Below are 115,343 nucleotides of genomic sequence, written 5' to 3' on the forward strand. Positions count from 1 at the left end.
TTTTAAATTCTCAATAGCAGCTTCAACTCCATTGTTGTTGAATCCCATTCTATTAATAATTCCTTGATCGTCTTTTAAACGAAATAATCTTTTCTTAGGATTTCCTTCTTGACCTTTAGGAGTTACTGTACCAATTTCTATAAATCCAAATCCGTAATCTGCCAATTCATTAAACAACACAGCGTTTTTATCAAAACCCGCAGCTAAACCTACAGGATTTTCAAACGTAATTCCAAAAAGTTCTTTGTGCAACCTAAGGTCTTCTACTTTAAATAGACTTCTAACTAAAGTAGGTACTCCCGGAATTTTAGACATTATTTTAATCATATCAAATGTAAAATAATGTACTTTTTCTGGATCAAATTGAAAGAAAATTGGTCGTATAATAGTCTTATAGAAACTCATACTTTGGGTTTGTAGGGTTGGTCGCAAATTTACGAACTTTATTTCATTCGTATTCTTTAATTGGTACTCAAAAAAAAGCCTCTGAACAAAATCAAAGGCTTTTTAAATTATCTTAAAGTTGCTTCAAATTGTTTTTCAAACGATTTTTGAAGCTTACTCATTATTTTTTCTATTTGTTTTTCTTCCAACGTTTTGTTTTCATCTCTTAACACAAAACTTAAGGCATAAGATTTTTTACCCTCAGGAAGTTTATCTCCTTCGTACACATCAAACAAATCAACTTCTTTTAACAAGCTCTTTTCTGATTGAAATGCGGTATTGTATAAATCTTTAAAAGCGACCTCTTTATTTAACAACAAAGCTAAATCTCTTTTTACCGATGGATATTTTGGCAAAGGAGTTACTTTTAATTTATTGTTTTGAGACACTTTTAACACGGTATCCCAATTAAAATCTGCATAGAACACCTCTTGTTTAATTCCAAACTCCTTTAGTATTTTAGGACTTACCATCCCTACATCTACCAATTTCATTTTACCTAAACTTATGGTAACCCCTTCAGAAAACACATCGTTTTTTGTTGGTGTGATTTTAACTTTTGTATGCCCCAACCTTTGTAAAACTCCCATTACCACAGCTTTGGTGTAATAAAAATCTGAATTCTTTTTTGGAGCATTCCAAGCTTCTTTGTCTCTATTTCCAGATACAAATAAGGTTAAATGTTTATCTTCTTGATATTTTTCGTTGTATTTATGATATGTTTTTCCAAACTCATAAAACTTAATATCGTTGTTTTTTCTGTTAATGTTATAAGCTACAGATTCCAATCCGCTAAACAACAAAGATTGTCTCATTACTGCCAAATCACTACTTAAAGGATTTAACATTTCAACGTTGTTTTCTGGATTTAAATTCTCAGACAACGCTACATAAGATGCTTTGGTTAAAGAGTTGGCCATAGTTTCGTTAAAACCTTGTACTCTTAATTGTTCTGCAACTACATTTTCTGTTTTTACTCCATCAAATTTAGAAGGCTCTATAGATGTATTTAATTTATGAGAAAATTCAATATTATTATATCCGTATACACGTAAAATTTCTTCTACAATATCCGCTTCTCTTTGCACATCTACTCTATACGCAGGTACTACCAAACCTAAACCACCTTCGGTTTCGCTATTAATTTTAATTTCTAAAGAAGCTAAAATATTCTTAATCGTATCATTTGGTAATTTTTGACCAATCACTCTAGCTACGTTTTCATAAGACATAAAAACTTCAAAATCTTCTATCTTATTTGGATATACTACATCCACATCAGATACGGTTTTACCTCCAGCAATTTCTTCAATTAACAACGCTGCTCTAATTAGAGCATATTTGGTAATATTAGGATCTATTCCTCTTTCAAACCTAAAAGATGCATCTGTATTTAAACCATGTCTTTTGGCTGTTTTACGAACCGATACCGGATTAAAATAAGCTGCTTCTAAAAAAATAGAGGTAGTGTGCTCTGTAACTCCAGATTCTAAGCCACCTAAAACTCCTGCAATACACATTGGTGTTTCGTTGGCATCACAAATCATTAAATCTTCGGCACTTAACTCACGCTCTACACCATCTAAGGTTGTAAACTTAGTTCCTTCTTCTAAAGTAGTTACAATTACTTTGTTTCCTGTAATCTTATTCGCATCAAAAGCATGTAATGGTTGTCCTAACTCATGCAATACATAATTGGTAATATCTACCACATTATTTAATGGTTTTACCCCAATAGCCTTTAATCTATTTTGTAACCATTCTGGCGAATCTTCAATTTTTACATCTTTAATAGCAACCCCTGCATATTTAGGAGCCAAATCAAAATCTTTTACGTGAATATCAAACTTTAACGCTCTCTCATACACATGAAAATCGCTAACCGATGGAGAAATTAATTCTTTCTGAATTCCTTGTTGCATAAATCCTGCACGCAAATCTCTAGCCACACCTAAATGACTCATAGCATCTGCACGGTTAGGAGTCAATCCTATTTCAAAAACCTCATCTACCTCAATATCAAACACTTCGGCAACGGGAGTTCCTGGAGTTAATTCAGCATCTAAGACCATAATTCCATCATGACCTTTTCCTAGCCCTAACTCGTCTTCGGCACAAATCATCCCAAAGCTTTCCTCTCCTCTAATTTTACCTTTTTTAATTTTAAACCCTTCTCCCTTATCATCATACAAAACGGTACCTACCGTTGCTACAGGAACTTTTTGACCTGCTGCCACATTAGGAGCTCCACAAACTACCTGAATAGGTGCTTCTCCTCCAACATTTACTGTAGTTACACTTAGCTTATCTGCATTCGGATGTTTTTCACAAGTTAAAACCTCTCCAACAACAACACCAACCAAGCTTCCTTTAATAGATTCTACTTTCTCTATTCCTTCAACTTCTAAACCAAGATCAGTTAACAATTCACCAGTCTTCTCTGCTTCCCAGTCAATCTTAATAAATTGCTTTAACCAATTGTATGATATCTTCATTTGTTTAAAATTCTTATTTAAGTCGCCAAATTTACGATTTCAATTGCCATTGTGCAATTTACTATGCGCAATAATTTTGATAGTTCTTAAGAACCTTCTTTTTTCTAGTAAAATCTTTTGTTTTAGGGTGTTCCCCTGAAAGGAATTCAGGGTCGCGCTTTCGGTACTCGCTTTTTTCTACAAAAACAAGTTTTGTAGAAAAAGAGCTCAAACAAAACCTCTATCGCTAACACGTTAATTGCTATTAAAAAAACGCTGGAACAGGACTAAAAACACCCAAGACGTTCGAAACCAGTCGAGAACAAAATCTTTCAAAAACCCAAAAAGACTATTCCCTAAAATCATCTCGACTCCGCTCGATGAACTTTTAAAACATACATACTTTATAGAAAATAAAATACCCAAGACGTTCGAACGCAGTCGTGAATAAAATCTTACAAAATACCAAAAAGACCATTCCCTAAAATCATCTCGACTCCGCTCTATGAGCTTTTAAAACATAAATACTTTATAAAAAACAAGAATACCCAAGACGTTCGAACGCAGTCGTGAACAAAATCTTACAAAATACCAAAAAGACTATTCCTTAAAAACATCTCGACTCCGCTCGATGAACTTTTAAAACATAAATACTTTATAGAAAATAAAATACCCAAGGTATTCAAACGCAGTCGTGAATAAAATCTTACAAAATACCAAAAAGACCATTCCCTAAAAACATCTCGACTCCGCTCTATGAGCTTTTAATACATAAATACTTTATAAAAAACAAGAATACCTAAGATGTTCGAGCGGAGTCGAGAACAAAATCTAAGAAAAAAACCATCAACTTAACTAATATTAGCCCAAATACTAGTTCTTTTATGAATTTGCTGATAAGTTCTTTTTATCGCTACATTTTTATCCAAAGCTAAATTAGGATCTTCTGTTAACACCTCTACAGCTGTATTTCTAGCCAAGTGCAATTCCTTACTATCTTTTACTAAATCTGCAATTTTTAAATTTAAGACTCCGCTTTGTTGCGTACCCATTAAATTTCCTGGACCACGTAATTTTAAATCTACCTCAGCAATTTCAAAACCATCACTGGTTCTTACCATGGTTTCTAATCTAGTTTTAGAATCGCTAGATAATTTTACACCAGACATTAAAATACAATAACTCTGATCGGCACCACGACCAACCCTACCTCTTAACTGATGTAGTTGTGACAAACCAAAACGTTCTGCACTCTCAATAATCATTACCGATGCATTGGGAACATTTACTCCTACTTCTATTACCGTAGTAGCTACCATTATTTGGGTTTCTCCTTTTACAAAACGTTGCATTTCAAACTCCTTATCAGCAGGTTTCATTTTTCCATGCACAATACTAATTCTATAATCTGGCAATGGAAATTCTCTTTGAATACTTTCATATCCATCTTGTAAATCCTTATAGTCCATCGCTTCGGATTCTTCTATCAACGGATACACTACATAAACCTGTCTCCCTTTAGCAATTTCATCTCTCATAAATTTAAAAACTCGCAAACGAGCGCTATCAAATCTATGTACAGTTTGTATGGCTTTTCTTCCCGGAGGTAGCTCATCAATAACAGACACATCTAAATCTCCATATGCACTCATGGCTAAAGTTCTTGGAATAGGAGTTGCTGTCATAATTAAAATATGAGGAGGCAAAGTATTTTTCATCCACATTTTAGAACGCTGTGCTACTCCAAATCTGTGTTGCTCATCAATAACGGCCAATCCCAAATTTTTAAACTTTACTTTATCTTCTAAAATAGCATGGGTTCCTATTAAGATTTGTAAAGTTCCGTTTTCTAAAGATTCATGAATAATTCGTCTTTCTTTAATTCGTGTAGAACCGGTTAGTAATTTTACAGTAATATGAAAAGGAGCTACCAATTCTGTAACTGCCTGATAATGCTGAGTTGCTAAAATTTCTGTGGGTGCCAACATAGCTGTTTGAAAACCACTATCTAAAGCAATTAACATTGTTAACAAAGCCACAATAGTTTTACCTGCACCAACATCGCCCTGCAACAATCTATTCATGTGTGCACCTGTAGACATATCTGCCCTTATTTCTTTTAACACTCTTTTTTGTGCATTGGTTAAATCAAACTTTAATCCCGACTTATAAAAGGAGTTAAAATAATCGCCAACCTGACCAAAAACAAACCCTTTAATTTTATCTTTTCTAACCAACTTGTTTCTGATGAGCTGCATTTGAATAAAAAAGAATTCTTCAAACTTTAATCTTTTTTGAGCTCTGTTTAAATACTCTTGATTTTTAGGAAAATGAATATGTAACAACGCTTCTTTTTTGCTTAATAGATGATGTTCTTCTAAAATGTCTTTAGACAAAGTTTCCTCTATATAAGGATATGCTTCTTTTAATAAATGTTGAATAGCTTTAGACATTACTTTATTATTAAAGCCTTTGGCACTCATTTTTTCTGTAGATGGATACATGGCCTGTAAGCCAGAAACAATGTTCTTTTTATAATTTACCTCTAATTCCAAATCTGGATGAGGCATGCTAAAATTTCCGTTAAAAAAATTAGTTTTCCCATAAATAACATAGGGTTCATTAATTTTAATACCTGCTTTTAACCATTTGGTAGCTCTAAACCAAACTAGCTCCATAGTTCCCGTCTCATCTTTAAAAGTGGCCACCAAACGAGTTCCTCTTTTTTGCTTTACATCTTTTAAATCGGTGATAATTCCTTTTAACTGAACCTCTGTATTTCCCGGTTGAAGTTCCCGAATTGTGAAAATTTTTGACTTGTCTACGTATCTAGTAGGGAAAAAGTTCAACAATTGGTTGGCCGAAAATATTCCAAACTCCTTTTGAAGCACCAAAGCCTTAGCAGGTCCAATACCTGTTAAGTAATTCGTAGATATATCAAAATCAAACATTTAACAAAAATTATAACTTTTAAAATCAATTCAAATTTTACTATGCAAGCACAATAACGCCTATTTATTAACACTAAAAACAGCCTTACAACCAGTGTTTTAGCTATTTTAAAAACAAACTAAAACAACATTTATTAAATAATCTTTAACAAAACTGACGAAAACCATCCAAAAACACAATATTTATCATTTTTTGTTAATTTTTTATCATTTTTTCATTTTTTTAACAAAACTATCAACTTAATAATGAGATAGTTAATTATGCAAACATAACATATGACAGCTTTTTAAGCAACCAACCCGCATTTTTATTAGGTTTTGCATTAAAAAAATAGCTAGTTTTGGTTGTCGTCAAAAATTATACAGACATATTTAATAACAAAAATGAGAATATTTAAATCACTACCCCTAATCATTTTATCTTTTTTTGCTTTAAATAGTTATTCACAACTTTCATTAGACAAGAAAGGAACTGGAGTTTCTGTATCACCCGCTCACTTACATTTAAAACAAAACCCTGGAAGTACAAAAAGCTATAAAGTAACTATTAACAACGACACTCCACGTTTAAACAGTTTTAAAATCGGAATGAAAGATTTTAATATGAATAAATTAGGTAAAAGTCAGTTTTTAGAACCTGGATTAGGAAAGTACTCATTATCTAAATGGACATCTGTTTCTCCAACTTTTGTAGATTTAAAACCTTTTGAGAAAAAAGAAGTTACCATTACCATTACCATTCCTTTTAACGACCCTAATGCAAACAAAGCTGCTTGGAATATTTTAATGATAGAACAACAAGAAGCTAGAAAAAATTTAAGCATTACCAAAAAGCAAAGCTCATCTATTGGTTTAGGTGTAGTACCCACGTTTGCTTTTGGAATCTTTGTGTATCAAAATCCACCAACAGTAAATAACAACAATGTTGAATTGATCAACTTTGAGAACAGTCAAGATAAAATTATTATTCAAGCAGAAAATAAAGGAGATGGTATTGCCTACTGCTCTGCCTACATAGATTTAACAAATATTACCACAGGAGAACAAGAGCGATTACCTGTTAAAAAGTTTACCATTGTTCCTGAACTTATTAGAAACTTTACGTACAAAATTCCGGCAAAATTTAAAAAAGGAAAATATTTAGCTATTGGTGTATTAGATTACGAAGATGCCCCAGAAATCCAAGCAGCTAAACTAGAATTTGAAATTAATTAACCCTATATAACCCTAATTATTAATTTTTATGAAAAATTTTTCAAAAATCACAAAAAGTGTCTTAGCTACCGCTATGTTAGCAGGATTAACGTCTCAAGCACAGTTAATCGATGAAAAGGATGTAACTGTAACTATGGACTTACAGCCTGTATTACAATTAGAGATGACAACCCCTAATCAAATTGAGTTCATCTTTGATGATGTTGTAGAATACCAAGCAGGTATTGTTCAGTATGCAGCTACTACTTTAAAAGTAAGTTCTACTGTAAACTGGGATTTGTATGCAATTGCTAGATCACAAGGAAACATTGGAGCTACTTACTGGGATCAGGAAGTAAGCTACGGAAACACAAACCCTAACGCAGTAAACGAATTACCCTTAAGTTTATTGGAGTTAAAACAATCTAGAGCAAATGCAGGTGATGGTGCAGCTACAGGAACTTATTCTGACTACAGCGGTGCTTTTACAAGCTACAATGATGGTTCTGGTACAAGTGGACAAAACAGTATTTATGTTGATGCTGCTGGAACAGGAACACCTCCTGGTTTAGATCACAAATACATTGCTGGACACGCAGGAACAACTGGTGTTGCTGGTGATGACTTTATGGCTGGTGGAAGTTACTTAACACAAACAGGTGCTGCTTCTGACTATTACTACAATATTGATTACAGAATTTTACCAGGTTTACCTGCTACATTCCCAATGGCATACAATGCAGATGCAACTTCATCTGAAGAATTAAATGTTGTTGGTGGACTTGCTGCTAATGCTGCTGCTTTTGCAGAGCCAGGAGTCTATACTATGTATGTACAATATGTATTATTAGAAGACCAATAAGATCATTAATCTTTATATTTACCCCTTCAAAAGGATAGATGTTTAACATCTATCCTTTTATACATTGTTATGTGTATAAAAGCCCTATGCTAAAACTATTCTTTTTTTGTATAACGTTTGTAAATGTAATGTTTTGCACTGCCCAAGTACATTGTGGTAGAGTAGAACTAGTTGACAAAGATCCTACCAACCAATCTTTTACTTTTGATACTTTTACAAAGTACCAAGCAGGTTTAACATTTAACAATGTTGCCAGACTTAAAGTAGTGGTAGAAGACAAAACAATTGTAGACCCTTTATGCCAATGGTTTTTAAATATTGAGGTAGATAACAATTCTGCTGCAGGAACTCCTGTAGACGAATGGGAAGAATTAACGCAATACGGAAGTGGTAACTCCTCTAATCCTTTAATGGATATTTTAGAAATTAGAGTACGTAACACTTGTGAAACATCTGATAACAACAATACCTTTATTTCTTTTACAAACACAACTGATGTGATAGAGATTATTTCTGAACTAATCCCTAAAACTCCTGAAACAGCAGGCTGTGATAGTAATGCAAATTTTCCAGGTAGTTATCAAACAAATTATAATGAATTTAATTTTATAGTTGACTTTAGGATCAAACCCACATTTTCTTACAACCCTGGTGTGTATCAACTAAATTTCAAATTTCATCTAGAGGAAAAAATCTAAATTGAAAATTAACCCTATTACTTTTTACTTAAGCAGTCTAAAAACTCCCCTCCTGCTTCTATTCATCCTATTATCTTACTGTACTAGTTACAGTCAAGCAAGGGAAAATCATGCCTATAAATCTTTTAAATATGTTGATGAAACATCAGATATAGGTACCAGATTAAAAAAAGAAATCATTAATGTTAAAAATGGAGAAATTGTAACAAACGTTCTTCAAATTTATAACAGAACCTCACTTGCACCTATTAAATTTAGGTTAGAGTTATTAACTCCTAAAGGATGGACTCCCCTAGTCAATCCAAAAGATATTCATAGAGTTTTAATTCAAGATACAATTTCTATTCCTATTGTTTATATTCCAAGTAAAAAACTACAATCTATTAACGAAATCAACATCAATGTTTTTGTGTTAGATTTAGATGGTAGACAACTTGCTGATAATTATTTTACAGTAGTAAGTCATCACAAAAAAGGATGGACTGTAAATGTAGAAAAGAATACAGAATATTTAAAAAACGGAGAAAACACAGCTGAATTAAATTATCACATTCAGAACACAGGTAATTATGATCAAGATATTTATATACAACATAAAGTACCTAAAAAAAACATTACAGTTACAGATACGCTTGCAGAACCAATTAGTAACACTACAATTACCCTAAAGCCTAAAGAGACATACAATCAAAAATTAAATCTTGAATTTGTAAAAAAAGAAGAACGAAACAACAGACGTGTGTCTACCAATAGCTACGATCCTTATAAAAAAGAAGAAAAAGTAGTTCACGATATTATTATAGAATCTACCGAGCCCAAATACACTAGTGGAAAAAGCACTGTTAGAAACTCTAAAGTTTCATATATTAAACTGCCTCATGAAATAGTAGCCGATAAATATGGTTACACCACATTACCTTTAACTATAGATTTTAGTGTGCAAAACATTATGGGAGATTATTCTTTTGCATCTTTAAACATTAGAGGTTATAAAGAACTTTCTCCAAGTTCTCAATTAATATATTCTACTCAATTAAATTATTCTAGCTCTGTTTTAAATAATGAGGTTTTTAAAAATGCTCCTTGGTACATTGGTTATTTTGACAATAAACAATCCTTAGAGTTAGGATTGGTAAGTGGTAATTTATTAGGAATTCAATCTTCTGGTTATGGGGTTAAAGGAGGTTATCAAATTAGCGATAGTCAAAAAATAAGCGCATTTTATATTAGACCCGATAGTTTTTTTGATCAGGAAAGTAAAAATGAAACCTATGGAGGTGAATATCAATTTAACTACAAAGGTTTATTGGGAACCAAAATTGGAGCCGGTAGAAATGTAAACTTAGGATTAAATAGAATTACAAACGTAGCCAATGTTCAACCAAGTGTTACCCTATTTAATCAACACAGAATTGGATTTTACGCAGCTTACACACAATTAACAAACAGCACAGAAAAAGAAAAACTAAACGAAGGCTATGCGGCCGGATTTAGTTTTTCTTCTAACTTTTTTAACAAATTATGGAGACCGGTAATTAGTGCTAGAACCAATACTAAAGGATTTGGAAATGGAAATTACATTAGAGAATTAATTAACCACAGATCTACCTTTTCTTTAAATAGCAGAGTAGATTTATTGGCGACCAACTCTTTTCAAACCTATGAAAACTATAGTAGTATTACAGATGCACTTCTTAGTTCTCAAAAAATAAACACCAACACCTTACTTTTTTCTACCCACAAACAAAGAAACACTTTACAATACGGTGGTTATTATCATTTTTACGATACACAAAACCTACCCAGAGTAGAAAGAGGACTTATTGTAAGACACTCAAGTTCTAATTTTAAAACAAACTTTTTATCTTCTTTATATTTAAGAGCTGGTTACAACAAGGCAACTAGTGTGGGAGCTCAAGACTTTTTTAATCTAGAACTATCTTCTTATTTAAAATACAAAACCTATACGTTTAGCAACCGTTATTTTTATGGTTCTAATTCTATAGAAACCACATTGTACGGAATTGCTTCTAGTTTAAAAACTCCACAAAGATTTAGAAGTTCCTTAAACCATCAATATCAATTTAAAAACAAACATTTAATTTTAGAAAACAACGTTGTTTTTAACTACCTAAATACTAGTAAAAAAGTAGGCTTAGGTCTGTTTAACTATTTGTATTATTTTGGAAAATACGGAATTAGATATGGTATACAATCTAATCTTAGCTACTCTTCTAGTTCTTTGTTGCTAAACACATATAACGCAAGTACAGGAACATATAATTTTGCAGAGGAAACACAGAACATTCGCGATTTAAACTTTAATTTAAATTTTAGTGTTCGTAAAGATTTTGCCATTCCAATTCCTTTTCTAAAAGATAAAAAAACAGACTTAAATTTTGTTGCCTTTATGGATATTAACGGTGATGGTAAAAAAGATTTTGACGAAGTTCCTATTAACAATGTGGTCATTAAAGTTGGGAACGATGAAGTAATTACCAATCATTTAGGAAAAGCAAGTGTAAAACAAAAGTTTAAAGGTTTTTACAAAGTTGATATTATTCCTTTAGAAAAAATTAACGGATGGTTTCCAAACATTAACACAAGTACTCCTATGGAGTTTAAAGAAAAGCTGGTGTACATACCGTTTTCTAGAGGAGTTAAAATTGTAGGAGATGTAATTTTAGATAGACAAGAAATAGCCAACGTAAACAATACAAGAACCGATTTATCTAACATAAAAATTGTAGCCACAGGTAAAACTGCCGAAGGTAGAGATAGAACTAGCCAAGCATTAACAGATGTAAACGGACATTTTGAACTGTTTATTTCTAACGGAAACTACATTTTAACAATGGACGAAGGTATTTTAGATGATGATTTAAAATTATCTAGAAACAACATTCCAATTACCTTAAAAAACACACAAGAAAGTGTGTACACTGCTTTTTACATCCGTGAAATAAGACGAGAAGTAAAAATAAAAGACTTTACCAAAAGAAAATAATTTGCTTTCATCTACATAAGGCAAAAAAACACGTAACTTTGCCCCCAAATAGTTCACAATAGTATGAGACTTCATAGAAATTTAGTATTCACAGTTATAGACTCCCTAGAGGCAGTTTTTAACGAACAAGAATACGCTGATAAAGTTGTACAAAAAGCTTTAAAAAAAGATCCTCGTTGGGGAGCCAGAGATAGAAAATTTGTTGCCGAAACCTTTTATGAAATTGTAAGATGGAAACGTTTATACAATGAAATTGCAGGTACAAAAGACCATTACTCTAGAGAAAACCTTTGGAAAATATTTGCTGTATGGGCAGTCCTTAGAGGAATTAACTTACCGGACTGGAAATACTTTTCTGAAACTCCTGTAAGAAGAATTAAAGGTAAGTTTGATGAGTTACAGAGTAACAGAGCCATTGCTCAATCTATTCCAGATTGGATGGATGAGTTATGTGCTAAAGAATTAGGAGAAAAAAAATGGACTGCTGAGTTAACCGCTCAAAACATTCCTGCTTCTGCTATTCTAAGAGTAAATACCTTAAGAGGTAGTAAAAAGCAATTGCAAGATTTACTAGCTAAAGATGAAATTATTACCAAACCCATCAAAGGATATCCTTGTGCTTTAGAGTTGGAAGAACGCAAAAACGTATTTAAAACCGCTGCATTTCAAAGCGGATTGTTTGAAATGCAAGATGCTTCTTCTCAATTAGTAGCCGAGTTTTTAGAAGTGGAACCTGGAATGCGAGTAGTAGATACTTGTGCAGGTGCAGGTGGTAAAACTTTACATATTGCGGCTTTAATGGAAAACAAAGGTTCTATTATTGCTACTGATATTTATGGTGGTAAATTGGTAGAGTTAAAAAAACGTGCAAAACGTGCAGGTGCTTTTAACATTACTACTAAAAAAATTGAATCGTCTAAGACCATCAAAAAACTATACAACACTGCTGATAGAGTTTTAATTGATGCACCCTGTTCTGGTTTAGGAGTTTTAAGACGTAATCCTGATAGTAAATGGAAACTACAACCAGAATTCATTGATAACATTAAAGATATTCAAAGAGATATTTTAGAACGTTACTCTAAAATTGTAAAAGTGGGTGGTAAAGTAGTATATGCTACTTGTTCTATTTTACCTTCAGAAAACCAAGAGCAAGTTGCTCGTTTCTTAGGTTTAAATCCAAACTTTAAATTGATTAAAGACAAAAAGATATTAGCTTCACAATCTGGTTACGATGGCTTTTACATGGCCTTGCTAGAAAGAATTGAATAATAAAAAAGCCGAGCAATATTGCTCGGCTTTTTTATTTACATCTGTTAAGAGGTTGGTTATTTAACCATTCCCTCTAAATCAAACAAAAAGCTATATTCTTTGGCTACTTCTTTTAAAGCATCAAATCTACCTGAAGCTCCACCATGTCCTGCTTCCATGTTGGTATGCAAGTACAATTTATTGTTATCTGTTTTTAACTCTCTTAATTTTGCTACATATTTAGCTGGCTCCCAATACTGAACCTGAGAATCGTGTAAACCTGTTGTTACCAACATATTTGGATACGCTTTGGCTTCTATATTATCATACGGAGAATAGGTTTTAATATAATCGTAATATTCTTTATCATTAGGATTTCCCCATTCGTCATACTCTCCTGTGGTTAAAGGAATACTTTCGTCTAACATAGTTGTAACTACATCTACAAAAGGTACAGCAGATATAATTCCGTTAAACAATTCAGGATTCATGTTTGCTACAGCTCCCATTAGCAAACCTCCTGCAGAACCTCCCATGGCATATAAATGCGCTGGAGAAGTCTTTTTATGATCTACTAAATATTTAGCACAATCCACAAAGTCGTAAAAAGTATTGTTTTTGGTTAGCAATTTTCCATCTTCGTACCAAGGTCTTCCTAAATATTCCGATCCTCTAATATGTGCCAAGGCAAAAATAAATCCTCTATCTAACAAACTTAATCGTGTGGTACTAAAACTATCATCTACCGTGTGTCCATAAGAACCGTAAGCGTACATTAGTACAGGAGTATTTTCATCTACCTTAGTATCTTTTCTGTGTACAATAGACAATGCTACTTTTTTACCATCTCTGGCTGTTACCCAAATACGCTGACTGGTATAGTTCTTTTTATCAAACTTACCTCCTAGCACTTCTTGCTCCTTTAACAAGTTTTCTTGTTTAGTAACCATGTTAAAATCTATCACAGAACTTGGTGTGGTCATAGAATTGTATCCGTAACGCAACCATTCGGTATCAAATTCAGGATTGCTATAAGCGTAACAAGAATAAGTTTCTTCAGAAAATGGTAAATAGTAATCTTGAGCACCATCCCAACGGATTACTCTAATTTTCCCAAGTCCTTCTGCTCTTTCTTCTAAAACTAAAAAGTCTTTAAAAATAGTAGCATCTTCTAACAATACATCTTCTCTGTGAGCAATTACATCTACCCAATTTTCTTTTGATGTTGCCGTTACCGGAGTTTTCATCAACTTAAAATTAGTAGCTCCATCTTTATTGGTTAAAATGTAAAAATAATCACCATAATGCATTACGCTATATTCCAAATCATCTTCTCTTGTTTGAAAAATTTGAAATTCGCTAGTAGGCTTATCGGCTTCTATAAATTGATATTCTGTTTGTAAAGTACTGTAAGAACCTATCACAATATATTTCTTAGATTTTGTTCTTCCTACATATACATTATAAGTTTCGTCTTTTTCGTGATACACCAAAACATCATCATAAGTAGCCGTTCCTAAAACGTGTCTATATACTTTATCACTTCTTAAAGTAACATGATCTTTTTTGTTGTAAAACAAGGTAGAATTATCGTTTGCCCAAGTTGCAGAACCTGTGGTAAATTCAATAGTATCTTTTAAAACCTCACCTGTTTCTAAATTTTTAAAACGAAGTGTGTATTGTCTTCTTCCCGTTTCATCGGTACTATAAATCATTAATTTGTTGTTATTACTAACAGACAAACCTCCTACATCAAAATACTCGTATCCTTCTGCCAAAACATTTACGTCTAGCAAAATTTCTTCCTCTGCATCTAAAGAACCTTTTTTACGAGTGTAAATTGGATATTGATTTCCTATTTCGTAACGAGTTACATAGTAATATCCGTTTTTAAAGTAAGGTACAGAACTATCGTCTTCTTTAATTCTACCTTTCATTTCCTGAAACAACTCTTCTTGAAATTCTAAGGTATGTTTTGTTTCTTCTTCGTAAAAAGCATTTTCTTCACTTAAATAAGACAATACTTTTTGTGTTTTTTCTGACGGAAGTTCTGCTTCTTTTTCGTCATCAGATAATCGTAACCAATAATAGTTATCTATTCTAACATCACCGTGTTTTACTAATTCTGTTGGAATTTTATCTGCAATTGGAGCTTCTATTACCTTCATTTTTTGACATTTAATTAAGACCGTAAAAGTAATAAATCCCATGAGGATAGTACTATTTCTTTTTAGAATGTTTGGCAGCATAAAAATCAATTTTTGTGAAGATATTGATAATCTTTTTATCTTGCGGAAAATTCTAAAATTAGGAGATTATGTTTGGAGATATGTCTAAAATGATGGGGCAATTACAAGAAGCACAAAAACACGTAGAAGCCGCTAAAGAACGATTAAATACCATTTTAGTAGATGGTACTTCTGGTGGTGGATTGGTAAATGTTACTGTAACAGCTAACCGAGAAGTTAAGAAAATTGACATTAATGAAAATGTATTAGAAGACAAAGAGGCTGTGGAAGATTATTTAATTTTAGCTTTAAATAATGCCTTAAAAAAAGCTGATGCTATTAACGAACAAGAAATGGCTGCAGCTGCCAAAAAAGGAATGCCTTTTGGAATGTAACAAATTCTAACTTTCTTTTAAGGCTTCTATTTTACATTCTAAAAAATAGAAGCCTTCTTTTTTTTGGGGAACATCAATTCTTTAACAGTTCTCTGTTTTTACCATCCCTTTTTTCATACGTAAAAATAAAGTAATAAAGCTTAACGCAAACACCTCTTACTAAAACAATTCTAAAACACAACACATAACCCTCTAAATAACAAAACCTTAACACACAAAAAGAGTCTTGTTGTTTTTTTACTACTTTTTTCAAAAAAAACTTTTTCAGTTCAAAAAAAAAATTACTTTTGCTCCTATATAGAACTGTAAAAATGTATCAATTTTTATTTTTCGGTTATGTAAGCACGAAGATATTAAGCCTGCATAATATGACGGATAGTTATAACGAAATAAAAAAGTTTTCTTCAAAATTTTTCCTTTTTGTAAACAACCCTTTCAAAGTTTTAAGGCTTAGACACGTATACCTAGTAATTAGAGTGTAATACCATTATTTATTATCATTTACAATTAGATGACTTTCCTATTGGAATAGCATCTCTATTTTCATCATAATTTATAAATAACATAATGCGTAATAAATACAAAGATCTAATCAATCAAACTTTTTACTTTCCTCAAGAAGAATTTAAATTAACTGAAAAGAACGAATTAACTTTTCATGACATTGACATTGCTGGCTTGATTAAAGAACACGGAACTCCTTTAAAAGTTACTTACTTACCAAAAATTTCTGAAAACATTCAGAAAGCAAAAACTTGGTTTGCCAACGCTTTTGAAAAACACAACTACAAAGGAAAATATTTTTACTCTTACTGTACTAAGAGTTCTCACTTTAAGCACGTTTTAGACGAGGCATTGTCTAACAACATCCATATAGAAACCTCATCTGCTTTTGATATTAATATTGTTAATTCATTATTAGATTCTGGTAAAATAAACAAAGACACCTTTGTAATTTGCAATGGATTTAAAAGAGAGCAGTACATTAACAACATTGCAGATTTAATTAACAACAAACACAAAAACTGTATTCCTATTATTGATAATTACGAAGAATTATCTTTACTAGAAGAGCAAGTTGATGAGTGTCTTAACGTAGGAATTAGAATTGCATCAGAAGAAGAACCCAAATTTGAGTTTTATACTTCTAGGTTAGGTATTGGGTACAAAAACATTGTACCGTTTTACAAAAGACAAATAGAAGAAAACCCAAATGTAAACTTAAAAATGTTGCACTTTTTTATCAATACAGGTATTAAAGACAATGCTTACTATTGGAACGAATTGCACAAGTGTTTAAAGGTATATGTGTCTTTAAAAAAGATATGTCCAACCTTAGACTCTTTAAATATTGGTGGTGGTTTTCCTATTAAAACCTCTTTAGGATTTGAGTACGATTATGAATATATGATTGATGAAATCGTAAATCAAATAGACACTGTTTGTAAAGAAGCAAGTGTAGATGTTCCTAATATTTTTACAGAATTTGGAAGTTTTACTGTAGGAGAAAGCGGAGCTAACTTTTACAAAGTTTTGTATCAAAAACAACAAAATGATAGAGAGCTTTGGAACATGATTGATTCTTCTTTTATAACAACTTTACCAGACTCTTGGGCTATTAACAAGCGTTTTATTATGCTACCTATTAACCGTTGGGAAGAAAGCTACGAAAGAGTTTTACTAGGAGGATTAACTTGTGATAGTGATGATTATTACAATAGCGAACAACACAGTAACGCTATTTATTTACCCACTTATCATCCTGATAAACCCTTGTATTTAGGATTTTTTAACACCGGAGCCTATCAAGAATCTATAGGTGGTTTTGGAGGTTTGCAACACTGCTTAATTCCACAACCCAAACAATTAATACTAAACAGAGATAAAGACGGAAAATTAACAACCACCGTTTTTAGAGAAAAACAAACACATCAAGAATTTTTAAAAATTTTAGGTTATGAAAACTAACTACGCTAGCATTTCTAACGAATATGCAAAAAAAGAAACCTCTAAAGTAGTTGTAATTCCTGTTCCTTATAAAGGAACTAATACTTGGCAACAAAACAGTCACAAAGGACCTCAAGCTTTTTTAGAAGCTTCTAATCATATGGAATTGTATGATATAGAAACAGAGTCTGAAGTGTACAAGCAAGGAATTTATTTAGCTGACGAAGTGGTTGAGAACAACAATCCAGAAGCTATGTCTGCTGCTGTATACGAAAACGTAAAGAGTCATTTAAAAACCAATAAATTTGTATCTGTAATTGGAGGAGATCACGCAGTGGTAATTGGAGCTATTAAAGCTTTTAATGAGCATTACGAGAACTTAACTGTTTTACAAATAGATGCACAAGCACGTTTGCACAAAGAGGTTAACGGAGAAAAAGTAAACAGTCAATGTGCTATGTACCATGCAAGTCAGGCTACCAACTTAATTCAGGTTGGAATTAGAAGCATGGCCAGTATAGAAAAAACCGTATTAGATACTGATAAAGCTTTTTTTGCAAACGAATTAGCTACCGATGATTATTGGATGGAAAACGCTATTGAAGCAATGACAGACAATGTGGTTATCTCTTTAAGTTTAGACGGATTAGATCCATCTATTATGCCTGGAGTAGACAAACCTGTACCGGGTGGTTTATTTTGGTACGAAATTTTAGAATTCTTAAAAAGTGTTTTTGCAGAGAAAAACGTTATTGGAATTAATTTAGTTGGTTTATCTCCTTTAGAAGCAGATAAATCTTCAGAAGCCTTAGCTGCTAAATTATTCTACAAAATGTTAAGCTATAAATACGAGTTAGAAAAAGAAGATAACTTAGATATTGATGAGAATAGTTTTGCCAAAAGTGAAAACAAATTTGGTAAATTTAATGATGAAGACGAATAATAGGTAAACAAACACAACATATCCCATAACATTAACCGTAGTAATGATGAAAAGAATTATTATAGACCACACAAAAGTTACTGATGAAATTTTAAATATCATTATGGAAGATTATCCTGATGGATATACTGATAGAGATGTTTTAAAATTTAAAAATCATAAAGGTGAGCAAGTTGAAGCTTTAGAAATTAGACTAAATGATGATATTTATTTGGTAAAAGTTGGAACAAAATTAGACAAAGCTATTGATGCTTTTGTAGAAGATGATTCTGATGATGAACCTGTTGACGAACCCAAAGACATTGAAGTTGACGACGACATTATTTCTGAGGATGATTCTGATGACGACAAATAGAAAACAAAAACAGCCTAGTAAATATTTACTAGGCTGTTTTATTTTATAAAATAAAGAGTTGTTTTTACAACAATTCTTTTTAAAATTTAGTTTCTAACTTAATGTAATCTCTAAATTCTTTTTGCTTATCTACATTTTTAAAAGCACCTCCAAATTCTGCCGTTACGGTAGAACTTTCAATATCTTTTACTCCTCTAGAGTTTACACATAAATGTTTTGCATCAATAATACACGCAACATCTTCTGTTCCTAAAGCTCCTTGTAATTCTTTTACAATTTGCCTTGTTAAACGCTCTTGTACCTGAGGCCTTTTTGCAAAGTGATCTACAATTCTGTTCATTTTAGACAAACCTACAACTGTTCCTTTAGAGATATAAGCAACGTGTGCTCTACCAATAATAGGTAACAAATGGTGCTCGCAAGTAGAATAAACAACAATGTTTTTTTCCACTAACATTTCACCATACCTATAGCTATTGCTAAATGTAGATAATCTAGGCCTATTTTTAGGATTTAACCCTCCAAACAATTCATTAACAAAAGCTTTAGCAACACGTTTTGGTGTTCCTTTTAAACTATCATCTGTTAAATCTAAACCTAAAGTCTCCATGATTTCAAGAACATTTCCTTGAATCTTTTCAATCTTTTCCTCATCTGATAACTCAAACGCATCATCACGTAACGGTGTACGCGTTACATCTCCAATGTGGTTATCACCTATATCATCTATTTCTTCGTAGCTCATTATGTCAATTTCTTGGGACATATTTATAAAATTATAAGATGCAAATTTACGAATTAATTATTACTTCAAGCAATTCGTTTAACTTATACATCATTTGTTTACCTGACTCCATGTTTTTCACGGTGTACGTATCTTCTTCCATCTCTTTTTCTCCCACTAAAACCACAAATGGTATACTTCTTCTGTTGGCATACATCATCTGTTTTTTCATTTTGGCAGCACTTGGATACAATTCTGACTTAATTCCACCTTGTCTTAACTTGGCTATTGCTTTGGTCGCATATAAAGCCTCATCATTACCAAAGTTGATAAATAAAACATCTGGTCTTGGTTGAGCTACTTCTTTAAATAAGTTTAACTCCTCTAGCACCAAATAAATTCTATCTAATCCAAACGAAATTCCAACTCCACTCATATCTTTTAAACCAAAGATTCCTGTTAAGTCGTCATAACGTCCACCTCCACCAATAGATCCCATTTTTACACCTTCTGGTGCTCCAACTTCAAAAATAGCTCCCGTGTAATAGTTTAACCCTCTGGCCAAAGTTACATCTAAAGTTAAACTTGCTGTCTGTAATCCTATTGCTTCTATATTATCAATAATAAATCTTAATTCTTCTACACCTTTAGTTCCCTCTTCCGAAGTTGCTAACATTTCTTGGAGTTGATTTAATTTTTCTTGATTGGTTCCTGTAAAAGAAAATAAAGGAGCTACTTTTTCTATAGCCTCTTCAGAAATTCCTTTTCCAATCATTTCTTTAGTAACACCTTCTTTTCCAATTTTATCTAACTTATCTAAAGCTACGGTAAAGTCAATCAACTTATCACTTGCTCCAATAATTTCAGCAATTCCTGATAAAATTTTACGGTTATTCATTTTAATTGAAACACCTTCTAAACCTAATTTAGAAAATACCGTATCATATAATTGAATAAAGTCTATTTCCTGCCATAAAGAATCACTTCCCACAACATCTGCATCACACTGGTAAAACTCTCTAAAACGACCTTTCTGAGGTCTATCAGCTCTCCAAACAGGTTGAATTTGATATCTCTTAAACGGAAATTCAATTTCGTTTTGATGCTGTACTACATAACGAGCAAAAGGTACGGTTAAATCGTAACGCAATGCTTTTTCAGAAATGGTACTAATCAACTTCTGACTATCTTTGTTTTCTAACAAAGTAGCATCTGCTTTTCCTAAATAATCCCCCGAGTTTAGTATTTTAAAAATCAAACGATCTCCTTCTTCTCCATACTTCCCCATTAGGGTTTGTAAGTTTTCAAAAGACGGAGTTTCTATAGATTGAAATCCAAATGTTTGAAATACCGATTTAATTGTAGAAAAAATATAATCTCTTTTTGCTACTTCTACCGGTGAAAAATCTCTAGTTCCTTTAGGAATACTTGGTTTCTGTGCCATTTAGGTGCTTATTTTTTAGAAAGCACAAATATAAATAAACTACCGCCTATTTTATCTATAATTCACCAGCTATTTCTAGCTACAAAAAAAGCATCTGTAAAAAATTACAGATGCTTTTTAAATTTTATAGATGGCTATGTCTTTATAAAAACATTTTTTTTACTAAAACTCCTTCTTTACTTTCTATTTTTAGAATGATAATCTTAGAAGAAATTCCAAAAACATCAATGGAACTGGAGTTAGATGTTTTTACTGTTTTACCTGTAAAATCAATAATACTTAATCCTGTAATATTATATTCATCAGAAGAAACTGTAATTGTTTTTTGATGAACTTGCACATTTACTTTACTGGCATTTATCTTTTTGGTTGATAATTCTTTATCCTGTTTAAAAATCAAAGAGAATCTATCATTATAGACACCTGAAGTTAATGTTTTATTTACTTTTTGATTTTTTAACGACTCGCTAGTTGCTAACTCTTTGTCTTTTAAAAAGACTTCTTCATCAATATTGTTAGTACCGTCTAGCATAAACGCTACGTTACTGTCTTTTTCTAACACAACCTTTAAAGGAATTTCTGTTTCTTCGGACAAACTACCTGCACTAGCTAAAACATATTTATTTTTGTTGTGTTCTATATAAATATCTGTAGGATTTTCATCGTACAGTTCTGCATAATACCCTGGTTTACGATCTCCAAAACTATTTCCCTCTTTAAAGTTAACACCTATTTGTCTGTGGAATTTTGTAGCATCATCTACATTAAATTCAAATCCTAATCTTAAAGATGTGGTTTCATTTTGAGGTACAGGTTCCTCAGAAACAACAGGAGAACTTCCTGTTTCATTCTCTAATTCTGCTAGTAAAGATTCTAAATCATCACTACTTTCTTTTGTTTTTAATGTTTTTAATTTTGCTGTTTTAAAGAATTTTGAAGCACTTCCTATTTTTCGAATTACTCTTTGAGAATTCTTAAACTGAATTTTTCCTTTGATATCAGTTGGAGTACTTACCATAAACCCTTGTCCTACGGGAATATATCTTGTAGGTATTTTTCCTTCAAACTTTTCTCCATTTACAGTTACCGAAGCTGCAACTCCTCCTCCATATCTGGTATAAACTCCGTATCCTCCTTGATATTCTACCGTATAATGACTTTTACTTTTATCTTCGTAAAAGTACAAAGCATCTACAATATTACTATTATCGTCTAAAAATTTATTAGCATCCAAAGCACTAGGATAAGGGTTTCCTAACAAGCTAGTAGAATAACTACTTACTGTAAATTCATAATCTCCACTATTGGGAATTCCTTTGGCTACATAAGTTTGTGCCAACGTACCTGGTTCTTTAATAGCTAATCCTTGACCAATAGGAACAGCTCCTGTACTTCTCTCCATTTTCCAACTTCCATTGTTAAAATAGCTATTCATCCATTCAGTACTCATGGTTGTTTTGCTACTTTCTTGCACTCCGTCAGATTCCTTATCATCATAATAAAAGTTTGTTCCCAATAAGGGACTTATTCTTCCATCCTTTAAACTTTCTGAGAATGAATAATTTAATTTATTTTGACTTACAGGAGAACTTATATAACTATATGAATATATATTTTTAGCTGGTGGTGTAAAAGAAATATAAAAATTTGTTCCGGAGTTTTTATTTTCTCCAGAATGTGTTTGTATCAACTGACTACCGTCGGCCAAAATTAGTAAAGAATTTCTATCAGAATCAGCTATTACCACTTCTCCTTTAACCGTAACATTTGCTCCTGTTAAAATTAAACCTCCCCCGTATTGAATTTCTAATTTACTTGTACTAAAATCATTAAAAGACCTTGCAAGTCCTCTTTTAATTACAACATGAGAAAAAACATCTGAATCTGTTGGTTCCTTAGGACTCCATCCTCCATTACGGCTATCATACACATAAGTAATAGGGTACTGAAAAGTAAAATAATCTGCATCTTGTAAATCTACCCCTGTAAAAGTTGCCACTCCATTGGCAATACTAGCTGTATAAATATGATCTACAGTTTCAAAACCAGACTTAGATGAAACTAACATTTTAAAATCTGTTGGAGCTTTATCTGTTCCAAAATCTAAATCTGATAATTTGACACTTACCGTAACTGTACCTATATCTGCTTTATTATTTCCATTAGAGGTTCTTGATGAGGCAGCCCAAACAGCATTTAATCTTTTTGCTCCTGACACTTCTTCAAAAGAATAATCGTTTATTTTATTTTTCCCCCATATTAAATACTCATTTTTATCTAAATCACTAGGGTTACTTACTGCTATAATTCCTGTTCCTTTAGCAGAAGTACGAGAGTTATTATTGGTGTCTTTACCAATACCTGCAACATCATAATCATATCCTATATCATCACCTTTGTATACATCGTTAGCCTCTAAATCTATATCATATTTTGCTGATAAATAATTTTCTATTAAAATTTTATCTACAATCTCAGCATCAAAATCTTCTCTAGAATGAATTACTTCATAAATATTTTGCTTTATAGCTTTATTATGGGAAGTTCTATAATAATCCAAATCTCCAAACATAATACTCATATTTGAAGTCCATTTAAAATGATTGGAGTCTGAAATACTTGTTGTTGACTCTAAGGCACCGTTTTTATAAATTTTTAATTTATTATCAGCTGTTCTGCTAATAAAAGTTATGGTTGGTTTTAAATACTCTTTTACTTTTCCAAAAGAGTATTTTTTTGGAGAACCACTTGGAAAGTTAAATTCAAAATTCTTTCTGTTAGTACTTACTGATAATTCGTAACCACCGTTGGTTGAAAAAACTCTTCTTCCTTTAGCTGGATTGGATTCATTACTATTCCATACTAAAATAATAGTATGTGTACTTTGACTTATTTGTCCGTTAATAGGATCACTATATAATTTTTCTGCTTTGTTATCAAAAACAATAGCAGGCATACCGTTAGTATTATTTGCTTCAAATTTAGGAGTTTTGCTGGGACCATGCGGTGTATACAAGTTTCCCTTTCCTGACAAGTCAGACCATTGAAGTCCTACACTGTTAAGATTACTAATATCTACATCTTTGTCTGCTCTTAACCAAATCATATAATCTGAACCGTTTGAGGCAGTAGAACCTACACCTCCTGGACCTAAGTCTTGAGCACGAACACCTATTACCATTAAAAGAAACATACTTATACTTAGAAAAAACTTCATTCTTATTAATTTTTTGTCAATGCAAAAGTACTAAAAAGATAACATTTATCAATATTAAATAAACTTAACATATGTTGCTTTCTGCAAAAAAAAAGAATACTACCTATATAAAAAAAAGCATCTGTAAAATTACAGATGCTTTTGATTTTTAAATATTTAAGAAAATTTATATGGATATTTTTTTTATTAAAACTCCTTGTTTACTTTCTACTTTTAATATAATCATATTAGAAGATACTCCCGAAATATTGATTGAGTTGGTATTAGACGTTTTAATCGTTTTACCTGTAAAATCAATAATACTTAATCCTGTAATATTATATTCATCAGAAGAAACTGTAATTATTTTTTGATAAACTTGCACATTTACTTTATTGGCATTTATTTTTTTAGTTGATAATGCTTCATCCTGTTGAAAGGTTAAAGAGAATCTATCATTATAAACACCTGAAGTTAATGTTTTTGTAATCACATTTCCTTTTAAAGGTAATGTTGTTTCCTCTACATTATCTTTTAAATACACTTCATCAACTCCCTCGCTATCATCTAACATAAACGACACCTCTTTATCTTCGTCTAAAACAACTTTGATCGGAATTTCTGTTTCTTCTGAAATTGCAGAAGCACTAGCCAATACATATTTTTTACCTCCTGCTTCTATAAATGCATCTTTTCCTCTTTCATCAAACAAACCTGCATCGTATCCAAAATCAAATGTTTCTAAATCATTTCCTTCTTTAAAACTTACACCTATTTGTCTGTGATATAAATTATTATTTACTTCCATTTCAACTCCTAAACGGATTGATGGCAAAACATCTCTGTTTTTTTCTAAATTCTTTAAACTGTTTTGCTTAAAAAACACAGATGAATTTCCTAATACTGCCGACACTCTTTGTGAATTCTTAAACACAACAGAAGTAGTCGTCGCTCCAGGAACATCTTCTTCTATGGACACAAAGAAACCTTGTCCTACAGGTATATTTACTTCTGGAGTTATTGTCCCTGCAAAAGAACCACCATTATAAGCAGTAGAAGAAGCCGCAACTCCACCTCCGTTTAAGGTGTACACAGCATACCCTGCTTGATAATCTTCGGAATAATGATTGATACTTTGATCTTCATAAAAATACAAGGCATCTACACTAGAATTGTCTGTTAAAAATATATCTGAATTTAATGCACTTGGATATGGGTTTCCTAATAAAGCTACCGAATTTTCTGCCACAGTAAAACTATATTCTCCTGCATTAGGAATTCCTTTAGAAATATAAGTTTGCGCTGTAGTTCCTGGCTCCTTAATAGTAAAACCTAATCCTGTAGCAACGTTGCTAGATGGTGACTGTAGTACAAAACCTGAAGCAACACTCGGATAGGTATGCAACCACTCTTCACTTAAAGTTGTAGAACTCGCTGACTGAACACCATCACTGTTTACATCATCAAAAACAAAATTAGCTCCATCGTTTGTTATTGTTAATGCATTAGAACCTCTACCATCCTTTATGTTGGTACTAAAATTATAGGTAGTCCCATTACTTGCTGATGGACTTATATACGAGAACGAATACACATTTTTTGCTGGGGTTGTAAACTGATTGTAGAAACCAGAACCTGTATTAGGATTGGTTGTTATCAATCCGTTAGGATCTTGTACCAATTGAGCCGTACCTAACATTTTAAGTTTTCCGCTAGTATTTAATGTTATTCCTTTTGTAACTGTTAATGTTCTTGCTGTAGCCATCGCTAAAACACTGCTATTTGCAACATTCACTGAATTTACTTCTACATCGTTATTTACAGTAACACTTCCACTCACTACTCTTAAATCAAAACAATCATCACTTGTATTGGGTGCGCTAGAACCAGATCTAGAAGCTAAGGGATGATTCCAAGAACCATCATACACAATAGTATTAGCCAATTGCAATGTAAAATAATCTTCATCTGCAAAATCAACACCTGTTGCACTTATTTTTCCATCAGATAAAGTCATTTCAATTTGTTGTGATGGTGAACTAAAATCTGAGTTGTTATCGATAATCAACACATAATTTACACAACCATCAGACACATCTGTAGTAATATTTAAATCCGATGCTGTAAAGCTAACATCTACAGTTCCTACACTTCCACCACTTTCATCAACTCTCCATTTAGTTGTTAGTCTGTCTACATAATTACTAGAGGTTAGTGTATTAAAGCTAAATGTTGAGTTAATCTCATCACAAGCCCATAACATATATTCCCCAACATCTAAATCAGAGGCATTCTTTATTCTAACAGGCCCTGTTCCTTTAGCATCTAAATTATAGTCAGTAGCTGTCTCTCTACCAATACCAGCCAAATGATGATCAAATAAACCAGAACCATTATCGTAGCTATATTTATCATTAGAGCTTAAACTAATATTATACTTGGCACTTAAATAGTTATGTAATATTATTTTTTGAGTTTCGTTAATATTTTTGTTAAACATTAACACCTCTGCTAAGTCTAATCCTAAAAACTTACCGTTACCTCTATTTACACCTAGCTTAATATTATTAAAGCCAGCCATATTTGTTGCGTTTGTTAAAGATGTTCCTGTTTGTTGAGAAACTCCATCAATATAAGTATCAAGTGTATTGTCTAGATTTCTACTAAATCCTAAAATATTATTAGATTCTGTAAAAGAATAGTCTCCTAAGCTTATATTACCTGAACCAACTGATTTTATATAAAAATTAGCATCATTAGAATATGATATTTGAAGAGAACCACTATTACTTCCATTACTATTTGAAAACAAAGAGGCATTACCTTCTTTAGCTTCATTGTTTTTCCAGACAAAATACATATCGTAAGAACTGTCTGTAAAATCATTGATATCAAAAATCATAGCATCTGCAACACCATCTAAGGTTAACACATCATAATTATTAATTTGATTCGCTCCAAATTCTGGATTGGTAGAATTAGGTGTTAATGAATAAGTACTTACACCATTATGCAAATAACCCGATTGATCTGCCCAAGCAGTAATCTCTCCTGACGAAGACGTTACTCCTGTATCTGGTCGTAACCACATATACATAGCACCTCCATCTACAGAACCAATTCCTCCGGGTCCTTCAAAACCAGCAACTCCTTTGTCTACTGGATCTCCTCCTCCTGTTCCTGATGTTCCAAAATAATAAGGAGTTGCATCGTTACTTGCTATAGTTATATAATCATTATCTGAAATATCTACATTTTCAAAAACTGCAATCCCTGTAGAACTATTATAACTAGAGGCATTATAAACAGTTGTTCCTGTAACAAAATCAGTATCATCATCCACTAATAATTTTAAACCAGAGCTTGTAAAATTAGCTTTGTTTGCCGAGAAACTTAAGTCCATAGTTACGGTTACTGTACCTAAATCATTTCTTTTACTAGCTCTCCATAACCTAGACAATCTATTTTTTAACCCTGATGGTAAATTAGATTCTTCATCTATAGTTACAGAAACATTGTTGTGTCCTATAAATAAATATTCATCATTACTTAATGATGACGGGTTACTTAATCCTAACGCTCCTGTTCCCTGTGCACTAACACTATTAGAACCATTTGTTGCTTGTCCAATTCCTACTACATCAAAATCAAAATTTCCGTTTGCAGAATTATCCTCGTTGTAAAAATCATTTGTAATAGCAATAGCATACTTAGCGCTTAAATAATTACTTACTATAATTCTTTCTGCTATATTTAAAGTGTATTTGTAGTGAATAATTTCTGCTACATTTGATTCTAAATGCTTAGAACTTTCTCCTAAATAATTAACTCCAATTCTAAATCTTGTTCCTAAATCATATGATCGACTTCCAGATGATAAATTATGATTTGATCTTATTACTGATTCATTTCTATAGATATCTAGTGTATTATTAGAATTTCTAAAGGCATTAAATATTACTGGGTTACTATAGTTAGTAAGAGATTCAATAGTAGTATTATCTTGTCCATAATACCATAAATTATTGTTATAGGTATCAAAATTAAACCCACCAGAACCAAAACTACCTGACATTGAATATATTGCAGATTCATTAACAGGACTTGTTGTTTCTATATCCCAAACAATAAATAATGTATGACTTGGATCCGTAATATCACTAAAAGTAGAAGAGTTTAACTCATCTCCACTAGTTCCGTTTATCCCATCAAAATCTATGATAGGCATATTGTTATAAGCACTAGAACTAGCTACATAAGCAGGTCTTTGATTAAAACTTGGAGCTGTTACATTGGTTCCGTTTCCAGATTGATCTGCCCAAGAACTTACTCCCGAAGATTGCGTTACTCCTGTATCTGCTTTTAACCACAAATACATATCAGAACCATTTGTATTTCCAATACCTCCTGGTCCTTGTTGAGCAAAGAGACATAAAGAAAGTAAACAAAACACTGTTGTTATTTTTGTTTGTAGTAGCATATTTTTCCTTTTAAAATACAAAATTAACTGATTAATACTCAATAAACGATAACATATGTTTAAAACGATAACATATGTTAATTTAATAAAAAAACATTCCATTTTTCATCAAACTCATAAACCTAGCAACAAAAAAACGGTTGCTCTGTAATAAAGCAACCGTTTTTTGTTTTGTATATTATATAAAAATCTTAAGACCCACACATTTCACAATCATCTGGATTTTCTTTAGAATTTAAAACCATGGCTTTAAATTCTTCTGCTGTCATTGGAGCATCTTCTACTACTTTTTTCTTTTCGTTAGACAACGTAAATTTAATTGCATTTACTGCCGACTTTGTTCTTAAATAATACATTCCTGTTTTTAATCCAGATTTCCAAGCATAAAAGTGCATTGATGTTAATTTAGAGTAATTAGCATCTTCCATAAACAAGTTTAAAGACTGAGATTGATCTATAAAATATCCTCTCTGACGAGACATATCAATAATATCTTTCATACTTAACTCCCAAACCGTTTTGTATAATTCTTTTAAGTCTTGAGGAATTTCTTCAATATGCTGAATAGAACCATTGGCTCTCATCAACTCTTCTTTTAAAGCATTGTTCCACAATCCTAATTCAACTAAATCTTCTAACAGATGCTTGTTTACTACAATAAACTCACCTGACAATACTCTACGTGTGTAAATATTAGAGGTATAAGGTTCAAAAGCTTCGTTATTTCCTAAAATTTGAGAAGTAGATGCTGTTGGCATTGGAGCGACTAACAATGAGTTACGAACACCATTTTTCATTACTTTTTCTCTTAAAGCTTTCCAGTCCCAACGACCACTTAAATCTTCATCGTTTACTCCCCACATATTGTATTGGAACTCTCCTTTAGACATTGGAGAACCTTCAAAAGTAGAATAAGCTCCTTTTTTTACAGCAATTTCCATAGATGATTCTACAGCTGCAAAATATAAAGTTTCAAAAATATCTTTATTCAATTGCTTAGCCTCATCAGAGGTAAACGGCATACGTAACATAATAAAAGCATCCGCCAATCCTTGAATCCCCAATCCTACCGGACGGTGTCTCATGTTAGAATTTTCTGCTTCTTTTACAGGATAATAGTTTCTATCAATAACCGTATCTAGGTTTCTAGTTATTTTTTTAACTACCTTATAAAAATGCTGATGATTAAAGAATTTTTCTCCTTTATCATTGGTTTCCACAAACATTGGAATAGAAACAGAAGCCAAGTTACATACTGCAACTTCGTCTTTAGCTGTGTATTCCATAATTTCTGTACACAAGTTAGAAGAACGAATGACTCCTAAATTCTTTTGATTGGATTTACGGTTTGCTGCATCTTTATACAACATATAAGGATTTCCTGTCTCTATTTGAGACTCCAACACCTTTTCCCATAATTCACGAGCTTTAATGGTTTTACGTCCTTTTCCTTGTGCTTCGTAACTAGTATACAACGCTTCAAACTCATCTCCGTAGGTATCATATAAACCAGGACATTCGTTAGGACACATTAACGTCCATTCCCCGTTTTCTTCTACACGCTTCATAAATAAATCAGAAATCCACAAAGCCAAGAACAAGTCTCTTGCTCTTTTTTCTTCTGCTCCTGTATTTTTTCTTAAATCTAAAAACTCAAAAATATCTGCATGCCAAGGCTCTATATAAATAGCAAAAGAACCTTTACGTTTTCCTCCTCCTTGATCTACATAGCGTGCTGTATCGTTATATACTTTTAACATCGGAACAATTCCGTTAGAAGTTCCGTTAGTACCACGAATGTAAGAACCTGTAGCTCTAATATTATGAATAGATAAACCAATACCTCCTGCTGATTGAGATATTTTTGCTGTTTGTTTTAACGTATCATAAATACCATCAATACTATCATCTTGCATTTGTAATAAAAAACAAGAAGACATTTGAGGTTTTGGCGTACCTGAGTTAAATAATGTTGGAGTTGCATGAGTAAAGAATTTTTTACTCATTAAGTTATAGGTTTCAATAGCTTCTTCAATATCATCTAAATGAATACCAATAGACACACGCATTAACATTTGCTGTGGACGTTCAGCAATTTCTCCGTTAATTTTTAATAAATAAGAACGCTCTAAAGTTTTAAAACCAAAATAATCGTAGTTAAAGTCTCTATCGTAAACAATGGAAGAATCTAGTAATGCTGAATTTTTCTCTATCACATTAAATACTTCATCAGACAACAAAGGAGATTTTAAACCTGTACGTGGGTTTACATACTCATACAATGCTTTCATAGTTGCTGAAAAAGATTTTTCTGTATTCTTATGTAGGTTAGAAACAGAAATTCTAGCAGCTAATTTTGCGTAATCAGGATGTGCGGTTGTTAAAGTTGCTGCAATTTCGGCAGCCAAGTTATCTAATTCTGATGTAGTTACACCATCATACAAACCTTCAATCACTCGCATTGCTACTTTTACTGGATCTACCAAAGGGTTTAATCCGTAACAAATTTTTCTAATTCTTGCTGTGATTTTGTCAAACATCACAGACTCTTTGTGTCCATCTCTTTTGATTACGTACATCGTCTTAAAGTTTTATTAGTTTATAGAGAATAATATCCTAACAACACGGCAAAATGCAGTACTGCAAAACATTAAAATATTTTTTATATTTACTTTTTCCTAGAAATCAGCATCAAAGCTAATTTCTCCAGTTCCACCAGATTTTACTCCAGCTTTTTGATATTCAGAAACTCTTTTTTCAAAGAAATTTGTTTTTCCTTCTAAAGAAATCATATCCATAAAATCAAATGGGTTTTCTGAATTGTATACTTTTTCACATTCAAACTCCACCAACAATCTATCGGTAACAAATTCTAAATATTGACTCATCAACTTAGAATTCATTCCAATTAAACTTACAGGTAAAGATTCTGTAATAAATACTTTTTCTATATCTAAAGCATCGGTAATAATTTCTTTAATACGATCTTTAGGAACTTTGTTTACAATGTGTTTGTTGTGTAAATGCACTGCAAAATCACAGTGTAATCCTTCGTCACGAGAAATTAACTCGTTAGAAAATGTTAAACCTGGTAATAAACCTCTTTTTTTCATCCAGAAAATAGCACAAAAACTTCCTGAAAAGAAGATTCCTTCTACCGCTGCAAATGCAATTAATCGCTCTGCAAAAGATTCAGATTCTATCCATTTTAAAGCCCAATCCGCTTTTAACTTAATGGCTGGAAAATATTCTATGGCTTTAAATAACTTATTTTTTTCTACTTCATTCTTTACATATGTATCTATTAATAAAGAATACACCTCTGAATGAATGTTTTCCATCATAATTTGAAAACCGTAGAAAAACTTAGCTTCTGCATATTGAACTTCGCTTACAAAATTCTCTGCTAAATTCTCGTTTACAATACCATCAGAAGCCGCAAAAAATGCTAAAATATGTTTGATAAAATAACGTTCGTCATCATTTAATTTATTCTCCCAATCTACAACATCTTGGTGCAAATCAATTTCTTCAGCAGTCCAAATACTAGCTTCTTGTTTTTTATACCACTCCCAAATATCTTGGTGTTGTATTGGAAAAATTACAAATCTATTTGGGTCATCTTGTAAAATTGGTTCTATTTGAGACATCTTTATTCTTGTATATAAATTAGTTAGCATTTTTTGACACCTAACAAAGATTATAAAAAATAGTCTTAAAAGAAAGATATACTTTTCCACAAAGAGTTAAAGTTCTTAACAATTATATTTGAAAAAATAGTTCTGATTTGAGTATAAAATAACTTTTTTTCTGCAAACTTTAGGTGCAAAAATTGACTAATAATCCATTTTATTTTTCTTCACTTAAAAATGTTAAAAACTAATTTTATTTTCTCTCAAAAGCAACAATATCAACACCTAACAAGCTAGTTTAAATTGTGAATATCTAAATCTTGTAAACTCTTCTAAATATCTATTTATTCAATAATTTTGTAGGTCACAAAAATCCGCAATTGTAATGATATCAAAAGTCATAAAAAGAGACCATACCACCACCGATTTTAAAATTTCTAAAATAAGCAGTGCTATTTATGCATCTATGAAATCTGTTAATACAGGGTCTTTCACAGAGGCAAACTCTATAGCTATTAGAGTATCGGAAAAATTAAATATTCGATCCCAAGAAACAAAATACTACACTCCTACCGTTGAAGATATTCAAGATTTGGTAGAAGCAGAGTTAATGCATAGTGAATTTACAGAAGTTGCTAAATCTTACATTTTATATAGAAACGAACAAAAAAGAAAACGTAAGAAAAATGTTTTTGAAAAAAGGTTAAACTTAAAACCTTATGAATATCCTGAGTTAAACGAGTACGTTGATGCAATTAGACACTCTTATTGGATTCATACAGAATTTAACTTTACTAGCGATATCCAAGATTTTAAATCTAGATTAAATCCTATAGAAAAAAGTGCCATTAAAAATACCATGTTGGCTATTTCTCAGATAGAGGTTGCTGTAAAAAACTTTTGGGGAGATTTACATCATAAAATGCCTAAACCAGAAATTGGTGCCGTAGGAGCTACTTTTGCAGAAAGTGAAGTAAGACATCATGATGCTTATTCTCACTTGTTAGAAATTTTAGGATTAAACGAAGAGTTTAACAATCTTAAAAAGAATCCAAGTATTATGAAAAGGGTTCATTATTTAGAAAAATCTTTAACCAATTCTAAAAGCAGCAATAACAAAGAATACACAGAGGCTATTTTATTATTTTCTTTATTTATAGAACACGTTTCTTTATTCTCTCAGTTCTTAATTATCATGGCTTTTAACAAGCACAAAAACATGTTAAAAGGAATTTCTAATGCTGTAGAAGCTACTTCTAAAGAAGAGCAAATACACGGAGATTTTGGAATTGATTTACTTAAAATTATCAAAGAAGAAAACCCAGAATGGTTTACAGAAGATTTTGAGCAAATGATTCAATTAATTTGCGCAGAAGCATATCAAGCAGAAACAGGTGTTGTAAACTGGATTTTTGAAAACGGAGAATTAGACTTTTTACCTGTTAACGTAATTAATGAATTCATTAAAAACCGCTTTAACAAATCTCTTGAAAGTATTGGAATTGGCTCCATCTTTAAAATTGATAAAAAATTACTAGCCGAAACGGAATGGTTTGATGATGAAATTATAGGAACCAAACATGGTGATTTCTTTGTAAAACGCTCTATTAATTATAGCAAAAGAACACGTAGTATTACTAAAGACGATTTATTTTAAGCCCCTCAAAACTCAAATATCATGATAGATATCAATACAGAAAATACAATAAAAAAAGAAACTGAATTTGAATGGCTTACAGATCATAGTAGACATTTTTTAGGTGCAGGTTATCTTTTAGAAGGTGTTAGCCCAGAAGAACGTATTAGAGAAATAGCAGAACACGCAGAAAAAATATTAAAGTTAGATGGATTTGCAGACAAGTTTTACTACTACATGTCTCAAGGATACTATTCTTTAGCCTCTCCTGTATGGTCTAACTTTGGTAAAAAAAGAGGATTGCCTATTAGCTGTTTTGGATCTCACGTAGCCGATGATATAGGAGACATTTTATATGCTCAATCTGAAGCCGGAATGATGTCTAAACTAGGCGGAGGAACTTCTGGTTACTTTGGTAAATTAAGACCACGTGGATCGGCAATTAAAAACAACGGAAAATCTTCAGGAGCTGTACACATGATGCAACTTTTTGAAACCATGGTAGACGTTGTAAGTCAAGGTTCTGTTAGAAGAGGACGTTTTGCTCCTTACTTAGATATAGAACATGCAGATATTATGGAGTTCTTAGAAATTGGTACCGAAGGAAATCCTATTCAAGAATTAACACACGGAGTTTGTGTGGGTAACGATTGGATGCAAGAAATGATTGATGGTGACGAACAAAAAAGAACCGTTTGGGCTAAAGTTTTACAAAGAAGATGTGAAATAGGATACCCTTATGTTTTCTTTAAAGATAATGCTAACAACGGTACTGTAGATGTTTATAAAGACAAAGGTCATACTATTTATGGTAGTAACTTATGTTCTGAAATTATGCTACCTACCAACGATGATTGGTCTTTTGTATGTGTGCTTTCTTCTGTAAACATTTTACATTACGACAAATGGAAAGATACAGATGCTGTAGAGACTATGGTGTACTTTTTAGATGCCGTATTAGAAGAATTTATTACCAAACTAGAAGATTATAGAGATTCTGAAAACAAAGACGATCAATTAGTTTTCCATTTTATGGAAAAAGCTTACAATTTCTCTAAAGAGAATCGTGCTTTAGGTTTGGGAGTTTTAGGATGGCACTCTTTCTTACAATCCAAAAATTTAGCTTTTGATTCTCAGGAAGCGTATAACTACAATTCTGAGATCTTTAAACTAATTAAAGAAAGATCTTACAAAGCATCTGAAGAGATGGCTAAATTATATGGAGAACCAGAAGTTCTAAAAGGATATGGTCGTAGAAACACAACCTTAAATGCCATTGCTCCTACTACTTCTTCTGCATTTATTTTAGGACAAGTATCTCAGGGAATAGAACCTATTTGGTCTAACTGTTATGTAAAAGATATTGCGAAAGTTAAAACCACTATCAAAAACAAATACCTTGAAGATCTTTTAGAAACAAAAGGTAAAAACACCAAAGACGTGTGGTTAAGTATTAGAGATAGAGATGGATCTGTACAACACTTAGACTTCTTAACAACAGAAGAAAAAGATGTATTTAAGACTTATTCAGAACTAGATCAACTTTCTATTATTTATCAGGCTGCCAATAGACAAAACCATATAGATCAAGGACAATCTATCAACATTATGGTACACCCAGAAATGCCTATTAAAGACTTAAATAAAATACATACAACCGCATGGGAATTAGGAGTAAAATCTCTTTATTACCAACACAGCATGAACGCTGCTCAAAAATTTAAGCAGAAAAAAGAATGTACTAGCTGCGAAGGTTAGGAAATAATTTTTACATAAAAAAGGCTCAAATTTTAAAATTTGAGCCTTTTTTACTTTTATAGAATAAAACACTTTGTGTTTATTGTTTTTGTTTTTTCCACTCTTCTGCAACTTTTTCTAACTCCATATACCAATTTTCTCCAAACTTTAAAATCAGTGCATTTTTTAAGAATTTATACACAGGAACTTGTAGTTCTTTTCCTAACGTACAGGCATCATCACAAATATCCCAAGTATTGTAATTTACTGCAGAAAATTCTGAATAATCTTGTACTCGTATAGGATACAAATGGCAAGAAATTGGTTTTTTCCAATCTACCAAACCTTTGTTATAAGCCTGCTCTATTCCACAAGAGGTAACTCCTTTATCATCAAAAGTAACAAAAGCACATTCTTTATTATTTACCAAAGTAGTTTCGTGCTCACCAAACTTAGATGTAGTATACGTTCCTTGCGCTTCTATAGCCGCTACTCCTTCTGGTCTTAAAAGGTGTTTAATTTTAGGATATACCTCGTTCAACTTTTCTATCTCTTCATCTAAAACGGGGGCTCCAGCATCACCTGCTACACAACATTCTCCTTTACATGCAGAAATATTACACACAAAATCTTTTTCTAAAACCTCTTCAGAAACAATTGTTTTTCCTATTTGAAACATAACTTAATTATTATAAGATAAAAAAAGAGCCTATTTAAAATAGGCTCTTTTTAATATATTCACAAAAATATAAAATTATTTTTTGTTTACTTCTTTTATATACTTCTCAATAGCCATAGTCATAGACGGACTCTCTGGTGAAGGTGCAGCAATATCAACTTTTAAACCAGCCTCAGTAGCTGCTTTTACTGTTGAATTTCCATAAACTGCTATTCTAGTATTATTTTGTTTAAACTCTGGAAAGTTTTTAAACAAAGACTGAATTCCTGATGGGCTAAAGAACACCAACACATCATAAAACACATCTTCTAAGTCAGACAAATCACTAGTTACAGTTCTATACAAATCAGCTCTTTTCCATGTAATTCCCATCTCATTTAAAGCTTCAGGAATTGCATCCTTTAACTTATCAGATGATGGCAACAAGAATTTTTCTGATTTGTGCTTTTTAATCACTTCACATAATTCAGGAAAATGTCTTTTACCAACATAAATTTTACGTTTTCTGTATACTACATATTTTTGCAAATAATAAGCTACAGCTTCTGATTGGCAAAAATACTTTAATTCGTTAGGATCCTTGTAACGCATTTCTTCTGCAATTCTAAAGAAATGATCTACAGCGTTTCTACTTGTTAAAATAATAGCAGAATACTTACTTAAATCAATTTTCTGATTACGTACGTCTCTTACCGTTAATGCCTCAACATGTATAAAAGACCTAAAGTCAACTTTAACTTTCTGTTTTTCTGATAATATTGAAAATGGAGACAGTTGATCTGATTTAGGTTCTGGTTGAGATACCAATATTGTTTTTACTTTCATCTTTTTCTTACTCTATATAGCCCTTAAACAAATAAATAAACGGGAATATTTCTAGGGTGCAAAGATACAAAATAATATAAAACAATCTGCCCGACATCAAGTTTTTATTATTACTTAACAATGCTATAAGCCTAATAAAATATAAAACTAAAGCACTAATCAACAAAACATTAGAGAACCAACTTTGATGATTTAAGTGTAAAAAATCGTAAAAAACCAAGACATACAAAACCAAGAATATAGATGCTAAATAGCTGGTTTCCAGTATTAACATTTGTTTACAGTGTTTCTTTTTGTTAGAAAATTGGTACAAAAATTCTGAAACTAAATATTTCACAAAACCATAGACAACACTCCCTAAAAGTGCCCCAAAATAAAGAGGAATAAAATTTGTAAATATTTCTACATCATTATACAATAAAGGCATCAAAAACAAGGCTAAAAGCGTAGAAATGAAACCAAAACCAAAAACATGATACATAGAAACATTTGAAACTACATCTGTAGAATAGGCATAAAAGTACTGGTTAGAACTAAAAACTCTAAAAAGCAATTTGGTTCTTTTTAAATCTACCATACACATTAAAAACACAAAAACTAAAGGCAACAACAATACTATTCCAACTTGTGTATAGTAAGTAAAATCTATTATTTCTCCAATCATGCTAAATCTGTGTAAAAGGGTATAAATGTTGCTGTAAAATTAGGAATAAAAAAACGTAAATTTGGCAAAACAAAATTCAAGTATGCACCAAGCGTTAATTATTATCCCTACACTTAATGAAGTTGAAAACATCAATTCCATTATAGCAGCTGTGTTTAATATTGATGCTACTTATCATATATTAATTGTAGATGATAATTCTACAGATGGTACTATACAAGTTGTAAAAGAACTACAAAACACTTACAAACATTTATATTTAGAAATACGAACCAAAGAAAGAGGACTTGGAAAAGCCTACATACACGGTTTTTTGTGGGCTTTAAAAAGAAAATATGATTACGTTTTAGAAATGGATGCAGATTTTTCTCACAATCCTAAAGACTTACCTAGATTGATAAATGCTTGTGAACAAGGTGCAGATTTAGCTATTGGATCTAGATACATTAACAACAAGATTAATGTAATTAATTGGGATTTTAAAAGATTGATACTTTCTTATTTTGCCTCTAAATACGTTAAATTTGTAACCGGAATACCTGTATTTGATACAACTGCTGGATTTATTTGCTACAAAAGAAGAGTTTTAGAAAGTATTGATTTTAGCAATATTAGATTTACAGGATATGCCTTTCAAATAGAAATGAAATTTAAGGCATGGTTACGCAACTTTTCTATCAAAGAAGTAGCCATTATATTTACCGATAGAACCAAAGGAACTTCAAAATTAGACAGCTCTATTATTAGTGAAGCTATTTTTGGAGTGATTAAAATGAAATTTAAAGGACTGACAAAAAAATAAATTATGGGATGTACTGTTATTAAGGGTGCTAAAATTATTAACGAAGGAAAAATCTTTAAACGTGATCTTTTGATTGAAAACGAAATCATCAAAACCATTGCTAAAGACATTAAAATTCCTAGAAGCGCAACCGTTATAGAAGCAAAAGGTAAATTTTTATTACCCGGAGCTATTGATGACCAAGTACATTTTAGAGAACCAGGTTTAACACACAAAGCCAACATAGCTACAGAAAGTAGAGCTGCTGCTGCTGGAGGAATTACTACATTTATAGAAATGCCTAACACAGTACCACAGGCTACTACTCAAGAATTGTTAGAAGATAAATTTACCATTGCATCTAAAGACTCTTACATCAACTATTCTTTTATGTTTGGTGGAACTAACGATAACTTGGATGAGTTATTAAAAACAGATCCTAAAAAAGTAGCCGGAATTAAATTATTCTTAGGTTCATCTACAGGAAATATGTTGGTAGATAACCCAGAAGTGTTAGAAAAAATATTTTCTTCTACAGACATGGTTATTTCAGTTCACTGTGAAGATGAAGAAACCATTAAAGCAAACATGCAAAAAGCTTTAGAAGAATTTGGAGAAGACATTCCAATTGCACAACACCCTATTATTAGAAGTGCAGAGGCTTGTTACCTATCATCTTCAAAAGCGATTGAATTGGCTAAAAAAACAGGAGCTAGATTGCATATTTTCCACTTATCAACAGCAATTGAAACTGAATTATTTAGAAATGACATTCCTTTAAAAGACAAAAAAATAACTTCGGAAGTTTGTGTACATCACCTAAATTTTAACAGTGATGATTATGCTAAAAAAGGAACATTCATCAAATGGAATCCAGCAGTAAAAACTAAAAATGATCAAGGAGCTTTATGGAAAGCTTTATTAGATGATAGAATTGATGTAATTGCAACAGACCATGCTCCTCACACTTTAGAAGAAAAGCAAAATAGCTATACCAAAGCACCAAGTGGAGGTCCTTTAGTGCAGCATGCCTTACCAGCTATGTTAAACTTTGTTGATCAAGGTAAAATAACTATTGAAAAAGTTGTTGAAAAAATGTGTCACAACCCTGCTATTTTATTCGACATTGAAAAACGAGGTTTTGTAAAAGAAGGCTATTATGCAGATTTAGTATTGGTAGATTTAGACAGAAAATGGACGGTAAACAAAGACAACATTTTATACAAATGTGGATGGAGTCCTTTTGAAGGAACAACTTTTAGCAGCTCTATTACTCATACTTTTGTAAACGGGAATTTAATTTACAACAAAGGAGTTTTTAACGATGAACTAAAAGGAAAACGAATTACTTTTAATAGATAATATGAGAGCTCTTTTTTACACTTTCTTTCTTTTTACAGCACTTGTTGCCTGCAATAGTAATACTATTATTAAAAAACCAGAAAATCTAATTCCAAAAGATAAAATGGTTGACATTTTATTAGATACATATATTGCCAAAACAGCAAGAAACATTAAGAATGTAAATGGAGAGAGAACAGTAAATTACCATGCGCTTATTTACAAAGAACACGGTACAGATTCTTTAGCTTTTAATAAAAGTTTAAAATACTACACTTCGGATATTAAACAGCACGAAGAAATTTTAAAACTAGTAGAAGCTAAACTTGAATATAGAATTACTGCTACCGAAAAAAAACTTCAACAGGAAGAAGAAGCTCATCAAAAAGAAATGGATGAAGCCAACAAAAAAGACACTATTAAATAAACCAAAAAACGACTTTAGGAATCTAAAGTCGTTTTTTGATTTAATACATATACAGCAATCATTAACCAAGCAGCTAATAACAAGGTTCCTCCCAAAGGAGTTACAAACCACAAATATTTAGTAGAAACCAAACCTGGGGCTAAAAGATAAATAGAACCAGAGAACATGACAATTCCTAAAACTAATACATTGGCTATTTTCTTTTTCTGAGAAACTGACAACAAGGGCAACATAACAACTAATAATAACAACAAGCTGTGTATAGCCTGATACCTAACTCCTGTAGCAAAACTATTTAATGCCGTTTCAGACAATACATTTCTTAATCCATGAGCACCAAATGCCCCCAAACCTACAGATGTAGCTCCACTAATTGCAGCTATAACAATATACTTTTTCATATTTCTTACATTTTTAAATAAAACGATTGTGTTAGTTCAATATAGGCTTCTGTGTAAACATGTCTATCAATTTCAATAATTAAATCATCATCTGCACAAACTTGTTTTGTTTTAGAAAAACAAAGTAAACTTCTTTTATACTCCAAATCCTTTCTTCCTTTTACTCTTGTTCGCTTTATTAAAAACAAGCCTAACTGTTCTGCTAGTAAAACAAAATTAACTTCTTCTTTATAAGGTATTATATAAGCACAAACTCCATTATTGGTTACTAAAGTTTTTGAATAGCTTAATAAATTTTCAAAAGACAATCCATCAACATGCCTAGCTAACGTACGCTGTGTTTTTTTAGATTTAAATGTATCTGTATAATAAGGAGGATTGGAAACTATTAAATCGTACTTTTTAGAAGTACTATACAATGCTAAAGACACTTTGTGTAATTCTAGTCTATCACTCCAATTAGAGTTCTTAAAATTGACCTTAGCTTCTTCACAAGCATCTTCATCAATCTCAACAGCATCTATATTTGCCATAGCATTTCTTTGAGCCAACATTAAAGCAATTAAGCCTGTACCTGTACCAATATCTAAGATTGATTTTTTTTGAGTAACAGGAACCCATGCACCTAATAAAACACCATCAGTACCCACTTTCATGGCTGATTTGTTTTGAACTATAGAAAATTGTTTGAATTGAAACATAGATGTATTTACAAAGCGTAAAAATACAAATGTTTCGTTAAGGATTTAAGACAAATACATATCAATTAAACCAGGAGGTGTTTCTAAAACAACACGTTTTCCTTTTCTATCTATTTCTTTGATAAACTCATCTATCATTGGAATTAAAATTTCTACTCCCTCGTTATCAATCTCAAACAAAGCTTGTGCTGTAGTATCGTTAATTCCATTTACAACACCAAATTCACCATAGTTTACATCTACAGCTGTAAAGCCAACTACTTCGTGAAAGTAAAATTTATTCCCTGTTAATTTAGGTAAGAATTGAAGTGGTAAGTATATTCCGGAATTCATAATAGCATCCGCATCTTGCTCCGTATCTACAGATTCAAAACGCACACGTAATTGATTTCCTTTTTGCAATAAACTTTCTTCAATAAAAAATGGAATCAAGTCTTTGCCGTGTTCGACAAAAACTGATTCCAAATCTCTGTAAAGTTCGGGTTCGTCTGTATCTAATTTGATAACAACTTCCCCTTTAAAACTGTGTTTTCTAACGATTTTACCTAAATAGAAACATTCTTCTTTGTGCATAAATCGTTTATTTAGAAATTACTCAGCAGTTTCTTCTGTAGTTTCTTCAGCTACCTCTTCTGTTGCGTTAGCAGCTTCCTCAGCAGCTTTTGCCTCTGCGATTAAAGCTTCTTCAGCTTCTTTTACAGCAGCAATACGAGCTTCGTTAACAGCTTTTTCAGCCTCAAGAGCTTTTGCTTTTTCAGCAGCTTGACCAGCAGTTAAACCATCTTTCTTAGCTTGAATAGCAGCTTCTTTAGCCTCTACCCATGCTTTAAATTTAGCTTCTGCTTGCTCTTCTGTGATAGCACCTTTTAATACTCCACCTTGTAAGTGTTTTTTGTATAAAACACCTTTAGTAGATAAAATTGTTTTAGCAGTATCAGTTGGCTGTGCTCCATTGTTTAACCATTTTACAGATGCATCAACATCTAAATCAATGATTGCTGGATTAGCATTTGGATTGTAAGTTCCTAATTTTTCTAAGAATTTACCATCTCTTTTTGCACGAGCATCAGCTGCTACTACGTAGTAAAAAGGTTTTCCTTTTTTACCGTGTCTTTGTAATCTAATTTTTACTGACATAATTTAAAATTGTGTAGGTTCACGACCTACGTTATTAATTTTTGAGAGTGCAAATATACAATTATTATTTGCTCCTTTCTAAGTTATTTTTAAAAATTATTTATCGATAACTATCTGTTTTTTAGACAGTGGCTCTCCTATATACACTAGCTTGCAATTTTTACCAATCTTAATCTTTTCATTTGCTGCTGCTATTACATACAACTCTCCTTTTTCATCGGCTACAAACAAAGGAATGGTATTAGGTTGCTCCGTTAACAATTGATTTTTCTCCATAAAATCATCTTGAGAAGTTAAATTAACTTCGTTGACTTGTGGATACTCACGAATTAGTTCACTAAACTTAATAAAATCATCTTCTAAAGATAAAAAATTAGCACCTTCTTCTCTAGCCCCATCACTTAGTTCTGTTTCTGACACAAATCTAAATGCCGATTCTGGGTCTATTCTTTTTCTAAAACTATGAACGGTATGTGTATTTACTTTTTTACTTCCTGTTAAAGCCAATAAATATCCCATATCTGGAAACTCAATACTATTCACTACATCATCTGAAAACACATCTACAACTTCAGCATTTAGTCCCATATCTTGAGCTAACTTTATTTTATCGGCATTGTTATCTATTAACAAAACATATCTGTTCTTTTTCTCTAAATACTTAGCAATAACTCTAGAAATTTCTGAAGCTCCAACAATTAAAATCCCTTTAGAAGATCTCATAAAAACACCTAATAACCTTGCAACCAATCTAGCTGTAGTTGCATTTAGCAAAACAGTTCCTAATACAATTACAAATACCAAAGGAGTAATATATTCTGCTCCTGGTTCTCCTTTAGCAACTAGTTTTAATCCAAATAAAGAAGCAATACCCGCTGCTACAATCCCTCTTGGCCCTACCCAACTTATAAATGCTTTTTCTGTAAACTTTAAACCCGAACCTCTTGTACTTAAAAAGACTCCCAAAGGTCTAACTACCAAAATAATTACTCCAAATAAAGCTAAGGTTTGCCAGTTGTTAATTAAATCAAAATCTCTAACATTCATATTTGCTGATAATAGAATGAATAGAATTGAGATTAACAGCACACTTAAAGATTCTTTAAAGTCTAAAATTTCTTTTAAATGTGGCATATCTATATTTCCTAAGACCATTCCCATTACAACTACAGAAAGTAAACCAGATTCGTGCGCAAAAGCATCAGACAGTACAAAAACTCCTAAAACATAGGCTAGTGTAAATACATTTAATAAGTATTTAGGAACTAAACTCTTTTTTAATATAAAATTAAAAGCGTGGGCAAACGTAAATCCAAATGTAGATCCAAACAAGACAATTTTTCCAAATTCTATTAAGGCTGTTTGTGTATAATCTCCTGTATTTTCTATACTGATAAATTCAAAAACCAATACTGCTACCAAGGCTCCAATAGGATCTATTAAAATTCCCTCCCATTTTAAAATGGCAGAAACATCTCTTTTTAAGCGAATGTTTCTTAAAATAGGTGTAATTACCGTAGGCCCTGTAACTATAATTAAAGAAGAAAATAATAAAGAAATAGACCAACTTAAATTAAATAAATAATGAACGGCAATTCCTGCTCCAAAAAAGGTAATAATAGTTCCTAAGGTTATCAACCTCATAATAGAAGGTCCTACATTTAAAATTTCCTTTTTCTTTAGAGTCAACCCTCCTTCAAACAAAATAATACTAATTGCTAAAGACACAAAATAGAATAAACTTTCCCCTGCAAACAAACCATTCGTTCCATTCCATACAGGTTCTATCCATTTAGAACCATCTACCGTAATTAAGGTAGAAACAGGTCCTACAATTAATCCTATTAATATTAGCGGTAAAATAGCAGGTAACTTTAGTTTCCAAGCTGCCCACTGTGCAGTAATTCCCAAAATAACAATCCCAGCTAACTCTATCATTTACTTTTTATTTGAAGTTCTAAAATACTCATTTTTACAATAATCCCACAACAAAAAAAGCTGCTCTTACACATAAGAACAGCTTTTGAATTTTTAATTTTTATTCTTACAACCAGCTCATCACTAATTTGTATAAATCATTTCCGTTGGCAAAGGCTAACAGAGACAATAATAATACAAAACCGGTAATTTGAGCATATTCTAAAAATTTATCTCCAGGCTTTCTACCTGTAATCATTTCGTATAAAGTAAACACTACGTGTCCACCGTCCAATGCAGGAATAGGTAACAAGTTCATAAACCCTAACATAATTGATAAAAATGCGGTATTAGACCAAAATACTTTCCAATCCCAAACAGGCTTAAATATTTTTGCAATAGAAATAAACCCTCCCATGCTAGATGCTCCTTTTTTAGTAAACACATACTTAAACTGAGCCATATAATCCTTTAATGTCCAATAAGCTTTTGAATATCCTTTAGAAACACTTTCTCCAAATCCGTATGTTTTATGATCTACAGTAACTATTTCATCTACCTTAAACAAAGGAGCTACTCCTATTTTGTTTTCTTCTGGACTAACGGTCAAAGTTACCAAAGCGTTTTCTCTGTTTACAACAACCTCTAAAGGCTTATCTTCTGACTGTTGAATTTTAGCTGTAAAATCTGACCAATAAGGAGTCTCTTCTCCATCTACAGAAACTACTTTATCTCCTTTTATAAAGCCAGACTTAAATGCAGGTTTGTCAGCAATTACAGAATCTATAACAGCAGGAAACAATGGAGTAAAAGGTTCCATTATACTTTGTTGCCACATTTCTTTTCCAATATTCTCTGGCACTGTTAATACTTCTGTAGTACCGTCTGCATGTAAAACTTCTATATTTTTTACATCTCTTAAAAACAATTGCTTGCTAACTTTTAAAACGTTCTCTACAGGTTTACCATCAACGCTTAAAAAAGTATCTCCTTTTCTAAATCCATATTGTTCAAAATGTTGAGCAACAGCAAAACCATTTTTTACGTTTTTAGGACTCACTACATCTTCTCCCCAAACAGAAAAAATCATAATATAGATAAGTAACCCTAAAATAAAGTTTACAATTACACCACCTAACATAATAATTAAACGTTGCCAAGCTGGTTTAGAACGGAACTCCCAAGGTTGTGCTGGTTGTTTCATTTGCTCAGTATCCATGCTCTCGTCAATCATACCCGCAATTTTCACATATCCTCCTAAAGGAATCCAACCAATACCATAAACGGTACCTCCAATTTTTTTCTTGAATAAAGAAAACTTGTAATCAAAAAATAAATAGAACTTTTCAACTCTAGTTTTAAATAATTTAGCGGGAATAAAATGCCCTAATTCGTGTAATACAATCAATAAAGAAAGGCTTAACAAAAACTGCCCTGCAATAATTAAATTCTCCATGTAATAGTGTAATTCTTTAATAAGTCGAACAAATGTACAACTTTAATTATGTGTTCATATTTTTTTGGCTAAGTTTCTAAAATGCTTTGTAACTTTGATAAAAATTTAAGCATGTCTCAAAACTTTTTTGCTAAATCTAAATACACCTTTATTGCCATGGGTGTACTTTCTGTGGTTATTATATCTTATTTATACCACCTCAACAACAAAGCAAAATCTTTGCCAATATATAACCCTATTGACATTAATCCAAGATTAGTTGATGAAAGTCTTTTAAACAAGGCTAAAAATCATAAAATAGCTTCTTTTACACTAACGGATCAGGATGGGAAAACAGTGACGGAAGCAGATTTTGATAACAAAATTTATGTTGCTGATTTCTTTTTTACAAGATGTGGAACTATTTGCCCTATTATGACTAACAATATGGCTATTCTGCAAACTGAATTTATAAACAATCCTAGCATAAAATTCTTATCACACTCTGTAACCCCTGTTATGGATAGTGTTCCCGTTTTAAAAACATATGCTGAGGCTCATGGGGCAATTTCTGGAAAATGGCACATTACTACAGGGGCTAAAAAAGACATTTACAATTTAGCTCGTAAAAGTTATTTTGCTGTTTTAGATGAAGGTGATGGTGGCGATCAGGATTTTATACATACCGAACAATTTATATTGATAGATACTGAAAAAAGAATTAGAGGTTTTTACGATGGAACCAACAAAAATGAAGTAAACCAAGCTATTAAAGACATCTATTTACTATTAACCGAAAATTAAAACCTCCGGCACTAAACTGAATTAATGCCGGAGGAAAATTGCTATGAAAAAGTTAAGCATTGCTTAACAGTACCTTGAGTCGTACATTATATGGAGTCCTTACAAATCCCCTTCCCATTCTTTATAAAATTGTTCTAAATACAATTCCATAAACTGATGTCTTTTTTCTGCAATCTGTTTACCTGTCTGTGTATTCATCTTATTTTTTAGGAGTAATAATTTCTCATAAAAATGATTAATGGTTGGAGCTGTACTATTTTTATACTCTTCTTTAGTCATTTCTAAATTAGGAGCAATTTCAGGATTGTACATACCTCTGTTTTTAAAACCTCCATAATTAAATGCTCTTGCAATTCCTATAGCTCCAATAGCATCTAATCTATCTGCATCTTGAACCACATCTAACTCTTTTGAGCTAAATGCTTGCTTTACTTTTCCTCCTTTAAAAGAAATGTTTTCTATAATTTTTACCACATGCTCTATCACCTCATCACTTACCAATTGTGATTTTAAAAAATCTCTAGCTGTTTTAGGTCCTATTTGCTCATCTCCATTATGGAATTTAGAATCAGCAATATCATGTAGTAAAGCTCCCAAGGCAACAACTTCTATATTACAAGTTTCTGTTTTGGCAATGGTTAAAGAGTTTTTATACACTCTTTCTATATGGAACCAATCGTGACCACCTTCTGCATTTTTTAATTGCTCTTTTACAAAAGCAATGGTATTGTTTACTACTGTCTTATTCATGAAACTGATAAATTTTAGTTGGAGTTACACAATAATCCAATGGAATATCTCCTTCATAAGCATCTGTAATTTCTGATTCAGCCTCGTAAAAAGACAAACCAATTTTTAACACATCTGGATTGCATTTACTTAAAAAATCATCATAAAAACCTTTACCATAACCTACTCTATTTCCTTTTACATCAAAAGCTAATAAAGGAACAAAAACTACATTTATCCTGTTTTCTGGAACAGGCAATCCGTTGGTTGGCTCTGGAATTCCATAAGTATTCACCACCAATTTTGTGTTTTCTGTTAATAAAAAATGAGACAATGTATTTTCTTTAAAGTCTGATTTTGATACAACAACCTCTTTATTTCTAGCAAACAAAACGTGTAAAATTTGCTCTGTATCTATCTCTTTCTGATTGGCAATACTTAAGAATAAATGATAGTAAATTTTATCCCAAACATCTAATTTTAAAAGCTGATTGGCTATTGCCATACTTTTAGCTGTAATATCCTCTTCTGACAAAGAAGCTCTTAATAATTTGTATTTTTTTCTTAATTCGTTTTTAATCATTTTAAAAAACTTTGAAAAGCAAAATTAACAATTAATATCTCCTAAAATTGATTATTTTCGGGTTATGATTTTAGTTACAGGAGGTACTGGTTTAGTAGGAGCACATTTGTTATACAATTTATGTAAAACAAACAGCCAAATAGTGGCTATTTATAGAAATAAAGAAACACAAAACACAACCAAAGAAATTTTTGAATTGTATGGTGACACAAGCAACTATCAAAACATTATCTGGAAAAAAGCTGACATTGTTAATATTCCTGAAATAGAACTCGTTTTTAACGGAATTACGCATGTTTATCATGCAGCAGCTAAGGTATCTTTTGACAGTAAAGACAGTGAACAGCTTAGAAAAGTAAACGTTGAAGGAACTGCCAACATTGTAAATTTGTGCATTAAAAACAACATAGAAAAACTTTGTTATGTAAGCTCTATAGCTACTCTTGCCAAAACTCCTGGTGTTAATTTTATTGATGAAGATTGCGAATGGAATCCGGAAGGAGACCATAGCGATTACAGTCTTACAAAATATGGTGCCGAAATGGAAGTTTGGAGAGCTTCTCAAGAAGGAGTTCCTGTGGTTATTGTAAATCCGGGAGTTATTTTTGGATTTGGAGCATGGAATGTAAATTCTAGTCAACTATTTAAAAAAATTAAAAAAGGACTTTCTTTCTATACAAATGGAACCGTAGGTGTTGTTGCTGTACAAGATGTTGTAAATGCCATGATTTTATTAATGAATAGCAACATTAGCAATCAACGTTTTGTTCTGGTCGCTCAAAACAGCAATTACAAAGCTATTTTTAGTTTAATTGCTCAACATCTAAATGTTACTCCTCCTAAATTTAAAGCAGGTAAAACCGTTACAGAAATTGCATGGAGGCTAAATAGTCTTATAGCTACTTTAACCTTTGGAACTCTAGATTTTGGTTTGAACAAATACAGCGCTCGTGCTGCTCACAAAAAAAGATATTACAACGGTAATAACATCAAAAAGAGCATAACTAATTTTAGCTACACTCCTTTTGATATGGTGATTAAAGAAATTTGCTCTAAACTATCGTAATCTAATAATTCTTAAACCTTCTTCTTTTGAGTTTTCAATAGCGTTTACAAATACTGCTTGATTGTCGTTAACTTTCTTTCCGTTTTTATCGTAATAAAAAGCTTGTCTGTATCTGTGCGATGCTCCAGAAGCATCTTTAGAATTTCCTTTTACGGTTCTTAAAATAGCATCGTAGGTTACATTAAATCCTTTGATTGCATAATCGTTAGGAAAAACATTGTTCTTTTTAGCATATGCATTTTCAAAACTATTATTTTTAACCTCTATGTATTCTACCTCATCAGTTCCGTAGGTATAATGATACTTTGCCAACGTTTCAAAAGAAATTTTGTTTGCATAGCCCGATTTTTCAAAAGACAAAACTCTAATAGGTGTTTCTAAAACATTAGACCTAGGAATAGACCTTGTATTGTTAAACACATCTGCTGTAATTACATTGCTATTTTCTGCTATTAAAATCCAATTTGCTTGTTCTAGTTTTAATTTGCTTAAAAAATCTTGTCTAGAAATATATCCTTTAGACAAGGTTAACAAACTAACATCATCTTCTATAATAGCTCCAGAACTATCTCTTTTTGCCAATAAGCTTTTGTATTTTTTTAATGTAGCCATGTTTTGACTATTTCCCACAATAATTAAATGTTCTCCTTTTCTGTTTTCTTGAATAAAGGACAACACTTCCTTTTCTAACAAGTCCTTATGAGTTGCTGTTTTGATGATATTACTATTTCTAAAACGGTTTTGTTTTTGTGAGTAAATAGGATAATATACCGGTACCGATGGAAATTGTGTTGCTACATACATCGTATTATTTGTATACAACGGACCAATAATTACATCAGGATCTAAAGCTCTTATAGATTCCATTTTTTTATGAATAGAATCTACTGACTTTTCTGTATCTACCACAGATAAGTTAATTTTAATTCCTTGCTTTTGTAAAGAATCAATAGCCATTTGAGCTCCCAAATAAAAATCTGAAACAATACTTGGTAAACCACTAGGGTTGGCAAATAGTGTTTCTTGAGACAACGTATCGTTCTTTTTAAAATTAAACGGCAACATTATCATAGTATTCAACACTTTATCTACCACGATAGAATCTTTAAACCATTGATGATCTTCAAATATTAAATGAGTCTTTTTTAAACCCACTAAAAAATTCCCTCCATTTTCTAGAATAGAATCAAAACTAGGATTTATAGACTGTAAAGAATCTTTACTAATTCCTAATTCTTCTAAAACCATCTGTAAAGAATCTCCTTGATTGTATTGATAGGTTAAAGGCACTCTTTTATATATAGGAGATACTGTACTTTCTGTGACTTTAGCAATTACTTTACTTGGTAATTTTATAGCAGAACCAATTACCAAACTATCTATAACCACTGTATCATTTACCGCTAAAAGTTCTGGAACACTAATTCCATATTTTCTAGACACACTATACAATGTTTCTCCTTGAGCAATTATATGTTTGCTAGGATCTGTAACAACTTCTTGTTGGGTAACTGTTGGTATTTTTAAAACAGTACCTAATTTTAATCCTTCTTTTAAGACTTCTGTATTGGCATTTTTTAATTCAGAAATACTTACTCCATATTGCTTAGAAATTCCATACAAAGTTTCTTGAGCAATAACTGTATGAAATGTTGCTTTTTCTTTATCAACAGGTTTTTTAACTGCTACAGGAACTTGTAACTCTTGCCCTATTTTTAACCCATCAACCGCCAAAAAAGGATTTTGTTTAATTAATGTAGCCATAGACACATTGTACTGCTTAGACAAACTATACAACGTTTCTTTGGCTTGTACCTTGTGTATTCCTATAGAATCATTCTCTTGTGTTGGAAGTTTAAAATAATCACTACTTGCATTTGGTCTAGCATCTTTTGGATGTTTTACACTTTTAAATGTCCTAGCAGGAATTTTTACAAGAGTTCTTTTTTTAGGCTTTTTTGGAATTTCTGGATTCGCTTTTAACAAATCCGTGTAACTTACGTCAAACTTTTCTGCAATATCTTTTAAAGACTCTCCTCTTTTCACTTTATATTCTTTTAGTTCTTGTGCTGATATAGAAAGACTTATCATTACAAATAACAAACTAAAAACTTTAAATACTCGTATCATATTGGGATTCATTTTCAGAACACAATATTACATATATTATACCAAATATAAAGACCTTGTAAAAGTTAAAAAACAATCTCTATAGTTTAAAAATAATGCGCATAAAAAAACACCAACCGCATGGTTGGTGTTTTTATTTTATATTCTAAGCTTATTCCCACTCAATAGTTGCAGGTGGTTTAGAACTAATATCATAAACAACTCTGTTAACACCTTTCACATTGTTGATAATTTTATTAGAAATTTCTTGTAAAAATTTATAAGGTAAATCTACCCAGTCAGCAGTCATACCATCTGTAGACTCTACAGCACGTAAAGCAACCGCTTTTTCGTAAGTACGCTCATCTCCCATTACTCCTACAGATTGTACAGGTAATAAAATAGCTCCAGCTTGCCAAACAGAATCATACAATCCGTGTTCTTTTAATCCGTTGATAAAAATAGCATCTACCTCTTGTAGCATGGCTACTTTTTCAGCAGTAATATCTCCTAAAATACGAATCGCTAATCCTGGTCCAGGAAAAGGATGACGTCCTAACAATTCAGGATCAATTCCCATAGATTTTCCTGCTCTACGAACTTCATCTTTAAAAATCATACGTAAAGGCTCCACTATCTTTAATTTCATAAAATCTGGTAATCCTCCTACGTTGTGATGAGATTTAATGGTTGCTGATGGACCTCCATCTGCAGAAACAGATTCAATTACATCTGGATAAATAGTTCCTTGTGCCAACCATTTTACGTCTTCAATTAAATGAGACTCTGCATCAAAAACATCAATAAATGCTTTACCAATGGCTTTACGTTTTAATTCAGGATCAGACAAACCTTCTAATTCTTTCATAAATCTGTCGGTAGCATCTACTCCTTTTACGTTTAAGCCCATACCTTCGTATTGCTTTAACACAGCTTCGAATTCATTTTTACGTAACAATCCGTTGTTCACAAAAATACAGTAAAGATTTTCTCCAATCGCTTTGTTTAATAAAACGGCTGCTACGGTAGAATCTACTCCTCCAGACAATCCTAAAACAACTTTATCGTTTCCTACTTTGTCTTTAATTTCTTGAACGGTAGTTTCTACAAAGTTATTAGGTGTCCACTCTTGAGCAACTCCTGCAATTTTTACTAAAAAGTTTTCTAACAATTTAGATCCATCTGATGAATGATATACTTCTGGGTGGAATTGAATTGCAAATGTATCTTCACCTTTTACGTGGTATGCTGCGTTCTTCACATCTGGAGTACTCGCAATACACTCGTAATTATCTGGTAAGTTTAAAATAGTATCAGAGTGGCTCATCCAAACCTGACTTCCTGCTCCAATTTCATCGAATAAAGGATTGTCATGATTAATGTAAGATAAGTTGGCTCTACCATATTCTCTGGTGTTAGAGGCTCCTACTTCTCCACCAAAAAAGTGTGCTAAGTATTGAGCTCCATAACAGATCCCTAATAATGGTTTTTTACCTTTTACTTCTGATAAGTCTATTTTAGGTGCATTCTCTCCTCTTACTGAGTGTGGAGATCCTGATAAAATGACTGCTTTGTAATCAGCAAAATTGTATTTTTCGCTGTTGTATGGGTGAATTTCACAATAAATGTTCAACTCTCTCACTCGACGAGCTATCAGCTGCGTAACTTGAGATCCGAAATCTAGAATAAGTACTTTTTGTTGCATGCGCAAAAGTAACTTTTTATTTACTGATTACAAAAAATTAACAACGGGTTTTACACATCTTTAAAAGCTTGTTGTACCATACGCTTTACCACTAATTTGTGAAAAGGTTTTATCAATCGCATATATACAACTCCTTTTCTGTTATGATACTGTACCAATGTGGTTACCTTTATATTATAGGTTTTAGATTTTGTGTTGTTAATAAGGGCTCTAAAATTTAAATGATGATCATTTGCTCCTACTATAACTTCAGTCTCATCAACTTTGTAAATAGTAAAAAACCTATGGTCCTTCCTTCTTTTATTTCTTGAAATTCTTTTTTAACGCTCCCCTGCTTTAAACCTATAACCCCACCTATTTTATCTCTAATTTTAAATAAAAAAACAATCCAAACTGGCATTGTACCAAATACCAACTGCGTAACTGTCTTTAAATCATCTATAAAGTTCGTTGTAGAAAATGTATCAGAAAAATGAATGCTTTCCAAACTTTTTCTACCAGCTTCCGTAATATAAACATCGTCCTTTATTACCTTTTTCATTGTATATACTATTCAAGTTCATGAATTTTAAATAAAGTCTCTAATTGTTTTCTATTCACAAATCCAGGAGTTATTCTCAACAAAAAATCTCTGATTGTTCTTAATAAAGGATTAGACAAATGAGCTATTTTCCCCACCTGCCAACTTGTGGTTACTACCTTATGTGCTTTTTTAATTCTGATGGATTCGTATTCATCAAACACCTTGGTTCTATTTTTATTTTTCTTAAAACATGCAGCCAACACATACGCATCTTCTATAGCCTGACAAGCTCCTTGTCCCAAATTAGGTGTGGTTGCATGGGCTGCATCTCCCAACAAACAAACATTTCCTACACTCCAGTTTTTAAAAGGTTGGATATCTGAGATTTCTGACAGATGAATATCCTTTGTCACCTTTATCATTTTGGTTACCAAAGATCCATATTCTTTAAAGTCTTCTATACGCATAGTTGTTTGCTTCTGTCCTGATTTTAAAGCATACCAATAAACCAATCCTTTATTTAGTTGTACAAAACCAAAACGAGTATTGTTTCCCCATCCTTCTATAGCTTTCTGCTGATACTCTTTAGGCAAATCAAATTTTAACATTCCTCTCCAACACAATTGATTTGCTTTTCTTAGTTGCACAGCATCAAACAAACATGTTCTAACCTTGGAATAAATTCCATCAGCACCTACAACTAATTCAGATAAGTAAGTCTTCCCATTTTCAAATTTTAATGTTGATATAGTATTACCTAAAACAATGGATTCTAATTTATGATCTAAAAACAATTCTTCCTCAGAAAATTGATTGATTAATATTTGCTGTAATACTGCTCTGTGAATAGCCACATTTTTAAGATTGTGTTTTTTCTCAAAATACTGCAAATTGGTATTCGAAATTATTTTAAACTTCTGATCAACAATATTTATTTGTGATATGGTATTCCCTTTAGAGGTAATTTCATCAGAGAGCCCTAACCTTTTATAGACCTGCATAGCATTGTTTGCCAAAACAATTCCGGCTCCTACATTTTTTAGTTCACTTGCTTGTTCAAAAATACGCACTGTAAATCCTTTTCTTTTTAAAGCAATTCCCGTTGTTAAGCCTCCTATTCCTCCTCCAATAATATCAATTGTCATTTTGTTGATTTAAAAACATTAGGTCAAATGTACTAATTTTATTTAATTAGGTCAAAACTACTAATTATTTATATTTGTAAAGAATTATGAGTACAACCAAACAAAAAATACTAGCAACATCTTTAGTTTTATTCAATCAATATGGATTGTCAAAAATCACATTAAGAAGTATAGCCAAAGAAATAGGAATGAGTCAAGGAAACTTGAGTTATCATTATAAAAAAAGAGAAGACATTATAGAAGCTTTATATCACCAATTGGTTTTAAAAATTGATGAGAAAATACAAGCTACAACACCCTCATCTGTAACAGTTAAAACACTATACGATATTGCTAGGACTACAATTACTTTGTTTTATGAATACCGTTTTTTCTTTTTAGATTTTACACAAATCATGAGAGAACATGAGAATATCAGAATTCATTACAATCAGTTAATGACTTTAAGAAAAAAACAAACGTTGGATTTGTTTGAAATACTTATAAAACAGGAATTGATTAGACCCGAAAAAATAGCTAATGAATATGATCATTTGTATACTCGAATTCAAATAATAAGCGATTTTTGGATGACTTCTAAAAGTTTAGAACATGCATCAATCTCTTTAAAAACTACAGAAGATTATATCAAAATAATATCTGAAAGTATCTATCCATATCTTACTCAAAAAGGAATTAAAGAGTATCAAAAAATCCAATAACAATTCTTTCCTGTTCCATTTTTAATCTACAATTAATAGCCTATCTTTGCTCAGCAAAAAAAAAATATAATGATTCACATTACTTTACCAGATGGAAGTGTAAGAGAGTACGAAAAAAACAGTACTCCAATGGATGTGGCTATTAGTATTAGCCAAGGTTTCGCCAGAAATGTAATTTCGGCAAATTTTAACGGAACTACCGTTGAAACCAAAACCCCATTAACCACCGACGGTAACTTAACCTTATATACATTTGAGCAACCAGAAGGAAAAAAAGCTTTTTGGCATTCATCTGCACACGTTTTAGCACAAGCTATTCAAAAATTATATCCTGGTGTAAAATTAACCATTGGTCCTGCCATTGAAAACGGTTTTTACTACGATATTGATTTTGGAGAACACAAAGTATCTGAAAACGATTTTCCTAAAATTGAGCAAAAATTCTTAGAATTGGCTAGAGGAAAACACGAATTTACATTACGTGAAGTTTCTAAAGCAGATGCTTTAGCTAAATATAAAGAAGAAGGAAATCCTTTTAAAATTGAGTTGATAGAAAACTTAACCGATGGAGAAATTACTTTTTGTGATCATGATGATTTTACAGATTTATGTAGAGGAGGTCATATTCCAAATACAGGAATTTTAAAAGCTATTAAAGTAATGAGCGCTGCTGGTGCTTATTGGAGAGGTGATGAAAAAAATCCTCAGTTAACACGTATTTATGGAATTTCATTCCCTAAAGCTAAATTGTTAACCGAATATTTAGAGTTATTAGAATTAGCAAAACAACGTGACCACCGTAAATTAGGTAAAGAATTAGAATTGTTTACTTTTTCTCAAAAAGTAGGACAAGGATTGCCTTTATGGTTGCCTAAAGGAGCTGCTTTAAGAAGTAGATTAGAAGACTTTTTAAAGAAAGCTCAAAAGAAGGCAGGTTACGAAATGGTGATGACACCTCATATTGGTCAAAAAGAATTATACGTGACTTCTGGTCACTATGAAAAATATGGAGAAGATAGTTTTCAACCTATCAAAACTCCAAAAATGGACGAAGAGTTCTTGTTAAAACCAATGAACTGTCCTCATCACTGTGAAGTATACAACTACAAACCTTGGTCTTATAAAGAATTACCTAAACGTTATGCTGAATTTGGTACTGTTTATAGATACGAGCAAAGTGGTGAATTACACGGAATGACACGTGTACGTTGTTTTACACAAGATGATGCACATATTTTTTGTACTCCAGATCAATTAGATCAAGAGTTTAAAGATGTTATTGATTTGGTATTGTATGTATTTACAGCTTTAGGTTTTGAAGACTTTACAGCACAAGTATCGTTAAGAGATCCAGAGAATCCAGAAAAATATATTGGTTCTGATGAAAATTGGGACAAGGCAGAAAATGCCATTATAAATGCTGCAAAAGAAAAAGGTTTAAACTATGTGGTAGAAACAGGTGAAGCTGCTTTTTACGGACCTAAGTTAGACTTTATGGTAAAAGATGCGTTGGGAAGAAGTTGGCAGTTAGGAACTATTCAAGTAGATTACAATTTACCTGAAAGATTTGACTTAACTTACAAAGGTTCTGACAATGCAGAACATAGACCTGTAATGATTCACCGTGCTCCTTTTGGATCTATGGAACGTTTTATTGCCGTGTTATTAGAGCATACTGGAGGTAATTTCCCTCTTTGGTTAATGCCAGAGCAAGTTATTATCCTACCAATCAGTGAGAAATATCAGAAATATGCCGAAAAAGTTTCAGAATTGCTAGAAAATTCCGAAATTCGCACGCTAATTGATGACCGAAGTGAGAAAACAGGTCGTAAAATTAGAGATGCTGAGGTTAGCAAAATTCCTTACATGATTATTGTAGGAGAAAAAGAAGAAGGAGAAGAAAGTGTTTCTGTTAGAAAACACGGAGAAGGAGATCTAGGAACGTTTACTATTGGTGATTTTACAAAAATTATTACCGAAGAAGTAGAAAAGACCTTAGTATCATTTAAATAAAGAGTTTAATTTCTCATAGCAATATGAGAGTAAAAAGATAAAGCCATAGCAATTAAGAGAAGAAGGTCTAAGGGACCTGCGAGAATTATCAAAGAGAATCCACACAGAATTAACGAACACATTCGTTACGTGGATGAAGTTCGTTTAGTTGGAGAAAACATTGAGATAGGAGTTTATCCTATTGCAAAAGCCAAGCAATTTGCAAGAGAACAAGAACTAGATTTAGTAGAAATATCTCCTAAAGCGGTTCCTCCTGTTTGTAAAATTATTGACTACAAGAAGTTCTTGTACGAGCAAAAGAAACGTGATAAAGCTATTAAGTCTAAAGCGACGAAAGTAACTGTAAAAGAAATACGTTTTGGCCCACAAACAGATGAACACGATTACGAGTTTAAGAAAAAACATGCCATTAAGTTTTTGCAAGAAGGAGCAAAATTAAAAGCATATGTATTCTTTAAAGGTCGTTCTATTATATTTAAAGATCAGGGGCAAATTTTATTATTAAAATTAGCTCAGGAATTAGAAGAATATGGTAAAGTAGAACAAATGCCAAAACTTGAAGGTAAACGTATGATTATGTTTATTGCACCTAAGGTGAAAAAGTAAACAGTAGTTTTATTACTGATAAAATAAAGTAAGCAAGAATTAAAACTTAATTAGAGATGCCTAAATTAAAAACAAAATCTAGTGCTAAGAAGAGATTCAAAGTAACTGGAACTGGAAAATTAAAAAGAAAGCACGCTTTTAAAAGTCACATCTTAACAAAGAAGTCTAAAAAGCGTAAATTGAAGTTAACTCATGATGGGTTAGTTCACAAAAGTGATGAAGCAAACATCAAAAATCAATTAAACTTAAAGTAATTTAAGTTTAACGGGAATATTTAATTATTAACCATGGAGTGGGCAAATTAAAGAACAAGAAATTGTCGCCTTACTACAAAAAACATTGAAATTATGCCAAGATCAGTAAATTCAGTAGCCTCAAGAAGAAGAAGAAAAAAAATCTTGAAGCTTGCAAAAGGTTATTTTGGAAGACGTAAAAACGTTTACACAGTAGCAAAAAATGCGGTTGAGAAAGCAATGTGCTATTCTTACCGTGACAGAAAAAACAAGAAAAGAAGCTTCCGTGCTTTATGGATTACTCGTATTAACGCGGGTGCTCGTATTCATGGATTGTCTTATTCTCAGTTTATGGGGAAAGTAAAAGCTAACAATATCGAATTAAACCGTAAGGTTTTAGCTGATTTAGCGATGAACAACCCAGAAGCTTTTAAGGCCATCGTCGAAAAAGTAAAATAATTTTAAACAACATCTTGCTTATATTTAACCCTCTAACTTGTTAGAGGGTTTTTTTATTTGTTAAATTTGAAAAAAAAATGAAACTATGCTACAAGAAATCATCATCCCTTTAATATCGCTTGTGTTTTTAGAAGTGGTATTAGGAATAGATAACATTATCTTTATTTCTATTTTAACAGATAAACTTCCTGCTGAAAAAAGAGACAAACTTAGAATTATAGGATTGGCTTTGGCAGCTATTATAAGAATTGGACTATTAACTGTTGTTTCTTGGATTCTAAAATTAGATAATGATTTATTTAGAGTATTTGGCTTAGGTTTTAGCGGTAAGAATTTAATTCTACTTTCTGGAGGAATCTTCTTATTATACAAGGCTAGTACAGAAATTTTTCATCATACAGAAAACCATCAAAATAATTCTGATAAAGTTGTTAAAAAACCAACCTTTGCTAACTTATTAATAGAAATTTTAATTTTAGATATTGTATTTTCCATAGATTCTATTATTACTGCCGTTGGTATGGTAAGTAACCTATACGTAATGTACGCAGCTGTAATCATAAGTGTTTTAATTATGATTTTTGCATCTAAACCTATTGTGAATTTTATTAACAAACACGTGTCTTTTAAAATATTAGCACTTTGTTTTTTAATGATGATTGGTGTTTCTTTAATTGGTGAAGGATTGCATTTTGAAATTCCTAAAGGATATATTTATTTTTCTATGCTATTTGCCTTTTTAGTAGATTTAATACAAATTAAGACCGTAAAAAAATAACCTAAAATATTTTTAATATAAAAAGCTCGATAGAAATTCTATCGAGCTTTTTTGTTTGAATTTATAACTAAAACTAATCAACTAAATGATTAATCTTTTAAAGCAATAAGTTTTTCTAATTATTTTCTTGTAATTGTTCCAGCAGGAAAACTAGATAAATTTGCAGTTAAACTATGAACTGTTGGTGCAAATTCTGCAGTATCACTTACTGTTCCTACTAAAGGCTTTATAGAAAAAGGAGCTGCTGAATTATCAGGATAAGGCTCTAAAGAAATTACTGCTGTTTTACCTCTAACATCTAAAGGAAAAACAACTCCTGTAGGTGCATTTAAGAAAAAGTCTTCTCCAGGAATTGGAGGACCAGCATTAGCTTCGGCACCACTAAATTGATTAGAAGCATCTGCTTTTATAAAACTAGTAAATGTACCTGTAGAAATTGGTGTTCCATTAACTACAACCCAACCTTCATATCTCCATCCAGAAGTTACCTCTAACTCAGGCATTCCTCCTAAACCTGCCGTTGGTGGTGCTCCTGGAGTTCCAAACCAAATTCCGTTTTCGTCATTACCATTGTTTGTTCCTGTTTCATCGGTTGGAGTTCTTAAAAAATAGTTACCCCAAGCTCCAGAAAACTCTCCATCACCATTCGTATTAATTCCAGGAACTGTGGTTGCTACAACTGTAGCTGAATTTCCTGAAAAATCTGCTACTAAAATTTTTGTTGCTGATGGTGCTGGATCTGTATCTACTTTAGGTTCTATTGATAATACAAAATTAGTAGCGCTTGCTAAAGTTGATTCGTCTACATTAAAAGAATTTGCAGACCATTTTCCTTCACCATCTATAGTAAACACACCTGTAGATACTGGGCTTCCGTTTACAATTACCCAACCTTCATATACAAAGTTATCTCCTAAGTTAGCTAAACCACTTATGGATAGTTCTAAGTTATGATTACTTTCTATTACGGATTTGTTTTGATCGTCATTATCACATGATCCTAATAACATTCCAAATGCTAAAATACCTGCTGTAAAAAATTTCTTGTTCATCTTAAATTGATTTTGATTATAAAATCAAATGTAGAACAGATTCTTTTTTTGTTTTGTTAGCTAGCTAACACTAAGGTCTTTTTTTAAAATAATTTTAGTTCTTGTAAATTCTATTTGACCTTGTTCCTTTAATTCGTTTAAAATAATATTTAAACTAGGCCTAGAAGCTCCAATTAAATTGGCTATATCTTTTTGAGTATACGGATGTTCTATTTCTATACTTTTGTTTTTATGATTGATAACTCCAAAATCTTTAGACAAATCTGTTAAAAACTCTGTAACTCTTGTTTTACAATCTTTAAACATTAGAATTTCTAACCTTCGCTCTAATTTTTTTATTCTGTAATTGATGAACTTATAAATATTTAAAGCAAAATTCTGATTGTCTCTCATCAAATTGTGTAAAGTAGCCACATCAATAGGGCAAACTGTAGTGGTGTTATTTAATACTTGTGCAAATTCACTTCTAGTATCTTGACCTAACAATGCTTTTTCTCCAAACACTTGTCCTTTACTTAAAATAGCTTTTACAACCTCCTCTCCATCGGGAGTATAGTAGCCTAGTTTTATTTTACCGGATTGAATTAAAAACAGTTTATTAGCTCTATCCGAAGAAAAATAAACATAGTCATTCTTTTTAAAATCTATAAACTGATGACAAGATGCATACTCTTTAAACTTATGAGGGCAAAGTTTACCAAATAGATTTACATTTTCTATAAACCACAATTGTTGAGACATACGTTTAGGGTAATAATTAGCATCTTATAAGTCGCACAAAACATAGCTCTATTACATACAAAAGCCCCTATTTAAATATAGAGGCTTTTATCTCTTTTTTTAATCACACTAAATCAATTCATAAGATTGTTTAGCAATTTCTAACTCCTCATTTGTAGGAATAATTAAAATTTTAACTTTAGCATTTTTCACCTGAATTTCAGTCAACGTTTTAGGTCTTTGATTATTTAAGTCTTTATCAATTTCAATTCCTAAATACTCTAGCTCTTTACATACTAAATCACGAATTTCAATACAATTTTCTCCTGCTCCAGCTGTAAAAACAATTGCATCCAAGCCATTCATAGCAGCAGCATAAGCTCCAATATATTTTTTAACCCTATATGCGTATAATTCTAAAGCCTCTGTACATTCTTTATTTCCGTTGTTAGATTGATTGACTAAATCTCTAAAATCTGAGTAACCAGTCATCCCTAACATTCCGCTTTGTTTGTTAATTAAATCACTAACCTCTTGAGCAGAATATCCTAAGTTTTTAATTAAATGTACAATTACAGCAGGATCAATATCTCCTGTACGAGTTCCCATTGCCAAACCTGTAGTTGGAGAAAATCCCATAGAATGATCTACACAAAGTCCATTTTGTACAGCAGATAAAGAGGCTCCGTTTCCAATATGCAATGTCACTAATTTGGTATTGGTAGTTCCTAAAAATTCATTTGCTTTTTCTGACACGTATTTATGACTCGTTCCATGAAAACCGTATACACGAATCTTTTTTTCCTCTGCCAATTGTTTTGGTAAGGCATATTTGTAAGCTTTTGAAGGCATTGTTTGATGAAAAACCGTATCAAAAACGACTACTTGCTTTGCTTGTGGAAACAAATCTTCACAAACTTCTATTCCTAATAAATGAGCAGGGTTATGTAATGGTGCTAAGGAGAACAGCTCCTTAATTTCATCCTTTACAGCTGGAGTTACAATTTCTGCTTTGTCAAAAGCACTTCCTCCATGTACAACTCTGTGTCCTATAACTTTTAAGTCTTCTTTTTTAGCAATAACTCCTACGTTTGTATCAAATAAATGAGACACTAACAAAGACAAACCTTCTTTATGGTCTGCAATCGCTCCTTCTATTTTAATTTCATCGCCGTTAACAGGTTGGTAAACAAAATTTGAGTTTTCTTGTCCTACTCCAATACGTTCTATTAAACCTTCGCAAACTACATTTTCTGCAGGCATTTCAATCAATTGATATTTGATAGATGAACTTCCTGAATTGATAATTAATACATTCATGTTTTATAATTCTTGTGCTTGTATAGCGGTAATGATTACAGTGTTAAAAATATCGTCTACGGTACAACCTCTACTTAAATCGTTTACGGGTTTGTTTAATCCTTGTAACATAGGTCCAATGGCCAATGCTCCTGTTTCTCTCTGAATAGCTTTATAGGTATTATTTCCTGTATTTAAATCTGGAAAAACCAAAACGGTTGCTTTACCTGCTACCTCTGAGTTTGGCATTTTACTTTTTGCTACTCCAGGATCTACAGCAGCATCATACTGTATAGGTCCCTCTACCTTTAAATCGGGTCTTTTTTGTTTTACAATTTCTGTAGCGGTTCTCACTTTATCTACTTGAGCTCCTTTTCCTGAAGATCCTGAAGAATAAGAAAGCATTGCTACCCTTGGTTCTATTCCAAAATTAGCGGCTGAATCTGCCGATGAAATAGCTATTTCTGCCAACTGTTCTGCTGTTGGATCTGGGTTAATGGCACAATCTCCAAAAATAGCTACTCTGTTTTCCATACACATAAAAAAGATAGATGAAACTACAGATACTCCTGGTTTCGTTTTTATAAACTGCAAAGCAGGTCTAATGGTATGTTGTGTAGTGTTTACAGCTCCAGAAACCATTCCGTCTACCATTCCTTTATGCACCATCATCGTTCCAAAATAAGATACATCTGTCATGGTATCTTTGGCCATGTCTAAATTCATTCCTTTATGCTTTCTTAATTCGTAAAGCGTATTGGTAAAATCTTCAAAATGTTCAGATTCTATAGGATTGATGACTTTAATTTTTTCAAAATTAATAGCGACGTCTATTTTTTCTGCTTTAACTTTTAACTCATCTATATTTCCTAATAAAACAATATCAACAATATTTAAAGTCGCCAACATTGCTGCTGCTTCTAAAATACGCGGATCGTTTCCTTCTGGTAGAACAATTCTCTTTTTTGTTTTACTAGCTCTATCAATCATATTGTATTGGAACATCTTAGGTGTCATTCCGTTTACCTTAAAATTGATTAATTTATTGGTTAAATCTTCGGTAGGAACGTATTTATCAAAAATTCTAAGCGATGCTAAAATCTTATCTGTATTCTCTGAATAAATTTGTGCTTGTACATTGGCTACATCTGTAGTAGCCTCAAAAGTTCCTGTTTTTACTGATAAAATTGGCACTACATCAGACAAACCATCAATTAATTTTAAAATTGTTTTTTCTGGTTTTAAGCCTCCTGTTAATACAATTCCAGATACTTTAGGATAATTTTTAGAGCTGTTTGCCTGTAAAGAACCTAAAATAATATCGGCTCTATCTCCAGGAGTTACCACCAAATAATTATCTACATAATGTTCTAAGTGGTTTCTTAACTGCATAGCTCCTACTCCGTAAGCACTAATAGGGTTGTTTAATCCGTTTTCTCCAAACAAAACCTCAGCATTTAATTCTCTTACAATTTCTGCTACCGTTGGGCTAGATAATTTATTAGAATAAGGAATTACAGATTTAACAACAGACTTAGGTAATATGTTGTCTAAATGATTTTCAATCATTTCTTTGTGATTCTTATTCGCCTTGTTTATAATAACCGACAATACATTTACTTGATCATTAATAAAGGTATCGTATATTAATTTGGTGTTTTCTATTAAATCGTGTACCGAAATTCCTTTTTTAGCCTTACTAATAATCAATGCAGGAATTCCTAAGTTTTTGGCAATCATTACGTTTAACTCAGCCTCATACGAAGTAGCATCTCCTTCAAAATCAGTCCCTTCTACCAAAACAAAATCATATTTAGATTCCATTTTTTTGTAGCGTTTGATAATTGTATCTATAATTTCTCCGCTTTTTCCCTGATTTCTTTTAGTGATGACTTCTTTACCTGTAAACACAAAAGCATCTTTGTAGTCAATATCTAAATCAAAGTGAGACAAAATGGTCTCTATATGAAAATCTTTTTGACTTTTCCCGATAGTAATTATAGGTTTTAAATATCCTACTTTAGTTGTTTTTCCTAACAACAATCGCATTAAACCAAGGGTTACAATAGATTTCCCACTGTTAGAATGTGAAGCTGCAATGTAGATGGCTTTACTCATAATGATTCATTAGTTTTAAACAAAAATAAGACATCAGAATAGTAAACAAACTAATATATGTCATACTTTTAAAATTATTTAAACTTAATTTAAAATGATTTATATAGTACTATTAAGAGGCATAAACGTTTCTGGAAAAAACAAAATGATCATGAAAGATTTTGTAAGCCTCTTAGCTAATGTTGATGAATTTACAAAAGTTAATAGCTATATCCAAAGTGGAAATTTTGTAATTAAAAGTAATCTTAATACTGTTAAAGATATTTCCTTAATTATTAACAACGTTATTACAAACCACTACGGATATAATATAGAAGTGTTTACCTACACTTTAACACATTTTAAAGAACTAGTAAATAAGCATCCTTTTGAAATTATTGACAAACGAAATTATGTTGTTTTCACCAAAAATGGGTCTCAAAATCCAAAGGGATTAGATCAAAAAAACTTTGGTAGCGACAACTATAGGGTTGATTCCCTAATTATACATATATGTTATGCCACAAAATACAGTGACTCTAAGTTAAATAACAACAGTATAGAAAAACTATTACAAACAACAGCTACTAGCCGAAACTGGAACACGGTTCAAAAATTAATAGCTATGGCTAGTGCATAAAAAAAGCTCCAAATATACATGGAGCTTTTTTTATATTGATAAATTTTATTATTCATCGTCATTTTCTATTTGACCTACAGATCTTAATACAATTTTAAAGATTAATGTTTCATTTGCAGAAATTAAACCACTTCCAAAATTTTGATAAGCCAAACCTGAAGGAACAATCATTAACCCCTCTCCAGAATTGCTATATTGTCTTGGTAAAGTTGGATCATCTTCATTAGATTCACCTTCTTTAAAATTAGGTAATCCTACTTGCCATCCAGGTATTAAACCTGTTAAATCTAAAAATGCATCATTCACATCATTTTCTTGATACAATAGATTTTCTAAAGACGTTAACTTGTAAGTTATATTTACAATGTCATTAGCATCTGGACTATTTCCTGTACCCTCAACAGTCTCGTAAGTGTACATGGTATAATCAATATCTAAATAAGTAGTTTCTACAGCCTTTAAATTATCATCATTGGCTAAAGAAGTTTTTCCTTCAATCAAATCTTCAAACTGGTCACTATCGCTATCATAGTAATGAGTGGCCAAATAGGTGTCTATTTCTACTTTTTCTTTATTGTATTGTGCTACATGGTCAAAAACCTCTGTACCTTCCTGACATCCAACAACTAAAACTGCAAAAGCAGCCATTATTATTTTTTTAAAATTCATTATCTATTGTTTTACAACTCGCAATTTACAATTTTCATATCTTAGCCGAAAGAATCATTTACAAATAACTAATGAGAATTGACAAATATTTATGGACCATTAGAATGTTTAAGACTCGATCTATAGCTACTGAGGCTTGTAAAAAAGGTCATGTTAAGATTAACAATGTTAATGCCAAACCTTCTAAAGATGTGTTTATTGGTGAAAAACTTATTGTTCGTAAAAATCAAATCAACTATCAGTTAGAAGTTTTAGACATTCCACCCAATAGAGTTGGAGCTAAATTGGTGGATCTTTACAGAAAAGACACCACTCTTAAAGAAGCTTTTGAACACGAAGACATGTTAAAGTTTGCCAAAGACTATTACCGACAAAAAGGTGCAGGTAGACCTAGTAAAAAAGACAGAAGAGATTTAGACGAATACCAAGAAAATGGTACTTTTGACAACGAAAATTAAATTGACATCCATGAACAAGTCTATTATATTAAACCATCAAGAAATCACACAAAAAACAAGAAGAATTGCTTTTCAAATATTGGAGAGTAACTGTGATACGGACGAAATTATTTTAGCAGGTATTAATGGAAATGGATTTATATTTGCAGAACACCTAAAAGAACACTTACAAGAAATTAGTGATCTTAAAATTACTTTGTGTGAGTTAATTCTTGATAAAAAAAATCCGCTTACAGAAATTACTACAAGTATTCCTAAAGAAGCCTACCAAAATAAAAACTTGGTTTTAATTGATGATGTTTTAAGTTCTGGAAAAACGTTAATCTATGGTGTAAAACACTTTTTACAAGTTCCTTTAGCTTCTTTTAAAACAGCTGTTTTGGTAAACAGAAATCACAAACAATACCCCGTAAAAGCAGATTTTAAAGGATTATCTTTATCTACCTCTTTACAAGAGCATATAGAAGTAGATTTTAGTAAAGAAAATGATGCAATTGCTTATTTATGCTAAAAATTAAATAGCAGCTATTATTTCTGAAGCAATGGTATTTACAGATTTGTTATCTACAGATACGGCTACTTTGGCTTGTAAATAATAATGTCTTCTTTCAAACAAATGTTTACCAATAAACTCTGGTAAATCTTCATTGCTAATTCTAGCTATTAAAGGTCTTTTGCTTTTTTCGGGAAGTAATCTGTCTACTAATGTTGGAATGTTTGCACTTAAATATACCGAGGTAGATTTCTGGTTGATTAATTCCATATTATTTCCAAAGCACGGAGTTCCACCTCCTAACGATAAAATAAATTCTTCTTTACCATCTAACAATTCTTGCAAACAAGTTGTTTCAAGTTTTCTAAAATAGATTTCTCCTTTGGTAGAAAATATTTCAGCAATTAACATTCCTTCTTTCTCTTCTATATAATCATCTAAGTCTATTCTTTTAAACTTTAAATGATGACTTAATGATTTTGAAATTGCAGATTTACCACACCCCATATACCCTAAAAGAACTAGTTTCATGTTTTTATACTTACCAAATTAGACCTCACAAATATCAAAGAAAAAAACAACCTAAAAAAAGTTTTCATGATTTAAAAAAAGCTCTATATTTGCACCCTCATTGACCTGGTAGCTCAGTTGGTAGAGCATCTCCCTTTTAAGGAGAGGGTCCTGGGTTCGAGCCCCAGCCCGGTCACAAAAAGCCTAACTTTAATTAGTTAGGCTTTTTTATTTCAAACTAGCTATTATCTTTTAAAAAAAAATCCCATCAAACTATTTTAGATTAGCAAAACAACAAACGATAAAAAAAAGTTAGTAACTAATAAAACAATTTAATTTGTAGTCTATACAAACAAAAAAAGCCACTATTACTAGTGGCTCTTTTTAATATTAAGTTATTTAGACTACCATTGGAACAATGGTCTATCTTGCATAAATTCATTTACTTTATTAGCAATAGTTTCTAATACATCTTCATTTTCAAAGTTATTAATTACTTCATCAATAAAGTTAGCAATTACAGCCATATCATCTTCTTTTAATCCACGAGTCGTAACTGCAGAAGCTCCTAAACGGATTCCAGAAGTTACAAACGGAGAACGAGTATCATAAGGGACCATGTTCTTGTTAACAGTAATATCAGCTTTTACCAACGCTTGTTCAGCATCTTTACCTGATAAGTTCTTATTTCTTAAGTCAATTAACATACAGTGGTTATCTGTACCTCCAGAAATAATTTTATAATCTTTAGCTACTAATTCTTTAGCCAATCTTGCAGCGTTCTTTTTTACTTGAACTTGGTAGTGTAAGTACTCATCTGTTAAAGCTTCTCCTAAAGCAATTGCTTTTGCAGCAATAACATGCTCTAAAGGTCCACCTTGCATTCCTGGGAATACTGCGCTGTTAAGCATTGCAGACATTTTCTTTAAACTTCCGTTTTTTAAAGTAAGACCATCTCTGTTATCAAAGTCTTTCCCCATCATAATCATTCCTCCTCTTGGACCTCTTAAAGTCTTGTGAGTAGTAGTTGTTACAAAGTGACAGTGAGGCATAGGATCGTTTAAGATTCCTTTTGCAATCATTCCAGATGGGTGAGAAATATCAGCTAATAAATAAGCTCCTACTTCATCAGCAATTTCTCTAAATTTTGCAAAATCAATATCTCTTGAGTAAGAAGATGCACCCGCAACAATCATTTTAGGTTTTTCTGCTTTTGCAATTTCTAAAATGTTATCGTAGTTTAAAACCTCAGTTTCTTTATCTACACCATAGTGAACTGCCTTGTAAATTTTCCCTGAAAAGTTTACTGGAGAACCGTGTGTTAAGTGACCTCCGTGAGATAAGTCAAACCCTAAAATTTTATCTCCTGGCTCTAATACTGCAAAATACACTGCTGCATTTGCTTGAGATCCTGAGTGAGGCTGTACGTTTACGTATTCAGCACCATATAATTCTTTAGCTCTATCTATAGCTAGTTGCTCAACAATATCTACTACTTCACATCCTCCATAGTATCTTTTACCTGGATATCCTTCAGCATATTTATTTGTTAAAACAGAACCTTGAGCTTCCATTACTTGTTCACTAACGAAGTTTTCAGAAGCAATCAATTCAATTCCTTTTAATTGTCTTTCTTTTTCGTCTTGAATTAAATCAAAAATGATTTGATCACGTTTCATATTCTAGGTGTTTTTGAGGTTGAAAATGAATTGCAAAAATAATAAATATTTATTCATGCTTAACCAAAAGTAGTAAGAATATATTTCTATAATATTCTTCTATTCAGAAAGCTATCCTTTATTGTGTTTTTTGATGGTACTAAAACAGAAAATTTTACTTTTGTCTGCTAAAACTATAAAAGAACCTCATCATTTCTTTTCTGAAAGTTTGGCCTAAAAATTGGCTTAGCTTAAAAAACAATATTCTTATGATAAAAAAACTACCTTTTTTCTTACTTTTTCTTTTTATGATGAGTTGTTCTGGGTTAAAAACTTCTCAAAAATATTTAGCACAAGGAAACTACGACCAAGCTATTCAGCAAGCTTTAACTTACTTACAAAGCAATAGGTATGGTAAAAAAGCTCCAGAATTTCATCAATTATTATTTGAATCTTACAACAAAGCTGTTGACAAAGACAAAAGAACTCTTGAATTTATAAATCAAGATGTAAACCCAGAAAGTTTAGAGCGTAAATTTAATACGCTATTGCAATTAGAAAAAAGGCAAAATAAAATCCGTCCATTATTACCTATTGATGGCTTTCATTTTAAATTGGAAAACTATACCCGAGAAACATTAAGTGTTAGAGATCAACTTTCTGAATATTTATACAACAAAGCGAACAACAAGCTTGGTATGAATGATAAGTTGATGGTTAGAGAAGCACATGATGATTTTAATTATTTACAAAAAATTAACCCTAACTATAAAAATGTACCAGAACTAGTGAACAAAGCTAGAGCAAAAGGAATGGATTATGTTTTGATAGATTTTAAAAACAAAACCGGAAAAGTAATTCCCAAAAGATTAGCCAACGATCTTTTAAATTTAAGCGAATACAACTTAGATAATTACTGGGTAAGCTATCATAATTCTTTTGACAAGAAAATGAACTACGATTATGTAATGCTATTAACTTATGACGAAATAAACATTAGCCCAGAACGTATAAAAGAAACCTTGTTAGTAAAAGAAAAAGAAATTGTAGATGGTAAAAAATACGTGCTAGATGAAAAAGGAAATGTTAAAAAAGACGAAAAAGGAAACGATATTAAAGAAGATCGTTTGATAAAAGTTACAAGTTCTTTTCATCAGTTTTTACAAACCAAAAGCTGTAATGTAAAAGCTACGGCAAGTTTTTTAACATTTAAAAACAATCAACTACTTTCTAGCATTCCTTTAAATAGTGAATTTGTTTTTGAACATTATTATGCAAATCAAGAAGGAGACAAAAGAGCTTTATCTACCTTACACTTAAATATGTTAACTGGTAAAAAAATTCCATTTCCTACAAACAGTCAAATGATTTTAGACACTAGTAACGATGTAAAATCGCAACTTCAAAATATCTTAACTAAACAAAATTTCTAACTACTTTTACCTCTTACACTATTTTAAAGAGTTAATTTTATTTTAAACCACAAGTCTATGAAATACAAAATGATTGTATTAGATATGGATGACACCTTATTAACGGACGATCATACCATATCAGACAGAAACAGAAAAGCCATTAAAGCTGCACAAGAAAAAGGTGTGTATGTAGTATTGGCATCAGGAAGACCTACTGCAGCTATGACTAGCTATGCAAAAGAATTGGAATTAGACAAATACAACTCTTATATTATTTCTTTTAACGGAAGTCAAATTATAGACATGTCTACAGATAACTGTATTTTTGAACAAACTTTAGATGTAAAAGATATTCATGAATTGTTTGATTATAGTGAAGCAAACAACACTGCTTTTATTACTTACGAAAACGGTTCTATTATAGGAACTAAAGATTCTGAATATATAGATGTAGAAAAAAACATAACAGGAATGCTCTATATTAAAGTTCCAGATTTTAAAGCAAGCATTACTAAAAACTGTGTAAAATGTTTGCTATTAGAAGAACCTAGTTATTTAAAGACCGTAGAAGCTAAACTAAAAAAAATTAGAACAGATTTAAGTATTTCTATGTCTAAGCCTTTTTTCTTAGAAGTAATGCCACAAGGAATAGACAAAGCTGCTACCTTAAACAGGTTAATTAAACAATTAGGAATTGAGCAACACGAAACTATTGCTGTAGGAAATGCAGGAAATGATTTAACTATGGTAGAATTTGCTGGTTTGGGTGTTTGGGTAGACAATGTTACTCCAGAACTAAGAGACAAAGCAGATGTTATTGTAGCCTCTAATAACCATGATGGTGTTGCAGAAGTTATAGAGAAATACATTTTATAAACACATTACTTACTTAAAATCAATAGCCAATTAACAATAATCAAGTTAATTGGCTATTTTTTTACATAGCTTTAACTTCTAGAAATCAGAAAATTAATATTATGAAAAAAAGAATCTGTCCGTGTTGTACCTCAACACTGCGTTCTAAAAAACGCAAAAAGAAGTTTCTGAAACTATTATTTTTTGTTGAATTATTAAACTGTGCAAGATGTAGTACTTTTTATGCTTACCTAAAAGGACTAGATAAAACAATTTGCATTACTCAAGGAGTTTCAGAAGAAAACACAAAAGAAAGTGTTGCATAAAAAAAGCCACTCTATTGAGTGGCTTTTATTTTTATTGAAAGAGATTGTTAATCTTCGCTTTCATTATCTGCTAACTGAGAATTTCCTTTCCATTCGTAAACACTTGCTACTCTGTAGTCAGAACCAAAGTCTACTTGAGTTAATGCTTCTTTATTACCTTTCCAGAAAAACCATCTACCTGTTTTCTTTCCGTTCTCATAATGTCCCATAGAAACTTTCTGACCTTTATTGTCATACGATTTCCATGTTCCGTGTAATTTTTTATCTGCAGTAACATATCCTGTTTGTGCTACTTCTCCATTAGTATGGAAAAGAGTTACTTCATATAAATTTCCTTGTTTCTGAACTTTTACATTGTCTTTTTGACCATAAGTTACAAGTCCTACAAATAGTGATAATATTAATAATGTGGTTTTCATAATAGTTGTATTTATGTTGATACTACAAATATACATCTATTTTACACTTAAACAACATTAAATTAACATTAAATTAACATTAGAAACCAAAACAACAATAACTAACTGATTTACAGCAATAAAACCAAGGTTAGAATGTTAATTCTAGGATTCCATAATGTGAATCTTGCTGAGTTACTTTTCCATTTTCTAAGAAAATAGCCTGTGGAGATTGGTGTACAACCTTAAATTTATCAGCAATAGCCGCAGAAATATCCCTATGCGCTATTAAATCTAAAAAGTACAACGTATACCCTTCTCCTATTTGTTTTTCAAATTTATTTAAAACACTTGCACTAATACTACAACGTGTACTGTGTTTAAAAATAACCACTTTATTTTCTTTAGAAGCTGCTACTACCTCTTCTAACTGAGCTACTGTAGTTAATTCATTCCATTTTACTTTTGATGTTTTTTGCTCACCTTCAGACTTGCTTCCTAATATTTTATCAAAAAATCCCATAATATTTCTTATTTACATTATAACTAAAGCAAATATATTGCTTCTTTTACTATTAATAACATCTCAGTCGTTCTATTATGACTAGCTTACATACAAGACAAAAAGTCCTATAAACCTAAGTAAACACAGACATTATGTCTAGAAATCAGACAATTATTCATTTTGCTAGCAAGGGAATAACAATTGCTATATAGTCATCAGAAAAAGCTAGCAAAGAGAATTTAAAAAATCCTTAAAACAAATAGTTATGAATTTTAACAATTATACCATAAAATCGCAAGAGGTAGTGCAACAAGCACAACAAATTGCACAGGGATTACAGCATCAACAAATAGAAAACACTCATATTTTTAAAGCTCTTTTAGAAATAGATGAGCATGTAACTCCTTTTATATTAAAAAAACTACAAGTAAACATTACTTTATTACCTCAAATTTTAGAGAACACTTTAAACAGTTTTCCTAAGGTAACTGGAGGACAATTAAGTTTATCATCTACTTGTTCTAAAACATTAACAGATGCTAGTAACATTGCCAAAAAAATGGACGATGAATATGTATCTGTAGAACATTTGTTACTCGCTTTATTAAACAATAAAGATACCGTTAGTCAAATTCTAAAAGATCAAGGAGTAACAGAAAAAGGTTTAAAAGCAGCTATTGATGAAATTAGAAAAGGTCAAAAAGTAACCTCACAAAGTGCCGAAGAAACGTACAATGCTTTAAACAAATACGCTAAAGATTTAAACAAATTAGCAAGCACAGGTAAACTAGATCCGGTAATTGGTCGTGATGAAGAGATTCGTAGAATTTTACAAATCTTGTCTCGTAGAACCAAAAACAACCCCATATTAATTGGAGAACCAGGTGTGGGTAAAACGGCTATTGCAGAAGGTTTGGCTCATAGAATTGTAAAAGGAGATGTTCCCGAAAATCTAAAAGACAAACAAGTATTTTCTTTAGACATGGGGGCTTTAATTGCAGGTGCAAAATACAAAGGAGAATTTGAGGAGCGATTAAAATCGGTAGTAAAAGAAGTAACCTCTGCCGAAGGAGACATTGTTTTGTTTATTGATGAAATTCACACTTTAGTAGGTGCTGGTGGTGGTGAAGGTGCTATGGATGCTGCCAATATTTTAAAACCAGCTTTGGCTCGTGGTGAGTTAAGAGCTATTGGTGCTACAACTTTAGATGAATATCAAAAATATTTTGAAAAAGACAAAGCATTAGAAAGACGTTTCCAAAAAGTAATGGTAAACGAACCCGATACAGAAAGCGCTATTTCTATTTTACGTGGTATTAAAGAAAAGTACGAAGCACATCATAAAATTCAAATTAAAGACAGCGCTATTATAGCTGCCGTTAAATTAAGTCAGCGTTATATTACCTCTCGTTTTTTACCCGATAAAGCCATCGATTTAATGGATGAAGCTGCTTCTAAAATGAGAATGGAAATGAACTCTAAACCAGAGGAATTAGATGTTTTAGATAGAAAAGTAATGCAACTTGAAATTGAGATTGAAGCCATCAAACGTGAAAAAGATGAAAAAAAACTAACTGCTTTACGTAAGGAATTAGCCAACGTTAAAGAAAAAAGAGATAGTATTTATACACAGTGGAAATCTGAAAAAGATATTGTAGACAACGTTCAAACAGTAAAAGATGAAATAGATCAATACAAACTAGAGGCAGACAAAGCAGAGCGTGATGGAAATTATGGATTAGTTGCTGAGTTGCGTTACGGTAAAATTAAAGAAGCACAAGAGCGACTAGAACTAGCTCAAAAAGAATTAGCTAAAAACCAAGAAAACTCTTTAGTTAAGGAAGAAGTAACCGAAGATGATATTGCTGAAGTTGTTGCCAAATGGACTGGAGTTCCAGTTCAGAAAATGTTGCAAAGTGATCGTGAAAAATTACTACAACTAGAAGATCAACTACATTTAAGAGTGGTAGGACAAGAAGATGCTATAGAGGCCGTTTCTGATGCTGTTAGAAGATCTAGAGCAGGATTGCAAGATGTTAGAAAACCTTTAGGAAGTTTCTTGTTTTTAGGAACTACTGGGGTAGGTAAAACCGAACTAGCTAAAGCTTTGGCCGAATATTTATTTGATGATGAAAATGCATTAACTCGTATAGATATGAGTGAATACCAAGAACGTCATTCAGTAAGTAGATTGGTAGGGGCACCTCCTGGTTATGTAGGTTATGATGAAGGTGGACAATTAACCGAAGCCGTAAGACGTAAACCTTACTCTGTAGTCTTGTTAGATGAGATTGAAAAAGCGCATCCTGATACTTTTAACATTTTATTACAAATGTTAGACGAAGGTAGGTTAACAGATAATAAAGGACGTTTGGCAGATTTTAAAAACACCATTATTATTATGACTTCTAACATGGGAGCAGAAATTATTAAGGAACGTTTTGAAAATGTTAAAAAAGAGAACCGAGAAGAAGTTGCAGAGCAAGCTAAAGTAGAAGTTTTACAAAACTTAAAACAAATTGTAAGACCTGAGTTTATTAACCGTATTGATGAAATTGTGATGTTTACTCCTTTAAACATAGAGGAAATTAGTCAAATTGTAGAAATACACTTAAAAGGGTTAACACATTTATTAGCCAATAAGGAAATAAAACTAACAGCTACAGACCATGCCAAATTAGCCCTAGCGCAAAAAGGGTTTGATCCTGAATTTGGAGCTAGACCGGTAAAACGTGTGATTCAAAAAGAAGTTTTAAATCTTTTGTCTAAAGAAATATTAGCGGGTAATATTAGCAACCAAAGCAATGTATTGTTAGATGCTATTGATGACAAGCTGTTTTTCACAAAACTCTAACAGAAAACAGGAATCAGATTTACTTCTGATTCCTGTTTTTTTATTGATAAAAATCAACCTAAAAACACAATATTTTTTAGACCTTTAAACTCCCTTAAACAAAAAAAATGCATTTATTATTTTCCTACGGAACCTTACAATTAGAAAAAGTTCAAATAGAATCGTTTGGTCGACTTTTAAAAGGGAGTAAAGATACCTTAAAAGGATATGCGTTAGGTAAACTAAAAATTACCGCCCCAGATGTTTTAGCAAAAAGCGAAAAAGAATATCATCCTATAGCAGAAATTTCAATCCATCCTAATGACGAAATAAAAGGTATGATTTTTGAAATTACTAACGAGGAATTAGCACAAGCAGATGCTTATGAAGTATCTGATTACAAAAGAATAAAAGCAACATTTGTATCGGGCAAAAAAGCTTGGATATATGTGGCCAACAAATAATAAATAAAAAAAAAGAATTATGAGTACATTAAGATTAGGTGATGTAGCACCAAACTTTACAGCACAAACTACAGAAGGTGAAATTAATTTTCACGAATGGTTAGGAGACGGATGGGGAGTTTTATTCTCACACCCATCAGATTACACTCCTGTTTGTACTACAGAATTAGGAACTGTGGCTAAATACAAAGCAGAATTTGACAAAAGAAACACTAAAGTTGTTGCTTTAAGTGTGGATGGAGTAGCATCTCACAACGGATGGATTAAGGACATTAACGAAACTCAAAACACAACCGTTAACTTTCCTATTATTGCTGATGAAGACAAAAAAGTATCAGATTTATATGATATGATTCACCCAAATGCAGATAACACTTTAACTGTACGTTCTGTATTTATTATAGATCCAGATAAAAAAGTAAAATTAATTATTGTATATCCTGCATCAACAGGAAGAAACTTTGACGAATTATTAAGAGTTATTGATTCTTTACAATTAACAGCTTACCACAAAGTAGCAACTCCTGCTAACTGGAACAACGGTGATGATGTAGTTATTACACCTGCTGTTAAAAATGAAGACATTCCTACTTTATTCCCTAAAGGACACAAAGAGGTAAAACCTTATTTAAGAATGACTCCACAGCCAAACTTATAAGACTCGTTCTTAAAAACAAAAACTCCATGAATTTAAATTCATGGAGTTTTTTTATTGTGTAAGTAAACATCAAATTACAGACTTATTATACTTAAGAATAGAGAATAAGAGAATGGATAGTACTAAAAAAATTATAATTATAGGAGCAGGTTTAACAGGTCTTACTTTAGCTTACTATTTAAGTAAAACAAAGCATTCGTTTAAAATTATAGAAGCAAGAAAACGTATTGGTGGTAGAATTTACACCAAAGTAACAAACAATAGCGCTCCTATAGAATTAGGAGCTACTTGGTTTGCCAAACAACACACAGAAGCTTTAAAACTAGTAAAAGAATTAAACCTTGGTTTGTTTGAACAAATTTTGGGAACCACTGCTATTTACGAACCTATATCTACCAGTCCAGCACAAATTGTACAACTTCCCAAAAACCAAGAACCTAGTTATCGTTTAAAAGGAGGAACTCATCAACTAATCAATCAACTAGCTAGTCATATAAACAATGATGATCTTATTTTAAACAAAGAAGTATCTGCTATTATTAATGAAAATGACAAAGTAGCTGTTAAAACAAAAACCTGTACCCATATTTGTGATATTGTTATCTCTACCTTACCTCCTCACCTATTAGTAAACAGCATTACTTTTGATCCTAAACTAGATAATCATACTTATCAAATTGCACAAAACACACATACTTGGATGGGAGAGTCCATTAAAATAGGCTTTAGTTACAAAACTCCTTTTTGGAGAGAAAACAACTTAAGTGGAACTATTTTTAGCAATGTAGGACCAATTCCAGAAATGTACGATCATTCCAACCAACAAGATAATCTTTACGCTTTAAAAGGTTTTTTAAACGGAGTGTATTATAAAGTATCTAAAGAAGAACGTTGTGAATTAGCTCTACGTCAGCTAGAAAAATATTACGGTAAACAAGCAAGATACTATGTTAATTACGAAGAAATGGTTTGGAAAAACAAAGAATACACCTCTACAGAATACGGTGACTTAGTACTACCACATCAGAAAAATGGAGATGCTGTTTTTCAAAACTCTTATTACAATCATAAATTATGGATAGCAGGTACAGAAACTTCTACCGATTATTCTGGGTATATGGAAGGAGCTATTAGAAGTGCCCAAAGAGTAATGAATTCTATAAAAAAACGTCCTCAAAATTAATTGAGAACGCTTGTTAAGAATAATAAAAACTAACTAGAAATATTCTACTATATACATATACAACGGTAGACCCAATGTAATATTAAAGGGAAAGGTAATGGCTAATGCCATGGGTAAATATAATCCTGGATTAGCTTTGGGTGCAGCTATTTTCATAGCTGCAGGAACCGCTATATAAGAAGCACTTGCAGCTAAAATGGCAAACAGTAATTGATCTCCATGACTATTGGTTACAAACCTTGACAGGTAAGAAACTATTACACCGTTTACAATTGGTATAACAATAGCAAACACAAAAGGAAAAGCTCCATTTTTCCAAAAAGCTGCTAATTTCTTTCCACTTGTAATTCCCATGTCTAATAAAAACACTGCCAAGAATCCTTTAAAAATATCTGTTGTAAAAGGAGAAATACCCGCTGCTTGTTTTTCACTAGCTAAAAATCCAATGACTAAACTTCCCATAATCAATAACACACTTCCATTGGTAAAAGAATGCTTTACTATTTGTCCAAAACTTACCGTTTTAGATTTTTCTTTTTTATAAAAAGACATTAGTAAAACTCCTACAATAATGGCAGGGGCTTCCATTAAAGCCATTACAGCCACCATGTGTCCGCCAAAATCTATATTCTGCATTTCTAAAAAAGACACAGAGGTTACAAAGGTTACTGCACTAACAGAACCGTACGCAGCCGCTATAGCTCCCGCATTCTGAATTCCTAATTTCTTTTTAAGAATAAAAAAAGTATATAGAGGAACTATAGTTGCTAGCAAAACTCCAAAAAGTAATATCCATAAAATATCTAAACCTAAATGACTATGTGCCAATTCTTGTCCTCCTTTAAAACCAATAGAAAACAATAAGTAAAGTGAAATAAATTTTGCGGAATTTTCTGGAATAGCTAAATCACTTTTTAACTGTACAGCAATAATCCCTAATAAGAAAAACAATAAGGCAGGATTGCTTAAATTATCCATTAATAGATCTAAATTCATAGTTTGGTTTTAATAAAATTTTAAATTGATTTGACAGTCTATTTGTACTTTCTGATTTGGTTTTAATCGTGAAATACTTCCTAAGACCTTTGCTTGTTGATTTTTTAATTTTTCTATGGCTACATAAAAATCTGTTACTTTTTCCCCGTACCTCTCTGCTTTTCCAAAATCTTCTTTATTCAAATAAGACAAATTACTTTTTAACAAAGAATTAATTTGAGTTTTTGCTTCGCTAGAATTCGTAGTAAGCTCTAACATTTTAATCTGTAACTGTTTCATAGTTATATTATTATAATTTTCTACAAAAGTCTAAATTATAACTCATATGTTTATATTTATACTTTATATATAAAACATAAAAAATAATTATGCATTATACCCTACATCAATTGGTTATTTATTTAAAGGTGATTCAAAAAAACAGCATTACCAAAGCCGCAGAAGAGTTGCATTTAACACAACCAGCAGTATCTATACAAATAAAAAAACTACAAGAACAATTTGATATTCCGTTGATTGAAGTAATTGGAAGAAAAATTCATGTTACAGAATTTGGACAAGAAATTGCTATCGCTTGTCATGAAATTGTGAATCAAATGGCAGATATTAAGAACAAAGCCATGGCTTACAAAGGAATGGTTACTGGTAAAATAAAAATTTCGGTAGTATCTACCGGTAAATATGTAGTTCCTTACTTTTTAACCAAGTTCTCTAAGCTTTTTCCTAGCATAGAAATTATTATTGATGTAACTAATAAATCAAAAGTAATAGAAAGTTTAGAGAAAAATAAAACTGATTTTGCATTAGTATCTACCATACCCGAAAACTTAAACATAGAAAGAGTTCCATTAATGTCTAACAAACTTTTTTTGGTAAGAAAACACAATACCAAAGCACCTATTTTAAAATTTAAAACATCAGACTTAAACAACATTCCTTTAATTTATAGAGAAGAAGGTTCTGCCACAAGACAAGCCATGGAAAAGTACCTAACCAATAACGCTATTAAAAATAAAAAAACAATAGAATTAGTTTCTAACGAAGCCGTAAAACAAGCGGTTATTGCAGACATGGGTTACTCTATTATGCCTTTAATAGGGATGAGAAATGAGTTGTTAAACGATGATTTAGAAATTTTATCATTACCTAACTTACCCATAGAAACACAGTGGAATTTAATTTGGTTAAAAGACAAACAACTCCCTCCTAGCGGACTAGCTTATTTAAATTTTATTCAAGAAAATAAAGATAATATTATTCACAATCATTTTGATTGGTGTCGAAAATTTTAATTCTTTTGTTATATGTTACAGCTTCGTAAAATACATCACATTGCAATTATTTGTATTGATTATCAAAAGTCTAAAGAATTTTACACTCAAATTTTAGGACTTACTATTAAACAAGAAACCTATAGACCAGAACGTAATTCTTACAAATTAGATTTATGTTTAAATAATGAATATATTATTGAGTTGTTTTCATTTCCTAACCCTCCTAACAGACCTTCTAAACCAGAAGCCCTAGTATTAAGACATTTAGCTTTTGAAGTTGCAAATATAGAAAAAAGCAAACAACAACTTATTCATAAAAACATAGCTGTAGAACCTATTAGAATAGACTCCTTAACTCATAAAAAATTCACTTTTTTTAATGATCCAGATGGACTGCCTATAGAACTTTACGAAAACTAATAGAAACTTTATTCACATTAGTACATATAAACATCAATAGAGTATAATTAATTATCAATAAAAAAAGATAGAATTGTAGCTGTTTTGTCACCCAAATGAAACTCACATGAAACAACTAAAAATAAAAGAACAAGCTAAAAGTGCAGCTGGTATAAAAGCCGTGTATATTTCTTTACAGCAAATTTTTACCAGAATGTCTGTTAAAAACTCCTTAAACGTATTAAGCAAACTAAACCAAAAAGACGGTATAGATTGTCCTGGATGTGCTTGGCCAGATCCATCGCATAGGTCTAAATTAGGGGAGTTTTGCGAAAACGGTGTAAAAGCTATTGCAGAAGAAGCCATGGAAAAAATTGCAGATCCTAGCTTTTTTGCAAAATACAGCGTGCAAGAATTACAAAACCAAAGTGATTATTGGCTAGGACAACAAGGAAGGTTAACCCATCCTATGATTCTTAGAGAAAACGACACGCACTACACTCCAATTTCTTGGAACCAAGCAAACGCAATTATTGGTCAAGAGTTAAATGCATTAGACAATCCAAACGAAGCTGCTTTTTACACATCTGGTAGAACTAGTAATGAGGCTGCTTTTTTATATCAATTATTTGTTAGAATGTATGGTACTAACAATTTACCAGACTGTTCTAACATGTGTCACGAATCTAGTGGTGTTGCCTTGTCTAAAACCGTAGGAATAGGAAAAGGTTCTGTTACCTTAGATGATTTATACAAAGCTGAAGTTATTTTAATATTTGGTCAAAATCCAGCTACCAATCATCCTAGAATGTTAGCTTGTTTAGAAAAAGCAAAACAAAACGGAGCTAAAGTTATTGCTATCAACCCTTTAAAAGAAGCGGGATTAATCAACTTTAAAAACCCACAAAATCCAAAAGGAGTTATTGGAGGTGGTGTAGATATTGCTGATTATTATTTACAAATAAAAATTAATGAAGATGTGGCTTTGCTAAAAGCCATTATGATTAAATTATTTGATATAGCAGAAGAGAATCCAGAAGTGCTAGATGTTGATTTTATTACTAGTAAAACTGCTGGATTTACAGAGTTTAAAAAAGAATTATTAAATCACAACTTAAATGAACTAATCCAAAAAACAGGATTATCAACACAAGAAATAGATGATGTTGTAGCCCTAATTGCCTCACGTAAAAAAATTATTGCTTGTTGGGGAATGGGTTTAACACAACACGTTAACGGAGTAGACAACATTCAGGAAGTTGTAAACCTATTGTTAATGAAAGGGAGTATTGCCAAAGAAGGTACTGGTACTTGCCCTGTACGTGGACACAGTAACGTTCAAGGTGATAGAACCATGGGAATTGCCGAAAAACCATCCAAACAATTGCTAGATAAAATTAGTGAGAATTTTGGGTTTACCCCCCCAAAAGAACATGGATATTCTGTGGTAGAAGCTATTACAGCTATGTATCACAAAAAAGTAAAAGTATTTATAGGAATGGGAGGTAATTTTTTATCGGCAGCTCCAGACACCAATTACACTACACAAGCATTGCAAAATTGTAATTTAACAGCTCACATTTCTACCAAACTAAACAGATCGCATTTAACACCTGGTAAAACAGCTTTAATTCTACCATCTATGGGTAGAACCGATAAGTTTATTAAAAACGGAAAAGTGCAATTTATTACCGTAGAAAATTCCATGGGAGTGGTTCATAGTAGTAAAGGAGCACTTACTCCTCCATCTAAAGAAGTAGAAAGCGAACCTGTTATTGTTGCCAATATTGCCAAAGCAACGTTAAAAAACAGCAAGGTAGATTGGGATTTCCTAACTGATGATTTTAATAATATTAGAGATTTAATAGACAAAACCATTGATGGTTTTGAAAACTTTAACGAAAGAGTAAAGCAACCTATTGGTTTTGAATTACCCAATGGTTCTAGAACAGGTAATTTTACTACCGAAAATAAAAAAGCAAATTTTACAGTAAACAAACTAGGAAACATACAGCCAGAGTCTGATGAATATATAATGATGACAACTAGAAGTCACGATCAATTCAACACCACTATCTATGGATTAGATGATAGATATAGAGGTATATACAACGGAAGAATGGTTGTATTTATGAACCGAGAAGATGTTGCCAAAAATAACTTGAAAAAGGGAGACAAAGTTACTTTGTACAATAATTACAACAACATTAAAAGACAAGTTGATGGTTTTTCTGTGGTTCCTTACGACATTCCTAAAGGTTGTGTTGCCACTTATTATCCGGAATCTAACCCATTAGTTCCTATAGATTTAATAGCACATTCTAGCCACACTCCTTCTTCAAAATCAATTAAAGTAAAAATAAAAGCATAACTACGTAAACACACAGTCTCATAAAAAGCTGATTTACATATAATAAACTTAAATTTACTATAAATAATTTAAGTTAATCATTTTTGAAGTTTTAGTTTGACCCCCGAAAAATCCTCATTTATATGAGGATTTTTCATTTTTAAAAACTACGGAAACACACAGTAGACTCTATTATTTATGTAGTTCCTAAATGCTATATATTTCCAAAAAAATTGAGCTATGGAGTTTTTAAATAATTTAGATCCAATTCTACAAATGTTTTGGTACACCGCAATACCTACAAGTATTGTCTTTTTAATACAAACCATTTTAACCTTTATGGGAGCAGATGCTTCTGATGGAATAGACACTGATTTTGATGGTGATTTAGATGGCACAAACGCTCCTTTTCAATTCTTTTCTTTTAGAAACCTTATCAACTTTTTACTAGGTTTTAGCTGGACAGGAATTTCATTTTTTAAAGAAATTTCCAACACAAACTACTTGTACCTTTTAAGCATAGCTGTTGGAATCTTTTTTGTGTTTATTTTTTTTATTGTCATCAAACAAATCACAAAACTAGCAGAGGACAATACTTTTAAAATAAAACAAACTATAAACAAAACAGCTGAAGTATACACCCCTATTCCCGAATATAAATCAGGAAAAGGAAAGGTTTTAATTAGCGTAAACGGATCTTATAGAGAATTAGAAGCTATGACAGAAAACCAAAGAATAAACAGTGGTAGTACTGTTAAAGTAACTCAAATTATTAATCAGAACATTTTAATCGTCGAATCAATTTAATTTTATGGAACCTATTTTTATTTTTATTGTAGCTGCAGTTGTACTGTTTGTAACTATTACAGCCCTAATTGCCAGATACAAAAGATGTCCATCGGACAAAATTTTAGTTATTTATGGTAGAACTGGAGGAACCTCCGCAAAATGTGTTCATGGTGGTGGTGCTTTTATTTGGCCTGTAATTCAAGACTATGCTTATTTAGATTTAAAACCAATTTCTATAGAAGCTAATTTAACCAATGCCTTAAGTAAGCAAAACATTCGTGTAGACGTTCCTTGTAGATTTACTATTGCTATTTCTACAGAAACAGATAGTATGAATACAGCCGCTGAAAGATTGTTAGGGTTAACGCATGAACAAATTCAAGAATTAGCTAAAGATATTTTATTTGGTCAATTACGTTTGGTAATTGCCACTATGTCTATTGAAGAAATTAATTCTGATAGAGATAAATTTTTAGAAAACATCTCTAAAAACGTAGATAGCGAATTAAAGAAAATTGGTTTAAAACTAATTAACGTAAACGTTACAGATATTAAAGATGAGTCTGGATATATAGAAGCTTTAGGAAAAGAAGCTGCTGCTAAGGCAATTAACGAAGCTAAAATTAGTGTTGCCGAACAAGAAAAAATTGGAGAAACAGGAAAAGCTTTAGCCGATAGAGAAAAAGACACTCAAATTGCTGAAACTCATAGAGACAGAGATGTTAAAATTGCCATTACTAAAAAAGACAAAGAAATTAGTATTGCCTCTGCATCTAAAGATGAATCTATTGGAAAGGCAGAAGCAGAAAGAGACACACGTGTAAAAACATCAGAAGCAAATGCCATTGCTATTCAGGGAGAAAACGAAGCAAGAATTGCGATTGCTCAATCTGAAGCTTCTAGAAGAGAAAAAGAAGCCGAAGCTTTACGTATTGCCTCTGCATCTGAAAAAGTACAATCTGCAAAAGCCTTAGAAGAATCTTATGTTGCAGAACAACAAGCAGAGCATGCTCGCGCAGAAAGAGAAAGAGCTACACAAAATGCGAATATTTTAATTCCTGCCGAAGTAGCTAAGAAAAGAGCTATTATTGAGGCTCAAGCTCAAGCTGAAACCACTAGAGAACAAGCCAAAGGAGAGGCCGATGCCATTTATGCTAAAATGGAAGCAGAAGCAAAAGGTTTGTTTGAAATATTAACCAAACAAGCAGAAGGTTATAAAGAAGTAGTTAGTGCTGCTGGTGGAGACCCTTCCAAAGCATTCCAATTATTATTAATTGAAAAACTTCCTGAATTAGTAAAAACTCAAGTAGAAGCCGTTAAAAATATTAAAATTGATAAAATTACCGTTTGGGATTCTGGAAATAATGCAGATGGAAATGGATCTACAGCTAATTTTGTTTCAGGTATGATGAAATCTGTTCCTCCATTAAATGAACTATTTAATATGGCTGGATTAGACTTACCAGACTACTTAAAAAAGGATAAAGAAGAAGAAAAAAATATTATTTCTACAGAAAAAGAATAGACCTGTGTAAAAACACATTAGAAAAAACACAAAAGAAACGGTCTTTTTTTATAAATTGTACAATATTATAGAATTTTTGAGCATACATTTTACTGTATCCCCCTAAGTTCATATACCTCAACAAGACTTCACATTCATAAATTATGGATGTGAAGTTTCCCTGTTTAAAACACTTAACATTTGTTAAAATATCTTATCTTTGATATCAATATCAAAGTGTTAATTAATTTTAAACCTTTAGTATTTGTAGCTTTGCAGAAATTTAGAACAAAAACAGATAACAAACTATCTACAAGCGTTTTATATTAAAAAGAAGCAGTTAAAAAATTTACATACAAAGTTTAGGCAAAAATGAAAATTAAATATTACGTATCACTACTTACTTGTATTTTACTCTGCACGTTACAGAATATTTATGGGCAGGTATATACAGAACCAATAAACTACCAAGGTTATCATCAAAATTTTATTTCAAATATTGAGTTAAATACTCTTGAAAATACTTCCACAGGTACTGCTGGCTCATATATCTATTATGACCAAACTACTACCTTATACAAAGGATCTTCTTATACTGGTTCTATAACTTATACGACACAATACGATAACCATTACGTTAAAATATGGATTGATTACAATAGTGATGGTGATTTTATAGATAGTGGCGAAGAGATATTTTCTTATTTTGCAGCTTCTACCAATACACCTACAACATTAGCATTTCCTTTTACGGTACCTGCTGGTGCTAAAACAGGAGTCCCTAGGATGAGAGTTGCTGTTTCTGATGCAAAGAATTCTCCTTTATCTCCTCAGAATTTTTATTATGGTGCAGGAGAAACAGAAGATTATAATATAGATATTCGTCCTACACCAACACCTCCTACAGCATCCTGTGTAGGAAATTTAAATATTAGTTTAGACATCTCTGGAAACGCTAGTATTACAGCTAGTCAAATAAACAATGGATCTACCGATGACTACAACTCCGCTAACGAATTAAGTTATTCATTAAACAAAACTTCATTCAACTGTAATGATATTGGAAGCAATACTGTTATCTTAACTGTTACTGACACGGATGGTTTAGTAGATACATGCTCTACAACAGTTAATGTTTCTGCGTACTCTGGATCTTTTTCTCCTCCAACACTTAACACTATTAATGCATATTGTTCTTATTCTGCAGTAGCCCCTACAATAGATTATCAATGTGGACAATTAATAACTGCAACAACTACAGATCCTATTAACTATAACAGCGCAGGTAATTATACCATTCATTGGAATTTTAGCAATGGAAGTACCACTGTTACTAGTACTCAAACAATTAATGTTATCAATCCAAGTATTCCAACAAATTTAACCATCCAAAACACAAACGAAACTAACGCTACTATAAATTGGACAACATCAGATACAGGTCCCTTTAAAATTAGATATAGACCAACAGGAGATACATCTTGGCTTTCAACAACTAGCTCTACTAAAAGTATTACATTAACAAATCTTTTTAAAGGAACCGAATATGAAGTACAAGTAGCTGTAAATGCCTCTTGTGCCAGTTTTACAGAATCTTCTACATTTACAACATTAGCTGTTCTATATTGTGACAACTCAAGTGTTAAAATCAGCTCTGACAATAGATTTTATATAGATCAAGTTCAAATTGGAGACATTAACAACACAACTCAACAAGGAGCTGGTACATATAATTATTATAGTAATATGTCTACTGTAGTAACTGCTGGAAGTAATTTCTCTGGAACAGTTAAATATAAAAGACCTCACTGGTCAAACCCAACAACATGTGTTATTTGGATAGATTATGATCAAGATGGGGTATTTAACAACTCTGATGAACGAGTATTCAGTAATTCTAATTATCAAAATGCTAGTAACGGAACTTTTTCTATTGAAGAAACTTTCAATAACATAACTGTACCAATATCAGCAGTTACTGGAAAAACAAGAATGCGTATTTCTATGACTCATAACACTCCTGCAAATGCATGTGACTTTGGTAACGAAGAAGGAGAAATTGAAGACTATGATATATTTATTAAACCCTCAATAACACCACCAACTGCAGTCTGTATAGGAACTTTAAATATTAATCTAGATGTTACAGGTAGTGCTACTATAACTCCAGAACAGATTAATAATGGTTCTTATGATGATTATGATGCTAGCGGAAACCTAAAGCTTTTATTAGACAAAAGTAGTTTTACATGCAACAACCTAGGTGATAATATTGTTACATTAACAGTAACAGATTCTGACGGTTTAACAGATACATGTACTGCAACTGTAAATATAGCTCCATACGCTGGAACCTTTACATCCCCTACATTAGATCCTATAACTAGTTTCTGTAGTTATACAGCTACGGCACCTGTAATGAATTATCAATGTGGAACACAAATTACTGCTACTACAACTGATGACACAACATTAACTGAATCTGGTAGTATTACATGGAATTTTAACAATGGTAATACGTCAACAAATAGCGTTCAAAACATTACTATATTAAACCCTACTACCCCTACAGACCTTATTGTTAATAATGTATCTGAAAAAACAGCTACTGCAACATGGAATTCTGTTGATGATGCACCTTTTAAAATTAGATATAAAGAGACCAATTCTGTCACATGGACTAAAGTCACCTCTACCAACAAAAGCATAAACTTAACTGGTTTGAACAACGGTTCTGAATATGAAATACAAGTTGCTACAGATGCTGATTGTGCAAACTTTACTAACTCAACTACTTTTAATACTATTGAGATTGAATATTGTGATGGTATTAACACCAATATTGCCCAACATAATAATTATTTTATTAGTAATACCAATATAAACTCAGGAGAGATCAATCAATCTACAGGTAATAATAGCGGTCCTTATCAATACTTCCCTGGTACATTTGCAACCGTTACCGCTGGTGGAACTCTATCCGCAACTATTACTTACCAAAAGAACAATAATAGCACTGTTGGTTTTGTTGTATATATAGATTACAATCAAGATGGAGACTTTGATGATAATGGAGAACTCATTTATAGCAATCTTACAAATACAACAGGAAAAACAATAGTAGAGACTCTTTCAAATATTGAAATACCAAGTGGTGCTAGTACTGGTAAAACCAGAATTCGTGTAGCAATACTACAAGGACAATTACCTGTAGATGCATGTCACTATAATGGTTACGGAGATATTGAAGATTATGACATTTACATAAATCCTTTAAACTTAGAACCTTTTGAATCTGCCGTTATTACTCAAGTCTACCATAATACTTCTGGAGAAAAATGGATTGAAATAACAAACAATGGAAATAATACAATTCCAACAAACACGTTAATTCTTGCATTATTCAAAGACAAAACAGGAAATCAAACAGGAGTAGCTCCTACTGAAACCTATACACTTAACACCTCTTTAACAAGTGGAGAATCTGTTTTAATAAAAGCAAGCACTTCTTCCGTTAACTATCCTAGTATTACTGTTTTAGCTAATGACAACATAACTGACTTTGTTGACGGTAACGATATAATCGCTATTGTAAGCCAAAGTGGAACAAAAGCTTGGGAGAAAAGATATGACGTAATAACTTCAATTGAAAACAACAGCTCATATGTTCGTAATGATAATATTTCTACCTATAACAAAACATATACCGCCACCGAATGGACTGCTTTTGTAAATGACAACTTAGATCCTTACAGAACTCTGGCTAACGGGGGACCACAAAGACACCCTAATGCTCCAGTACTTTCTGAAGTAAACAATGCCAATAGCACGTCTAACATAAAACTTGGTGTACATCATTTTGGAGCTACCTCTATTTCATCTGGTACATGGACAAATGGAACTCCAGATAAATCTAGATCCGTTATTATTAATGAGGATTACGAAGAAGATAGTACACCATTACTTGCTAGAAAATTAAACGTAACAGGTGACAATACCCTTACAGTAACTAATCAACCTTTAATTGTAACAGACAACATTAACATTAATTTTCAAGCAAACATAAAGCTTGCAGGAACATCTCAATTAATTCAGACACATACAGGTACCAAACAACTTACAGGAACGGGAAAACTTTTTATTGATAGAGAGTCAAAATCTAACATCTATAGATTTAGCTATTTTTCATCTCCGGTAAATAGTATTGGTTATACTACCTATACTTTAGCAGATGTTTTAAAAGATGGAACAATACCAACATCCGCAACCTCTAGTATTGTTGATATTAACTTTATTGACGGTGAAGATGGTAGTACCTCAACTCCAATTTCTATAGCTAAACCTTGGATATATACTTATAGAAGTTCCCCTGGAAGTGAGAACAATTTTACACATAAAACACCTTTAGAATATATACCCCAAACTGACGGTTTTATTCTAAAAGGAACGGGAACAACTAATACTTCTAAACAAAACTTCACTTATGTAGGAACTCCAAAAGACGGAGAATTTACTACTAGCATTGGTACTAATAACTTTTACTTAATAGGAAATCCATATCCATCAGCTATAAGTGTTAAAAAATTTATTGAAGATAACACAAATGCTATAGACGGAACTATATACTTTTGGGAACATGTAGGAGAAGACGAAACAGGTGCAAACGGTCATTATTTTGGCGGATATATTGGTGGATATGCAACTAGAACCATAGATGTAGGAGTTGCTGCAGATCAGTACTCGGCTAACGATACTGGAGCAAACACTCCTCATGTAGGAGATGGTGTTTACCAAGAACCTAAACCATATATTGCTGTAGGACAAGGTTTCTTTGTATATGGAGATAGTGATGGTGGTACAATAACTTTTAATAATAGTCAAAGAGAACATGTCACAGAAGGTAACAACTCTATATTCTTTAAAACTCAAAAACAGAAATTTTTATCAAAAGCTATTCCTATACAAGAAACTGTAATAAATGAGAAACCTATTATTAAACTAGGAATGGATTTTGAAAATGAAGATGGTCAAAAAATTCATAGACAAATAGGAGTTTCATTTAGTCCAAATACATCTTTTGGTTATGAACCAGGATATGATGCTATTTCATTTAATGATGGAGACACAGATATTGCTTGGAAATTTACAAACGATGAAAACAAATATGTAATTGCCGGTGTTCCAGAAATTGATGATAATTTAGAAGTACCTATTCAATTAGAACTTGGATACAACGGAACTGTTACTATTGATATTGACGAATGGCAAAATATTGATAGAGAAGTCTATTTATTAGATAAAGAGACCAATAAAACACAATCTTTAACTAATGGAAAAGCAACTTTAACACTTGCTCCACAAATTTACACAGATAGATTTGCATTGGTATTTAAAGAAACTGAAGGATTAAGCGTTTCGGAACAAGAGGCAAAAACGATCATAATAACAAGTTCTAATAAAGAAATTCACGTTAACAATCATGGTAGCTTATTAATTGAATCTATTGAACTATATAATTTGGTAGGACAACAATTAGAAAGTTGGAATAACATCAACAATCAGGATGAAATTAATCTAAGCCCTAGAAACACACCATCTAGCATCTATATACTTCAGATAAAAACTGATAAAGGATTACTTACTAGAAAGGTATTTATAAAATAAAAAAAGCTCCCAATTGGGAGCTTTTTTTTATACTTATATAATTTTTAAGAATTCATTTCTTTTAAGTTTTCTACTTTGTTTCTTTCCAAGAAAGCATCAATGGTTTCAAAATGTTCAACAACTCGTTGCTCTTTAAACTCATATACTTTTTCTGACAATCCTTTTAAGAAATCACGATCGTGAGACACCAATATTAAAGTACCATCAAAATTCTGTAGCGCTTCTTTAATTACATCTTTAGAACGTAAATCTAAGTGATTGGTAGGCTCATCTAATATTAAAACGTTTACAGGTTCTAATAGTAATTTTACCATGGCCAAACGAGTTTTTTCACCTCCAGACAACACCCCTACTTTTTTATCAATATCATCACCCTTAAACATAAAAGCACCTAATATGTTTTTTATTTGAGTTCTAATATCTCCTACAGCAACATTGTCTACTGTTTCAAAAATAGAAATATCATTGTCTAACAAAGAAGCTTCATTTTGAGCAAAATACCCAACCTTAGCATTGTGCCCTAAACCACAAGTTCCTTCAAAATCTATTTGTCCCATAATAGCTTTAATCATGGTAGATTTCCCTTGACCGTTTTGCCCTACAAAACTTACTTTTTCTCCTCTGGCTATAGCCATGTTGGCATCTTTAAAAATTACATGATCTCCATATGATTTACTCATGTTTTCCACTTTTACAGGATAATCACCTGAACGTGGTGATGGTGGAAATCTTAATCGTAAAGAAGAAGAGTCTACTTCATCTACCTCTATGATCTCTAATTTTTCTAACATACGTTTACGAGATGCTACAGAAGATGCTTTAGAATAAGTTCCTTTAAAACGTTCTATATACAACTTGTTATCTGCAATCATTTTTTGTTGCTCGTCATATGCTTTTTGTTGATTAGCTCTTCGTTCTTTTCTTAACTCTAAATAATGAGAATAGTTTGCTTTGTAATCGTAAACTTTCCCCATAGAAACCTCTAAAGTTCTGTTGGTAATATTATCTACAAAGGCTTTATCGTGAGAAATTACAATTACTGCTTTTGCTTTGTTAAGTAAGAAATTTTCTAACCATATTACTGATTCAATATCTACGTGGTTGGTAGGCTCATCTAATAAAATTAAGTCAGGTTTTTTTAATAAAATTTTAGCCAACTCAATACGCATTCTCCATCCCCCACTAAACTCTGATGTAGGTCTATTAAAATCTTCTTGTTTAAAACCTAAACCTTTTAAGGCTACCTCTACCTCTGCTTCAAAGTTAACATCTTCTAAAGCATAGTATTTTTCACCTAAATCAGAAACACGCTCAATAATCTTCATATACTCATCAGATTCGTAATCTGTACGAGTTTCTAATTGCTTATTCAGATCTTCCATTTCGGCCTTCATTTCAAAAACCTCTTTAAAAGCTTTTGAAGCCTCTTCTATTACCGTGCAATCATCACCTGTTAATAAATGCTGAGGTAAATAAGCAATAACGGTATCTTTAGGACAACGAATTCCTCCACGAGTTGGAGTCTGCAATCCTGCAATAATTTTCATCATGGTAGATTTACCAGCCCCGTTTTTACCCATTAAGGCAATTTTATCATTTTCGTTAATTACGAAAGACACATCACTAAACAAGGTATGCCCACTAAATTCTACTGCTAAATTATCTACAGAAATCATAAAAAGTTTTTTAAAAGCACAAAAATACAAAAAAACAACCCTAGACTAATGCCTAGGGTTGCTCTATTTTTTACGTGAAATAAATTAAAAACTTGCCATTACTGACTAATGAAATGGCAAGTGATAACTAGAAACTATTAAAACTATCTTATTGTAGTAACAAGAATAGGATAATACATGATAAAAAAAGATTCTACGATCCGTTGGTATTTTCTGTGTGTAGATAAAACTAAACTCTATTTTAGAAAATAAAACTTATTAAATACTAATTACAATCTATTATTTCAACCTAATAACCCATTGTCAAACAAAGGGAACTTACAATTAGTAAAACAAATATCTTTTAAAAAACCTCCCAATTCTTATATTATGATTTTGCTAATTTTAGAAAAAACTTCCGTTTCGTAGAACTTTTTTAGCACGTAGATAAAACTACGTACTTATACCTACAAAACTAAGTAATAAATACATTCAAACCAAAGTAAAAACAATCTTTTTTTTATTTTTTAAAAAACCTAAAAAAACACCAATCATCTGTATAACAGAAACTAAACTGTATTTTAACAGTTAAACTTTATTTCCACAAAAAAAACCTCAACAAATATCTTGTTGAGGCTTGTCTTTATAAAAGTAACTACGTAATTAAGAAACTGGCTTTACCTCTAAAACTATTTCTTTTTCATCTTCTTCAGAAAATTTAATGGTTAAAGCTACCACTGCTGTTAGTATTACTAAAATACCAATTACAAAATAACCACTAGCTACCGCTTGTGAAGATGCCATAGATTGAGCTGCTTTAATAACCTCTGCACTAGCACCTGAGGTTTCTACAATAGCTGCTTGTTCTGCAACAGCAGATTTAGATTTTAATAAAATAGCTGCTAAAAATGCCCCCACGTTTCCTCCTGCCCCAACAATACCACTAATAGACCCTATGGCTTTCTTATTAATAAAAGGCACTACAGAAAAAGTTGCACCCTCTGCCATTTGTACAGATAAACTAAAACAAATTAGAAAGATAAAGGCTACAATAAAATTATCTACAGAAGCAAATGTTGCCAACATTAATCCTTCTACTGTTAATATTACGGTTAAGAACAAAACTCGTCCTCTAAGTCCTTTTAATTTACCAAATTTATCTCCAAAGAAACCACCTAAAGTTCTAGCAAAAATATTCATTAACGCAAAAGACAACACCAAATTACCAGCAGTTACACGCTCTAACTGAAAAGTGTTTTGCAAATAATCATCCATGGTACCGTACACTGTAAGCTCCATTCCAAAACAAGCTGCATAAACTAAAAATAAAATCCAAACTCTATAATCTTTAACAGCTACTCCAAACCCAGCTTCATCTTTCTTAAGTTCTGGCATTTGACCAGATGCTTTTAACTCTTTAAAGTTTCCTTCTGGAGTATCTTGTGTACAGAAATAATAAACAATTCCCATTAAGAAACAAATAACTCCTGCAATAATCATAGAATATCTCCAAGCTTCTGTTTCTGCTACACCAAAACTAACTACTGCTGCAGCTATTAAAGGCATTCCTAAACGGTTAGCACCCCCTCCTAAATTCCCCCACCCGGCAGAAGTAGCATTTGCAGTTCCCACAATATTAGGAGCAAACATAATAGAAGTATGAAATTGAGTAATTACAAAAGAAGCACCTATAAAACCAATAAATAATCTACAAATTAAAAACTGCATAGGTGTTTGTACCAAACCAATACATATTACAGGTATAGATCCTACAGCTAACAACCAAGTATAACATAATCTTGGTCCGTATTTATCACATAATTTACCTATTAGTAAACGGGCAAAAACAGTACCTGTTACTGCTAATATAATTGAGTTCCATTTTTGATCTGGAGTTAATCCTAAATCTTTAACCACTTGTGGCATAAAAGGCACAATTCCAAACCATGCGAAGAAACACATAAAAAAGGCTATAGATGTAATCCAAAATGTTTGAATTGGCTTACTCTTTAAATTGAATAACTCTAACTTTGTTGCTTTTTGTGACATTGACATATCCTTGTTTTTTAACGAATTCATAAAACTACGTATTAAACTACGTATTTATACGTGCAAAAATACGTGTATTGATGAAATGAAAAAGTATATTAGGTTCTTTTTTTAGCCAGAAACGAAAATAAAAAAGATTATATGTGATAACTCAAAAAATAAACTGTTTTATAATTCTTTTAAAACTGCATATTGGCAGTTTTATTGATGACTGTATATTTCAAGATAATTCTATCATTTAAAACACAACAAAATAAATGTATTAATCCATGAGCATATTTAAAACCATACTATCAAAACGCAGGACTTTAAAAATCCTAAGCAATTCTTCTTTAGAAATAAATCAACCAGAAAATTTTTCTAATGATATTAATGAAATGTTAGAACTAGCAGGCAAAGCTCCGTTTCATTATCCAGCAAACACAAAAGCGGTTGAACAGCATCAATTAAAATCGATCGCTCCTTGGCGGTTTTATGTACTAGACAGCAAAGCTTGTAGAGATTTAGCTGCTTATTATTTAAATCATAAAATAGAAGGTGGTAAAATTGTACAAATGCTAAACTGTGCTACTGCCCTTATTCAAGCAACTTGGATTCCCGAAGAGTCTGACTCTAAAGAGAGGGAGTTAAATCAAAAAAATATAGAACACATTGCTGCAACCAGTGCTGCTATTCAAAATTTACTTTTATCAGCAACAGAAAAAGAATATGAAAATTATTGGTCTAGCGGAGGAACTTTAAGAGATGAAAATTTTAAAACACTTTTAAAAATACCTAAGAATGAACAATTACTAGGAAGTATCTTTTTATTTAAAGATGTAGACACCGCAAACACCAAACAAATTAAGGGTGCTTGGAGAAATAAACAAGGTAAAAATAAAGACTACGCAACGTTTATTAATATATAGGAATCTTTGTATTTTTGCTGGACTAAAAAACAGAAAATGAAAAAAATAACAGCCATACTTCTATTTATTTTTACTGCTCAATTAAGCGCTCAAGAAATAGGGATCCGTTTAGGTAGTTTTGGAGGAAATAGTGTTGCTATTGATGGTATTGTAAATTTTGAAGACCACACACGTTTACACGGTGATATTACTTTTGGAGAAGGTATTGGTGCTAATTTGCTATACGATTTTAAAATAAACGACATAAAACTAGCTAATTTAAATTTTCAATATTATTTTGGAACAGGTTTGTCTACTTTTGTAGGAGATCCTTTTATATTGGGAGTAAATGGTGAAGCAGGAATAGAATACCTATTCAAAAAAACTCCTATAACTTTAGGTTTGGATTGGAGACCCCAATTAAACATTATCACAAAAACTTCTTTGGAAATTCTTCAATTTGGTTTTAATATTCGTTACAGAATTAACGAATTATAATTAGTACTTATGCAAAAGAAAATAAACATACAGAATAAAAGAGCTCGTTTTGAATATGAAATTCTAGACAAATATGTAGCTGGACTGGTATTAACAGGAACCGAAATTAAATCTATTAGATTAAGTAAAGCTAGAATTACAGATAGCTTTTGTGAATTTAATGAGAGCGGAGAACTGTTTGCTATTAATATGTTTATTGAGGAGTATTTGTACGGAAATGCTTACAACCACAAACCCAAAAGTTCTCGTAAATTACTTTTAAACAAAAAAGAGTTAAAAAAACTGAATAAAGAAGTGCAAACCGGTGGTTTAACTATTGTTCCTTTAAAAATGTTTTTAAACGATAAGGGATTGGCTAAATTAGAAATTGCACTTTGTAAGGGTAAAAAATTATACGACAAAAGACAAACGATTAAAGATCGTGATAATAAAATATCTTTAGACCGAGTTAAGAAAAGCTATTAATGCTAATGGCTTGGCTTAAACTTATTAGAATTAAAAATCTTTTACTTATAAGTATTAGTCAAATTCTTATTGTTTGTTTTTTATTTTCATATCATCAGCTAACTCCTGTTGTATACCTTTATTTATTTTGCACTTTTTGTTTAGCAGCAGCAGGTAATATTATTAATGATTATTTTGATGTAACTACAGATGCTACAAACAAACCCAACAAACAAATTGTAGGAAAACATATTTTACCTAAAAATGCTTTTGGGGCATATATCATATTTAATTTATTAGGATTAATAGCAGGAACCTATGCTTGCATTCTTTTGCAAAGTGTTTTATTGTATTTTTACGGAATTCCTGTTATTCTATTATTATATCTCTACAGCAAACAATTAAAAGGAATTCCTTTTTTAGGAAATTTTATCATTGCAAGTTTTACAGCTTTTTCTATTTTATTTTTTTTGATGATAATTCCTAGCAATCCTTATCAAAAACAAATTATTTATATTTTAGCTTTTTTTGCTTTTGCACTAAATCTAATCAGAGAAATTATTAAAGATATAGAAGATGTTAAAGGAGATAAAAAAGCAAATCTAAAAACCTTACCCATAATTATTGGAACAACTAGAACAGTTGCTATTTGCAAATTTTTAATCATCGTTACATTAATCAGTTTTGTAATACTTTTATACGTAACCAATACTATTTATATAAAACTATATATTCTAATTACACTAACTATCCCTCTTGCCTATTGCTTTCAGCTACTAAAATCAGCTGTTAAAAAAAACGATTTTTCCAGAATTAGTGGAATTCTTAAATTAATTATAGGATTTGGAATTTTAGCTGTATTTTTTGCTTAAACAAAACTATATGCTTTCAGAAATATTAAACAAATACAAAATTATACTAGGATCTAAATCTCCTAGAAGACAACAATTTTTAAAAGAATTAAACATAGCTTTTGAATCAAGAACGGTAGATAGTCAAGAAATATATCCACATCATTTTAAAGCAGAAGAAATTACTGAATTTTTAGCCGAATTTAAATCAAACGCTATTAAACTAAGTAATAATGAATTATTAATTACTGCCGATACCATTGTATGGTCTAATAACAGGGCTTTAGAAAAACCTCAAGATAAAAAAGAGGCTATTAAAATGTTAGAAGAACTTTCTAACAACAATCACCAAGTAATTACCTCTATTTGCATAGCCACTACTAAAAAAACAAAAGTAATTACAGAGAAAACAAAAGTCTACTTTGGAAAGCTTTCTGAAGAGGAAATAGAATTCTACGTAAACCACTACAAACCTTTTGACAAAGCAGGAAGTTACGGTATTCAGGAATGGATTGGATTGATTGGTGTTACCAAAATTGAAGGGAGTTATGCCAATGTAGTAGGACTACCTGTACAAAAGTTGTATACAGAACTTAAAAACTTCTGATTTTATTGACTTCCAACCATATAAAATTATTACTTTTGCCCCACAATTAATGTTAGAACTGTAAAATGAAAAAATACACTTACACAGAGAAAAAAGATACCCGTTCAGGTTTTGGTGCTGGATTAGCTCACTTAGGAAGAACAAATCCTAATGTAGTTGCACTATGTGCTGATTTAATTGGTTCATTAAAAATGGATGAATTTATTAAAGAAAACCCTGAAAGATTTTTCCAAATTGGTATTGCAGAAGCTAACATGATGGGAATTGCTGCTGGTTTAACTATTGGTGGAAAAATTCCTTTTACAGGAACGTTTGCTGGTTTTTCTACAGGTCGTGTTTACGATCAAATTAGACAATCTATTGCGTACTCTAACAAGAACGTAAAAGTTTGTGCTTCTCACGCAGGATTAACACTTGGAGAAGATGGTGCTACTCACCAAATATTAGAAGACATTGGATTGATGAAAATGTTACCTGGTATGACGGTTATTAATACTTGTGACTACAACCAAACTGAAGCAGCTACTATTGCTATTGCAGAACACGATGGACCTGTTTACTTACGTTTTGGTAGACCCGTAGTGCCTATTTATATGCCTAAATTTACTGAAACTGAACACGAAAATAAATTTGTGATTGGTAAAGGAATCCAAATGACAGAAGGAACTGATGTAACTATTGTTGCTACAGGTCACTTAGTTTGGGAAGCTTTACAAGCATCTGAAGAATTAAACGAAGCTGGAATTAGTGCAGAAGTAATTAACATTCACACAATTAAACCTTTAGATGAGGAATTAATTTTAAAATCTGTTGGTAAAACAGGATGTGTTGTTACAGCAGAAGAACACAACTTCTTAGGAGGTTTAGGAGAAAGTGTTGCTAGAACATTAGCATTAAACGCTCCTGCACCACAAGAATTTGTAGCAACTAAAGATACTTTTGGAGAATCTGGAACACCTGCTCAATTAATGGACAAGTACGGATTAAATACAGCTGCTATTGTAGCTGCTGCTAAAAAAGCAATTAAAAGAACATAGTTCTTATTTTAATACCTAAAAAAAAGGGCTTCCATATATGGAAGCCTTTTTTTTCTATATGCTATTTTATCCTAACCAAGAATTTAACATCCACAATGTTTTTTCTTGTTCACTTATAAAGTCACTCACCATAGAATTAGTTCCTTCATCATCTGCATCACCAGACAAGTTTAGTATTTCTCTTTCTAAATCTAATAGCTGACTATATCCTGCAACCACTAAATTAACAGCTTCTACATCGTTAGATACATTTTTACCTACTGCAATTTTAGATACCTCTAAATAATCTGTAAAAGTATGTAATGGTGTTCCTCCTAGGGTTAAAATACGCTCTGCTATCTCATCAATTTTTAATTGAGAATCTCCGTAATACTCCTCAAATTTTACATGCAATTCAAAAAAGTTTTTCCCTTTAATATTCCAATGCAATCCTCTTAAATTTTGATAATGGATTTGATAGTTGGCCAACAAACCATTTAACTTGTTTATCACTTTTACAGAATATTCATTTTCAATTCCTACAATTGTATTTTTCATCTTATTGATTTTAAATTCATTGTAAATTTAATCAGAAATAGTAAAGCAACTCTATAATCATAATTGATAATTTTAATATCTTTATAGATAGTATTGATACCTAATAAATAAATCATGACGATTACTCAATTAAAGTACGTTTTAGCTGTTGCAGAACATAAAAACTTTACCACAGCATCTGAACATTGTTTTGTTACCCAACCTACGCTAAGTATGCAAATACACAAATTAGAAGAACAATTGGGTATTCAAATTTTTAACAGAAACAAAAAACCTATTGAATTAACAGAGGTTGGTAAAAAAATTGTGGCTCAAGCTAAAACTATTGTCAACGAAAGTAGTCGTATTACCGATATTGTAGAACAAGAAAAAGGATACATTGGTGGTGAGTTTAAGTTGGGAATTATTCCTACTATTATGCCTAGCTTACTTCCGTTATTTTTAAAAAACTTTAACAAAAAATTCCCTAAAGTTGAGTTAGTTATTTATGAATTAACAACGTCGGAAATAGTTCAAAAATTATCAGATGGACATTTAGATGCAGCCATTGCAGCTACTCCTTTATTAAATGATAACATTGTAGAATCTCCAATTTATTATGAACCTTTTATTGGTTTGGTTAATAAAAACCACAGACTATACAATCAAAAAAACTTACATCCTGGCGATTTAGACATTGAAGATTTACTACTATTAGAAGACGGACATTGTTTTAAAGAAAGTGTTTTAAACATTTGTAGTTCTTTAGGTCACAAACACAAAAAGAAATTTGCACTACAAAGTGGTAGTTTTGATACGCTTATAAAATTAACCAAAGAAGGATTAGGAATGACTTTACTACCTTATTTACATTCTTTAGATTTAAGAGAAGATGATAAGCTTTTAATTCGTGAATTTGAAAAACCATATCCTGCAAGAGAAGTGAGTATGATTTATCATAAATCAGGATTAAAACTGCAAATTATTAACGCTTTAAAAGATGAAATTTCGGGAATATTACGTGGTGTTATTGCTTTTAGTAATGTGGATATTATTAGCCCATTAAAACTAAAAAAATAAGACATTTGACAAACTCATAAAAAAACACTAATTTAATATATATCAAATCTCCCTTCATGCAATCAGTTACTAGAATATTTGATTTTCCGTTGTATCAATTAGAAAATCTTCCCTTAGAAAAAGCCTTTACTACTAAGTATAACGGCCAATGGGTTTCTATTTCTACACAAGAATATATTAAACAATACAACCTTGTTTCCAAAGGTTTGTTAGAATTAGGGATTCAAAAAAATGATAAAATAGCAATTATATCTACCACAAATAGAACAGAGTGGAATATTATAGATATGGGTATTCTACAAACAGGTGCACAAAATGTACCTATATACCCTACTATTTCAGCTACTGATTATGAATATATTTTAAATCATTCAGAAGCTACTTATTGTTTTGTTTCAGACAAAGAGGTATTGGCTAAAGTAAAGGCTATAAAAGAAAACACACAATTAAAAGATGTTTATAGTTTTGATGAAATCGAAGGAGTTAAAAATTGGAAGGAACTTTTAAAAATAGGAACCACCGCCTCTAACGACCAACAGTTAGAAGATCTTAAAAATAGCATTCAAACTAACGATTTAGCAACTATTATATACACCTCAGGAACTACAGGAAGACCTAAAGGAGTTATGATTAGTCACAACAACCTTATTTCTAATGTTATAGATAGTGCTCCAAGAATGCCAAAATCAGACGGAAGCACAAAATCATTAAGTTTTTTACCTGTTTGTCATGTTTTTGAACGTATGATTCTTTATCTATATCAATACGGAAGTATTCAAATATACTTTGCAGAGTCTTTAGAATCTATTAGTGATAATTTAAAAGAAATTCAACCGAGTATAATGACAGCCGTTCCAAGGTTGTACGAAAAAGTATATGATAAAATTTATGCCAAAGGAAGAGAGTTAACAGGTATCAAAAAAGCCTTATTTTATTGGGCTGCTGATGTAGGTTTAAAATACGAACCGTTTGTAGACAAAGGATGGTATTACAGCCTACAACTAAAAATTGCTAGAAAATTAATTTTAAGCAAATGGAAAGAGGCTTTAGGAGGTAATTTAGACATTCTAGTTTCTGGTAGTGCTGCTTTACAACCTAGATTGGCTAGAGTTTTTGCAGCAGCAGAAATGCCTATTTTAGAAGGTTATGGCTTAACAGAAACTTCTCCTGTAATTTCAGTAAACGATATTATAAACAAAGCCTTTAAAATAGGAACCGTGGGTAGACCTATTCCTAACGTAGAAGTTAAAATAGCCGAGGATGGAGAAATTTTAGTAAAAGGTCCTAACGTAATGTTAGGTTACTATAAAGATCCAGAAAAAACAAAAGAAGTAATGACCGGGGACTACTTTCATACCGGAGACATTGGAGAGTTAGATAATGATGGATTTTTAAAAATAACCGATCGTAAAAAGGAAATTTTTAAAACCTCTGGAGGTAAATATATTGTACCTACTCTGTTAGAAAACGAACTAAAACAATCTCGTTTTATCGATCAAATTATGGTGATTGGTGAAGGAGAAAAAATGCCTGCAGCTTTTATTCAAATTAATTTTGACTACGTAAGAGATTGGTGTAAAATAAAAGGAATTCCTAATATGAACACCAACTTAGATTTAGTAAACTGTCCGCAAGTAGCAGAAAGAATTCAGCAAGAAATTACACTATGTAATAACAAATTTGGAAAATGGGAACAAATTAAAAGATTTGAATTAACTCCAGATGAATGGACCATAGATGGAGGGCATTTAACCCCTACCATGAAAGTAAAGCGTAAAGTAGTTTTAGAAATTTATAAAGATTTATTTGATAAAATTTACAGAAAAAGCTAAGCTCTTTTACCTAGTTCTATAACTTCTAAGTTTAAAATTTCTCCTTTGATAATCTGAAATCTTAACATCGTTCTAACTTGATGAAATCCATGTTTACCTGCAGCTCCAGGATTCATGTGTAACAAACCCAATTTTTGATCGTATTGAACTTTTAAAATATGCGAATGCCCACTAATAAATAATTTTGGTGGGTTTTCTTTTATCTGTTCTTTAATTCTAACATTATATCTATTAGGATAACCACCAATATGGGTCATCCAAACATCCAACCCATTTACTACAAACCTGTTGTCTAACGGAAATTCTGCCCTAGCTTCTGTACCATCAATATTGCCATATACAGCTCTTAAAGGTTTTAAAGCTTTTAGTTTATCGGTTACGGTAATAGTTCCAATATCTCCTACATGCCAAACCTCATCAGCCTGCTTAACATATTTTAAAATAGCATCATCAATATAACTATGGGTATCGGAAAGCAACAATATTTTCATGTTACAAAAGTCGATATTTTTTCTGAATCTAAACACAAGTTCACGCTATAGATTGTGTTGATTGTACGGCTTGAATTCAATACCTTTATCACATCAAAAAACAAGCAATTGAGATACTTTGCAGAACTTTCTTATTTAGGGAAAAATTACCACGGATGGCAAATTCAACCCAATGCCATTAGTGTACAAGAGGTGGTACAAAACACCCTAACAACCATTTTAAGAACTCCCACAGAAGTTGTGGCTGCTGGTAGAACAGATTCAGGAGTACATGCCTCACAAATGTTTATTCATTTTGATACGGATGTAGAATTAATTTCTGACATACACTGTTACAAAATAAACTCTTTATTACCCTATGATGTTGTGTTTCATAAACTGTTTAAAGTAAATAGCGAAGCCCACACACGTTTTCATGCCACCAAAAGGAGTTATGAGTATAGAATTTTGTTAGGTAAAAGTCCTTTTACGACAGATATTCAATGGCAAATCAATAAAAAATTAAATATTGATGCTATGAACAAATCGGCAAGTTTTTTGCTAGACTACACTGATTTTAAATGCTTCTCTAGATCTAAAACAGATGTAAGAACTTATAATTGCGATATTTACAGAGCAGAATGGATTCTAAACGGAAACGAATTGGTATTTCACATTTCTGCAGATCGTTTTTTACGAAACATGGTAAGAGCAATTGTTGGTACTTTGTACAATGTAGGATTGGGAAAAATAAAGCCCGAAGAAATTAGAACAATCATAGAAAGTCAAAATAGAATAAACGCAGGAGCTTCGGCACCCGCACATGGACTATTTTTAACCGAAATAACATACCCAGACACTATTAAAAATGGCATCTAATAAAAAAACAAAAGTATTCGACACAAACGTATTTAGTCGTATTTTGAGCTATGCCTCAGCCTATAAATCCCTATTTATTCTTTCTGGGATTTCTTCTATTTTACTAGCAGGTGTGGGTGCTTTACGTCCTTACTTAATTATTAATGCAATTGATAAATACGTATACACAAAAACCGAAGAAGGTTTTTTAACACTAGTACTTATAATTCTTGGAGCTTTAATTGCCGAAGTTTTATTTCAGCTTGTTTTTATTTTCTTGGCCAACTTATTAGGTCAGAACGTAATTAAAGACATAAGAACCAAATTATTTAAACACGTACTTTCTTTTAACATGGCCTATTTTAACAACTCATCTGTTGGAAAAATGGTAACTAGAGTTGTATCTGATGTAGAAACAATTGCTCAGTTTTTTAGTCAAGGTCTGTTTATGATTGTAAACGACATTTTAAAAATGGTTTTTGTAGCTGTAATGATGCTATACATTAATTGGAAACTTGCCTTAATAGCTTTTATTGTATTGCCTATTTTAATTTACGCAACCAAAATATTTCAAAAAGCCATTAAAACTGCTTTTCAGGAAGTTAGAATGCAAGTAGCCAACTTAAATGGTTTTGTGCAAGAAAGAGTTACCGGAATGAAAATTGTTCAACTTTTTAACAGAGAAAAAATTGAATACGATAAGTTTTATGAAATCAACAAAAAACACAGATCGGCACACATAAAAACAGTTTGGTATTTTTCTATTTTTTATCCGGTTGCCGAAGTATTATCATCTATAGCTATTGGTTTATTAGTATGGTTTGGAGGTAAAGAATTGGCTATTGATGGAAATGTAACTCAAGGAGAAATTGTAGGTTTTATTATGATGACAGAAATGTTATTTAGACCCCTAAGACAAATTGCTGATAAATTTACCACCCTACAAATGGGAATGGTTGCCGGAGATAGAGTGTTTGAAATTATGGATACAGAAAGCCATATAGATGCACAAGGAACCTACCAACCTACTGCTATTAAAGGAGCTATTAACTTTAAAAATGTAGTCTTTAGCTATACCAAAAGTGAGCCTGTATTAAAAGGGATTTCTTTTGATGTAAGACAAGGAGAAACCGTTGCCATTGTTGGAGCTACAGGTGCAGGAAAATCTACCATTATTAATTTAATCAATCGTTTTTACGATATTGATAGTGGTTGTATTAAAGTAGATGGAACAGATGTAAAAGATTACAATCTTAACTTTTTAAGAAACGAAATTGCAATTGTATTACAAGATGTTTTCTTATTTTCTGATAGTATTAAAAACAACATCAGCTTACAAAAAAAGGAAATCTCTATTGCCGAAATTAAAGAAGCAGCAGAACAAATTGGAATTTCTGATTTTATTGAAAGTTTACCCGGTGGTTTTGAATACAATGTAAAAGAGCGTGGAGTGATGCTTTCTTCGGGACAAAGACAATTAATTGCTTTTTTAAGAGCCTATGTTTCTAACCCAAGTATTTTAATTTTAGACGAGGCAACTTCATCTATAGATTCACATTCTGAACAAATGATTCAATTTGCAACAGACAAAATTACAGAAGGCAGAACTAGTATTGTAATTGCTCACAGATTGGCAACTATTAGAAATGCCGATAAAATTATTGTATTAGATCAAGGAAACATTGTAGAGCAAGGAAATCATCAAGAATTGATTAATATTACGAATGGTTTTTACAAAAATCTACACGACAAACAATTTTCAAATCAACAAACTGCATAAGATGAAAAAGATATATCAAACCACCAACGCTCCTAGCCCAGTAGGGCCTTACAACCAAGCTGTTTCTGTAAACGGAATTTTATATGCTTCGGGACAAATAGCAATTCATCCTAAAACGGGAGAATTAATTATTGACAATATTGTTGATGAAACTCATCAAGTAATGAAAAATATACACGCTATTTTATTAGAGGCAGGTGCTACTTTTGAAAATGTAATTAAAGCTTCTATTTTTATTGCTAACATGGACAATTTTGCAGAAATCAACAAAGTATATGCTAGCTATTTTAACGAAGATACGGCTCCTGCACGCGAATGTGTAGAAGTAGCAAGGTTACCCAAAAATGTAAATATCGAAATTTCAATTATTGCTCATTTATAAAACTAAAATATGGTTCGTTGGCTTTTTCGTTTTCTATTTAAACTTTTTATCCTTGGGACCGTTCTCTTAGGAGTTTTTATTGGCCTAGTTTATATTGGAGGCTTTGGTCCTATTGCTAATAAAAAAGAGTTAACCGAAATTAAACAGGCACAAGCAAGTGTGGTTTATTCTAGTGATCAAAAAATTATTGGAAAATTCTTTTTAACTAATAGAACCAATGTTTCTTACGACAGACTTCCAAAACATTTAGTAAACGCTTTAATTGCTACAGAAGACAGTCGTTTTTACCAACACAAAGGAATAGACAAAATAGCCATGCTTAGAGTGGTTGTAAAAACCATTATTCTAGGAAACCATTCTGCAGGAGGTGGTAGTACTATTTCTCAGCAACTCGCTAAAAACTTATTTAAAAGAAAAGACTTCTCGGTACTTTCTATGCCGGTTAACAAAACCAAAGAAGCCATTTTAGCCAACAGGTTGGAAAATATTTATTCTAAAAGTGAAATTCTAACACTTTATTTTAACACGGTTCCTTTTGGAGAGAATTTATACGGAATAGAAGCTGCTGCTCAACGTTATTTTTCAGTTTCTACAGATCAACTTACTTTAGAACAAGCCGCTATTTTAGTGGGAATGCTAAAAGCAAATTCTTATTACAACCCTAACAGTCACCCAGAAAATGCTTTGCGCAGAAGAAATGTAGTCTTGCATCAAATGTTAAAGGCTGGATTTATTTCTAAAAATCAATACGATACTTCTAGCAGAAAAGATATCAATACAGCATACACCAATATTGTTAATAAAAATCCTAATGGCTATTTTTTACATCAAATAAAAAACAAAGCAACAGAAATTCTTAATCAACATACAAAAGACGATGGAACTTCTTGGAATGTAGAAAAAGACGGATTAATTATAGAAACCACTCTTAATTACGAACTACAAGAAACCGCTTTAGCAGCTAGAAAACAGCATTTAATCAAATTGCAAAAAGCAATGGATTCTTACTGGAACATTCTAAAACACAAAAAAGAAATTCAAAACATTATTACTTCTGAATGGAAACAAACATCAGAATACAAACATTTATTAAAACAAGGATTAAACGAGAGTGAGTTAAAACTTCGTGCTAAAGAAAAAAGAAATACTGCTGTTTTTGATTGGACAGATAAAGAGCATAAATACTCTCAATTAGATTCTATTAGTCATTACCTTAAAATGATTAGTACAGCTATTTATGGAGTTAGCACCAAAACAGGAGCCGTACAAATTTATGTTGGAGGAAATAATTTTGAATATTTACCGTATAACTTGATTACTAGTGAGCATCAATCTGCCTCTACTTTTAAACCCATTGTATATGCTGCTGCCTTAGAAAACGGTCAAAAACCTTGCGATTGGATTAACAACGAAGAAGTTACGTATACTGATTATGACAATTGGAAACCTGCAAACTACGATCATTCCAATGGAGGCTACTACAGCATGGTGGGTGCTTTAGCTAAAAGTGTAAATATTCCAACAGTTGTTACTTATTTTGATGTAGGCCACAGTCAACTACAAAAAACTGCTAATGCCTTAGGTCTAAAAAAAGAATTAAATCCTAATCCATCTACAGCATTAGGAACTACTACTTTTTCTTTACAAAACATGGTACATGCCTACATACCTTTTGCTACCAGAAATAATAGTGTAGAACCCTATTATATTCAAAGTATTAAAGACAATTCGGGTAATCTAATTTATCAGCATAAACAAACTAGAGAGAAAAAGAAACCTGTTTTAAACCCTAATACGCTAGAAACCATGCAATATTTACTAAAAGGAGTAGTAGACCATGGAACCGCTATTAGACTAAAAACAAGCTATGCTACTAAAGGAGATTGGGCCGGAAAAACAGGAACTTCACAAGATTATAGTGATTCTTGGTTTATTGGTTTTAATTCAGACATTGTAATTGGTGCTTGGGTAGGTTGTAAATATCCTAGCATACATTTACCCTCTAGAATTGGTGGTGGTTCTGTAGCTGCTTTGCCTATTATTGGACAGATAACAAGTCACACCTATAAAAACACAAAAACAAACAGAATGTTGGCAGCTGGTTTTCCTGCATTTGATGAAGAAATAATCAACAATTGTGATTGTGAATTTTACAGAGAAGAAAATACTTTAGAAAAATTCTTTGATATTTTTGACAAAAAAGAAGAGACTAAAGAAAAAAAGAAAGGAAATTTCTTTACCCGCTTATTTAGTAGAAAAAAAGATAAAAACAAAGATACTATTCAATAAAAAAAGCCTCCAATTGGAGGCTTTTTTTATTATGCTGATTTTATTAACAAACCTGCTGTAGCAGGGTTAGTAGCTAAAGGTACGTTGTACACATCGCACAAACGCATTAACATAAAAATATCTGGTTCGTGTGGATGTTTTTCTAAAGGGTCTCTAAAGAAAATTACCATTCCTGTTTTTCCCTCTGCAACTCTTGCTGCAATTTGAGCATCCCCCCCTAAAGGTCCCGATAAATATTTATGAACATTTAATCCAGCAGCTTCTACTTTTGAACCTGTTGTCCCTGTAGATATCAAACTAATACCCTTTGCTTTTAACAATTCTTTATGTTCCATTAAAAACTGAACCATGTCAGCTTTTTTTCCATCGTGAGCTATAATTGCTATTTCCATATTTATAATTTTACACATGCAATATATTAAATTTTAAGACATAAATAGTTCTGTATTTTCAGCTTATTTACATTGGCTAAACACAAATTAACCTGTGTAACTTACCGCTTTATTATCTTTTCTATTTTTAATTCTTCCTTTTTTATCTTTTTGTATCTTACAAAAGCAACATACCGCTTTCCCCTATTAAATATTTTAGTCAAACACACAAAGATGAATAAACCTGGAAAAATAAAAACTGCCTTATTATTTTCAAGATTTTTAAAACTGGCCCTTTTATTCACTACTATTCTAATTGCCATAACCTGGTATTTATACAGTACTAAGGTAGATGTTGAAATTAATCAATTAAAAAGCAAAGAACAGAGTAAACTTTTATTACAAGTAAACGAAATTAAAAAGGATTTTGTGTTTGTGCAGAGAGATGTATTATTGCTTAGCGATCTAGTCTCTACTAGTGATTTTGCTTCTTGCAATAACAAAAAATCTATAGAATCTATAAAAGCTGAAATTTACCAGTTTATCAAAAGAAAAAAAATATACGATCAGATTAGGCTATTAGATGTACAAGGTCGTGAAGTTTTAAGATGCGATTACCAAAATGGAATTCCTGAATTTAAACCAGACTCTTTACTACAAGACAAATCCGATAGATATTATTTTAAAGAAATATCCAAATTAAAAAACGAAGACATTTATTTTTCTAGATTCGATTTAAATATTGAAAACGGAGTTTTAGAAACACCTAACAAACAATTATTAAGGGTTGGAAGTAAAATATACGGATGCAACAATCAGTATTCTGGAATTTTAATAGCCTCTTATTTAGGAAACCCTTTAGAAAAAAGAATTAAAAAACTGAATCAGCAACACTCTGGAGATTTTTATTTGTTAGATCAAAGCAGTTTTTTCTTAATGTCTCCTAACGAAGATGATAATTGGGGATTTATGTTTGCAGACAAGCAAGACAAAACCTTTTCTAATAAATTTCCAAAATTTTGGGTGTTAATCAATACAAAAGAACATGGGCAACTAGAATCTAATGAAGGAATTATTACTTTTTCTACCTTAAATTTTAACAAAATAATAAGCAAAGGAGAAAATCTTAAATATTTTGCTAGTGATGATTATTGGAAAGTTATCAGTTTTGTTCCTAATCACAAAATACAAGTTTTAAAATCCGAAATTCTAGCTAACTTTTATCTTCCTGTAGGAGTCATTTTCTTTTTGATTCTTGTATCCTCTTATTTTTTCTCTTATCTACAAGAAAAAGAACAAATAGCACAAGAAGAAGTTAGAAAACTAGCTTCTGTTGTAAAAAACAGTAACAACTGTATGCTAATTACAGATCTACACGGTAGAATAGAATGGCTAAACCCTGCTTATGAAAAACTAATCAATAAACCTTTAGATAGCGTAACAGGAGAAAGTTATAAAGTATCTATTATAGATAAAAACAATCCTAAAAACCCAACAAATCTAATAGACAAAGCCATTAAAAATAAAGAGCAAATAAAAGTTGAAGTGGTTAATTATTATCAACCTAAACAAGAAAACTGGCAAACTATACAAATAAAACCCATTCTTTCTGGAAAACTACATAAAGCTCAAAAAATACTTTTTGTAGGAACAGATATTACCGATATTAAAGAAAAAGAAAAAGAGATTACACTTTTAAATAACGACTTAGAACAAAGGGTGATTAGTAGAACTAAAGAACTAGAAAATGCCAATTTATCCATTACCAAAAACCGAGAAAAATTAAAACAAAGTAAAAACCGATTAGAAAATGCCTTTTTAACAGGAGGCTATGCTTGGTGGGAATGGAATTACACTACAGACAAATTAAAAGCTAGTTCTTTACTTTATAAAAAATTAGGATACAAAACCGAAGCAACTATCAATACATTTGAATGGTTGTTAAAAAAAGTTCATCCTGATGACATTGCTAATGTTAAAGAAAACTTAAAATCTTTTTTTAAAAACAAAGAAGCCAAATTTAGTTTTAACTGTAGGCTAATCACCCAAGAAAACAACTATTTATGGTTTCATTTAAAAGGAAAAATTGAAAGTTTTACTACAGACAATAATCCTAAAAAATTAATTGGGACCATTCAGGATATTTCCATACTAAAAAAAGCCGAGGTAGAAATTACCAAAGCCAAAAACGCTGCAGAAGATTCTAACAAAGCAAAAAGTGAATTTTTAGCCAATATGAGTCACGAAATAAGAACTCCACTTAATGCTATTATTGGATTTTCAGAACAACTATCTAACACTATAAAAGACAACAAGCAATCCTCTCAAATAAAAATTATTCATTCTAGCAGTAAAAACCTTTTAAGAATTATTAATGACATTCTTGATTTATCTAAAATAGAAGCCGGAAAAATAGACATTGATGCAGCTCCTGTTGATGTAAGAAACATTGGACAACAAATGAAAGATGTGTTCTCTCAAAAAGTAGAGAAAAAAGAAATTTACTTTGACGTTGTGATAGATAACAAACTACCTAAATTATTAATTGTAGATGAAACTAGAATTAGACAAGTTCTCTTTAACTTAATTAGTAATGCCGTAAAATTTACAGAAAATGGTGGAGTACAATTACTAATTACCGCTACTAAAGAAACCACAGATTCCAACTTTATTTCTCTTGGCATTACTGTAAAAGACACGGGTATTGGAATTCCAAAAGAACAACGAGATCAAATATTTGAACCCTTTATTCAACGTAGAGGTCAAAATGTAATAAAATATGGAGGAACAGGTTTAGGACTATCTATCACAACTAAATTAATTAAAGCCATGAATGGGTTTATCAGTTTAGAAAGCCACTTAGGAAAAGGATCATCCTTTACTGTTACCTTACCTAAAGTAGAAATTTCTTATGAAACCACTAAAGAGAAAGAAATCCCTTTTGACTGTTCTACAATTTTATTTAACAAAGCTAAAGTTTTAGTGGTTGATGATGTAAAACAAAACAGAGATTTAATTCTTGATTTATTTTCTAACTCTCCTGATTTAGAACTTTACGAAGCAGAAAACGGACAACAAGGTATTGAAATAGCTACCCAAATAATTCCAGATATTATATTTATGGATTTAAGAATGCCTGTTTTAAATGGTTGTGATGCAGCTTTAGAAATTAAAAAAAATAACACAACAAAAGACATTCCTATTTTTGCTATTACAGCCTCTATTAAAGATCATATAGAAAAAGAACAATTAAAAAATTGTTTTGATGAATACATTGTAAAACCTATAGATATTAAAAGTTTTTTTAGTAAAACAAGTAAGTATTTAGCTTATAACAACATCTCTTCAAGTAATCTCAAAAAGGAAAAAGAATACTCTTTTACAGATATCGAAATAAAACAGTTACCTGCGTTAATTCACAAATTAGAATTTATTTTTTTAACGCAACTCCCTACACTTTTAGAAAACAACATTATTAACGAAATGGAAACTTTTGGACAAGAAATTCTAAGTCTATCTAAAACCTACAATAATAAATATATGATTGCATATGCTGAAAAAATCTGTCAACATGCTGAAAACTTTGAATTTGACGATTTAACGCTATTATTAAAAAAACTCCCTAATAAAATAAAAAAACTAAAGTCATATTTACCGTAACTAATAAAAAACACCTAATTTAACCATCAATTGTTATTGCAGAAAAAAACTATGTTTATTACAAAGCCCCCTACACCCAAAATATTAATTGTTGACGACCAACAAAAAAACATTCAAGTACTTGGTAGTCTACTAAAGAACGAGGATTACATTATTGGTGTAGCCATGAATGGGCAGCAAGCTATAGATATTCTAAAAAAAACAAAAGACTTTGATTTGATTCTTTTAGATGTAAACATGCCTGTAATGGATGGTTTTGAAGCCTGTAAACAAATTAGAAAAATAGAACATCTTCAAAAAATTCCTATTATTTTTTTAACGGCAATGATTGAAGAAGAACAAATTGTAAAAGGGTTTGAAGTAGGCGGACACGATTATGTAACCAAACCTTTTAACTCAAAAGAATTATTACACAGAGTACATACACACTTAGAATTAAAACAAAGTAGAGATAAACTACAAAACATTAACACTTGGTTAGAAGATGAAGTAGAAAAAAGGACTTTAGAACTTAAAGAAGCTAACGAAAAATTAAAAACCGTTAACAAAGAACTAGAAACACTAGATGTTGCTAAAAACGATTTTTTATCAATCATTAGTCACGAAATGAACACTCCTTTAAACGGGATTATGGGATTTATTAACGTTTTAAAAGACGAACTTAAAACATCTGAATTAATAGAGTTTGTAAACCTGCTAGATATTTCTGCCAACAGGTTATTATCTTTCTCTAAATTAAGTTTACGAATTACAGAACTAAGAACCAACACAGACACTTTTAAAGAAGAAAATGTTTCTTTAAATCAGGTTTTAGGAATTATTCAAATTAAGACTGCTAAAAAACTACAAGCAAAAGCACAAACACTTTCTATAAAAGGAGACTATAAAGACACCGTTGTTTATGGAGATCCACAATTAATTTTATATTGTTTAGACAATATTTTAGACAATGCCATTCAACATTCAGAAGAAGGCGGAAACATTACTATTAACATTGATAATTATGAAAATAGAATTGTCTGCTCTATTATTGATGAAGGAGAAGGCTTTAGCGAGTATGCCTTAACCAATTTGTTTAAATTATTTTCTTCTAGCAAAAGCCATGTAGACAGTAACAAAGGGCTAGGACTTGCTTTGGTAAAACTTATTGCAGATGCACACAATGCAACTATAGAAGTAATGAACAATCCTACCAAAGGAGCTACAGTAAAACTTACTTTTCCAAACAACTAATCACCCCCAAACACACTAATTTAAAGGGAATTAAAAAAAATATTATTTTTTCATTTTGTATTATTTTTTCATATACATTTAGTCAAAAATCAAGACAAATGAAAACCCTTAAATGAACAAGTATTTAGTTGTAAATCAACCTGAAAAATGGCGTTTTTTAGTTGATAATATTACAGTTATTTCTTCACAAGATTACCTTACAAATCCTACTTACTCTTTACTAAAAAAAGGGAGGATTTTTAATTTATGTAAAGACTATAGTTACCAATCTAAAGGTTACTATGTTTCTTTATTAGCCGAAGCAAGAGGACATCGTGTTTCTCCTACCGTAAAAAACTTGGTAGATTTAGACAAACTAGAATTGGTTAAAATTGTATCCGATGAGTTTGATGAAATTATTCAACAAAGTTTAAAATCTATCAAATCTCAGAACTTTACTTTAAGTATTTATTTTGGACAAAACGTAGCTCAAAAATACAAAGAATTGAGTGCCTTGTTTTACAAACACTTTCAAATACCATTTTTAAGAATCACTTTTAATTTTGATTACAAATGGCAAGTACAAAGTATTAAAGCTATTACCGAAGCCGAAATACCAACTGCACACATAGAATTGGCTCAAGAGTTTGCTAGTCAGTATTTTTCTAAAAAAAGATACGATCAGCCCAAACAAATTAAGTACGATTTTGATTTAGCTATTTTGGTCAACAAAAACGATCCTGCTCCTCCTAGCAATGCCAAAGCCATCAAAAAGTTTATAGAAATTGCAGAAAAGCTAAAGATTTATGCAGAAATTATAGAACCTAAAGATTTGTCTAGATTAACTTCTTTTGATGCTTTATTTATTAGACAAAGTACAGAAGTAAATAATGAGGCTTATACTTTTGCCCGCAAAGCACAGCAACAAGATATTGCTATTGTAGATTATCCTGATGCTATTTTAAAATGTTGTAATAAAGTGTACATGGCAGAAGCTTTACAAAATGCAAACATCAACACTCCTAAAACCAAAATTATTCACGTAAATAATCAGGAAGAAGTGTTGCAAGAAATTGGTTTGCCTTGTGTGTTAAAAACACCAGATTCTACTTTTTCTTTTGGAGTTAAAAAAGCCAAAACAGAAGAAGAGTACAAGGAACTTACAAGCAGTATGCTCAAAGAGTCTGATTTAATTATTGCACAAGAATTCTGCCCATCTAGTTACGATTGGAGAATTGGTGTTATAGACGGAAAAGTATTTTATGCATGTAAATATTTTATGGCCAAAGATCACTGGCAAATTTACAACTGGAATGCCAAAAAGAAAAAAGAACAAGATGGAGCATCGGATTGTTTTCCTATAGAAAAAGTTCCTAAAAAAGTAATCAACATTGCCTTAAAGTCTGCTAAAATTATGGGCTTAGGATTGTATGGTATTGATATTAAAATTGTGAACAATCAACCTATGGTGATTGAAATTAACGACAACCCAAACATTGATGTAGGTGTGGAAGATGAATACTATGGAGATTTAATTTACACCACAATATTAGAAGCATTTAAAACTAGAGTTTTATCTTAAGATGAAAACAAAATATAAATTATTTGAAGTTTACGGAATTGAACTTGAATACATGTTAGTTCACAATTCCACTTTTAAAGTACAACCAAAAGTAGCCAATTTATTAACGGCTAAAAACGGAACTTTAATTGATGATATAGACAACGGAACCATTGGTTGGAGTAATGAGTTGGTTGCCCACGTGGTAGAAATTAAAACACAAAACCCTGTGAATAACTTAACAGGGTTAGATGTTCATTTTCATCAAAACATTATTGAGATTAACAACTTGCTAGCACAAACTAACAGCAAATTATTAGGAACTGCATGTCATCCGTTAATGAATCCTTTTACCGAAACCAAACTTTGGGAACACGGTTCTAACGAAATTTACGAACTATACAATACTATTTTTGATTGCAAAGGACATGGATGGAGCAACCTACAAAGCATGCACATTAACCTTCCTTTTGCAAACAATGAGGAGTTTGAAAAACTGCATGCAGCTATTCGTATTTTGTTGCCTATATTACCTGGTTTATGTGCTAGCTCTCCAATACTAGATGGAAAACTTACAGGATACAAAGACAGCCGTTTGGAAAGTTATAAATACAATCAAAAAGAAATTCCTATAATAGCGGGTAGCGTAATTCCAGAACAGGTTTTTAGTAGGAATGATTATGAGACTATTATTTTTGAACCTATCAAAAAAGCCATAGAACCTTTTGACAAAGA

General features: G+C 31.6%; 94 protein-coding genes, 1 tRNA gene and 1 pseudogene (2 of these 96 running past the window's edge). 55 read left to right on the forward strand and 41 right to left on the reverse strand.

The window, feature by feature from the left end; all coding sequences use genetic code 11:
* From GGR97_RS05270 to recG, 3 genes are all read right to left on the reverse strand, one after another.
* Positions 1-405, reverse strand: partial view of a quinone-dependent dihydroorotate dehydrogenase gene (locus tag GGR97_RS05270; RefSeq protein ID WP_167897472.1) — the start only. The gene continues 636 nt to the left of window position 1, outside the view; 405 of the gene's 1,041 nt are visible here — the first part of the coding sequence; the start codon lies at positions 403-405; the stop codon falls past the left edge of the window.
* Positions 406-512: 107 nt separating this feature from the next.
* The gene (pheT, locus tag GGR97_RS05275; RefSeq protein WP_167897473.1) at positions 513-2,939 is read right to left on the reverse strand and encodes a phenylalanine--tRNA ligase subunit beta; all 2,427 of its coding nucleotides are present in this window, start codon (positions 2,937-2,939) and stop codon (positions 513-515) included.
* 830 nt (positions 2,940-3,769) lie between these two features.
* Positions 3,770-5,869 carry an ATP-dependent DNA helicase RecG gene (gene recG / locus GGR97_RS05280; protein WP_167897474.1) on the reverse strand — a complete coding sequence of 700 codons (2,100 nt, stop codon included), beginning with the start codon at positions 5,867-5,869 and terminating at the stop codon, positions 3,770-3,772.
* A gap of 384 nt (positions 5,870-6,253) precedes the next feature.
* On the opposite strand from recG, the gene GGR97_RS05285 reads away from it, so the two are divergent.
* The 5 genes from GGR97_RS05285 (at position 6,254) to GGR97_RS05305 (ending at position 12,902) form a co-directional block, all read left to right on the forward strand.
* On the forward strand, positions 6,254-7,084 hold the full coding sequence (locus GGR97_RS05285; protein WP_167897475.1) for a COG1470 family protein: 831 nt from the start codon (positions 6,254-6,256) through the stop codon (positions 7,082-7,084).
* Between the two features lie 28 nt (positions 7,085-7,112).
* Positions 7,113-7,925, forward strand: coding sequence for a hypothetical protein (locus GGR97_RS05290; RefSeq protein ID WP_167897476.1), 813 nt, complete (start codon positions 7,113-7,115; stop codon positions 7,923-7,925).
* Positions 7,926-8,053: 128 nt separating this feature from the next.
* Entirely contained in the window at positions 8,054-8,623 is a 570-nt protein-coding gene (locus GGR97_RS05295) for a hypothetical protein (RefSeq protein ID WP_167897477.1), read from the forward strand.
* 1 nt (position 8,624) lies between these two features.
* Positions 8,625-11,630 (forward strand): hypothetical protein, encoded by a 3,006-nt coding sequence (locus GGR97_RS05300; RefSeq protein WP_167897478.1) that lies wholly within the window; start codon positions 8,625-8,627, stop codon positions 11,628-11,630.
* A gap of 63 nt (positions 11,631-11,693) precedes the next feature.
* Positions 11,694-12,902: an RsmB/NOP family class I SAM-dependent RNA methyltransferase gene (locus tag GGR97_RS05305; protein ID WP_167897479.1), complete on the forward strand. Its 1,209-nt coding sequence runs from the start codon at positions 11,694-11,696 to the stop codon at positions 12,900-12,902.
* Positions 12,903-12,958: 56 nt separating this feature from the next.
* Here GGR97_RS05305 and GGR97_RS05310 read toward each other — a convergent pair whose 3' ends face one another.
* The gene (locus GGR97_RS05310; RefSeq protein WP_167897480.1) at positions 12,959-15,049 is read right to left on the reverse strand and encodes a S9 family peptidase; all 2,091 of its coding nucleotides are present in this window, start codon (positions 15,047-15,049) and stop codon (positions 12,959-12,961) included.
* A gap of 149 nt (positions 15,050-15,198) precedes the next feature.
* On the opposite strand from GGR97_RS05310, the gene GGR97_RS05315 reads away from it, so the two are divergent.
* From GGR97_RS05315 to GGR97_RS05330, 4 genes are all read left to right on the forward strand, one after another.
* Positions 15,199-15,504 carry a YbaB/EbfC family nucleoid-associated protein gene (locus tag GGR97_RS05315; RefSeq protein ID WP_167897481.1) on the forward strand — a complete coding sequence of 102 codons (306 nt, stop codon included), beginning with the start codon at positions 15,199-15,201 and terminating at the stop codon, positions 15,502-15,504.
* Positions 15,505-16,071: 567 nt separating this feature from the next.
* Positions 16,072-17,472 carry a type III PLP-dependent enzyme domain-containing protein gene (locus tag GGR97_RS05320; protein WP_167897482.1) on the forward strand — a complete coding sequence of 467 codons (1,401 nt, stop codon included), beginning with the start codon at positions 16,072-16,074 and terminating at the stop codon, positions 17,470-17,472.
* Positions 17,462-18,394: an arginase family protein gene (locus tag GGR97_RS05325; RefSeq protein ID WP_167897483.1), complete on the forward strand. Its 933-nt coding sequence runs from the start codon at positions 17,462-17,464 to the stop codon at positions 18,392-18,394. The genes GGR97_RS05320 and GGR97_RS05325 overlap by 11 nt, the downstream gene beginning before the upstream one ends.
* Positions 18,395-18,440: 46 nt before the next feature.
* Positions 18,441-18,749, forward strand: coding sequence for a hypothetical protein (locus GGR97_RS05330; RefSeq protein ID WP_167897606.1), 309 nt, complete (start codon positions 18,441-18,443; stop codon positions 18,747-18,749).
* Between the two features lie 79 nt (positions 18,750-18,828).
* Here the strand turns inward: GGR97_RS05330 and folE are convergent, their stop codons facing one another.
* The 6 genes from folE to GGR97_RS05360 form a co-directional block, all read right to left on the reverse strand.
* Entirely contained in the window at positions 18,829-19,494 is a 666-nt protein-coding gene (gene folE, locus GGR97_RS05335) for a GTP cyclohydrolase I FolE (protein ID WP_209272324.1), read from the reverse strand.
* Between the two features lie 46 nt (positions 19,495-19,540).
* Entirely contained in the window at positions 19,541-20,917 is a 1,377-nt protein-coding gene (gene hisS / locus GGR97_RS05340; RefSeq protein WP_167897484.1) for a histidine--tRNA ligase, read from the reverse strand.
* 142 nt (positions 20,918-21,059) lie between these two features.
* The gene (locus GGR97_RS05345; protein ID WP_167897485.1) at positions 21,060-24,134 is read right to left on the reverse strand and encodes a hypothetical protein; all 3,075 of its coding nucleotides are present in this window, start codon (positions 24,132-24,134) and stop codon (positions 21,060-21,062) included.
* A gap of 166 nt (positions 24,135-24,300) precedes the next feature.
* Positions 24,301-28,593, reverse strand: a complete 4,293-nt coding sequence (locus GGR97_RS05350; RefSeq protein WP_167897486.1) for a T9SS type A sorting domain-containing protein — start codon at positions 28,591-28,593, stop codon at positions 24,301-24,303.
* Between the two features lie 191 nt (positions 28,594-28,784).
* The gene (locus tag GGR97_RS05355; protein WP_167897487.1) at positions 28,785-31,172 is read right to left on the reverse strand and encodes a ribonucleoside-diphosphate reductase subunit alpha; all 2,388 of its coding nucleotides are present in this window, start codon (positions 31,170-31,172) and stop codon (positions 28,785-28,787) included.
* Between the two features lie 99 nt (positions 31,173-31,271).
* Positions 31,272-32,243 carry a ribonucleotide-diphosphate reductase subunit beta gene (locus tag GGR97_RS05360; RefSeq protein ID WP_167897488.1) on the reverse strand — a complete coding sequence of 324 codons (972 nt, stop codon included), beginning with the start codon at positions 32,241-32,243 and terminating at the stop codon, positions 31,272-31,274.
* A gap of 367 nt (positions 32,244-32,610) precedes the next feature.
* Between GGR97_RS05360 and GGR97_RS05365 the strand changes: the two genes are divergently transcribed.
* Both GGR97_RS05365 and GGR97_RS05370 read left to right on the forward strand, forming a co-directional pair.
* Positions 32,611-33,882, forward strand: coding sequence for a ribonucleotide-diphosphate reductase subunit beta (locus GGR97_RS05365; RefSeq protein ID WP_167897489.1), 1,272 nt, complete (start codon positions 32,611-32,613; stop codon positions 33,880-33,882).
* A gap of 21 nt (positions 33,883-33,903) precedes the next feature.
* A complete protein-coding gene (locus tag GGR97_RS05370) occupies positions 33,904-35,619 on the forward strand; it encodes a ribonucleoside-diphosphate reductase subunit alpha (RefSeq protein ID WP_167897490.1) in 1,716 nt (571 codons plus the stop codon).
* A gap of 79 nt (positions 35,620-35,698) precedes the next feature.
* On the opposite strand, the gene GGR97_RS05375 is transcribed toward GGR97_RS05370, so the two are convergent.
* The 3 genes from GGR97_RS05375 to GGR97_RS05385 all read right to left on the reverse strand — a co-directional run bounded on the left by GGR97_RS05375 (position 35,699) and on the right by GGR97_RS05385 (position 37,766).
* Entirely contained in the window at positions 35,699-36,277 is a 579-nt protein-coding gene (locus GGR97_RS05375; protein WP_167897491.1) for a DUF3109 family protein, read from the reverse strand.
* 75 nt (positions 36,278-36,352) lie between these two features.
* The gene (locus GGR97_RS05380) at positions 36,353-37,102 is read right to left on the reverse strand and encodes a uroporphyrinogen-III synthase (RefSeq protein ID WP_167897492.1); all 750 of its coding nucleotides are present in this window, start codon (positions 37,100-37,102) and stop codon (positions 36,353-36,355) included.
* A gap of 7 nt (positions 37,103-37,109) precedes the next feature.
* Positions 37,110-37,766: a DUF4271 domain-containing protein gene (locus GGR97_RS05385; RefSeq protein WP_167897493.1), complete on the reverse strand. Its 657-nt coding sequence runs from the start codon at positions 37,764-37,766 to the stop codon at positions 37,110-37,112.
* Positions 37,767-37,848: 82 nt separating this feature from the next.
* Between GGR97_RS05385 and GGR97_RS05390 the strand changes: the two genes are divergently transcribed.
* Genes GGR97_RS05390 through GGR97_RS05400 form a run of 3 tightly spaced genes read left to right on the forward strand, consistent with a single transcriptional unit; the run spans position 37,849 to position 40,315 of the window.
* Complete coding sequence (locus GGR97_RS05390; RefSeq protein ID WP_167897608.1) at positions 37,849-38,568, forward strand: polyprenol monophosphomannose synthase; 720 nt, start codon at positions 37,849-37,851, stop codon at positions 38,566-38,568.
* A gap of 3 nt (positions 38,569-38,571) precedes the next feature.
* Positions 38,572-39,909 carry a dihydroorotase gene (locus tag GGR97_RS05395; protein ID WP_167897494.1) on the forward strand — a complete coding sequence of 446 codons (1,338 nt, stop codon included), beginning with the start codon at positions 38,572-38,574 and terminating at the stop codon, positions 39,907-39,909.
* Between the two features lies 1 nt (position 39,910).
* Entirely contained in the window at positions 39,911-40,315 is a 405-nt protein-coding gene (locus GGR97_RS05400) for a DUF4296 domain-containing protein (protein WP_167897495.1), read from the forward strand.
* Positions 40,316-40,329: 14 nt separating this feature from the next.
* Here the strand turns inward: GGR97_RS05400 and GGR97_RS05405 are convergent, their stop codons facing one another.
* From GGR97_RS05405 to rseP, 6 genes are all read right to left on the reverse strand, one after another.
* Positions 40,330-40,716 carry a DUF423 domain-containing protein gene (locus tag GGR97_RS05405; protein WP_167897496.1) on the reverse strand — a complete coding sequence of 129 codons (387 nt, stop codon included), beginning with the start codon at positions 40,714-40,716 and terminating at the stop codon, positions 40,330-40,332.
* 5 nt (positions 40,717-40,721) lie between these two features.
* Positions 40,722-41,417 (reverse strand): tRNA1(Val) (adenine(37)-N6)-methyltransferase, encoded by a 696-nt coding sequence (locus GGR97_RS05410; protein WP_167897497.1) that lies wholly within the window; start codon positions 41,415-41,417, stop codon positions 40,722-40,724.
* Between the two features lie 45 nt (positions 41,418-41,462).
* Positions 41,463-41,990 carry a ribosome maturation factor RimM gene (rimM, locus tag GGR97_RS05415; RefSeq protein WP_167897498.1) on the reverse strand — a complete coding sequence of 176 codons (528 nt, stop codon included), beginning with the start codon at positions 41,988-41,990 and terminating at the stop codon, positions 41,463-41,465.
* Between the two features lie 18 nt (positions 41,991-42,008).
* On the reverse strand, positions 42,009-42,554 hold the full coding sequence (locus GGR97_RS05420) for a 30S ribosomal protein S16 (protein ID WP_167897499.1): 546 nt from the start codon (positions 42,552-42,554) through the stop codon (positions 42,009-42,011).
* 96 nt (positions 42,555-42,650) lie between these two features.
* Positions 42,651-44,492, reverse strand: a complete 1,842-nt coding sequence (locus tag GGR97_RS05425) for a cation:proton antiporter (RefSeq protein ID WP_167897500.1) — start codon at positions 44,490-44,492, stop codon at positions 42,651-42,653.
* Positions 44,493-44,598: 106 nt separating this feature from the next.
* Positions 44,599-45,927 (reverse strand): RIP metalloprotease RseP, encoded by a 1,329-nt coding sequence (rseP, locus tag GGR97_RS05430; protein WP_167897501.1) that lies wholly within the window; start codon positions 45,925-45,927, stop codon positions 44,599-44,601.
* A gap of 111 nt (positions 45,928-46,038) precedes the next feature.
* Between rseP and GGR97_RS05435 the strand changes: the two genes are divergently transcribed.
* A complete protein-coding gene (locus GGR97_RS05435) occupies positions 46,039-46,710 on the forward strand; it encodes an SCO family protein (protein WP_167897502.1) in 672 nt (223 codons plus the stop codon).
* A gap of 99 nt (positions 46,711-46,809) precedes the next feature.
* Here the strand turns inward: GGR97_RS05435 and GGR97_RS05440 are convergent, their stop codons facing one another.
* Both GGR97_RS05440 and GGR97_RS05445 read right to left on the reverse strand, forming a co-directional pair.
* Positions 46,810-47,460 (reverse strand): HD domain-containing protein, encoded by a 651-nt coding sequence (locus tag GGR97_RS05440; RefSeq protein WP_167897503.1) that lies wholly within the window; start codon positions 47,458-47,460, stop codon positions 46,810-46,812.
* Complete coding sequence (locus GGR97_RS05445) at positions 47,453-48,022, reverse strand: 5-formyltetrahydrofolate cyclo-ligase (protein ID WP_167897504.1); 570 nt, start codon at positions 48,020-48,022, stop codon at positions 47,453-47,455. The genes GGR97_RS05440 and GGR97_RS05445 overlap by 8 nt, the downstream gene beginning before the upstream one ends.
* Positions 48,023-48,086: 64 nt before the next feature.
* On the opposite strand from GGR97_RS05445, the gene GGR97_RS05450 reads away from it, so the two are divergent.
* On the forward strand, positions 48,087-49,088 hold the full coding sequence (locus tag GGR97_RS05450; RefSeq protein ID WP_167897505.1) for an NAD-dependent epimerase/dehydratase family protein: 1,002 nt from the start codon (positions 48,087-48,089) through the stop codon (positions 49,086-49,088).
* Here the strand turns inward: GGR97_RS05450 and GGR97_RS05455 are convergent.
* The 4 genes and pseudogenes from GGR97_RS05455 to GGR97_RS05475 all read right to left on the reverse strand — a co-directional run bounded on the left by GGR97_RS05455 (position 49,080) and on the right by GGR97_RS05475 (position 54,570).
* The gene (locus GGR97_RS05455; RefSeq protein WP_167897506.1) at positions 49,080-51,218 is read right to left on the reverse strand and encodes a lytic transglycosylase; all 2,139 of its coding nucleotides are present in this window, start codon (positions 51,216-51,218) and stop codon (positions 49,080-49,082) included. The two genes, GGR97_RS05450 and GGR97_RS05455, sit on opposite strands and share 9 nt — an antisense overlap.
* A 151-nt stretch (positions 51,219-51,369) precedes the next feature.
* Positions 51,370-52,902 (reverse strand): glutamine-hydrolyzing GMP synthase, encoded by a 1,533-nt coding sequence (guaA, locus tag GGR97_RS05460; RefSeq protein WP_167897507.1) that lies wholly within the window; start codon positions 52,900-52,902, stop codon positions 51,370-51,372.
* A gap of 50 nt (positions 52,903-52,952) precedes the next feature.
* Positions 52,953-53,443 (reverse strand): annotated as a pseudogene (locus tag GGR97_RS15450) (DUF2867 domain-containing protein).
* 8 nt (positions 53,444-53,451) lie between these two features.
* Complete coding sequence (locus GGR97_RS05475; protein WP_167897509.1) at positions 53,452-54,570, reverse strand: FAD-dependent monooxygenase; 1,119 nt, start codon at positions 54,568-54,570, stop codon at positions 53,452-53,454.
* 86 nt (positions 54,571-54,656) lie between these two features.
* Here GGR97_RS05475 and GGR97_RS05480 point away from each other — a divergent pair, with 86 nt between their 5' ends.
* The 6 genes from GGR97_RS05480 to GGR97_RS05505 all read left to right on the forward strand — a co-directional run bounded on the left by GGR97_RS05480 (position 54,657) and on the right by GGR97_RS05505 (position 59,360).
* Positions 54,657-55,271: a TetR/AcrR family transcriptional regulator gene (locus GGR97_RS05480; RefSeq protein ID WP_167897510.1), complete on the forward strand. Its 615-nt coding sequence runs from the start codon at positions 54,657-54,659 to the stop codon at positions 55,269-55,271.
* Positions 55,272-55,340: 69 nt separating this feature from the next.
* Positions 55,341-57,284, forward strand: a complete 1,944-nt coding sequence (thrS, locus tag GGR97_RS05485; protein ID WP_167897511.1) for a threonine--tRNA ligase — start codon at positions 55,341-55,343, stop codon at positions 57,282-57,284.
* An 87-nt stretch (positions 57,285-57,371) separates the two neighbouring features.
* Positions 57,372-57,890 carry a translation initiation factor IF-3 gene (gene infC / locus GGR97_RS05490; protein WP_317165742.1) on the forward strand — a complete coding sequence of 173 codons (519 nt, stop codon included), beginning with the start codon at positions 57,372-57,374 and terminating at the stop codon, positions 57,888-57,890.
* Positions 57,891-57,946: 56 nt separating this feature from the next.
* Complete coding sequence (gene rpmI / locus GGR97_RS05495) at positions 57,947-58,144, forward strand: 50S ribosomal protein L35 (RefSeq protein WP_010134986.1); 198 nt, start codon at positions 57,947-57,949, stop codon at positions 58,142-58,144.
* Positions 58,145-58,237: 93 nt separating this feature from the next.
* The gene (gene rplT, locus GGR97_RS05500; RefSeq protein WP_167897512.1) at positions 58,238-58,582 is read left to right on the forward strand and encodes a 50S ribosomal protein L20; all 345 of its coding nucleotides are present in this window, start codon (positions 58,238-58,240) and stop codon (positions 58,580-58,582) included.
* Between the two features lie 85 nt (positions 58,583-58,667).
* Positions 58,668-59,360: a TerC family protein gene (locus tag GGR97_RS05505; RefSeq protein ID WP_167897513.1), complete on the forward strand. Its 693-nt coding sequence runs from the start codon at positions 58,668-58,670 to the stop codon at positions 59,358-59,360.
* 119 nt (positions 59,361-59,479) lie between these two features.
* Here the strand turns inward: GGR97_RS05505 and GGR97_RS05510 are convergent, their stop codons facing one another.
* From GGR97_RS05510 to pta, 4 genes are all read right to left on the reverse strand, one after another.
* The gene (locus GGR97_RS05510) at positions 59,480-60,412 is read right to left on the reverse strand and encodes an anti-sigma factor (RefSeq protein ID WP_167897514.1); all 933 of its coding nucleotides are present in this window, start codon (positions 60,410-60,412) and stop codon (positions 59,480-59,482) included.
* A gap of 60 nt (positions 60,413-60,472) precedes the next feature.
* On the reverse strand, positions 60,473-61,153 hold the full coding sequence (locus GGR97_RS05515; protein WP_167897515.1) for a Crp/Fnr family transcriptional regulator: 681 nt from the start codon (positions 61,151-61,153) through the stop codon (positions 60,473-60,475).
* 108 nt (positions 61,154-61,261) lie between these two features.
* The gene (locus GGR97_RS05520; protein ID WP_167897516.1) at positions 61,262-62,452 is read right to left on the reverse strand and encodes an acetate/propionate family kinase; all 1,191 of its coding nucleotides are present in this window, start codon (positions 62,450-62,452) and stop codon (positions 61,262-61,264) included.
* Between the two features lie 3 nt (positions 62,453-62,455).
* Positions 62,456-64,549 (reverse strand): phosphate acetyltransferase, encoded by a 2,094-nt coding sequence (pta, locus tag GGR97_RS05525; RefSeq protein WP_167897517.1) that lies wholly within the window; start codon positions 64,547-64,549, stop codon positions 62,456-62,458.
* Between the two features lie 94 nt (positions 64,550-64,643).
* Here pta and GGR97_RS05530 point away from each other — a divergent pair, with 94 nt between their 5' ends.
* Positions 64,644-65,168, forward strand: a complete 525-nt coding sequence (locus tag GGR97_RS05530) for a DUF1697 domain-containing protein (protein WP_167897518.1) — start codon at positions 64,644-64,646, stop codon at positions 65,166-65,168.
* Between the two features lie 48 nt (positions 65,169-65,216).
* Here GGR97_RS05530 and GGR97_RS05535 read toward each other — a convergent pair whose 3' ends face one another.
* Positions 65,217-65,837, reverse strand: coding sequence for an FKBP-type peptidyl-prolyl cis-trans isomerase (locus tag GGR97_RS05535; RefSeq protein WP_167897519.1), 621 nt, complete (start codon positions 65,835-65,837; stop codon positions 65,217-65,219).
* A 71-nt stretch (positions 65,838-65,908) separates the two neighbouring features.
* Here GGR97_RS05535 and GGR97_RS05540 point away from each other — a divergent pair, with 71 nt between their 5' ends.
* Together GGR97_RS05540 and GGR97_RS05545 are read left to right on the forward strand one after the other, a co-directional pair.
* Entirely contained in the window at positions 65,909-66,295 is a 387-nt protein-coding gene (locus GGR97_RS05540) for an RNA-binding S4 domain-containing protein (RefSeq protein ID WP_167897520.1), read from the forward strand.
* 10 nt (positions 66,296-66,305) lie between these two features.
* A complete protein-coding gene (locus GGR97_RS05545) occupies positions 66,306-66,806 on the forward strand; it encodes a phosphoribosyltransferase family protein (protein WP_167897521.1) in 501 nt (166 codons plus the stop codon).
* Between the two features lie 3 nt (positions 66,807-66,809).
* Here GGR97_RS05545 and GGR97_RS05550 read toward each other — a convergent pair whose 3' ends face one another.
* Positions 66,810-67,319, reverse strand: coding sequence for a shikimate kinase (locus tag GGR97_RS05550; protein ID WP_167897522.1), 510 nt, complete (start codon positions 67,317-67,319; stop codon positions 66,810-66,812).
* Between the two features lie 102 nt (positions 67,320-67,421).
* On the opposite strand from GGR97_RS05550, the gene GGR97_RS05555 reads away from it, so the two are divergent.
* Positions 67,422-67,494: transfer RNA gene (locus tag GGR97_RS05555), tRNA-Lys, on the forward strand.
* A gap of 208 nt (positions 67,495-67,702) precedes the next feature.
* Here the strand turns inward: GGR97_RS05555 and glyA are convergent.
* On the reverse strand, positions 67,703-68,977 hold the full coding sequence (glyA, locus tag GGR97_RS05560; RefSeq protein ID WP_167897523.1) for a serine hydroxymethyltransferase: 1,275 nt from the start codon (positions 68,975-68,977) through the stop codon (positions 67,703-67,705).
* Between the two features lie 248 nt (positions 68,978-69,225).
* Here glyA and GGR97_RS05565 point away from each other — a divergent pair, with 248 nt between their 5' ends.
* From GGR97_RS05565 to GGR97_RS05575, 3 genes are all read left to right on the forward strand, one after another.
* Complete coding sequence (locus GGR97_RS05565) at positions 69,226-70,389, forward strand: hypothetical protein (RefSeq protein ID WP_167897524.1); 1,164 nt, start codon at positions 69,226-69,228, stop codon at positions 70,387-70,389.
* A 57-nt stretch (positions 70,390-70,446) separates the two neighbouring features.
* Entirely contained in the window at positions 70,447-71,247 is an 801-nt protein-coding gene (locus tag GGR97_RS05570; protein ID WP_167897525.1) for a Cof-type HAD-IIB family hydrolase, read from the forward strand.
* Between the two features lie 101 nt (positions 71,248-71,348).
* A complete protein-coding gene (locus GGR97_RS05575) occupies positions 71,349-71,552 on the forward strand; it encodes a hypothetical protein (protein WP_167897526.1) in 204 nt (67 codons plus the stop codon).
* A gap of 47 nt (positions 71,553-71,599) precedes the next feature.
* Here the strand turns inward: GGR97_RS05575 and GGR97_RS05580 are convergent, their stop codons facing one another.
* Positions 71,600-71,971, reverse strand: coding sequence for a toxin-antitoxin system YwqK family antitoxin (locus GGR97_RS05580; protein ID WP_167897527.1), 372 nt, complete (start codon positions 71,969-71,971; stop codon positions 71,600-71,602).
* Positions 71,972-72,101: 130 nt separating this feature from the next.
* Complete coding sequence (ytxJ, locus tag GGR97_RS05585; protein WP_167897528.1) at positions 72,102-72,473, reverse strand: bacillithiol system redox-active protein YtxJ; 372 nt, start codon at positions 72,471-72,473, stop codon at positions 72,102-72,104.
* Positions 72,474-72,720: 247 nt separating this feature from the next.
* Between ytxJ and clpB the strand changes: the two genes are divergently transcribed.
* The 4 genes from clpB (at position 72,721) to GGR97_RS05605 (ending at position 77,593) form a co-directional block, all read left to right on the forward strand.
* Positions 72,721-75,309: an ATP-dependent chaperone ClpB gene (clpB, locus tag GGR97_RS05590; protein WP_167897529.1), complete on the forward strand. Its 2,589-nt coding sequence runs from the start codon at positions 72,721-72,723 to the stop codon at positions 75,307-75,309.
* Positions 75,310-75,416: 107 nt separating this feature from the next.
* Complete coding sequence (locus GGR97_RS05595) at positions 75,417-75,752, forward strand: gamma-glutamylcyclotransferase family protein (RefSeq protein WP_167897530.1); 336 nt, start codon at positions 75,417-75,419, stop codon at positions 75,750-75,752.
* A gap of 19 nt (positions 75,753-75,771) precedes the next feature.
* Complete coding sequence (locus GGR97_RS05600) at positions 75,772-76,410, forward strand: peroxiredoxin (RefSeq protein WP_167897531.1); 639 nt, start codon at positions 75,772-75,774, stop codon at positions 76,408-76,410.
* A gap of 40 nt (positions 76,411-76,450) precedes the next feature.
* Positions 76,451-77,593, forward strand: a complete 1,143-nt coding sequence (locus tag GGR97_RS05605) for a flavin monoamine oxidase family protein (RefSeq protein WP_209272325.1) — start codon at positions 76,451-76,453, stop codon at positions 77,591-77,593.
* 33 nt (positions 77,594-77,626) lie between these two features.
* On the opposite strand, the gene GGR97_RS05610 is transcribed toward GGR97_RS05605, so the two are convergent.
* Positions 77,627-78,589 carry a sodium-dependent bicarbonate transport family permease gene (locus GGR97_RS05610; RefSeq protein WP_167897532.1) on the reverse strand — a complete coding sequence of 321 codons (963 nt, stop codon included), beginning with the start codon at positions 78,587-78,589 and terminating at the stop codon, positions 77,627-77,629.
* Positions 78,590-78,598: 9 nt separating this feature from the next.
* Complete coding sequence (locus GGR97_RS05615; protein WP_167897533.1) at positions 78,599-78,868, reverse strand: hypothetical protein; 270 nt, start codon at positions 78,866-78,868, stop codon at positions 78,599-78,601.
* An 89-nt stretch (positions 78,869-78,957) separates the two neighbouring features.
* Here GGR97_RS05615 and GGR97_RS05620 point away from each other — a divergent pair, with 89 nt between their 5' ends.
* From GGR97_RS05620 to GGR97_RS05645, 6 genes are all read left to right on the forward strand, one after another.
* Entirely contained in the window at positions 78,958-79,881 is a 924-nt protein-coding gene (locus GGR97_RS05620; protein WP_167897534.1) for a LysR family transcriptional regulator, read from the forward strand.
* 12 nt (positions 79,882-79,893) lie between these two features.
* On the forward strand, positions 79,894-80,283 hold the full coding sequence (gloA2, locus tag GGR97_RS05625; protein WP_167897535.1) for an SMU1112c/YaeR family gloxylase I-like metalloprotein: 390 nt from the start codon (positions 79,894-79,896) through the stop codon (positions 80,281-80,283).
* Positions 80,284-80,389: 106 nt separating this feature from the next.
* Complete coding sequence (locus GGR97_RS05630) at positions 80,390-82,633, forward strand: FdhF/YdeP family oxidoreductase (RefSeq protein ID WP_167897536.1); 2,244 nt, start codon at positions 80,390-80,392, stop codon at positions 82,631-82,633.
* Positions 82,634-82,852: 219 nt separating this feature from the next.
* A complete protein-coding gene (locus GGR97_RS05635) occupies positions 82,853-83,419 on the forward strand; it encodes a serine protease (protein ID WP_167897537.1) in 567 nt (188 codons plus the stop codon).
* 4 nt (positions 83,420-83,423) lie between these two features.
* Positions 83,424-84,926, forward strand: a complete 1,503-nt coding sequence (locus tag GGR97_RS05640; protein ID WP_167897538.1) for a flotillin family protein — start codon at positions 83,424-83,426, stop codon at positions 84,924-84,926.
* Between the two features lie 351 nt (positions 84,927-85,277).
* Positions 85,278-90,569: a GEVED domain-containing protein gene (locus tag GGR97_RS05645; protein WP_167897539.1), complete on the forward strand. Its 5,292-nt coding sequence runs from the start codon at positions 85,278-85,280 to the stop codon at positions 90,567-90,569.
* Positions 90,570-90,613: 44 nt separating this feature from the next.
* Here GGR97_RS05645 and GGR97_RS05650 read toward each other — a convergent pair whose 3' ends face one another.
* Entirely contained in the window at positions 90,614-92,245 is a 1,632-nt protein-coding gene (locus GGR97_RS05650) for an ABC-F family ATP-binding cassette domain-containing protein (RefSeq protein ID WP_167897540.1), read from the reverse strand.
* Between the two features lie 642 nt (positions 92,246-92,887).
* A complete protein-coding gene (locus GGR97_RS05655) occupies positions 92,888-94,273 on the reverse strand; it encodes an MFS transporter (RefSeq protein WP_245229457.1) in 1,386 nt (461 codons plus the stop codon).
* A 269-nt stretch (positions 94,274-94,542) separates the two neighbouring features.
* On the opposite strand from GGR97_RS05655, the gene GGR97_RS05660 reads away from it, so the two are divergent.
* The 6 genes from GGR97_RS05660 (at position 94,543) to GGR97_RS05685 (ending at position 98,597) form a co-directional block, all read left to right on the forward strand.
* Complete coding sequence (locus GGR97_RS05660; RefSeq protein WP_167897542.1) at positions 94,543-95,181, forward strand: nitroreductase family protein; 639 nt, start codon at positions 94,543-94,545, stop codon at positions 95,179-95,181.
* Between the two features lie 36 nt (positions 95,182-95,217).
* Entirely contained in the window at positions 95,218-95,658 is a 441-nt protein-coding gene (locus tag GGR97_RS05665) for an outer membrane insertion C- signal (RefSeq protein WP_167897543.1), read from the forward strand.
* Between the two features lie 9 nt (positions 95,659-95,667).
* Positions 95,668-96,123 carry an SsrA-binding protein SmpB gene (smpB, locus tag GGR97_RS05670; RefSeq protein ID WP_167897544.1) on the forward strand — a complete coding sequence of 152 codons (456 nt, stop codon included), beginning with the start codon at positions 95,668-95,670 and terminating at the stop codon, positions 96,121-96,123.
* A 5-nt stretch (positions 96,124-96,128) separates the two neighbouring features.
* On the forward strand, positions 96,129-96,974 hold the full coding sequence (locus tag GGR97_RS05675; RefSeq protein WP_167897545.1) for a geranylgeranylglycerol-phosphate geranylgeranyltransferase: 846 nt from the start codon (positions 96,129-96,131) through the stop codon (positions 96,972-96,974).
* Between the two features lie 10 nt (positions 96,975-96,984).
* Positions 96,985-97,560 (forward strand): Maf family nucleotide pyrophosphatase, encoded by a 576-nt coding sequence (locus GGR97_RS05680; protein ID WP_167897546.1) that lies wholly within the window; start codon positions 96,985-96,987, stop codon positions 97,558-97,560.
* A 65-nt stretch (positions 97,561-97,625) separates the two neighbouring features.
* On the forward strand, positions 97,626-98,597 hold the full coding sequence (locus tag GGR97_RS05685; protein WP_167897547.1) for a transketolase family protein: 972 nt from the start codon (positions 97,626-97,628) through the stop codon (positions 98,595-98,597).
* Positions 98,598-98,663: 66 nt separating this feature from the next.
* Here the strand turns inward: GGR97_RS05685 and GGR97_RS05690 are convergent, their stop codons facing one another.
* A complete protein-coding gene (locus GGR97_RS05690) occupies positions 98,664-99,134 on the reverse strand; it encodes a Dps family protein (protein ID WP_167897548.1) in 471 nt (156 codons plus the stop codon).
* A 114-nt stretch (positions 99,135-99,248) separates the two neighbouring features.
* Here GGR97_RS05690 and GGR97_RS05695 point away from each other — a divergent pair, with 114 nt between their 5' ends.
* Together GGR97_RS05695 and GGR97_RS05700 are read left to right on the forward strand one after the other, a co-directional pair.
* On the forward strand, positions 99,249-100,193 hold the full coding sequence (locus GGR97_RS05695) for a LysR family transcriptional regulator (protein ID WP_167897549.1): 945 nt from the start codon (positions 99,249-99,251) through the stop codon (positions 100,191-100,193).
* Positions 100,194-100,249: 56 nt separating this feature from the next.
* Positions 100,250-102,025, forward strand: a complete 1,776-nt coding sequence (locus GGR97_RS05700; protein ID WP_167897550.1) for an AMP-dependent synthetase/ligase — start codon at positions 100,250-100,252, stop codon at positions 102,023-102,025.
* Here the strand turns inward: GGR97_RS05700 and GGR97_RS05705 are convergent.
* The gene (locus GGR97_RS05705) at positions 102,022-102,516 is read right to left on the reverse strand and encodes a metallophosphoesterase family protein (RefSeq protein WP_167897551.1); all 495 of its coding nucleotides are present in this window, start codon (positions 102,514-102,516) and stop codon (positions 102,022-102,024) included. The genes GGR97_RS05700 and GGR97_RS05705 overlap by 4 nt on opposite strands.
* Before the next feature lie 108 nt (positions 102,517-102,624).
* Between GGR97_RS05705 and truA the strand changes: the two genes are divergently transcribed.
* From truA to GGR97_RS05725, 4 genes are read left to right on the forward strand one after another with little or no spacing between them, the layout of a single operon-like run.
* On the forward strand, positions 102,625-103,374 hold the full coding sequence (gene truA / locus GGR97_RS05710) for a tRNA pseudouridine(38-40) synthase TruA (RefSeq protein ID WP_167897552.1): 750 nt from the start codon (positions 102,625-102,627) through the stop codon (positions 103,372-103,374).
* On the forward strand, positions 103,364-105,133 hold the full coding sequence (locus GGR97_RS05715; RefSeq protein ID WP_167897553.1) for an ABC transporter ATP-binding protein: 1,770 nt from the start codon (positions 103,364-103,366) through the stop codon (positions 105,131-105,133). Before truA ends, GGR97_RS05715 begins: the two co-directional genes overlap by 11 nt.
* Position 105,134: 1 nt before the next feature.
* Positions 105,135-105,515, forward strand: coding sequence for a Rid family detoxifying hydrolase (locus GGR97_RS05720; RefSeq protein WP_167897554.1), 381 nt, complete (start codon positions 105,135-105,137; stop codon positions 105,513-105,515).
* A gap of 9 nt (positions 105,516-105,524) precedes the next feature.
* Positions 105,525-107,804, forward strand: a complete 2,280-nt coding sequence (locus GGR97_RS05725) for a transglycosylase domain-containing protein (protein WP_167897555.1) — start codon at positions 105,525-105,527, stop codon at positions 107,802-107,804.
* Positions 107,805-107,833: 29 nt separating this feature from the next.
* On the opposite strand, the gene GGR97_RS05730 is transcribed toward GGR97_RS05725, so the two are convergent.
* Positions 107,834-108,196, reverse strand: coding sequence for a methylglyoxal synthase (locus tag GGR97_RS05730; protein ID WP_167897612.1), 363 nt, complete (start codon positions 108,194-108,196; stop codon positions 107,834-107,836).
* Positions 108,197-108,409: 213 nt separating this feature from the next.
* On the opposite strand from GGR97_RS05730, the gene GGR97_RS05735 reads away from it, so the two are divergent.
* From GGR97_RS05735 to GGR97_RS05750, 4 genes are all read left to right on the forward strand, one after another.
* The gene (locus GGR97_RS05735) at positions 108,410-111,835 is read left to right on the forward strand and encodes an ATP-binding protein (RefSeq protein ID WP_167897556.1); all 3,426 of its coding nucleotides are present in this window, start codon (positions 108,410-108,412) and stop codon (positions 111,833-111,835) included.
* Positions 111,836-111,886: 51 nt separating this feature from the next.
* Positions 111,887-113,068, forward strand: a complete 1,182-nt coding sequence (locus GGR97_RS05740) for a hybrid sensor histidine kinase/response regulator (RefSeq protein WP_167897557.1) — start codon at positions 111,887-111,889, stop codon at positions 113,066-113,068.
* Positions 113,069-113,180: 112 nt separating this feature from the next.
* Complete coding sequence (locus GGR97_RS05745) at positions 113,181-114,629, forward strand: RimK family protein (protein WP_167897558.1); 1,449 nt, start codon at positions 113,181-113,183, stop codon at positions 114,627-114,629.
* Between the two features lies 1 nt (position 114,630).
* Positions 114,631-115,343 carry the 5' portion of a glutamate-cysteine ligase family protein gene (locus GGR97_RS05750; protein WP_167897559.1) on the forward strand. 514 nt of this gene lie beyond the right edge of the window, so the window shows 713 of its 1,227 coding nt (coding positions 1-713); the start codon lies at positions 114,631-114,633; its stop codon lies off the right edge, out of view.

This window comes from Wenyingzhuangia aestuarii (assembly GCF_011927765.1).
GTDB classification, from domain to species: Bacteria; Bacteroidota; Bacteroidia; order Flavobacteriales; family Flavobacteriaceae; genus Wenyingzhuangia; species Wenyingzhuangia aestuarii.

Excerpts from the sequence above, each read along its gene's own strand:
- rplT (WP_167897512.1), top strand. The coding sequence starts at position 58,238 with ATGCCAAGATCAGTAAATTCAGTAGCCTCAAGAAGAAGAAGAAAAAAA.
- ytxJ (WP_167897528.1), bottom strand. The coding sequence starts at position 72,473 with ATGGGATTTTTTGATAAAATATTAGGAAGCAAGTCTGAAGGTGAGCAA.
- gloA2 (WP_167897535.1), top strand. The coding sequence starts at position 79,894 with ATGTTACAGCTTCGTAAAATACATCACATTGCAATTATTTGTATTGAT.
- clpB (WP_167897529.1), top strand. The coding sequence starts at position 72,721 with ATGAATTTTAACAATTATACCATAAAATCGCAAGAGGTAGTGCAACAA.
- GGR97_RS05385 (WP_167897493.1), bottom strand. The coding sequence starts at position 37,766 with ATGATTGGAGAAATAATAGATTTTACTTACTATACACAAGTTGGAATA.
- GGR97_RS05570 (WP_167897525.1), top strand. The coding sequence starts at position 70,447 with ATGAAATACAAAATGATTGTATTAGATATGGATGACACCTTATTAACG.
- GGR97_RS05315 (WP_167897481.1), top strand. The coding sequence starts at position 15,199 with ATGTTTGGAGATATGTCTAAAATGATGGGGCAATTACAAGAAGCACAA.
- GGR97_RS05370 (WP_167897490.1), top strand. The coding sequence starts at position 33,904 with ATGATAGATATCAATACAGAAAATACAATAAAAAAAGAAACTGAATTT.
- GGR97_RS05695 (WP_167897549.1), top strand. The coding sequence starts at position 99,249 with ATGACGATTACTCAATTAAAGTACGTTTTAGCTGTTGCAGAACATAAA.
- GGR97_RS05645 (WP_167897539.1), top strand. The coding sequence starts at position 85,278 with ATGAAAATTAAATATTACGTATCACTACTTACTTGTATTTTACTCTGC.
- GGR97_RS05360 (WP_167897488.1), bottom strand. The coding sequence starts at position 32,243 with ATGTCTCAAATAGAACCAATTTTACAAGATGACCCAAATAGATTTGTA.
- GGR97_RS05515 (WP_167897515.1), bottom strand. The coding sequence starts at position 61,153 with ATGTCTCAACAATTGTGGTTTATAGAAAATGTAAATCTATTTGGTAAA.
- recG (WP_167897474.1), bottom strand. The coding sequence starts at position 5,869 with ATGTTTGATTTTGATATATCTACGAATTACTTAACAGGTATTGGACCT.
- GGR97_RS05510 (WP_167897514.1), bottom strand. The coding sequence starts at position 60,412 with ATGAACAAGAAATTTTTTACAGCAGGTATTTTAGCATTTGGAATGTTA.
- GGR97_RS05565 (WP_167897524.1), top strand. The coding sequence starts at position 69,226 with ATGATAAAAAAACTACCTTTTTTCTTACTTTTTCTTTTTATGATGAGT.
- GGR97_RS05605 (WP_209272325.1), top strand. The coding sequence starts at position 76,451 with ATGGAGTTTTTTTATTGTGTAAGTAAACATCAAATTACAGACTTATTA.
- thrS (WP_167897511.1), top strand. The coding sequence starts at position 55,341 with ATGATTCACATTACTTTACCAGATGGAAGTGTAAGAGAGTACGAAAAA.
- GGR97_RS05345 (WP_167897485.1), bottom strand. The coding sequence starts at position 24,134 with ATGAAGTTTTTTCTAAGTATAAGTATGTTTCTTTTAATGGTAATAGGT.
- GGR97_RS05285 (WP_167897475.1), top strand. The coding sequence starts at position 6,254 with ATGAGAATATTTAAATCACTACCCCTAATCATTTTATCTTTTTTTGCT.
- pheT (WP_167897473.1), bottom strand. The coding sequence starts at position 2,939 with ATGAAGATATCATACAATTGGTTAAAGCAATTTATTAAGATTGACTGG.
- GGR97_RS05420 (WP_167897499.1), bottom strand. The coding sequence starts at position 42,554 with ATGTCAGTAAAAATTAGATTACAAAGACACGGTAAAAAAGGAAAACCT.
- GGR97_RS05740 (WP_167897557.1), top strand. The coding sequence starts at position 111,887 with ATGTTTATTACAAAGCCCCCTACACCCAAAATATTAATTGTTGACGAC.
- GGR97_RS05475 (WP_167897509.1), bottom strand. The coding sequence starts at position 54,570 with ATGACAATTGATATTATTGGAGGAGGAATAGGAGGCTTAACAACGGGA.
- GGR97_RS05325 (WP_167897483.1), top strand. The coding sequence starts at position 17,462 with ATGAAAACTAACTACGCTAGCATTTCTAACGAATATGCAAAAAAAGAA.
- rimM (WP_167897498.1), bottom strand. The coding sequence starts at position 41,990 with ATGCACAAAGAAGAATGTTTCTATTTAGGTAAAATCGTTAGAAAACAC.
- rseP (WP_167897501.1), bottom strand. The coding sequence starts at position 45,927 with ATGGAGAATTTAATTATTGCAGGGCAGTTTTTGTTAAGCCTTTCTTTA.
- GGR97_RS05595 (WP_167897530.1), top strand. The coding sequence starts at position 75,417 with ATGCATTTATTATTTTCCTACGGAACCTTACAATTAGAAAAAGTTCAA.
- GGR97_RS05700 (WP_167897550.1), top strand. The coding sequence starts at position 100,250 with ATGCAATCAGTTACTAGAATATTTGATTTTCCGTTGTATCAATTAGAA.
- GGR97_RS05630 (WP_167897536.1), top strand. The coding sequence starts at position 80,390 with ATGAAACAACTAAAAATAAAAGAACAAGCTAAAAGTGCAGCTGGTATA.
- GGR97_RS05310 (WP_167897480.1), bottom strand. The coding sequence starts at position 15,049 with ATGAAGGTAATAGAAGCTCCAATTGCAGATAAAATTCCAACAGAATTA.
- GGR97_RS05530 (WP_167897518.1), top strand. The coding sequence starts at position 64,644 with ATGATTTATATAGTACTATTAAGAGGCATAAACGTTTCTGGAAAAAAC.
- GGR97_RS05650 (WP_167897540.1), bottom strand. The coding sequence starts at position 92,245 with ATGATTTCTGTAGATAATTTAGCAGTAGAATTTAGTGGGCATACCTTG.
- GGR97_RS05690 (WP_167897548.1), bottom strand. The coding sequence starts at position 99,134 with ATGAAAAATACAATTGTAGGAATTGAAAATGAATATTCTGTAAAAGTG.
- GGR97_RS05680 (WP_167897546.1), top strand. The coding sequence starts at position 96,985 with ATGCTTTCAGAAATATTAAACAAATACAAAATTATACTAGGATCTAAA.
- GGR97_RS05455 (WP_167897506.1), bottom strand. The coding sequence starts at position 51,218 with ATGATACGAGTATTTAAAGTTTTTAGTTTGTTATTTGTAATGATAAGT.
- GGR97_RS05575 (WP_167897526.1), top strand. The coding sequence starts at position 71,349 with ATGAAAAAAAGAATCTGTCCGTGTTGTACCTCAACACTGCGTTCTAAA.
- GGR97_RS05505 (WP_167897513.1), top strand. The coding sequence starts at position 58,668 with ATGCTACAAGAAATCATCATCCCTTTAATATCGCTTGTGTTTTTAGAA.
- GGR97_RS05450 (WP_167897505.1), top strand. The coding sequence starts at position 48,087 with ATGATTTTAGTTACAGGAGGTACTGGTTTAGTAGGAGCACATTTGTTA.
- GGR97_RS05520 (WP_167897516.1), bottom strand. The coding sequence starts at position 62,452 with ATGAATGTATTAATTATCAATTCAGGAAGTTCATCTATCAAATATCAA.
- GGR97_RS05620 (WP_167897534.1), top strand. The coding sequence starts at position 78,958 with ATGCATTATACCCTACATCAATTGGTTATTTATTTAAAGGTGATTCAA.
- GGR97_RS05580 (WP_167897527.1), bottom strand. The coding sequence starts at position 71,971 with ATGAAAACCACATTATTAATATTATCACTATTTGTAGGACTTGTAACT.
- GGR97_RS05705 (WP_167897551.1), bottom strand. The coding sequence starts at position 102,516 with ATGAAAATATTGTTGCTTTCCGATACCCATAGTTATATTGATGATGCT.
- GGR97_RS05665 (WP_167897543.1), top strand. The coding sequence starts at position 95,218 with ATGAAAAAAATAACAGCCATACTTCTATTTATTTTTACTGCTCAATTA.
- folE (WP_209272324.1), bottom strand. The coding sequence starts at position 19,494 with ATGAGCTACGAAGAAATAGATGATATAGGTGATAACCACATTGGAGAT.
- pta (WP_167897517.1), bottom strand. The coding sequence starts at position 64,549 with ATGAGTAAAGCCATCTACATTGCAGCTTCACATTCTAACAGTGGGAAA.
- GGR97_RS05735 (WP_167897556.1), top strand. The coding sequence starts at position 108,410 with ATGAATAAACCTGGAAAAATAAAAACTGCCTTATTATTTTCAAGATTT.
- GGR97_RS05320 (WP_167897482.1), top strand. The coding sequence starts at position 16,072 with ATGCGTAATAAATACAAAGATCTAATCAATCAAACTTTTTACTTTCCT.
- GGR97_RS05440 (WP_167897503.1), bottom strand. The coding sequence starts at position 47,460 with ATGAATAAGACAGTAGTAAACAATACCATTGCTTTTGTAAAAGAGCAA.
- GGR97_RS05640 (WP_167897538.1), top strand. The coding sequence starts at position 83,424 with ATGGAACCTATTTTTATTTTTATTGTAGCTGCAGTTGTACTGTTTGTA.
- GGR97_RS05725 (WP_167897555.1), top strand. The coding sequence starts at position 105,525 with ATGGTTCGTTGGCTTTTTCGTTTTCTATTTAAACTTTTTATCCTTGGG.
- GGR97_RS05365 (WP_167897489.1), top strand. The coding sequence starts at position 32,611 with ATGATATCAAAAGTCATAAAAAGAGACCATACCACCACCGATTTTAAA.
- GGR97_RS05540 (WP_167897520.1), top strand. The coding sequence starts at position 65,909 with ATGAGAATTGACAAATATTTATGGACCATTAGAATGTTTAAGACTCGA.
- rpmI (WP_010134986.1), top strand. The coding sequence starts at position 57,947 with ATGCCTAAATTAAAAACAAAATCTAGTGCTAAGAAGAGATTCAAAGTA.
- GGR97_RS05610 (WP_167897532.1), bottom strand. The coding sequence starts at position 78,589 with ATGAATTTAGATCTATTAATGGATAATTTAAGCAATCCTGCCTTATTG.
- GGR97_RS05660 (WP_167897542.1), top strand. The coding sequence starts at position 94,543 with ATGAGCATATTTAAAACCATACTATCAAAACGCAGGACTTTAAAAATC.
- GGR97_RS05685 (WP_167897547.1), top strand. The coding sequence starts at position 97,626 with ATGAAAAAATACACTTACACAGAGAAAAAAGATACCCGTTCAGGTTTT.
- GGR97_RS05435 (WP_167897502.1), top strand. The coding sequence starts at position 46,039 with ATGTCTCAAAACTTTTTTGCTAAATCTAAATACACCTTTATTGCCATG.
- glyA (WP_167897523.1), bottom strand. The coding sequence starts at position 68,977 with ATGAAACGTGATCAAATCATTTTTGATTTAATTCAAGACGAAAAAGAA.
- GGR97_RS05290 (WP_167897476.1), top strand. The coding sequence starts at position 7,113 with ATGAAAAATTTTTCAAAAATCACAAAAAGTGTCTTAGCTACCGCTATG.
- GGR97_RS05615 (WP_167897533.1), bottom strand. The coding sequence starts at position 78,868 with ATGAAACAGTTACAGATTAAAATGTTAGAGCTTACTACGAATTCTAGC.
- GGR97_RS05350 (WP_167897486.1), bottom strand. The coding sequence starts at position 28,593 with ATGCTACTACAAACAAAAATAACAACAGTGTTTTGTTTACTTTCTTTA.
- GGR97_RS05410 (WP_167897497.1), bottom strand. The coding sequence starts at position 41,417 with ATGTTTCAATTCAAACAATTTTCTATAGTTCAAAACAAATCAGCCATG.
- GGR97_RS05305 (WP_167897479.1), top strand. The coding sequence starts at position 11,694 with ATGAGACTTCATAGAAATTTAGTATTCACAGTTATAGACTCCCTAGAG.
- GGR97_RS05730 (WP_167897612.1), bottom strand. The coding sequence starts at position 108,196 with ATGGAAATAGCAATTATAGCTCACGATGGAAAAAAAGCTGACATGGTT.
- GGR97_RS05395 (WP_167897494.1), top strand. The coding sequence starts at position 38,572 with ATGGGATGTACTGTTATTAAGGGTGCTAAAATTATTAACGAAGGAAAA.
- GGR97_RS05535 (WP_167897519.1), bottom strand. The coding sequence starts at position 65,837 with ATGAATTTTAAAAAAATAATAATGGCTGCTTTTGCAGTTTTAGTTGTT.
- GGR97_RS05550 (WP_167897522.1), bottom strand. The coding sequence starts at position 67,319 with ATGAAACTAGTTCTTTTAGGGTATATGGGGTGTGGTAAATCTGCAATT.
- GGR97_RS05390 (WP_167897608.1), top strand. The coding sequence starts at position 37,849 with ATGCACCAAGCGTTAATTATTATCCCTACACTTAATGAAGTTGAAAAC.
- GGR97_RS05655 (WP_245229457.1), bottom strand. The coding sequence starts at position 94,273 with ATGTCACAAAAAGCAACAAAGTTAGAGTTATTCAATTTAAAGAGTAAG.
- smpB (WP_167897544.1), top strand. The coding sequence starts at position 95,668 with ATGCAAAAGAAAATAAACATACAGAATAAAAGAGCTCGTTTTGAATAT.
- GGR97_RS05400 (WP_167897495.1), top strand. The coding sequence starts at position 39,911 with ATGAGAGCTCTTTTTTACACTTTCTTTCTTTTTACAGCACTTGTTGCC.
- hisS (WP_167897484.1), bottom strand. The coding sequence starts at position 20,917 with ATGGCACAGAAACCAAGTATTCCTAAAGGAACTAGAGATTTTTCACCG.
- GGR97_RS05745 (WP_167897558.1), top strand. The coding sequence starts at position 113,181 with ATGAACAAGTATTTAGTTGTAAATCAACCTGAAAAATGGCGTTTTTTA.
- GGR97_RS05480 (WP_167897510.1), top strand. The coding sequence starts at position 54,657 with ATGAGTACAACCAAACAAAAAATACTAGCAACATCTTTAGTTTTATTC.
- GGR97_RS05355 (WP_167897487.1), bottom strand. The coding sequence starts at position 31,172 with ATGTACGTAATCAAAAGAGATGGACACAAAGAGTCTGTGATGTTTGAC.
- GGR97_RS05715 (WP_167897553.1), top strand. The coding sequence starts at position 103,364 with ATGGCATCTAATAAAAAAACAAAAGTATTCGACACAAACGTATTTAGT.
- guaA (WP_167897507.1), bottom strand. The coding sequence starts at position 52,902 with ATGCAACAAAAAGTACTTATTCTAGATTTCGGATCTCAAGTTACGCAG.
- GGR97_RS05330 (WP_167897606.1), top strand. The coding sequence starts at position 18,441 with ATGAAAAGAATTATTATAGACCACACAAAAGTTACTGATGAAATTTTA.
- GGR97_RS05405 (WP_167897496.1), bottom strand. The coding sequence starts at position 40,716 with ATGAAAAAGTATATTGTTATAGCTGCAATTAGTGGAGCTACATCTGTA.
- GGR97_RS05445 (WP_167897504.1), bottom strand. The coding sequence starts at position 48,022 with ATGATTAAAAACGAATTAAGAAAAAAATACAAATTATTAAGAGCTTCT.
- GGR97_RS05425 (WP_167897500.1), bottom strand. The coding sequence starts at position 44,492 with ATGATAGAGTTAGCTGGGATTGTTATTTTGGGAATTACTGCACAGTGG.
- GGR97_RS05375 (WP_167897491.1), bottom strand. The coding sequence starts at position 36,277 with ATGTTTCAAATAGGAAAAACAATTGTTTCTGAAGAGGTTTTAGAAAAA.
- GGR97_RS05675 (WP_167897545.1), top strand. The coding sequence starts at position 96,129 with ATGGCTTGGCTTAAACTTATTAGAATTAAAAATCTTTTACTTATAAGT.
- GGR97_RS05295 (WP_167897477.1), top strand. The coding sequence starts at position 8,054 with ATGTTTTGCACTGCCCAAGTACATTGTGGTAGAGTAGAACTAGTTGAC.
- GGR97_RS05600 (WP_167897531.1), top strand. The coding sequence starts at position 75,772 with ATGAGTACATTAAGATTAGGTGATGTAGCACCAAACTTTACAGCACAA.
- GGR97_RS05720 (WP_167897554.1), top strand. The coding sequence starts at position 105,135 with ATGAAAAAGATATATCAAACCACCAACGCTCCTAGCCCAGTAGGGCCT.
- GGR97_RS05545 (WP_167897521.1), top strand. The coding sequence starts at position 66,306 with ATGAACAAGTCTATTATATTAAACCATCAAGAAATCACACAAAAAACA.
- GGR97_RS05380 (WP_167897492.1), bottom strand. The coding sequence starts at position 37,102 with ATGAAAGTAAAAACAATATTGGTATCTCAACCAGAACCTAAATCAGAT.
- GGR97_RS05635 (WP_167897537.1), top strand. The coding sequence starts at position 82,853 with ATGGAGTTTTTAAATAATTTAGATCCAATTCTACAAATGTTTTGGTAC.